Origin of the sequence: Nesterenkonia sp. YGD6 (genome assembly GCF_022565895.1) — a bacterium.
Classification (GTDB): Bacteria; Actinomycetota; Actinomycetes; order Actinomycetales; family Micrococcaceae; genus Nesterenkonia.
In genome coordinates this window covers 1-113,044 of the sequence record NZ_JAJOYY010000003.1, presented here as the reverse complement: position 1 = coordinate 113,044, position 113,044 = coordinate 1, and the positions used below count along the sequence as shown (strand labels likewise).

103 protein-coding genes, 4 tRNA genes, 1 other RNA gene and 2 riboswitches (1 of these 110 cut by a window edge) are annotated in these 113,044 nt (G+C 67.6%); of the genes, 47 read left to right on the top strand and 61 right to left on the bottom strand.

The window, feature by feature from the left end; all coding sequences use genetic code 11:
• The 3 genes from gatA to LTI14_RS05755 form a co-directional block, all read left to right on the top strand.
• Positions 1–953 carry the 3' portion of an Asp-tRNA(Asn)/Glu-tRNA(Gln) amidotransferase subunit GatA gene (gene gatA / locus LTI14_RS05765; protein ID WP_241465328.1) on the top strand. The gene continues 598 nt to the left of window position 1, outside the view, so only the last 953 of its 1,551 coding nucleotides appear in the window; its start codon lies off the left edge, out of view; its stop codon occupies positions 951–953.
• An 8-nt stretch (positions 954–961) separates the two neighbouring features.
• Entirely contained in the window at positions 962–2,482 is a 1,521-nt protein-coding gene (gene gatB / locus LTI14_RS05760; protein WP_241476034.1) for an Asp-tRNA(Asn)/Glu-tRNA(Gln) amidotransferase subunit GatB, read from the top strand.
• A gap of 274 nt (positions 2,483–2,756) precedes the next feature.
• On the top strand, positions 2,757–4,316 hold the full coding sequence (locus LTI14_RS05755; protein WP_241465326.1) for an alanine/glycine:cation symporter family protein: 1,560 nt from the start codon (positions 2,757–2,759) through the stop codon (positions 4,314–4,316).
• Positions 4,317–4,457: 141 nt separating this feature from the next.
• On the opposite strand, the gene LTI14_RS13240 is transcribed toward LTI14_RS05755, so the two are convergent.
• From LTI14_RS13240 to ligA, 3 genes are read right to left on the bottom strand one after another with little or no spacing between them, the layout of a single operon-like run.
• Complete coding sequence (locus tag LTI14_RS13240; RefSeq protein ID WP_241476033.1) at positions 4,458–4,994, bottom strand: GNAT family N-acetyltransferase; 537 nt, start codon at positions 4,992–4,994, stop codon at positions 4,458–4,460.
• A 20-nt stretch (positions 4,995–5,014) separates the two neighbouring features.
• Complete coding sequence (locus tag LTI14_RS05745) at positions 5,015–5,866, bottom strand: inositol monophosphatase family protein (protein WP_241465324.1); 852 nt, start codon at positions 5,864–5,866, stop codon at positions 5,015–5,017.
• Complete coding sequence (gene ligA, locus LTI14_RS05740) at positions 5,863–8,226, bottom strand: NAD-dependent DNA ligase LigA (RefSeq protein ID WP_446740379.1); 2,364 nt, start codon at positions 8,224–8,226, stop codon at positions 5,863–5,865. The genes LTI14_RS05745 and ligA overlap by 4 nt, the downstream gene beginning before the upstream one ends.
• On the opposite strand from ligA, the gene LTI14_RS05735 reads away from it, so the two are divergent.
• Positions 8,225–8,437, top strand: a complete 213-nt coding sequence (locus tag LTI14_RS05735) for a hypothetical protein (protein ID WP_241476031.1) — start codon at positions 8,225–8,227, stop codon at positions 8,435–8,437. The two genes, ligA and LTI14_RS05735, sit on opposite strands and share 2 nt — an antisense overlap.
• Positions 8,407–8,757: a fructosamine kinase family protein gene (locus LTI14_RS05730; RefSeq protein ID WP_241476030.1), complete on the top strand. Its 351-nt coding sequence runs from the start codon at positions 8,407–8,409 to the stop codon at positions 8,755–8,757. The genes LTI14_RS05735 and LTI14_RS05730 overlap by 31 nt, the downstream gene beginning before the upstream one ends.
• 69 nt (positions 8,758–8,826) lie before the next feature.
• Here LTI14_RS05730 and LTI14_RS05725 read toward each other — a convergent pair whose 3' ends face one another.
• Positions 8,827–9,405 (bottom strand): arsenate reductase/protein-tyrosine-phosphatase family protein, encoded by a 579-nt coding sequence (locus LTI14_RS05725; protein ID WP_241476029.1) that lies wholly within the window; start codon positions 9,403–9,405, stop codon positions 8,827–8,829.
• Between the two features lie 52 nt (positions 9,406–9,457).
• Between LTI14_RS05725 and LTI14_RS05720 the strand changes: the two genes are divergently transcribed.
• Positions 9,458–10,288, top strand: coding sequence for a CPBP family intramembrane glutamic endopeptidase (locus tag LTI14_RS05720; protein WP_241476028.1), 831 nt, complete (start codon positions 9,458–9,460; stop codon positions 10,286–10,288).
• A 136-nt stretch (positions 10,289–10,424) separates the two neighbouring features.
• Here LTI14_RS05720 and groL read toward each other — a convergent pair whose 3' ends face one another.
• The gene (gene groL / locus LTI14_RS05715; protein WP_241465319.1) at positions 10,425–12,020 is read right to left on the bottom strand and encodes a chaperonin GroEL; all 1,596 of its coding nucleotides are present in this window, start codon (positions 12,018–12,020) and stop codon (positions 10,425–10,427) included.
• Positions 12,021–12,093: 73 nt separating this feature from the next.
• Entirely contained in the window at positions 12,094–12,390 is a 297-nt protein-coding gene (gene groES / locus LTI14_RS05710) for a co-chaperone GroES (RefSeq protein WP_241465318.1), read from the bottom strand.
• Between the two features lie 341 nt (positions 12,391–12,731).
• On the opposite strand from groES, the gene guaB reads away from it, so the two are divergent.
• From guaB to LTI14_RS05695, 3 genes are all read left to right on the top strand, one after another.
• The gene (gene guaB, locus LTI14_RS05705) at positions 12,732–14,270 is read left to right on the top strand and encodes an IMP dehydrogenase (protein ID WP_342357724.1); all 1,539 of its coding nucleotides are present in this window, start codon (positions 12,732–12,734) and stop codon (positions 14,268–14,270) included.
• 13 nt (positions 14,271–14,283) lie between these two features.
• Complete coding sequence (locus LTI14_RS05700) at positions 14,284–15,426, top strand: GuaB3 family IMP dehydrogenase-related protein (protein WP_241465317.1); 1,143 nt, start codon at positions 14,284–14,286, stop codon at positions 15,424–15,426.
• A gap of 515 nt (positions 15,427–15,941) precedes the next feature.
• Positions 15,942–16,103, top strand: coding sequence for a hypothetical protein (locus LTI14_RS05695; protein WP_241465316.1), 162 nt, complete (start codon positions 15,942–15,944; stop codon positions 16,101–16,103).
• A gap of 40 nt (positions 16,104–16,143) precedes the next feature.
• Here the strand turns inward: LTI14_RS05695 and LTI14_RS05690 are convergent, their stop codons facing one another.
• The gene (locus tag LTI14_RS05690) at positions 16,144–16,659 is read right to left on the bottom strand and encodes a hypothetical protein (protein ID WP_241465315.1); all 516 of its coding nucleotides are present in this window, start codon (positions 16,657–16,659) and stop codon (positions 16,144–16,146) included.
• Between the two features lie 145 nt (positions 16,660–16,804).
• Positions 16,805–16,889 (bottom strand) — tRNA-Ser (locus LTI14_RS05685).
• A 141-nt stretch (positions 16,890–17,030) separates the two neighbouring features.
• Between LTI14_RS05685 and gluQRS the strand changes: the two genes are divergently transcribed.
• On the top strand, positions 17,031–17,963 hold the full coding sequence (gene gluQRS, locus LTI14_RS05680; RefSeq protein ID WP_241476027.1) for a tRNA glutamyl-Q(34) synthetase GluQRS: 933 nt from the start codon (positions 17,031–17,033) through the stop codon (positions 17,961–17,963).
• Positions 17,964–18,041: 78 nt separating this feature from the next.
• Here gluQRS and LTI14_RS05675 read toward each other — a convergent pair whose 3' ends face one another.
• The gene (locus LTI14_RS05675; protein WP_241476026.1) at positions 18,042–19,019 is read right to left on the bottom strand and encodes a zinc-binding dehydrogenase; all 978 of its coding nucleotides are present in this window, start codon (positions 19,017–19,019) and stop codon (positions 18,042–18,044) included.
• Between the two features lie 173 nt (positions 19,020–19,192).
• On the opposite strand from LTI14_RS05675, the gene LTI14_RS05670 reads away from it, so the two are divergent.
• From LTI14_RS05670 to LTI14_RS05660, 3 genes are all read left to right on the top strand, one after another.
• A complete protein-coding gene (locus LTI14_RS05670; RefSeq protein WP_241476025.1) occupies positions 19,193–20,890 on the top strand; it encodes an alpha-keto acid decarboxylase family protein in 1,698 nt (565 codons plus the stop codon).
• A gap of 41 nt (positions 20,891–20,931) precedes the next feature.
• Positions 20,932–21,028, top strand: an RNA gene (ffs, locus tag LTI14_RS05665) — signal recognition particle sRNA small type.
• 314 nt (positions 21,029–21,342) lie between these two features.
• Complete coding sequence (locus LTI14_RS05660) at positions 21,343–21,870, top strand: LytR C-terminal domain-containing protein (protein WP_241476024.1); 528 nt, start codon at positions 21,343–21,345, stop codon at positions 21,868–21,870.
• A 63-nt stretch (positions 21,871–21,933) separates the two neighbouring features.
• Here LTI14_RS05660 and LTI14_RS05655 read toward each other — a convergent pair whose 3' ends face one another.
• The gene (locus LTI14_RS05655; RefSeq protein ID WP_241470539.1) at positions 21,934–22,362 is read right to left on the bottom strand and encodes a hypothetical protein; all 429 of its coding nucleotides are present in this window, start codon (positions 22,360–22,362) and stop codon (positions 21,934–21,936) included.
• 211 nt (positions 22,363–22,573) lie between these two features.
• Here LTI14_RS05655 and aceA point away from each other — a divergent pair, with 211 nt between their 5' ends.
• Complete coding sequence (aceA, locus tag LTI14_RS05650) at positions 22,574–23,938, top strand: isocitrate lyase (protein WP_241465309.1); 1,365 nt, start codon at positions 22,574–22,576, stop codon at positions 23,936–23,938.
• Positions 23,939–23,966: 28 nt separating this feature from the next.
• Positions 23,967–24,626: a hypothetical protein gene (locus tag LTI14_RS05645; protein WP_241465308.1), complete on the top strand. Its 660-nt coding sequence runs from the start codon at positions 23,967–23,969 to the stop codon at positions 24,624–24,626.
• 161 nt (positions 24,627–24,787) lie between these two features.
• Here LTI14_RS05645 and LTI14_RS05640 read toward each other — a convergent pair whose 3' ends face one another.
• The 3 genes from LTI14_RS05640 to LTI14_RS05630 all read right to left on the bottom strand — a co-directional run bounded on the left by LTI14_RS05640 (position 24,788) and on the right by LTI14_RS05630 (position 27,949).
• A complete protein-coding gene (locus LTI14_RS05640; RefSeq protein WP_241476023.1) occupies positions 24,788–25,696 on the bottom strand; it encodes a glycine betaine ABC transporter substrate-binding protein in 909 nt (302 codons plus the stop codon).
• An 88-nt stretch (positions 25,697–25,784) separates the two neighbouring features.
• Entirely contained in the window at positions 25,785–26,723 is a 939-nt protein-coding gene (locus LTI14_RS05635) for an ABC transporter permease (protein WP_241465306.1), read from the bottom strand.
• Positions 26,720–27,949 (bottom strand): quaternary amine ABC transporter ATP-binding protein, encoded by a 1,230-nt coding sequence (locus LTI14_RS05630; protein WP_241476022.1) that lies wholly within the window; start codon positions 27,947–27,949, stop codon positions 26,720–26,722. The genes LTI14_RS05635 and LTI14_RS05630 overlap by 4 nt, the downstream gene beginning before the upstream one ends.
• Before the next feature lie 181 nt (positions 27,950–28,130).
• On the opposite strand from LTI14_RS05630, the gene LTI14_RS05625 reads away from it, so the two are divergent.
• From LTI14_RS05625 to LTI14_RS05605, 5 genes are all read left to right on the top strand, one after another.
• Complete coding sequence (locus LTI14_RS05625; RefSeq protein WP_370644423.1) at positions 28,131–29,660, top strand: helix-turn-helix domain-containing protein; 1,530 nt, start codon at positions 28,131–28,133, stop codon at positions 29,658–29,660.
• A gap of 157 nt (positions 29,661–29,817) precedes the next feature.
• On the top strand, positions 29,818–30,588 hold the full coding sequence (locus tag LTI14_RS05620) for a LamB/YcsF family protein (RefSeq protein ID WP_241476021.1): 771 nt from the start codon (positions 29,818–29,820) through the stop codon (positions 30,586–30,588).
• Positions 30,585–32,402 carry a 5-oxoprolinase subunit B/C family protein gene (locus tag LTI14_RS05615; protein WP_241476020.1) on the top strand — a complete coding sequence of 606 codons (1,818 nt, stop codon included), beginning with the start codon at positions 30,585–30,587 and terminating at the stop codon, positions 32,400–32,402. Before LTI14_RS05620 ends, LTI14_RS05615 begins: the two co-directional genes overlap by 4 nt.
• A gap of 14 nt (positions 32,403–32,416) precedes the next feature.
• Positions 32,417–34,210: an acetyl/propionyl/methylcrotonyl-CoA carboxylase subunit alpha gene (locus LTI14_RS05610; RefSeq protein WP_241476019.1), complete on the top strand. Its 1,794-nt coding sequence runs from the start codon at positions 32,417–32,419 to the stop codon at positions 34,208–34,210.
• A 54-nt stretch (positions 34,211–34,264) separates the two neighbouring features.
• Positions 34,265–34,942 (top strand): GntR family transcriptional regulator, encoded by a 678-nt coding sequence (locus LTI14_RS05605; RefSeq protein WP_241476018.1) that lies wholly within the window; start codon positions 34,265–34,267, stop codon positions 34,940–34,942.
• 81 nt (positions 34,943–35,023) lie between these two features.
• Here LTI14_RS05605 and LTI14_RS05600 read toward each other — a convergent pair whose 3' ends face one another.
• The 4 genes from LTI14_RS05600 to LTI14_RS05585 form a co-directional block, all read right to left on the bottom strand.
• On the bottom strand, positions 35,024–35,875 hold the full coding sequence (locus tag LTI14_RS05600) for an FHA domain-containing protein (protein ID WP_241465300.1): 852 nt from the start codon (positions 35,873–35,875) through the stop codon (positions 35,024–35,026).
• 27 nt (positions 35,876–35,902) lie between these two features.
• Positions 35,903–36,151, bottom strand: coding sequence for a hypothetical protein (locus tag LTI14_RS05595; protein ID WP_241465299.1), 249 nt, complete (start codon positions 36,149–36,151; stop codon positions 35,903–35,905).
• A 148-nt stretch (positions 36,152–36,299) separates the two neighbouring features.
• Entirely contained in the window at positions 36,300–37,016 is a 717-nt protein-coding gene (locus LTI14_RS05590) for a spermidine synthase (RefSeq protein ID WP_241476017.1), read from the bottom strand.
• Between the two features lie 55 nt (positions 37,017–37,071).
• Positions 37,072–38,940: an ABC transporter ATP-binding protein gene (locus LTI14_RS05585; protein ID WP_241476016.1), complete on the bottom strand. Its 1,869-nt coding sequence runs from the start codon at positions 38,938–38,940 to the stop codon at positions 37,072–37,074.
• A gap of 552 nt (positions 38,941–39,492) precedes the next feature.
• Between LTI14_RS05585 and LTI14_RS05580 the strand changes: the two genes are divergently transcribed.
• Both LTI14_RS05580 and LTI14_RS05575 read left to right on the top strand, forming a co-directional pair.
• A complete protein-coding gene (locus LTI14_RS05580; protein WP_241465296.1) occupies positions 39,493–40,689 on the top strand; it encodes an NRAMP family divalent metal transporter in 1,197 nt (398 codons plus the stop codon).
• Positions 40,686–41,588: a putative hydro-lyase gene (locus LTI14_RS05575; RefSeq protein WP_241476015.1), complete on the top strand. Its 903-nt coding sequence runs from the start codon at positions 40,686–40,688 to the stop codon at positions 41,586–41,588. Before LTI14_RS05580 ends, LTI14_RS05575 begins: the two co-directional genes overlap by 4 nt.
• Here LTI14_RS05575 and LTI14_RS05570 read toward each other — a convergent pair.
• Positions 41,576–42,853 carry an MFS transporter gene (locus tag LTI14_RS05570; RefSeq protein ID WP_241465294.1) on the bottom strand — a complete coding sequence of 426 codons (1,278 nt, stop codon included), beginning with the start codon at positions 42,851–42,853 and terminating at the stop codon, positions 41,576–41,578. The two genes, LTI14_RS05575 and LTI14_RS05570, sit on opposite strands and share 13 nt — an antisense overlap.
• Before the next feature lie 106 nt (positions 42,854–42,959).
• Between LTI14_RS05570 and LTI14_RS05565 the strand changes: the two genes are divergently transcribed.
• The 3 genes from LTI14_RS05565 to LTI14_RS05555 all read left to right on the top strand — a co-directional run bounded on the left by LTI14_RS05565 (position 42,960) and on the right by LTI14_RS05555 (position 45,822).
• On the top strand, positions 42,960–44,333 hold the full coding sequence (locus LTI14_RS05565; RefSeq protein WP_241476014.1) for a 5-oxoprolinase subunit C family protein: 1,374 nt from the start codon (positions 42,960–42,962) through the stop codon (positions 44,331–44,333).
• A gap of 62 nt (positions 44,334–44,395) precedes the next feature.
• On the top strand, positions 44,396–45,403 hold the full coding sequence (locus LTI14_RS05560) for a DUF368 domain-containing protein (protein ID WP_241476013.1): 1,008 nt from the start codon (positions 44,396–44,398) through the stop codon (positions 45,401–45,403).
• 2 nt (positions 45,404–45,405) lie between these two features.
• Positions 45,406–45,822: a hypothetical protein gene (locus LTI14_RS05555; RefSeq protein WP_241476012.1), complete on the top strand. Its 417-nt coding sequence runs from the start codon at positions 45,406–45,408 to the stop codon at positions 45,820–45,822.
• 99 nt (positions 45,823–45,921) lie between these two features.
• Here the strand turns inward: LTI14_RS05555 and LTI14_RS05550 are convergent, their stop codons facing one another.
• The 3 genes from LTI14_RS05550 to LTI14_RS05540 all read right to left on the bottom strand — a co-directional run bounded on the left by LTI14_RS05550 (position 45,922) and on the right by LTI14_RS05540 (position 48,105).
• A complete protein-coding gene (locus LTI14_RS05550; RefSeq protein WP_241470529.1) occupies positions 45,922–46,107 on the bottom strand; it encodes a hypothetical protein in 186 nt (61 codons plus the stop codon).
• A gap of 15 nt (positions 46,108–46,122) precedes the next feature.
• Complete coding sequence (locus LTI14_RS05545) at positions 46,123–47,184, bottom strand: glycosyltransferase (RefSeq protein ID WP_241465289.1); 1,062 nt, start codon at positions 47,182–47,184, stop codon at positions 46,123–46,125.
• A 216-nt stretch (positions 47,185–47,400) separates the two neighbouring features.
• Positions 47,401–48,105, bottom strand: coding sequence for a class I SAM-dependent methyltransferase (locus LTI14_RS05540; protein WP_241476011.1), 705 nt, complete (start codon positions 48,103–48,105; stop codon positions 47,401–47,403).
• A 154-nt stretch (positions 48,106–48,259) separates the two neighbouring features.
• On the opposite strand from LTI14_RS05540, the gene LTI14_RS05535 reads away from it, so the two are divergent.
• From LTI14_RS05535 to LTI14_RS05515, 5 genes are all read left to right on the top strand, one after another.
• Positions 48,260–48,934, top strand: a complete 675-nt coding sequence (locus LTI14_RS05535; RefSeq protein ID WP_241476010.1) for a M23 family metallopeptidase — start codon at positions 48,260–48,262, stop codon at positions 48,932–48,934.
• Positions 48,935–48,958: 24 nt separating this feature from the next.
• Positions 48,959–50,257 carry an FAD-dependent oxidoreductase gene (locus LTI14_RS05530; RefSeq protein WP_241476009.1) on the top strand — a complete coding sequence of 433 codons (1,299 nt, stop codon included), beginning with the start codon at positions 48,959–48,961 and terminating at the stop codon, positions 50,255–50,257.
• A 55-nt stretch (positions 50,258–50,312) separates the two neighbouring features.
• Positions 50,313–50,443: riboswitch (glycine riboswitch) on the top strand.
• A 1-nt stretch (position 50,444) separates the two neighbouring features.
• Positions 50,445–50,569: riboswitch (glycine riboswitch) on the top strand.
• Between the two features lie 36 nt (positions 50,570–50,605).
• The gene (gene gcvP, locus LTI14_RS05525) at positions 50,606–53,551 is read left to right on the top strand and encodes an aminomethyl-transferring glycine dehydrogenase (RefSeq protein WP_241465285.1); all 2,946 of its coding nucleotides are present in this window, start codon (positions 50,606–50,608) and stop codon (positions 53,549–53,551) included.
• Positions 53,548–54,699 carry a glycine cleavage system aminomethyltransferase GcvT gene (gcvT, locus tag LTI14_RS05520; RefSeq protein ID WP_241476008.1) on the top strand — a complete coding sequence of 384 codons (1,152 nt, stop codon included), beginning with the start codon at positions 53,548–53,550 and terminating at the stop codon, positions 54,697–54,699. Before gcvP ends, gcvT begins: the two co-directional genes overlap by 4 nt.
• 24 nt (positions 54,700–54,723) lie before the next feature.
• Complete coding sequence (locus LTI14_RS05515) at positions 54,724–56,229, top strand: L-serine ammonia-lyase (RefSeq protein WP_241476007.1); 1,506 nt, start codon at positions 54,724–54,726, stop codon at positions 56,227–56,229.
• A 58-nt stretch (positions 56,230–56,287) separates the two neighbouring features.
• On the opposite strand, the gene LTI14_RS05510 is transcribed toward LTI14_RS05515, so the two are convergent.
• Together LTI14_RS05510 and LTI14_RS13235 are read right to left on the bottom strand one after the other, a co-directional pair.
• The gene (locus LTI14_RS05510) at positions 56,288–57,529 is read right to left on the bottom strand and encodes an acyl-CoA dehydrogenase family protein (RefSeq protein WP_241465282.1); all 1,242 of its coding nucleotides are present in this window, start codon (positions 57,527–57,529) and stop codon (positions 56,288–56,290) included.
• A 265-nt stretch (positions 57,530–57,794) separates the two neighbouring features.
• A complete protein-coding gene (locus LTI14_RS13235) occupies positions 57,795–58,964 on the bottom strand; it encodes a sensor histidine kinase (protein ID WP_241476006.1) in 1,170 nt (389 codons plus the stop codon).
• A 419-nt stretch (positions 58,965–59,383) separates the two neighbouring features.
• Between LTI14_RS13235 and LTI14_RS05500 the strand changes: the two genes are divergently transcribed.
• Positions 59,384–60,067: a response regulator transcription factor gene (locus LTI14_RS05500; RefSeq protein WP_241476005.1), complete on the top strand. Its 684-nt coding sequence runs from the start codon at positions 59,384–59,386 to the stop codon at positions 60,065–60,067.
• A gap of 33 nt (positions 60,068–60,100) precedes the next feature.
• Here the strand turns inward: LTI14_RS05500 and thiD are convergent, their stop codons facing one another.
• The 9 genes from thiD to LTI14_RS05455 form a co-directional block, all read right to left on the bottom strand.
• On the bottom strand, positions 60,101–60,925 hold the full coding sequence (gene thiD / locus LTI14_RS05495) for a bifunctional hydroxymethylpyrimidine kinase/phosphomethylpyrimidine kinase (protein ID WP_241465279.1): 825 nt from the start codon (positions 60,923–60,925) through the stop codon (positions 60,101–60,103).
• A complete protein-coding gene (locus LTI14_RS05490; protein WP_241476004.1) occupies positions 60,918–61,436 on the bottom strand; it encodes a hypothetical protein in 519 nt (172 codons plus the stop codon). The genes thiD and LTI14_RS05490 overlap by 8 nt, the downstream gene beginning before the upstream one ends.
• A 33-nt stretch (positions 61,437–61,469) precedes the next feature.
• The gene (locus LTI14_RS05485; RefSeq protein WP_036473357.1) at positions 61,470–62,009 is read right to left on the bottom strand and encodes an NUDIX hydrolase family protein; all 540 of its coding nucleotides are present in this window, start codon (positions 62,007–62,009) and stop codon (positions 61,470–61,472) included.
• A 54-nt stretch (positions 62,010–62,063) separates the two neighbouring features.
• The gene (locus LTI14_RS05480; protein WP_241476003.1) at positions 62,064–62,807 is read right to left on the bottom strand and encodes an AMIN-like domain-containing (lipo)protein; all 744 of its coding nucleotides are present in this window, start codon (positions 62,805–62,807) and stop codon (positions 62,064–62,066) included.
• Positions 62,808–62,842: 35 nt separating this feature from the next.
• Entirely contained in the window at positions 62,843–64,573 is a 1,731-nt protein-coding gene (locus tag LTI14_RS05475) for a hypothetical protein (RefSeq protein WP_241476002.1), read from the bottom strand.
• A gap of 77 nt (positions 64,574–64,650) precedes the next feature.
• Entirely contained in the window at positions 64,651–65,304 is a 654-nt protein-coding gene (locus LTI14_RS05470; protein WP_241465275.1) for a DedA family protein, read from the bottom strand.
• A complete protein-coding gene (locus LTI14_RS05465; protein WP_241465274.1) occupies positions 65,301–66,320 on the bottom strand; it encodes a pseudouridine synthase in 1,020 nt (339 codons plus the stop codon). Before LTI14_RS05465 ends, LTI14_RS05470 begins: the two co-directional genes overlap by 4 nt.
• A gap of 37 nt (positions 66,321–66,357) precedes the next feature.
• Complete coding sequence (locus LTI14_RS05460) at positions 66,358–67,023, bottom strand: VOC family protein (protein WP_241476001.1); 666 nt, start codon at positions 67,021–67,023, stop codon at positions 66,358–66,360.
• A gap of 85 nt (positions 67,024–67,108) precedes the next feature.
• Complete coding sequence (locus LTI14_RS05455; RefSeq protein ID WP_241476000.1) at positions 67,109–72,004, bottom strand: DNA glycosylase AlkZ-like family protein; 4,896 nt, start codon at positions 72,002–72,004, stop codon at positions 67,109–67,111.
• Between the two features lie 140 nt (positions 72,005–72,144).
• On the opposite strand from LTI14_RS05455, the gene LTI14_RS05450 reads away from it, so the two are divergent.
• On the top strand, positions 72,145–72,582 hold the full coding sequence (locus tag LTI14_RS05450; RefSeq protein WP_241465271.1) for a dihydrofolate reductase family protein: 438 nt from the start codon (positions 72,145–72,147) through the stop codon (positions 72,580–72,582).
• Positions 72,583–72,605: 23 nt separating this feature from the next.
• On the opposite strand, the gene LTI14_RS05445 is transcribed toward LTI14_RS05450, so the two are convergent.
• On the bottom strand, positions 72,606–73,322 hold the full coding sequence (locus tag LTI14_RS05445) for an NADPH-dependent F420 reductase (protein WP_241465270.1): 717 nt from the start codon (positions 73,320–73,322) through the stop codon (positions 72,606–72,608).
• Positions 73,315–73,773, bottom strand: coding sequence for a 23S rRNA (pseudouridine(1915)-N(3))-methyltransferase RlmH (locus LTI14_RS05440; protein WP_241465269.1), 459 nt, complete (start codon positions 73,771–73,773; stop codon positions 73,315–73,317). Before LTI14_RS05440 ends, LTI14_RS05445 begins: the two co-directional genes overlap by 8 nt.
• Before the next feature lie 36 nt (positions 73,774–73,809).
• Between LTI14_RS05440 and LTI14_RS05435 the strand changes: the two genes are divergently transcribed.
• On the top strand, positions 73,810–74,280 hold the full coding sequence (locus tag LTI14_RS05435) for a GNAT family N-acetyltransferase (RefSeq protein ID WP_241475999.1): 471 nt from the start codon (positions 73,810–73,812) through the stop codon (positions 74,278–74,280).
• 54 nt (positions 74,281–74,334) lie between these two features.
• Here the strand turns inward: LTI14_RS05435 and LTI14_RS05430 are convergent, their stop codons facing one another.
• Positions 74,335–74,592 carry a hypothetical protein gene (locus LTI14_RS05430; protein ID WP_241475998.1) on the bottom strand — a complete coding sequence of 86 codons (258 nt, stop codon included), beginning with the start codon at positions 74,590–74,592 and terminating at the stop codon, positions 74,335–74,337.
• A gap of 17 nt (positions 74,593–74,609) precedes the next feature.
• Positions 74,610–75,536, bottom strand: coding sequence for a thermonuclease family protein (locus LTI14_RS05425; protein ID WP_241475997.1), 927 nt, complete (start codon positions 75,534–75,536; stop codon positions 74,610–74,612).
• 268 nt (positions 75,537–75,804) lie between these two features.
• Between LTI14_RS05425 and LTI14_RS05420 the strand changes: the two genes are divergently transcribed.
• The gene (locus tag LTI14_RS05420; RefSeq protein ID WP_241465265.1) at positions 75,805–77,013 is read left to right on the top strand and encodes a globin domain-containing protein; all 1,209 of its coding nucleotides are present in this window, start codon (positions 75,805–75,807) and stop codon (positions 77,011–77,013) included.
• Here the strand turns inward: LTI14_RS05420 and LTI14_RS05415 are convergent.
• The 4 genes from LTI14_RS05415 to tadA form a co-directional block, all read right to left on the bottom strand.
• Positions 76,968–77,789, bottom strand: a complete 822-nt coding sequence (locus LTI14_RS05415; RefSeq protein ID WP_241465264.1) for a helix-turn-helix domain-containing protein — start codon at positions 77,787–77,789, stop codon at positions 76,968–76,970. The genes LTI14_RS05420 and LTI14_RS05415 overlap by 46 nt on opposite strands.
• 174 nt (positions 77,790–77,963) lie before the next feature.
• Positions 77,964–78,051 (bottom strand) — tRNA-Ser (locus tag LTI14_RS05410).
• 76 nt (positions 78,052–78,127) lie between these two features.
• Complete coding sequence (locus LTI14_RS05405; protein ID WP_241470510.1) at positions 78,128–78,679, bottom strand: adenine phosphoribosyltransferase; 552 nt, start codon at positions 78,677–78,679, stop codon at positions 78,128–78,130.
• A 10-nt stretch (positions 78,680–78,689) separates the two neighbouring features.
• A complete protein-coding gene (tadA, locus tag LTI14_RS05400; protein ID WP_342357732.1) occupies positions 78,690–79,175 on the bottom strand; it encodes a tRNA adenosine(34) deaminase TadA in 486 nt (161 codons plus the stop codon).
• Between the two features lie 275 nt (positions 79,176–79,450).
• Here tadA and upp point away from each other — a divergent pair, with 275 nt between their 5' ends.
• The 3 genes from upp to LTI14_RS05385 all read left to right on the top strand — a co-directional run bounded on the left by upp (position 79,451) and on the right by LTI14_RS05385 (position 81,613).
• The gene (gene upp / locus LTI14_RS05395; RefSeq protein WP_241465262.1) at positions 79,451–80,086 is read left to right on the top strand and encodes a uracil phosphoribosyltransferase; all 636 of its coding nucleotides are present in this window, start codon (positions 79,451–79,453) and stop codon (positions 80,084–80,086) included.
• A gap of 221 nt (positions 80,087–80,307) precedes the next feature.
• On the top strand, positions 80,308–81,099 hold the full coding sequence (locus LTI14_RS05390) for a winged helix-turn-helix domain-containing protein (protein WP_241465261.1): 792 nt from the start codon (positions 80,308–80,310) through the stop codon (positions 81,097–81,099).
• Positions 81,100–81,106: 7 nt separating this feature from the next.
• Positions 81,107–81,613 (top strand): SixA phosphatase family protein, encoded by a 507-nt coding sequence (locus LTI14_RS05385; RefSeq protein WP_241475995.1) that lies wholly within the window; start codon positions 81,107–81,109, stop codon positions 81,611–81,613.
• Between the two features lie 18 nt (positions 81,614–81,631).
• On the opposite strand, the gene LTI14_RS05380 is transcribed toward LTI14_RS05385, so the two are convergent.
• Genes LTI14_RS05380 through LTI14_RS05365 form a run of 4 tightly spaced genes read right to left on the bottom strand, consistent with a single transcriptional unit; the run spans position 81,632 to position 85,801 of the window.
• A complete protein-coding gene (locus LTI14_RS05380; RefSeq protein WP_241475994.1) occupies positions 81,632–81,898 on the bottom strand; it encodes an HPr family phosphocarrier protein in 267 nt (88 codons plus the stop codon).
• Positions 81,895–83,940 carry a PTS fructose transporter subunit IIABC gene (locus tag LTI14_RS05375; RefSeq protein WP_241475993.1) on the bottom strand — a complete coding sequence of 682 codons (2,046 nt, stop codon included), beginning with the start codon at positions 83,938–83,940 and terminating at the stop codon, positions 81,895–81,897. The genes LTI14_RS05380 and LTI14_RS05375 overlap by 4 nt, the downstream gene beginning before the upstream one ends.
• Positions 83,937–85,007 carry a 1-phosphofructokinase family hexose kinase gene (locus LTI14_RS05370; protein WP_241475992.1) on the bottom strand — a complete coding sequence of 357 codons (1,071 nt, stop codon included), beginning with the start codon at positions 85,005–85,007 and terminating at the stop codon, positions 83,937–83,939. Before LTI14_RS05370 ends, LTI14_RS05375 begins: the two co-directional genes overlap by 4 nt.
• Positions 85,004–85,801, bottom strand: a complete 798-nt coding sequence (locus LTI14_RS05365; protein WP_241465256.1) for a DeoR/GlpR family DNA-binding transcription regulator — start codon at positions 85,799–85,801, stop codon at positions 85,004–85,006. The genes LTI14_RS05370 and LTI14_RS05365 overlap by 4 nt, the downstream gene beginning before the upstream one ends.
• A 235-nt stretch (positions 85,802–86,036) precedes the next feature.
• On the opposite strand from LTI14_RS05365, the gene LTI14_RS05360 reads away from it, so the two are divergent.
• Entirely contained in the window at positions 86,037–87,101 is a 1,065-nt protein-coding gene (locus LTI14_RS05360; RefSeq protein ID WP_241475991.1) for a universal stress protein, read from the top strand.
• Between the two features lie 25 nt (positions 87,102–87,126).
• Here the strand turns inward: LTI14_RS05360 and LTI14_RS05355 are convergent, their stop codons facing one another.
• From LTI14_RS05355 to LTI14_RS05340, 4 genes are all read right to left on the bottom strand, one after another.
• Entirely contained in the window at positions 87,127–88,113 is a 987-nt protein-coding gene (locus LTI14_RS05355) for a zinc-dependent alcohol dehydrogenase family protein (RefSeq protein ID WP_241470508.1), read from the bottom strand.
• 7 nt (positions 88,114–88,120) lie between these two features.
• Complete coding sequence (locus LTI14_RS05350; RefSeq protein ID WP_241475990.1) at positions 88,121–89,299, bottom strand: DUF4389 domain-containing protein; 1,179 nt, start codon at positions 89,297–89,299, stop codon at positions 88,121–88,123.
• Between the two features lie 79 nt (positions 89,300–89,378).
• A complete protein-coding gene (locus LTI14_RS05345; RefSeq protein ID WP_241465252.1) occupies positions 89,379–90,095 on the bottom strand; it encodes an SRPBCC family protein in 717 nt (238 codons plus the stop codon).
• A 182-nt stretch (positions 90,096–90,277) separates the two neighbouring features.
• Positions 90,278–90,351, bottom strand: a tRNA-Arg gene (locus LTI14_RS05340).
• Between the two features lie 311 nt (positions 90,352–90,662).
• Here LTI14_RS05340 and LTI14_RS05335 point away from each other — a divergent pair.
• The gene (locus tag LTI14_RS05335) at positions 90,663–92,537 is read left to right on the top strand and encodes a phosphoenolpyruvate carboxykinase (GTP) (RefSeq protein ID WP_241475989.1); all 1,875 of its coding nucleotides are present in this window, start codon (positions 90,663–90,665) and stop codon (positions 92,535–92,537) included.
• A gap of 156 nt (positions 92,538–92,693) precedes the next feature.
• On the opposite strand, the gene LTI14_RS05330 is transcribed toward LTI14_RS05335, so the two are convergent.
• Positions 92,694–94,307, bottom strand: coding sequence for a BCCT family transporter (locus LTI14_RS05330; RefSeq protein WP_241475988.1), 1,614 nt, complete (start codon positions 94,305–94,307; stop codon positions 92,694–92,696).
• Positions 94,308–94,569: 262 nt separating this feature from the next.
• On the opposite strand from LTI14_RS05330, the gene LTI14_RS05325 reads away from it, so the two are divergent.
• Positions 94,570–96,189: an SLC13 family permease gene (locus LTI14_RS05325; protein ID WP_241475987.1), complete on the top strand. Its 1,620-nt coding sequence runs from the start codon at positions 94,570–94,572 to the stop codon at positions 96,187–96,189.
• Between the two features lie 70 nt (positions 96,190–96,259).
• On the top strand, positions 96,260–97,051 hold the full coding sequence (locus LTI14_RS05320; protein WP_241475986.1) for a carbon-nitrogen hydrolase family protein: 792 nt from the start codon (positions 96,260–96,262) through the stop codon (positions 97,049–97,051).
• A 4-nt stretch (positions 97,052–97,055) separates the two neighbouring features.
• On the opposite strand, the gene LTI14_RS05315 is transcribed toward LTI14_RS05320, so the two are convergent.
• Positions 97,056–98,774: a flavin monoamine oxidase family protein gene (locus tag LTI14_RS05315; RefSeq protein ID WP_241475985.1), complete on the bottom strand. Its 1,719-nt coding sequence runs from the start codon at positions 98,772–98,774 to the stop codon at positions 97,056–97,058.
• Between the two features lie 30 nt (positions 98,775–98,804).
• Positions 98,805–100,208 (bottom strand): phosphomannomutase/phosphoglucomutase, encoded by a 1,404-nt coding sequence (locus tag LTI14_RS05310; protein ID WP_241475984.1) that lies wholly within the window; start codon positions 100,206–100,208, stop codon positions 98,805–98,807.
• A gap of 67 nt (positions 100,209–100,275) precedes the next feature.
• Here LTI14_RS05310 and LTI14_RS05305 point away from each other — a divergent pair, with 67 nt between their 5' ends.
• Both LTI14_RS05305 and LTI14_RS05300 read left to right on the top strand, forming a co-directional pair.
• Positions 100,276–101,163, top strand: coding sequence for a hypothetical protein (locus LTI14_RS05305; RefSeq protein WP_241475983.1), 888 nt, complete (start codon positions 100,276–100,278; stop codon positions 101,161–101,163).
• A gap of 38 nt (positions 101,164–101,201) precedes the next feature.
• On the top strand, positions 101,202–102,011 hold the full coding sequence (locus LTI14_RS05300; protein WP_241475982.1) for a DNA-formamidopyrimidine glycosylase family protein: 810 nt from the start codon (positions 101,202–101,204) through the stop codon (positions 102,009–102,011).
• A 241-nt stretch (positions 102,012–102,252) separates the two neighbouring features.
• Here LTI14_RS05300 and LTI14_RS05295 read toward each other — a convergent pair whose 3' ends face one another.
• From LTI14_RS05295 to LTI14_RS05280, 4 genes are all read right to left on the bottom strand, one after another.
• Complete coding sequence (locus tag LTI14_RS05295) at positions 102,253–102,456, bottom strand: DUF2945 domain-containing protein (RefSeq protein WP_241475981.1); 204 nt, start codon at positions 102,454–102,456, stop codon at positions 102,253–102,255.
• Between the two features lie 32 nt (positions 102,457–102,488).
• Entirely contained in the window at positions 102,489–102,812 is a 324-nt protein-coding gene (locus tag LTI14_RS05290) for a hypothetical protein (protein WP_241465238.1), read from the bottom strand.
• A 101-nt stretch (positions 102,813–102,913) separates the two neighbouring features.
• The gene (locus LTI14_RS05285) at positions 102,914–104,131 is read right to left on the bottom strand and encodes an MFS transporter (protein ID WP_241475980.1); all 1,218 of its coding nucleotides are present in this window, start codon (positions 104,129–104,131) and stop codon (positions 102,914–102,916) included.
• Positions 104,132–104,245: 114 nt separating this feature from the next.
• Positions 104,246–104,333, bottom strand: a tRNA-Ser gene (locus tag LTI14_RS05280).
• Positions 104,334–104,435: 102 nt separating this feature from the next.
• Here LTI14_RS05280 and LTI14_RS05275 point away from each other — a divergent pair.
• Together LTI14_RS05275 and LTI14_RS05270 are read left to right on the top strand one after the other, a co-directional pair.
• Positions 104,436–105,425, top strand: a complete 990-nt coding sequence (locus tag LTI14_RS05275) for an NAD(P)H-quinone oxidoreductase (protein ID WP_241475979.1) — start codon at positions 104,436–104,438, stop codon at positions 105,423–105,425.
• A gap of 52 nt (positions 105,426–105,477) precedes the next feature.
• Complete coding sequence (locus tag LTI14_RS05270; protein WP_342357723.1) at positions 105,478–105,906, top strand: hypothetical protein; 429 nt, start codon at positions 105,478–105,480, stop codon at positions 105,904–105,906.
• Between the two features lie 39 nt (positions 105,907–105,945).
• On the opposite strand, the gene LTI14_RS05265 is transcribed toward LTI14_RS05270, so the two are convergent.
• The gene (locus LTI14_RS05265) at positions 105,946–106,392 is read right to left on the bottom strand and encodes an NUDIX hydrolase (RefSeq protein WP_241465235.1); all 447 of its coding nucleotides are present in this window, start codon (positions 106,390–106,392) and stop codon (positions 105,946–105,948) included.
• A 68-nt stretch (positions 106,393–106,460) separates the two neighbouring features.
• Here LTI14_RS05265 and LTI14_RS05260 point away from each other — a divergent pair, with 68 nt between their 5' ends.
• Positions 106,461–107,123 carry a pentapeptide repeat-containing protein gene (locus LTI14_RS05260; RefSeq protein ID WP_241475978.1) on the top strand — a complete coding sequence of 221 codons (663 nt, stop codon included), beginning with the start codon at positions 106,461–106,463 and terminating at the stop codon, positions 107,121–107,123.
• A 3-nt stretch (positions 107,124–107,126) separates the two neighbouring features.
• Here LTI14_RS05260 and LTI14_RS05255 read toward each other — a convergent pair whose 3' ends face one another.
• Positions 107,127–108,254: an ArsO family NAD(P)H-dependent flavin-containing monooxygenase gene (locus LTI14_RS05255; RefSeq protein WP_241475977.1), complete on the bottom strand. Its 1,128-nt coding sequence runs from the start codon at positions 108,252–108,254 to the stop codon at positions 107,127–107,129.
• On the bottom strand, positions 108,251–108,649 hold the full coding sequence (locus LTI14_RS05250; RefSeq protein WP_241475976.1) for an ArsR/SmtB family transcription factor: 399 nt from the start codon (positions 108,647–108,649) through the stop codon (positions 108,251–108,253). The genes LTI14_RS05255 and LTI14_RS05250 overlap by 4 nt, the downstream gene beginning before the upstream one ends.
• Positions 108,650–108,748: 99 nt before the next feature.
• On the opposite strand from LTI14_RS05250, the gene LTI14_RS05245 reads away from it, so the two are divergent.
• The gene (locus tag LTI14_RS05245; RefSeq protein WP_446740378.1) at positions 108,749–110,074 is read left to right on the top strand and encodes an NAD(P)-binding domain-containing protein; all 1,326 of its coding nucleotides are present in this window, start codon (positions 108,749–108,751) and stop codon (positions 110,072–110,074) included.
• Positions 110,075–110,535: 461 nt separating this feature from the next.
• On the opposite strand, the gene LTI14_RS05240 is transcribed toward LTI14_RS05245, so the two are convergent.
• From LTI14_RS05240 to LTI14_RS05230, 3 genes are all read right to left on the bottom strand, one after another.
• Positions 110,536–111,093 carry a sigma-70 family RNA polymerase sigma factor gene (locus LTI14_RS05240; RefSeq protein ID WP_241465230.1) on the bottom strand — a complete coding sequence of 186 codons (558 nt, stop codon included), beginning with the start codon at positions 111,091–111,093 and terminating at the stop codon, positions 110,536–110,538.
• Between the two features lie 402 nt (positions 111,094–111,495).
• The gene (locus LTI14_RS13230) at positions 111,496–111,936 is read right to left on the bottom strand and encodes a BON domain-containing protein (protein ID WP_342357731.1); all 441 of its coding nucleotides are present in this window, start codon (positions 111,934–111,936) and stop codon (positions 111,496–111,498) included.
• Positions 111,937–112,216: 280 nt separating this feature from the next.
• Positions 112,217–113,044 (bottom strand): IS481 family transposase (locus tag LTI14_RS05230; RefSeq protein WP_241475974.1); only part of this gene is annotated, 828 nt, incomplete at its 5' end.

The following is a 113,044-nucleotide window of genomic DNA, read 5'->3' as shown; positions in this document are numbered from 1 at the left end:
CCGTGGGCGGCAAGCCCACCTATGGCGCGGTCTCGCGCTACGGGGCCATTGCGATGGCCTCCTCGCTGGACCAGATCGGCCCGGTGGCACGCACCACCGAAGACGCCGCGATGCTCCATGAGCTGATCGCCGGACACGACCCGAAGGACTCCACCTCGCTCACCGGGGAGGTCCCGGCCCTGGCCGAGACCGTCCGCGGCGCCGATGTCAAAGGCCTGCGGATCGGTGTGATCAAGCAGCTCCAGGGCGAGGGATATCAGGAGGGCGTGCTGGCCCGGTTCCACGAGGCGCTGGACGCGCTGCGCGCCGCCGGGGCCGAGATCGTGGAGGTCGACTGTCCCAGCTTCGAGTACGCGCTGGGCGCCTACTACCTGATCATGCCCTCGGAGGCCTCCTCCAACCTCGCGAAGTTCGACGGTGTGCGCTACGGCACCCGGGTCCTCCCCGAGGGCGGGCCGCTGACCATCGAACGGGTCATGGGCTCCACCCGCGCCGCCGGGTTCGGCGATGAGGTCAAACGACGCATCATCCTGGGCACCTACGCCCTCTCGGCCGGCTACTACGACGCCTACTACGGCTCCGCACAGAAGGTCCGCACGCTGATCCAGCAGGACTTCGACGCCGCCTTCACCGAGGCCGACGTGCTGATCTCCCCGACCTCGCCCACCGTGGCGTTCCCGCTGGGGGAGAAGGACGACGACCCGCTGGCGATGTACCTCAACGATGTGGCCACCATCCCCGCCAACCTCGCCGGGATCCCCGGACTCTCGGTGCCGGGCGGCCTCTCCGACGGGCTGCCGGTGGGCATCCAGTTCCTCGCCCCGATCCGCGAGGACGCCCGGGTCTACCGGGCCGGAGCGGCACTGGAGAAGCTGCTGGCACAGGACGCCGAACCATTCTGGGCCCAGGCCCCGGAGTTGGCTGAAGCGGCGGCTCACCCCGCCGGGAAGTGAAGGAAGAGATGACTGACACGCTGACCGACGCATCCCCGCTGAGCTTTGAAGAGGCGCTGGAGCAGTTCGACCCGGTGCTCGGCTTCGAGGTCCACGTGGAGCTCAACACCAAGACCAAGATGTTCTCCTCGGCGCCGAATGCCTTCGGCGACGAGCCCAACACCAACGTCAACGAGGTCTGCCTGGGACTGCCCGGCACCCTGCCGGTGGTCAACGGCAGGGCCGTGGAGTACGCGGTGAAGCTCGGCCTCGCGCTGAACTGTGAGATCGCCGAGTACTGCCGCTTCGCGCGCAAGCAGTACTTCTATCCGGACACTCCGAAGAACTGGCAGACCTCGCAGTACGACGAGCCGATCGCCTTCGACGGATACCTCGACATCGAGCTCGACGACGGCGAGATCTTCCGCGTGGAGATCGAACGCGCCCACATGGAGGAGGACGCAGGCAAGCTGACCCACGCCGGCACCTCCGGGCGCATCCAGGGCGCGGACTACTCCCTGGTGGACTACAACCGTTCCGGGATCCCGCTGGTGGAGATCGTCACCAAGCCCATCGTCGGCGCCGGCGCCCGAGGTCCGGAACTGGCTCGGGCCTACGTCTCCGCAGTGCGCGACATCGTCAAGGGCCTGGACATCTCGGATGCGAAGATGGAGCGCGGCAACGTCCGCTGCGACGCCAACGTCTCGATGATGCCCAAGGGCACCACGACCTTCGGCACCCGCTCAGAGACCAAGAACGTGAACTCGCTGCGCGCCGTCGAACACGCGGTCACCTTCGAGATGCGCCGCCACGCCGGAATCCTCGCCGCCGGCGGCACCATCGTGCAGGAGACCCGGCACTGGCAGGAGGGCACCCGCACCACCAGCTCGGGACGCCCGAAGTCCGACGCCGATGACTACCGCTACTTCCCGGAGCCGGACCTGGTCCCGATCGTCACCACCGCCGCCTGGGTCGAGGAGCTGCGCTCCCAGCTGCCCGAGCCGCCCGCCGATCGCAGGCGGCGGCTGCTCGCCGCCTGGGGCTTCTCGGAACAGGAGTTCCGTGACGTGGTCGCCGCCGGTCTGCTCGACGAGCTCGACGAGACCGTGGCCGCCGGGGTCGCCCCCGCCGTGGCACGCAAGTGGTGGATGGGTGAGATCTCCCGGCTGGCCAACGCCAGGGATCTCGAACCTGCCGACCTGGGTGTCCAGCCCGCCACGATCAGCGCGCTGAACGCGCTGATCGAGCAGGGCCGGATCAACGACAAGATCGCCCGGCAGGTCCTGGAACATGTGATCGCCGGGGAGGGCGCCCCGGAGGAGATCGTCACCGCCCGCGGGCTGGAAGTCGTCTCCGACGACTCCGGTGCGCTGACCGCTGCGGTGGAGAAGGCCATGACGGAGAACCCCGACGTGGTGGAGAAGATCGCCGCCGGCAAGCTCAAAGCCATCGGGGCGCTCATCGGCCCGGTCATGAAAGAGACCCGCGGCCAGGCCGACGCCGGCAAGGTCCGCGAGATCGTGCTGGCCAAGCTGGGGATCGACGGCTGATCCACCCCGCGGCATCGCTGCCGCAACACGGCTGCACAGCCGACCGACGGCCCAGAATCTGCTCCCCGAGCATGAATCTGGGCCGTTTTTGTGTTCTATGGCACAATTCTCTCTTGTGCAATATTCCGCCACCTGGAAACATGCACGATACACATTCATTGCGTGTCGCAAACTGACGGAAACAGTCGGGGAGTAGATTATTGCGCAACCCGGGGCTGTACCCCGGAGCGCGAGGTCACACGCGCTTGCACCGATCATCGAATGAGGGAATGACATGAGCACCATGAGTGCATACGCCTTCTTGGCGGCAGCGGGGGAGGAAACCTCCAGGCTGCAGCAGACCGCCGACACCGTGGACGGCTACTTCGCCGGCGTCACAGAAGTCTTCGCAGGAATCATCTTCGCCACCATCCCGCTGGGCGGCTATGACGCGCCGGTCGTCGTGCTGTGGTCCATCCTGGCGGCCATCGGCTTCACGATCTACTTCGGCTTCGTGCAGTTTCGTACGCCGAAGGTCAGCTTCGAGGTGCTCCGCGGAAAGTGGACCACCGAGAAGGACCCCGGTGAGGTCTCCCACTTCCAGGCGCTGACCTCCGCGGTCTCCGCCACTGTCGGTCTCGGTAACATCGCAGGTGTGGCCGCCGCGGTCTCCCTGGGTGGCCCGGGCGCCACCTTCTGGATGATCATCGCCGGACTCTTCGGCATGTGCACCAAGTTCGTCGAGTGCACGGTGGGCGTCAAATATCGCTATATCGATGAGAACGGGATCGTCCACGGCGGACCCTTCCAGTACCTCAAGGTCGCCTACCGCCGGCTCGGTCGCATCCCCGTGGCCATCATCACTGGTCTCTTCGCGATCGCCATCATGCTCTTCGGCGTGGTCGGCGGCGGCATGTTCCAGTCGAACCAGGCCTTCGGCCAGCTGCGCGCCGCCACCGGCGGCGAGGAGGGCATCTTCGGCTCTGAGCTCGCGGCCCTGATCTTCGGCCTGGTGTTCGCCGGGCTCGTCGGCGTCGTCATCATCGGCGGCATCAAGTCCATCGGTGCGGTCACCGCCAAGCTGGTCCCCGCCATGGCCATCATCTACGTGCTGGCCTGCCTCATCGTCATCGCGGTGAACTTCGCCAACCTCGGCGAGGCCTTCGGCGCCATCATCAACGGCGCCTTCTCCCCGGAGGGCATCTCCGGCGGCGTGCTCGGCGTCATCATCATCGGTGTCACCCGTGCGGCGTTCTCGAACGAGGCCGGCATCGGTTCCGCGCCGATCGCCCACTCTGCAGTCCGGACCCGCCGCCCGATCTCCGAGGGATTCAACGCTGCTCTCGAGCCCTTCATCGACACGGTCGTCATCTGCACCATGACCGCCCTGGTCATCATCTTCGCCTGGACGCCTGAGTACCAGGAGGCACTGGATGCCGGCGGTGCCGAAAACCCGGTGGGCCTGACCTCCGCAGCCTTCGACTCCTTCCTGCCCGGCTTCAACATCGTGCTGACCATCGCAGTGCTGCTGTTCGCGTTCTCCACGCTGATCACCTGGTCCTACTACGGCATCCAGGCCTGGCGGCACCTCTTCGGCACGTCCAGGATCGGTGACAACATCTTCCGCACCATCGTGCTGACCCTGGTCGTCATCGGCTGCCTGGTCTCCACGCAGAACATCTTCGACTTCGCCGATTCGGCGCTGTTCATGTGCATCTTCATCAATGTCATCGGCCTGGTCATCCTGGCGCCGAAGGTCAAGGAAGAGATGAAGCAGTACCTGGCCGACCGCAAGGCTGGTCGTCTGCTGGAAGATCCGGAGCCGCTGCCCCACGAGCTGGCAGAGCGCCGCTGATTCCAACAGCTCTTCGCGGGACCTCGCAATGAGCGACGAAGCCCGGTGGTGCCTCTCGAGGGGAGAGGCGTCACCGGGCTTTCCCGTGCCAGGTGGGCGAAGGTCTTACCGCTCTGGGCCCTGCGCATGGGCCCTGCGGCGTCAGACCTCGCGCAGGAAGAACGGGAACCGTGCTGACTTCTCGGGCAGGAAGAAGTCCCGCTCGGGCATCGGACGGAACCCCTCGGAGCGGTAGAGGGCGTGTGCGGTGGTCATCGAGGTCAGGCTGCACAGGGTCAGCGCCTGGATCTCCGGCCGCGACTCGGCCAGCCCGATGATGTGGCGCACCATTGCCCGGGCGATGCCCCGACCCTGGTGCTCCGGAGCCACGGCGAGCATCCTGAACTCCATCTCACCGTCACGTGCCACCTCGGCCATCGGACCTCCGGCGTCGGTGACCGCCACCGCGGCTGCCACCGCGGCGCCGTCGTCGGTGGGGACCTCGGCGACCAGCACCTGGGAGCTTCGGGCGCGGGTCTCGACGTCGCTCAGGTGAGAGACGTAGGAATCCCCAGCGGTCAGGAAGCCGCCGTCGACATAGGCGGCCACGGTCAGCTCCGCGATCCGGTCCCAGTCGGCGTGAGTGGCGGCGCGGATGCGCATCTGGGTCGAGTCCGTCTGCGCAGGACCATCCTGCACGTGGGCGCTGTCCACAGTGCTCAGCTGGTCAGCGGAGCTGGGGAGAGCTCGCTGGGGTCGATGCCGATGTCTCCGATGACGCACCAGTCCGGGGTCTTGCTGCTGTCCGCCGCGAGCGGACGGCGCACGAACACTCCGGCCTCCTCGGCGATCAGCGCGCCGGCCGCCCAGTCGTGCTCCCAGATGCCGTACTCGGCGTAGGCGGTCTGGGTGCCGTCGGCCACCATGCAGATGTCCAGGGCGGCCGCACCCAGGCGGCGGATGTTGCCGAAGTGCGGGAGCATCGCGGTGACCGCCCGGGTCTGCTCGGCACGCCGGTCCGGGTCATAGCCGAAGCCGGTGGAGAGCAGGCCGGCGTCGAGCTCCCCGACCGGTCCGCCAAGCCGCGTCGGCTCGGAATCCCTGTAGGTGCTCCAGGCGCCGGCCCCGGCGCTGGCCCACCAGATCCGCGCGAGCGCCGGGGCGGCGACCACGCCGGCCAGCCAGCTGCCGTCGGGGCCCTGCAGGCCCACCGAGGTGCCGTAGTAGACGATCCCGCGGACGAAGTTCGTGGTGCCGTCCAACGGGTCGATGGACCAGCGGTAGCCGCTGGGCTGGGCCGGAGTGGTGGTGCCGTACTCCTCGCCGGAGACCTCGTCGGAGGGTCGGCGCCGGTTGATCACCTCACGCACCGCCTGCTCTGCGCGCCGGTCGAAATCGGTGACCAGGTCCGAGGCGGAGGACTTGGTCTCCACCCCGGAGTGCTCCTGACCCAGGATCAGCCCCGAGGGGGAGACCTCGTCGCGCTCGGCCAGGACGCCAGCGCCTGCGGCGGCGGCCTCGTGGGCGATCTCGAGCAGCTCGTGCAGCTTCTGCGGGTTCGGCTTCGTCATGCATCGTCCAATCCGTCGGGACCTTTGTTCAGCAGTACAGTGAACGCTTCTTCATCGAGCACCGGGACGCCCAGCGCCTCGGCCTTCTCCAGCTTGGTGCCGGCGTTGGCTCCGGCGACCACGTAGTCGGTCTTCTTCGACACCGATCCGGCCGCGCGTCCGCCGCGGGTGATGATGGCCTCTTTGGACTCGTCCCGGGAGTAGCCCTCCAGGGATCCGGTCACGACCACGCTCAGGCCCTCCAGCGTGCGGGGGGCGGACTCGTCGATCTCATCGACCATCCGGACCCCGGCGGCGGCCCAGCGGTCCACCACCCGGCAGTGCCAGTCGGTGCTGAACCAGTCGGTGAGCGTGGACGCCATTCTCGGGCCGACCCCGTCGATCCCGGCGAGCTCCTCTTCGCTGGCGGCGCGGATCTTCGCCATCGAGCCGTAGGCGTTGGCCAGCGCGCGGGAGGCGCTGGGCCCGACGTGCCGGATCGAGAGTGCGACCAGCACCCGCCACAGCGGCTGGGCCTTGGCCTTCTCGAGTTCGGTGAAGAGCCCGACGGTGTTGGCCGTGGGCTCGGAGGCCTTCTTCACGGCCCCGTCCTTGGTCAGCTGCGCCTTGGTCCAGAAGTACAGCGAGGGCGCCCACTTCCCGGTGGACTCGCGCTGCCCGGTCTCGGGATTCCTGCGCCGGGTCTCCCGCCAGACGTAGACGTCCTTGAGATCCTCCACGCGCAGGTCGAAGAGTCCTGCCTCGCCGTGGAGCACCGGCTCCTGGGGTGCGGGGGCGCCGTCGTCGTCGAGGTCCAGACCGATGCCCGAGGCGTTCGTCTCGTCCCAGTCGATGAGCTCGGGGATGGGGCGGCGCAGATCCGGGTTGGTCAGCGCCAGCCCGGCCTCTTCGCCGAGCGCCTCGATGTCCAGGGCGCCGCGGGAGCCGATGTGGATGACCCGTTCGCTGACCTGGGCGGGGCAGCTCTCGGCGTTGGGGCAGCGGTAGTCGACGTCGCCCTCCCTGGCCGGGGCGAGCTCGGTGCCGCAGATCGGGCAGTGGGTGGGGAAGCTGAACTCGACCAGCTCATCCTCTCGGTTCCTCCGGGCAGGCAGCACCGGGCCCACCACTTCGGGGATGACGTCTCCGGCCTTGCGGACGATCACGTCGTCGCCGATGAGTACTCCTTTGGCCTTGACCACGTCGCGGTTGTGCAGCGTGGCGCGGGAGACGACCGAACCGGCGACCTTCTTGGGCTCAAGGATGGCGAAGGGGGTGACCCGGCCCGTGCGCCCGACATGGACCATGATGTCCAGCAGCCGGGTGTGCACCTCCTCGGGCGGGTATTTGTACGCCGCGGCCCAGCGCGGCACCCGGGAGGTGTGTCCCAGGCTGCGCTGTGCGGCGAAGTCGTCGACCTTGATGACGACCCCGTCGATCTCGTGGACCAGCGCGTGGCGCTTGGCCTGGTGGTCGTCGAGGTAAGCCTCGATCTGTGAGTAGTCAGCGAGCAGCTGGGTGTAGGGGCTGACCGGCAGACCCCAGGCGGCGAGCTGCTCGTAGGCGGCGTGCTGGCTGCCAGGTTCGAAGCCGGTGCGCGCGCCGATGCCGTGGACGAACATCGACAGCGGCCGCTCGGCGGTCTTGGCAGGATCCTTCTGCCGCAGCGACCCGGCGGCGGCGTTGCGCGGGTTCGCCAGCGGGGCCTTGCCGGCCTCGGCGAGCCGCTCGTTGAAGGCATGGAACTCCGCGGTGGGGATGAAGATCTCCCCGCGGACCTCCAGCTCCTCGGGGTGATCCTCCCCGGCGAGCTCCGCGGGGATGTCGGCGATGGTGAGCACGTTATGCGTGACGTCCTCCCCGGTGGTGCCGTCGCCGCGGGTGGCGGCGCGGATGAGCCTGCCCTTGCGGTAGAGCAGGTTGATGGCCAGACCGTCGATCTTGACCTCGACCAGCCACTTCACGGTCTCCTCCGGGCGCTGGACCGCCAACGCGGCGCTGGCGCGGTCATACCAGGTGCGCAGCTCGGAAGGTGTGAAGACGTCTTCGAGTGAATAGAGCCGCTGCAGGTGCTTCACCGGAGAAAAGGCCTCGGCCGCCTCGCCGCCGACCTCCTGGGTGGGGGAGTCCGCCGCGATGATCTCGGGGTGCTCGGCCTCGATCTGCTCCAGGCGTTCGAAGAGGACGTCGAACTCGGCGTCGGAGATGATCGGCTCGTTGTCCTGGTAGTAGGCGATCCGGTGCTTGCGCACCTGACCGACCAGCTCCACATACTCCTCGCGCAGCGCATGGGAGGGGACGGCCTCGGAGGCGTCAACGGCGGGGTTCTCGGTTGATTCGCTCACTCGGATGAGTCTAGTCCTGACTAGGTTGGGGCACATGGTCTTCATCAAACACGCTCCTGCAGATCACCCCCAGGCCACCATGGTGGAAGCCGCCGGGCTGCGCTGGCTCACCCAGGCCGCCGACGACGGCGGGGCGCCGGTGGTGCCGGTCCTCGCGGCCTCGCCCGGGGCGGGTTCGGGGGCAGGATCTGATGCCGGGTCCGGATCGGCTCCGGCATGCTGGACGACGCCGAGCCGCCCGCGCTGATCCATGGGGACCTCTGGGCCGGGAACGTGTTCTGGACCCCTGCCGCGGCGGGGGAGGTGCAGGAGGTGCAGTCGGTGCTCATCGATCCGGCGGCCCATGCCGGGCACAGGGAGACCGACATCGCGCTGCTGCACCTCTTCGGGTTCCCGCAGCTGGGCGAAGTGGTCAGCGGCTATCAGTCGCAGCACCCGCTGCGCCAGGGATGGCAGGAGCGGATCCCGCTGCATCAGTTCTTCTGCCTGGCCGCGCACTGGCTGCTGTTCGGGGCTGGCTATCGCGGACCGACGCTGAGCGCCGCGGGAACGGTGCTGCGGCGCTGAGCGGCGCTGGGCCACGGCTCGTTGCCAGCGGCCAGTGGGTCAACGGCCAGTGGGTCAGCGGCCAGTGGGTCAGCGCTGCAGGGCGTCGCGCAGCGCCTCGACGGGTCCCCGGACCTGGTCGAAGGACTCATCGAAGACCTCAGCGGGCATCATGTACGGGTCCACCACCTCGTCCTGTGCCGTGGGGGCCTGCGCGTGATCGCGCCGCCCGGCAACCAGCGGCACCAGAGCGGCGAGCTTCTCCGCCGCGGTCCCTGAGGCCGCCATAGCCTCGTCGAAGGTGGCCTCGTCCAGCGAATCCAGGAGTCGGACGAACTCGCGCAGGGTGAAGACCTTCTGGGCACTCTCGGGAACATCGGCGAGGATGTCGCGCACATGTCCGCGGGTGGCGGTGAGGACGAGATCGGCGCTGCGGATCATCTCGACGCTGAGCTGTTCGGCCTGGAAGTCTGCGGTGTCTGCCCCGTACTCGGCGAGCCGGTCCTTCATCTGGGCTTCCATGTCATCGCCCACGTGAGCGTGGGTGCCGGCCGAGCGGACCCCGATGCCGTCCTCGGCGGAGAAGACCTGGGCGAGCAGCCGATCCATGGCGGGGGAGCGGCAGATATTGCCGGTGCAGACGGCGAGCAGGGTGTAGGTCTCAGTCATAGCTTCCATCTGACCACACCCACCAGCGTCGGGCAGACCTAGACTCTTGATCGTGAAGCCAACGACGCCGGAGGTCTCCGGTCAGCAGCCAGCCAGCGCCACCGACCCTGCGCCCGCGACGGGAGCGCCGGTGCCGATGAGTCGTCGCTTCCTGGGCTGGGAGCTGGCGATCGTGCTGGGGCTCTCGCTGGGCCGCTCCGCGGTCTATGCGGTGCTGCAGCTGGCCGAGCGGCTGACCCTGGCGCCGCTGGCCGAGCAGAGCTCCACGGTGCAGACCTCTCGCTCCCGGGCGGAGTTCTTCGACCTCAGCTACCAGGTGCTGGACTCGCTGTTCGCGCTCTTCCCGGTGGTGCTGGTCTGCTATCTGTTCTTCCTGCAGGGGGTGAACCCGTTCCGGCGCTTCGGGCTGGATCTGCGCCGTCCCGGCCGGGACCTCGCCCTAGGGGTCGGACTGTTCCTGATCATCGGGCTGGGCACCCTGGTGGTCTACGGGGTGGGCCGGGCGGCAGGCATCACCACCGAGATCATTCCGGCCGACGTCGGAGAGCACTGGTGGACCACGCCGGTGCTGATCCTGGCGGCGCTGCGGCATTCGCTGTTGGAAGAGGTGATCATGATCGCCTACCTCTTCGACCGTGCTCGCCGGATCTGGCCTCGGGCGGGGATCTGGATGATCATCCTCGCCGCGGCCGCGCTGCGCGGGGCGTACCACCTTTATCAGGGCTTCGGCCCGGGCATCGGAAATCTCCTGATGGGGATCATCTTCGGCTGGCTCTACCACCGCTACGGCCGGGTCATGCCGCTGGTGATCGCACACCTGCTGCTCGACGTGGTGGCCTTCCTGGCGTTCCCGCTGGTGCTGCAGCTCGTCCAGCTCCAGTAGCGAGCCCGACCCGCAGCTGCCCCGACCCGCAGCTGCCCCGACCCGCAGCCTCCGCGAACAGCAGCTGCCGCAGACGCAGGTGGGGCCCTGACCGCGAACGGTCAGGGCCCCACCTTGCGATGAGAGTCAGACGAGATCAGTGATCGTCGTCCTCGTCCTTCTTCTCGACCACGAGGGTCTCGGTGGTCAGCACCAGGGCCGCGATGGAGGCGGCGTTCTGCAGAGCAGAGCGCGTGACCTTCACCGGGTCGATGACGCCGTCGGCGATCAGGTCGCCGTAGACACCGGTCTTGGCGTTGAAGCCGTGGTTCGGCGCCATCTCAGAGACCTTGGAGGCGACGACGAAGCCGTCTTCTCCGGCGTTCTGAGCGATCCAGCGCAGCGGCTGGACCAGCGCGCGGCGGACGATGCCCACAGCAGCTGCGGCATCCCCGGAGAGCGCCTTCACGTCCTCGTCCTCGTCCAGCACGGAGAGGGCGTTGATCAGCGCAGTGCCGCCGCCGGCCACGATGCCCTCTTCGAGAGCCGCACGGGTGGAGGAGACGGCATCTTCGATGCGGTGCTTGCGCTCCTTGAGCTCCACCTCGGTGGCCGCGCCGACCTTGATGACGCCGATGCCGCCGGAGAGCTTCGCCAGACGCTCCTGGAGCTTCTCACGGTCCCACTCGGAGTCAGAGGCGTCGGCCTGGGCCTTGATGGTGGCCGCGCGAGCGTCCACATCTTCCTTGGACCCGGCGCCGTCGACGAGGGTGGTCGCGTCCTTGGTCACGGTCACCCGACGTGCGGTGCCCAGCGATTCCAGATCCACCTGATCGAGCTTCAGGCCCAGATCAGGAGAGATGACCTGTCCACCGGTGAGCACGGCGATGTCCTCGAGCATGGCCTTGCGGCGGTCCCCGAAGCCGGGGGCCTTGACCGCGACCACGTTGAGCGTGCCGCGCAGCTTGTTGACCACCAGGGTGGAGAGGGCCTCGCCCTCGACGTCCTCGGCGATGATGAACAGCGGGCGCTTGGCCTGCAGGACCTTCTCCAGCACCGGCAGGAACTCTGCCATGTTGGAGATCTTGCCCTGGTTGATCAGGATCAGCGGATCCTCGAGGATCGCTTCCTGGCGCTCGGGGTCGGTGACGAAGTGCGGGGACAGGTAGCCCTTGTCGAACTGCATGCCCTCGGTGATCTCCAGCTCGGTGGAGGTCGAGGACCCCTCTTCGATGGTGATCACACCGTCGGTGCCCACGGCGTCGAATGCACGCGCCAGGAGTTCACCGACCTCGTCGTTCTGCGCGGAGATCGCGGCCACGTTGGCGACCTGCTGGCCCTCGACCTCGCGAGCGTTCTCGCGGAGTCGGCGGGTCACGGCGGCGACCGAGGTCTCGATGCCCCGCTTGATCTCACTCGGTGCCGCGCCGGCGGCCACATTGCGCAGGCCTTCCTTGACCAGAGCCTGGGCGAGGACCGTTGCGGTGGTGGTGCCGTCGCCTGCGACGTCGTTGGTCTTGGTGGCGACTTCCTTGGCCAGCTGCACGCCAAGGTTCTCGTACGGGTCTTCGACCTCCACCTCACGGGCGATGGTGACGCCGTCGTTGGTGATGGTCGGTGCGCCCCAGGACTTGTCCAGGACTACATTGCGGCCTTTCGGGCCGAGCGTGACCTTGACCGTGTCTGCAAGCTTATCGATGCCGGCTTCCAGAGCGCGGCGTGCAGCATCACTGAATTCAAGCTGCTTTGCCATGGGTTACTGCTCCTTTGAGAGTGTGAGAATCGGATCGTGATGAGGTCTGTGAAGAGCCTTCAGCAATCCGTTCTTACTTCTCGATGATGGCGAGGACGTCGCGGGCGTTGAGCACGAGGTACTCGTCGCCGCTGACCTTGACCTCGGTGCCGCCGAACTTGGAGTAGATGACGACGTCGCCCTCGGAGACGTCAACCGGGATGCGCTTGCCCTTTTCGTCGAAGCGACCTGGACCCACGGCGACGACCTTGCCCTCCTGGGGCTTCTCCTTGGCGGTGTCGGGGATGACCAGACCGGAAGCGGTGGTCTGCTCTGCTTCCAGGGGGCGAACAACGATGCGATCCTCGAGAGGCTTGATAGAGACTGACACGTCAGTACTCTCCTTTGCGTGGTGTGGATTCGGTTTATCAGCACAGGCCCGTGCAGAGCCTCCCGGTGCTTCCGGGGTGCTCGACGAGCCGAAATCTGTCGCACGCCTTGGGAGTGGCCAACCGTCGTCGCGGTGCCGGATGGTGCCCCGTCAGGCTGATATCCGCGGGTTGACGACCCGCGGACAAGCTGGCACCCGAGGGTCTCGAGTGCTAGGTGAAACTTTATAGACGGGCTTAGCACTCGGTCAAGCAGAGTGCTAAGCCTTTGGCTCCGGGCGGACGTGGACGGGACGTAGACTTGTCGCTGAGCCACCCGCTTTTGACCCCGAGAGGCACCACCGTGACTGAAACTCACCAGCAGACGAGCGCGGCCGGCGCTGCGGAGCATGATCCCTTCGGCTTCGTCGGACTGACCTACGACGACGTCCTGCTGCTCCCCGGCGCGACCGACGTGATCCCCTCCGAAGCGGATACCGCGACTCGCTTCTCCCGCAACATCGTGCTGCAGTCCCCGGTGGCCTCGGCCGCGATGGACACCGTCACCGAGGCGCCGATGGCCATCGCCATGGCGCGCCAGGGCGGCATCGGGATCCTGCACCGGAACCTCTCCATCGAGGACCAGGCCCGGCAGGTGGACAAGGTCAAGCGCTCCGAGTCCGGCATGATCAGCGATCCGGTGACGATCACCCCGGACGCGACCATCGCCGACCTCGATGAGCTCTGTGCCCATTTCCGGGTCTCCGGGCTGCCGGTGGTCGACGGCGAGTCCAAGCTGCTGGGCATCATCACCAACCGCGACACCCGGTTCATCCCGCGGGAGCAGTACCTGACCACCAAGGTCTACGAGAAGATGACCCCGCAGCCGCTGATCACCGCGCATGTGGGGATTCCCAATGAAGAGGTGCTGCGGATCTTCTCCGAGCACCGGGTCGAGAAGCTGCCGCTGGTCGATGACCACGGCGTGCTCCAGGGCCTGATCACGATCAAGGACTTCGACAAGGCCGACCGCTACCCGCAGGCCACCAAGGATGAGGAGGGCCGGCTGCGCGTCGGCGCGGCCGTGGGCTTCTTCGGCGAGGGCTTCGAGCGCGCCATGACCCTGATCGACGCCGGGGTCGACGCCCTGGTCGTGGACACCGCCAACGGTCACACCCGCGGTGTGCTGGACATGATCGCGCGGCTCAAGGCGGAACCGGCCGCGGCCGGCGTGGACGTCATCGGCGGCCAGGCGGCCACCCGCGAGGCGGCCCAGGCGATCATCGACGCCGGAGCCGACGCGGTCAAGGTCGGCGTCGGACCGGGCTCCATCTGCACCACGCGCATCGTCGCCGGCGTCGGGGTTCCCCAGATCACCGCCATCTACGAAGCCTCAAAGGCCGCCATCCCCGCCGGCGTGCCGGTGATCGCCGACGGCGGCCTGCAGCACTCCGGGGACATCGGCAAGGCGCTGGTCGCCGGGGCCGACTCGGTGATGCTCGGGTCGCTGCTGGCAGGCTCCGCGGAGTCCCCCGGAGACCTCGTCTTCTACAACGGCAAGCAGTTCAAGGCCTACCGCGGCATGGGCTCCATGGGAGCGATGCAGACCCGAGGGAAGAACACCTCCTTCTCCAAGGACCGCTACTTCCAGGCCGACGTCCCCACCGACGAGAAGCTCATCCCCGAGGGCATCGAGGGGCAGGTGCCCTACCGCGGCCCGCTCGAGGTGGTGTTCCACCAGCTCACCGGCGGTCTGCGGCAGACCATGTTCTATGTGGGCGCGCACACCATCGATGAGTTGAAGTACAAGGGCAAGTTCGTGCGGATCACCTCCGCCGGACTCAAGGAATCGCACCCGCATGACATCATGATGACGGTGGAAGCGCCGAACTACCGGCGCTAGTAAAGGAGCAGCTTTGAGCAACGAGATCCCCATCGGCCTGGCCAAGAACGGCCGCCGAGCCTGGGCTCTGGACGATGTCGCCATCGTCCCGAACCGACGTACTCGCAGCCCCGCAGACGTGAGTCTGGACTGGCGCATCGACGCGTACACCTTCTCCATGCCAGTGATCGGCGCCCCGATGGACTCGGTGATGTCACCGGCCACGGCCATCGAGCTGGGCAAGCAGGGCGGCCTCGGTGTCCTCAACCTCGAAGGTCTGTGGACCCGCTATGAGGACCCGGAACCGGTGCTCGCCGAGATCGCAGCGCTGGGCGCCGACGAGGTCTCCGCGGACAACACCCGCCGGCTGCAGCAGCTCTATGCCGAGCCGATCAAGGCCGAGCTGATCACCGCACGGCTGGCCGAGATCCGCGAGGCCGGCGTCGTCGTGTCAGGCTCGCTGACTCCGCAACGCACGCAGGAGTTCTACCGCACGGTCGTCGAGGCCGGTGTGGACATGTTCGTCATCCGCGGCACCACCGTCTCTGCCGAGCATGTCGCTCAGAACGGTGACCCGCTGAACCTCAAGGAGTTCATCTACGAGCTCGACGTGCCGGTCATCGTCGGCGGGGCCGCCGGGTACACCCCCGCGCTGCACCTGATGCGCACCGGTGCCGCCGGCGTGCTGGTGGGCTTCGGGGGCGGAGCAGCCACCACCACCCGCCGCGCCATGGGCATCCGGGTGCCGATGGCGACCGCCATCAGCGACATCGCCGCCGCACGCCGGGACTACCTGGATGAATCCGGCGGCCGCTACGTCCACGTCATCGCCGACGGCGGCATGGGCTCCTCCGGGGATCTGGTCAAGGCCCTCGCGATGGGCGCCGACGCCGTGATGCTCGGGACCACGCTGGCTCGCGCCGAAGAAGCTCCGGGTCAGGGCTGGCACTGGGGGCTCGAAGCCGTGCACCAGGACTTCCCGCGCGGACACCGCACCCGGGTCGGGACCGTGGCGCCGCTGCAGGAGGTGCTCTGGGGACCCGCCCACCACACCGACGGCTCCTCGAACCTGATGGGCGGCCTGCGCCACGCGATGGCCTCCACCGGCTACGTGGACCTGAAGTCCTTCCAGCGCGTGGACGCGATCGTCTCTCCGATGGGCCAGCAGACCCGCTGACCGCACGGCAGGCACGCCCCGTGCGCTCGCGCCGGACCGCACTCGGTCTGTCGCAGGGCTGTCGGGTGTCGCAGGGCTGTCGGGTGTCGCAGGGCTGAAGCTCCACGACATCGCACAGCGCCGCGATCTCTTCCGCGTCAGCTCAGCAGCTGCCGGACGCTTCCCCGGGACCGGAGGGGTCTCCGGGCTCCTGGTTCCGGGTGTACCGGTTCGCGGTGCAGCTGACCCCTCGGTCCCCGATGGTCTCGCCGCCGTCCAGCGGTGAGCTCGGCGCCCCCTGTGGCAGGGTCTGATCGGCGCACGTGGTCGGCGCCCCGACCTGCGCCCAGTGGCTCCGAGACCATCGCGAATCCCAACGGGGTCCTGTGCACGGCGTGCTGCAGACCAGGAAGCCCGCAAGCGGAGATGGCCTGCGGCAATGAGGGGGGTCGCGTCGTTGCGCGACGTCGGTGGTTCGCCACGTATACCCCGGGGGGTATACTTGTCTTGTCGTCCACCCCACTGAAGGAGCCACCATGTGCCGAGCTGTGACCTGCAAGACCTGCGGAAAGACCACCTGGGCCGGATGCGGCCAGCATGTGGATCAAGTGATGCGCGGGGTCAGCGCCACCCAGCGGTGCCCCGGACATGAGCCTGCCCCGTCCGGCGGGTTCTTCAGCCGGCTCTTCGGTCGCTGAGGCTTGCCAGCACGCCGACCCCGGAGGCCGACGTGGAGAACTACTTCGCCGCCCATTCCGAGGTTGCCGTGATCACCTCGAATGAGCGTGATTCGGCATCCTGGGCGATCTCCGCACAGTCCTCGTCATCGGGGCAGGCGTAGGACCAGGACACCAGCGCTCGAGTGGCTGCCGCGAGATCTGCGGAGTAGGACGCCGGAACGTACTCCGGGAGGCCCTCCGTCTGATTGCGGACCCAATAGCTGTAGTCGGCCATCAGCGGCAGGCCCTCGGCAAAGAGATCGCGGCACTGGGGCTCATGGGCCACACAGCCGGCACCGGAGTATTCACGGTGCCATTCTTCGAGGTCGTCCAGGTATGAATCACGGGCCTCGGCCAGCCACGCATCCTCCGGCGCGTCCGTCGCGGGGCTCTGTTCCGGCTCCGGCTCTGCCGTGACCGTTGGCATAGATGCTGACGCCTCGCTCGGCTCCACGGATTCCTCAGATGCTCCGGCGCAGCTGATCAGGGCCAGGGCTGCCAGGAAGCCGGTCCCGGCAACAACTGTCTTGTGCATGACCCCTCCAGGGGTGAGTGATGGTGCCCTCGGCAGAGGCCGCAGGCTGCGCATGCCAACGCTACCCTGGGCCCGAAGCTCACGGAGCCACCGGACACGAAGAAGCCCGTCAGCCTGGTTTATCAGGCTGACGGGCTTCTGTCGGCGGAGGATGGGGGATTTGAACCCCCGAGGGCGTGAACCCAACACGCGTTCCAAGCGTGCGCCATAGGCCGCTAGGCGAATCCTCCTGGCTGCGTCCCGCTGGCCTGCCTGATCGGCGCGGCCCTCGAGAGCAGACTTCATACTAGCGGAGAACCAGCGCAGAATGCACATCGAGCCCCCGTAGGATGGATCACTGCCAAGATCTGACCTGAGGAAAGGCGAGGACGATGCCCGCTGGACGCTACGCACCAAGCCCCTCGGGAGAGCTGCATCTGGGCAACCTGCGCACCGGGATGCTCGCCTGGCTCTTCGCGCGGTCCACCGAACGGGCCTTCCTGCTGCGCTTCGAAGATCTCGATCTTGCCCGCACGGTGGCGGGCTCCGAGGACCAGCAGTTCGATGACCTCCAGGCCATGGGGCTGACCTTCGACGCGCAGGATGGCGCCGATCGGACCCGTCAGTCCGAACGGATGGACCTCTACGGCGCAGCGATCGCGCAGCTGCAGCATGCCGAGCTGACCTATGAATGCTTCTGCTCGCGCCGCGAGATCCACGAGGCGGCGCGCGCCCCGCACGCGCCGACCGGAACCTATCCGGGCACCTGCCGCTACCTGAGCCAGGAGGAGCGGCGGCGCCGTCGAGCGGAGCGTCCCGCGGCGGTGCGGCTGCGCGCACCCCGCTCCGAGACCGGCGCGGCCACGCGGTTCTCCGTCGAAGACGTGCTGCTGGGCCGGATCACCACCGAGGTCGATGACTTCGTGGTCCAGCGCAACGACGGGACCCCGGCGTACAACCTCGCCGTGGTGGTCGATGATCATCTGACCGGGGTGGACCAGGTGGTGCGCGGCGACGACCTGGCGCCGTCTGCGCCGAGCCAGGCCTACCTGCGCGGACTGCTCTACGACCCGCAGGCAGCGGCGGAGGTCCAGTACGCCCATGTGCCGCTGGTGCTCAACGTCGAGGGCAGGCGCCTGGCCAAGCGGGACGGAGCCGTGACGCGGGCCGCCCTGCAGGAGCAGGGGATCGACGCCGCGGCCCTGCGCGACCTGCTGCTGATCTCGCTGGGACTCCCCGCCGGCCCCCTGGCTCAGGCGCTGGAGTCCTTCGACCCGAAGGCGCTGCCCGGCGACGCCTGGGTGTTCCAGCCGCCGAACAGCTGAAACACCCACACGCGGTGTCCCAGACCCGACACGTCAGACCCGGTGACCCCGGTCTGGGGCGCCGTCGAGGCTGCTCCGCTACGGGCGCAGCAAGATCTTGCCCCTGCGGCCCGGCACGAAGTTCGCCTGCGCCGCCTCGCGCACCTGATCGAAGGCATAGGTCGCCTCGGCGGTGAGCGAGAGGGTGCCGTCCGCGACTCGGGTGAGCAGCTCGGTGAACAGCTCGCCACGGCGCTGAGGCGCCAGATCGCCCATCACCCGGGAGCCCCAGAAGCCCTTGATCGTGACGTTCTTGAAGATGATGGCCCCGGAGTTCAGCGCCATCGTGCCTCCGGCCATGGCGCCGAAGATCACCAGCGTGGCATCCTCGCCGAGCTGGGAGAGCACCTGATTGCTGGCCTCCCCGCCAACCGAATCGATGCCCGCGACGATCTTCGCCCCACCGGTGACCTCTGCGACGCGGTCCTGCCATTCAGCGGACTCGGTGGAGACGACCCCGGTGATGCCCTGAGCGTCGAGCTCAGCAACACCCTCGTCGCGACGCACCAGGCCGAGCACGTTGATGCCCCGCGTCGGTGCCAGCTGGGCCAGCATCCGGCCCACCGCGCCGTTGGCCGCGTTCTGGATGATCCAGTCGCCCTCGTCCAGATCCAACCAGTCCAGCAGGGCGATGGTGGAGAAGGGCATCGAGACCAGCTGGGCGGCGACCTCATCGGCGGCGTCCTGATCCACCGGGATCAGGCCCGCGGCGGGGGCGATGAAGTACTCGGCCCAGGCACCGAAGACGCCGCCGGTGGCGACCCGCTGACCCACGGTGAGGTTCTCCACGCCCTCACCGAGGGCGTCGATGACGCCTACTGCCTCGGACCCGGTGCGGGCCGGCAGCTCCGGCTTGAAGCCGTAGGACCCGCGGATGGTCCAGAGGTCATGGTTATGGATGGGGGATAGCAGGGTCCGCACCCGGGCCTCTCCTGCACCGGGGTCCGGGGTGGGGACGTCTTCGACGTCGAGGACGTCCCAGGGCTCGCCGAATGTCTGTTGGGTGACTGCGCGCATGAAGTCCTACTTTCAATCAGAGGTATGCCGGCAGGAACAGGGGATCGAAGCCAGCTATTCCTGCACCGCCTGCTGTGACGGCTCCCACGTAGACTGGCGGCACCGTAGACCGTTGGCGGCCCAGCAGATCCACCCGCATCGCTGGAGCCGGCCACGACCAGAAGGCGAGACCCATGCCCGAAGAAGAGATGTCCGAAACCACGCAGGATGAGTCCCTCGAGAACTACACGATCGGTGACTATCTGCTGGACAGGTTGGCTGAGCTCGGCCTGACCGAGCTGTTCGGCGTTCCAGGAGACTTCAACCTCCATTTCCTGGACCACGTGGTGGCCCACCGCAGCATCCGCTGGGTCGGCTCCGCCAATGAGCTCAACGCCGGCTACAGCGCCGACGGCTATGCCCGCATCCGCGGCATCGGCGCCTTCCTGACCACCTATGGGGTCGGGGAGCTCTCCGCGATCAACGCCGTGGCCGGCTCCTACGCCGAATCCGTGCCGGTGGTCCAGATCGTCGGCGCACCGCCCAAGGAGACCCAGGCCTCGGGCCGCAAGATCCACCACTCGCTGGGCGACGGCGACTTCAAGCACTTCCTGCGGATGGCCGAAGAGGTCACCTGCGCCCACGCCGATCTTGACGCGCCCACCGCCACCTGGGAGATCGACCGGGTCCTGCGCGACGTCGTCTTCCGCCGTCGCCCCGGCTACCTCATGCTGGCCGCCGACGTCGCCGAGATCGCCGCCTACCCGCCCTCGGAGCCGCTGACCACCGATCTCCCGGTGACCACCCCGCGCGCCGTCGCCGCCTTCGAAGCGGCCGTGCGGCGCTTCCTGCCCGGGCGGCGCACCGCCGTGCTGGCCGATCTTCTCGTCCACCGGCTCGGCGCCACCGAGGAGCTGGCCTCCTTCCTCACGGATTCCCAGCTGCCCTTCGCCACGCTGGCCTGGGGCAAGACCCTGGTCGATGAATCGGACCCGAACTTCGTGGGCATCTACGCCGGTGCCGCCTCTCAGGATCGGGTGCGCGAGGTCATCGAGGGTGCCGATGCGCTGATCACCCTCGGGGTGGAATACACCGACAACACCACCGCCGGCTTCTCCATGGACCTCGACTCTGCCCGGATGATCGACGTCTCCCGCTTCGGCGCCCGGGTGGGCCATGAGGTCTTCACCCCGATCTCGCTGCAGGACGCGCTCGCAGTGCTGCACCGGGTGACCACCGAGCTCGACGACGTCGCCCCGATGCCCGCGGCGGAGGCTCCGGCCGCGGAGACGCCCCGGGAACCCTCCGAAGGTCCGCTGACCCAGGACGGCCTCTGGGCCGTGCTGGCCTCGCAGCTGGAATCGGCGAACATCGTCGCCGCGGACCAGGGGACCAGCTACTTCGGGATGGCCTCCCACCGGTTCCCGGCGAAGTCAACGTTCATCGGTCAGCCCATGTGGGGCTCCATCGGCTACACCCTGCCCGCGATCATCGGCGCCGGGCTCGCGGACCCCAGCCGTCGGCCGGTGCTGCTGATCGGCGACGGCTCCGCCCAGCTGACCATCCAGGAGATGGGCGTGATGATCCGCGAGAAGCTGCCCGTGGTGGTGGTGCTGGTCAACAACGCCGGCTATACCGTGGAGCGGGCCATCCACGGGCCCGATGAGGTCTACAACGACATCGCCCCGTGGCGCTGGGAGCTGGTGCCCCGGCTCTTCGGAGCAGCGGAGGAGGACTACCTCTACCGCAGGGTCACCACCGAGGCAGAGCTGCTGGCGGCCTGCAGGGACACCATGAGCAACCGGGAGAAGCTGGTCTTCATCGAGGCGATCACCGACCGCGACGACATCCCACAGCTGCTCCAGGACGTGGCCGACGCGCTCAAGCGCTGAGCTCCATTGGCCTTCAAGCATGAGGCCGAGATACGATGAACCCCGGCCCCACGTGCGGTGCCATCCTGCTGAACTCCCCCAGGACCGGAAGGTAGCAAGGGTAAGCGGGCTCTGGCAGGTGCACGTGGGGCTCTTAATGTCTTCAGCCGCCTCATGCGGCCGGATCCGCCCCGCCAGAATCAGCCCCTGGACGGATGCCGCTTCGCCGCCGGACTCCTCACCGTGGTGTCGGCGTGCAGATATCCGGAGCGGCTGCGCCATGCCGCCGTGGAGGTTCCCGCCGCTGGTGCACCATCGTGCTGGTGACTCCCCGATTCTGGGAGGCGAGGGCAGAAGCCGGCCGGCAGCCGGCGGGGCCTCGGCCACGCTCCGGCACGGCAGAGAGCGAGCATCGCCTCGCCGCGAATGTCTGCTGAGCCTTCAGGACCCGGGGAGCTTCTAGAATCGAACCCATGGATCACCGGCCCGCGAGCACGCGCACCCAGCGGCTTCTCATCTGGCTGGGCACCCTGACTGTGATCGGACTGATCAGCGGAGCCAGCTGGCTGATGATCAATGGGACGCTGCCACTGAGCGTCTTCGGCCGCGGTTCGATCACCGCGGCGGAACAGTGCCCCTCCGGCACGCAGCAGCCGGTGGTGCCCGAGCGGGTCCGGATCTCGGTGTTCAACACCACCAACGCGCCCGGTCTGGCCCATGAGGTGGCCGATGAGCTCAGCGATCGGAGCTTCCGGGTCGCAGAGGTCGACAACGACTACTTCGCCGACACGGGCTTCGCCGGGATCATCCGGGTGGGGGATCGGGGTCTGCGGCAGGCCTATACCCTGCAGCAGCACATCCCCGACTCCATGGTGGACGTCGATGAGCGCGACGACTACAGCGTGGATCTGATCCTGGGGTCGGAGTTCGCGGTCCAGGACATGGAAGAGGCCGGGGACCTCGACATGGTCCCCGGCCTCCTGCGCTGCTCCGCAGACTGAGCAGCCTCAGTCAGCCGCAGCGGCTGTTCCTGTCCAGATCAGAGGAGCTCAGCCCGGTTCAGCTCAGCGTGCGTCCTTCCAGCGGCGGGCAGCGATGAAGCTGCGCACGCCCAGGACGATGTAGATCACCAGCACGATCACGGTGACCAGCGAGGAGATCACGGCTCCCGGGTTCTCAGACTCGCCGGCGAAGAGCTCGGGCAGGCTCATCAGCGGCATGATCATGCCGAAGGCGCCGAGCAGCGCGACCGCCAGGGCGATATGGACGCCGAGCTTGCGGTTCTTCATCGCGATGCCGCCGCTGATCAGCAGCAGCAGGCCCACCACCGAGGGGATCAGCGCCGTCATGCTGGCGAAGTCGGTGGCGACATAGCCGATGATGCCGATCACCACCAGCAGGCCGCCGACGATCAGGGTCAGTCGCGGCATCGGGCTCGCCGGAGCGGCAGGAGCAGTCGTCGTGGAGGTCGTGGGTGTGGAGGGGTTCGTCATGGTGCTCCTCATCGGGTGATGTACGGCTGAAAACATCTGTCGTGCGTCTTCTACACAGTGTAGAAGATCGACTTCGGTCGAATCTTCCGACGTTTCTTCGATTGCGCAAAGAAACGCAGATCTTTGATGAGAAAACTCTGGCGTCAGGGCTTCACAGGGCGTGAACTGGTCTTGTCACCGAAACAAGGTCCACGATTCAAAGGAGATTCAGATGACCGAGACAATTGCCTCGCAGTCGCAGACCCAGAACTCACAGCCCCAGGGTGGGCTCAGCCCCGAGACCAAAGAGGTCTTCCAGCAGAAGGTCGACGCTCTGCAGCAGGACTGGGACACCAACCCGCGCTGGGAACAGACCACCCGCGACTACTCCGCAGCTGAGGTCATCAAGCTGCAGGGCAACGTCCAGGAGGAGCACACGCTGGCCAAGCGCGGTTCCGAGAAGCTCTGGAGCCAGCTCACCGCAGAGCACGCCGAGGGCAAGTACACGAACTCCCTGGGTGCGCTGACCGGCAATATGGCGGTCCAGCAGGTCAAGGCCGGCCTGCGCGCCATCTACCTCTCCGGCTGGCAGGTCGCCGGTGACGCGAACCTTTCGGGCCACACCTACCCGGATCAGTCGCTCTACCCGGCCAACTCGGTGCCCAGCGTGGTGCGCCGGATCAACAACGCCCTGCTCCGCGCGGACCAGATCGACTACCTCGAAGGCACCCGCACGGTCGAGGACTACATGGTCCCGATCATCGCCGACGCCGAGGCCGGATTCGGCGGCCCGCTGAACGCCTACGAGCTGATGAAGTCCATGATCGCCTCCGGCGCCGCCGGCGTGCACTGGGAAGATCAGCTCGCCTCGGAGAAGAAGTGTGGACACCTCGGCGGAAAGGTGCTGATCCCCACCGGTCAGCACGTGCGCACGCTGCAGTCGGCCCGGCTCGCCGCCGATGTGCACAACACCCCCAGCGTCGTCATCGCCCGCACCGACGCGGAGGCGGCCACCCTGATCACCTCGGACGTCGACGAGCGCGACCAGCCCTTCATCACCGGAGAGCGCACCGCCGAAGGCTTCTACAAGGTGCGCAACGGCATCGAACCCTGCATCGCCCGGGCCAAGGCCTACGCGCCCTACGCCGATCTGATCTGGATGGAGACCGGCACCCCGGACCTGGAGTACGCCAAGCAGTTCGCCGAGGCGGTCAAGGCCGAGTACCCGGACCAGATGCTGGCCTACAACTGCTCGCCCTCGTTCAACTGGAAGAAGCACCTCGACGACGAGACCATCGCGAAGTTCCAGCGTGAGCTGGGCGCCATGGGCTTCACCTTCCAGTTCATCACCCTGGCCGGCTTCCACGCGCTGAACTATTCGATGTTCGAGCTGGCGCGCGGTTACAAGGACAACCAGATGAAGGCCTATGTGGAGCTGCAGGAGAAGGAATTCGCCGCAGAGGCAGACGGCTACACCGCCACCAAGCACCAGCGCGAGGTCGGCACCGGATACTTCGATGCCATCTCCACCACGTTGAACCCCGAGTCCTCGACGGTGGCCTACAAGGGTTCCACCGAAGCAGGACAATTCCACTGATCCACCGGCATTGACAAAGGAGTCAGCCATGAACGCCCAGACCAGCACCTCTTTCCGCTCCAGCACCACATCCGGAAACGAGAGCATCACCGATCCGGCCGAGGCCACGTCGAGCAACGGCATCACGATCAACGGCATCACACTCAATGCGCCGCGGGCACCGCGGCAGAATGAGGTGTTCACCGCGGATGCGCTGACCTTCCTGAGCACCCTGCACCGCGAATTCGGCGCACGCATCGCCGAACTCGAGGCGCCGGAGCTGCAGCCGCAGCGGAACTTCGCGCCCAGCCCGGTGGGGCGGCGCGGAAGTGCGGAGGAGGCCGAGGCCTCCTGGAAGGCGCTGGTTGAGCGGTACCTGGTGGAACCACCTTCGGCGTTTGCGACACCCCGGCGACTGACCCGGTCCGAGGACCGGATCTTCTCCAAGGGGGAGGCGCTCTCGGCAGGACTGGTTGACTTCGCCCTGCACATCCAGCGGCGTGCGCGCCGTCTGGTCTCTGAAGGCAGGGCTCCGTTCATCTCGCTGCTCGGCATCGAGAGCGAGGATGAGCTGGAGATCTGGCAGGAGATGTTCACCCGGGCAGAGGAGCTGGTCGGCCTTCCGGCCGGCACCATCCGGGCGATCACCTTCAGCGCCTCAGAGGACGACGCCGGCGGTGCGATCCTGCTTCAGAAGCGGGCCCGCTGACCGGCAGCTGCAGCACAGACAGAGACCCCCGGTCCCACATCCGAGTCCATGACTCGGAACGGGACCGGGGGTCTCTGTCATTGCGTCTGGATCACGCCCTGCTGGTCAGCAGGCGGTGATCGGCAGACGGTGATCGGGAGGACCTGATCACCCTCGACAGATCACTCCTTGAGGGAGTCGATCATATCGGCGTTGTCTTCCATCCAGGCCTGAGCGGCTTCTTCCTCGTTGTCCGCGTACTCGTTGACCATCATGTCCTCGAGCTCGGCGTACTCCTCATCGGAGAGGGTGAAGCTGCCCATCCACTCGGCGACCTCGGGGAACTCGCTGGAGAACTCGGAGTTGGCGATGAAGTTCAGCGTCTCTGGCTCGCCCAGCGCACCCTCGGGATCTTCGAGATCCTTCAGGTCGAAGTTGCCGTAGGCGTAGAACGGACGCCACAGCGTCACGACGATGTCTTCCTCGTCATCGATGGCGGAGCCCAGCTCGGTCAGCATCGCCGCGGTGGAGGATTCCACGAGTTCGAAGTTCTCGTCGAGCCCATATGTCGGGAACACGTCATTGGCGGTGACTCCCATGTGGCCCGAACCTGGCTCGATGCCGATGACCTGACCGTTGAAGTCCTCGGCGTTGTCGGCAAGCTCTGCGATGGAGTCGATCTCGGTGTATTCGGGCACCGCCAGGGTCAGCACGGCGCCCTCGTAGTACGCGCCGAGATCCTCGAGATCGTCACCGTATTCGTCCATGTACTCAGCGTGGGTGACCTCGGGCCATGCGGACGGGTAGACGTCGATGTCGCCCTGGGCGACGCCGGTGTACAGCGGGGCGGCGTCGTTGATCTCTTCGATCTCGACGTCGTAGCCCTCGTCCTCGAGGATGCCCTGCCAGAGGTAGGCCATGCTCAGACCATCGGTCCAGCTGGGGATGATGCCCAGGGTGACGGTGCCGCCGGCCTCGGCCTCGTCCCCGTTCTCCGCGGCGTCGTCGCCGCCGCCGCAGGCGGTCAGCGCGAGCGCTGCCGCGGCGGTCACGCCCATGAACTTCGATGCTGTGCCAGTTCGTGTACTCATGATGTGCCTCAATCTGTTGTGTGCGGGTGCGATGCGGTCTCTGGTCTGTGTTCTCGGGTGGTGGCTTCGTCCAGCGGGCGAGACCGGATCACGTGGTCTTGGCGGGGGCGGGCTCAGGGCTTCGTCGAGGACGGCCGCGACGAAGCAGCTTCGACATCCGTCCCACGGCCATGCCGCCGTGACCGATGGCGGAGGTGACGCGGTCCAGATAGATGGCCAGGACGACGACGGCGAGCCCGGCCTCGAACGCCAGGCCGATGTCCAGGCTGCCGATGGCTCGCATGACCTCGCCGCCTAGTCCGCCGGCCCCGACGAGGCCAGCGATGACGGCCATGGACAGCGCCAGCATGATGACCTGATTGACGCCGGCCATGATGGTCTTCAGCGCCAGCGGAAGCTGGATGCGCAGCAAGATCTGGCCGGGCGTGCTGCCGAAGGCATGACCCGCCTCGACCACCTCGGCGTCGACCCCCCGGATGCCCAGCTCGGTGAACCGCACCCCGGGAGGAAGCGCGAAGATGATGGTGGCGACGACACCGCTGGTGACGCCGATGCTGAACAGCGTCACCACGGGAACCAGCCAGACGAAGGCCGGCATGGTCTGCATCAGGTCCATCACCGGCCTGATCGCGCCGCTGACCCGGTCAGACCGGGCAGCCCAGATTCCGAGCGGGATCGCGATCACCAGGGCGATGGCGGCTGCCACTGCCACCAGGGCCAGCGTGGTCATGGCGTTCTCCCACTGATCGATGCTGATCACGAACACCAGCATCACGATCGAGAGGAGGCCCAGCTTCCAGTCCTTGACCAGCCACCCCAGGAGAGAGAACGCCACGGCGAGCAGGAGCGCATCCGGAGTGTTGAGCAGGTCGTCCAGGCCGCCGGTCAGAGTTGAGACGACTGTTCGGATCAGGTCGAACAGGGCGCCGAGGTTGTCGTTGACCCAGCCGAAGCCGGTCTCGATCCATTCGCCGACGTTCAGCCGGGGGACCCCGGCTCCTTCAGTCTCTTGAGCAGTGGTGATCATCGGGTGCCCACCGCCTCTGAGGCGTCATGGCCGGTGTATTTCGGCTCCGCCAGGGCGTTGAGCAGCGTCACGCGGGCGATGATCCCTTCAAGTCGGCCGGCGTCATCGATCACTGCCAGCCCTGCTTCGCTCTGCGCGGCCTGGGTCATCAGCTCGGCCAGCGGAGTCTCGGCATGCACCGAGGGGGCCGGCTGCAGCAGCCCGTCGAGCGTGTTCGCGCCCTGGGCCACTGCCGCGGCGACAGCATCTTCGTGCACGAAGCCGTGGAGCTTCTTTCCGCGGTCGACGACCGCCAGCACGTTGGTCTGGTGTTCGCGCATGAGCTTGTGTGCGGTGCGGGGCCCCTGTTCCGTGCCGAGCACCGCCACCGGAGGTTCCATGATGGCGCCGGCGGTGAGGACTCGGGTGCGATCCACGTCCTGGACGAACTGGGCGACGTAGTCGTTGGCCGGGTCGTTGAGGATCTGCTCAGAGGTCCCGATCTGCACTGTGCGTCCGTCGCGCATCATTGCGATCCGGTCGCCCAGCCGCATGGCTTCGTTGAGGTCATGGGTGATGAACAGGATGGTCTTGCCCAGCTGCTCCTGCAGCTCCACGAGCTGGTCCTGCATCTCTCGTCGGATGAGGGGATCCAGGGCGCTGAAGGCTTCATCCATGAGCATCACCTCGGTGCCGGCCGCCAGTGCGCGGGCCAGACCGACTCGCTGGCGCATGCCTCCGGAGAGCTCGTCCGGCATGGATCCGCCCCAGCCGGTGAGGCCCACCATGCGGAGGGCCTCTTCGGCCTTGCGTTCCCGGTCTGAGCGGTTGAGTCCTTGGACCTCCAGGGCGTAGGCCGCGTTCTGCCCGACGGTGCGGTGGGGGAAGAGCGCGAAGTGCTGGAAGACCATGGAGACCTTTTCACGGCGAACGCGGCGCAGATCCTTGGCGGAGAGCCGTGCGATGTCTTCACCGCCCACCTCGATGCTGCCGGCGGTCGCAGGCAGCAGACCGTTGACCATGCGGATCAGCGTGGATTTTCCGGAGCCGGAGAGGCCCATCACCACGAAGACCTCGCCCGGCTGCACGTCGAAGCTCGCGTCGATGACAGCGGCGGTGCCCAGGTCCGTGACGTCCTCGCGATCCGCGCCGCCCTTGATGCGTCGGACGATCTCCTCGGGGCGCTTGCCGAAGGCTTTGTAGACGTTCCGCGCTCGGACTGCAGGCTCGGCAGTACTGGAGTTCAAGATCATTCCTTCGTAGAAGTCGATGATTCTCGACCTTACCAAAAGCCGTATATCACCTGATTGTGACCTGTCAATGCTTGACTTCGTGCTGCAATTGTGGTGACCCGCCTCACGGTGAGCTCGGAGGTGCCAGTGGTGCGCGTCACCGGGCAGGCTTCGGTGGCGGGTATGCTTTTTTGATATGCGGACAGTACGAGAAACCTCAAACGTGAGGGAATCGTCGCAGCGCACCCAGCTTCGCTCCCTCGAGCGCGCCTCAGCAGCCTCCCAGGACGAGGGCTTCGACCTGATCGCGCTTGGCCGACGCGTGCGCCATCTGCGCAAGCAGGCCGGGATGACCCTTGATGCGCTCGCCGAGGCGCTGGGCACCGCGCCCAGTCAGCTCTCGCTGCTGGAGAACGGCCGCCGCGAGCCGAAGCTCTCCCAGCTCCAGCAGCTGGCCAAGGCGCTGGAGGTCAGCTTCGACGACCTCTTCGGCGCCGATCCGCCTTCGAAGCGCGCGGCACTGGAGATCGAGCTGGAGAAGGCGCAGCGGGGTCCGCTCTATGCGGCGCTGAACCTGCCCGCGGTGCGGATCAGCAACCGTCTGCCCATGGATGTCCTGGAATCGCTGGTCGCGCTCCAAGGTGAGCTGCGCCGTCGTCTCGAGGAGCAGGCCGCCACTCCGGAGGAGGCGCGGCGGGCCAATACGGAGCTGCGTGAGGAGATGCGCGCCAGGAACAACTACTACCCGGAGATCGAGGCGGCCGCCCAGGAGCTGCTGGACGCGGTGGATCACCGCGAAGGTCCGCTGTCCCACCATGTGGCCGCTGACATCGCCGCGCACCTCGGGTTCTCGCTGCGCTTCGTGAAGAACCTGCCCGAATCCACCCGCTCGGTGACGGATCAGAAGAACCGGATCATCTACCTGACCCAGGGAACCGCGCGGCAGTGGGACGCCCGCTCGGTGCTGCTCCAGGCGCTGGGCCATCAGGTGCTGGGTCACACCGAGCCGGAGGACTACTCCGAATTCCTGCGCCAGCGTGTCTACACCAACTATTTCGCGGCGAGCCTGCTGATGCCCCAGGCCACCACCGTGCGCTTCCTGAAGGAGTCCAAGTCGCGCAAGGAGATCGCCATCGAGGACCTGCGGGACGCCTTCGCCGTCTCCTATGAGTCTGCCGCCCACCGGTTCACCAATCTCGCCACCGAACACCTGGGGATCACGTGTCACTTCCAGAAGGTTCACGAGTCCGGGATCCTGCACAAGGCCTATGAGAACGACGGGGTCAACTTCCCGGCGGATCACTCCGGAGCCATCGAGGGTCAGACGATCTGCCGGCAGTGGACCTCGCGCCAGGTCTTCGAGGTCGATGACAAGTTCCGATCATTCCACCAGTACACCGACACCACGGTCGGAACGTTCTGGTGCACCGCGCGGACCGAGGCGCACTCCTCGGGGCTGTACTCGCTCTCCATCGGAGTGCCCTTCGAGCACGTGAAATGGTTCCGCGGCTCCGACACCACCTCGCGCTCATCCTCGCGCTGTCCTGACGATCCGACCTGCTGCCGGCAGCCCCCGGCGGAGCTCGCCGCCCGCTGGGAGGGACAGGCCTGGCCTGCCGCCCGCGCCAACAGCCACCTGCTCGCGGCCATGCCCCAGGGGGCCTTCCCCGGGGTGGACACCACCGAGGTCTACGAGTTCCTGGAACGCCACTCGCGTCAGGACTGAACACCACCAGGGCTGAATGCCGGCAGGACTGAGAAACCGGGCTGGCACCAGGATTCAGCACCAACTTCGCTCGGATTGTTGAACAATCCTGCGGAGTCAGGCATCCTTGACTCAGCTCACACTGAGACGTGGGCAACATCGGCTCGAGGAGGATCACGTGGCACAGATCGACCTGAACAGCGATGTCGGAGAGGCCTTCGGCAACTGGACCAGCGGAGACGACGCCGCCATCCTGCGCACCGTCTCCAGCGCGAACATCGCCTGCGGCTTCCACGCCGGGGACCCGCTGACCATCCGCGCCACCGCCACCGAGGCTGTGGCGAACGACGTCGTCATCGGCGCCCATATCGGCTACCGCGACCTCGCCGGCTTCGGCCGGCGGCACCTGGAATGTTCCCCCGACGAGCTCGCCGCCGATGTGCTCTACCAGCTCGGAGCCCTGGAAGGGATCGCCCTGGGGCTGGGGTCCCATATCCGCTACGTGAAGCCGCATGGCGCCCTCTACCACGCGATGATCTCCCACACCGGGCACGCCCATGCCGTCATCGACACCATCGCCGCCTATCGCGAGAGCACCGGACGCGACCTTCCGGTGCTGCTGCTGCCGGGATCAATCGCCCTGGACTATGCCGCCGAAGCCGGTCTGCGCGGAGTCTCCGAGGCCTTCGCCGATCGCAGCTACAACCCCGACGGCACGCTGGTCTCCCGGCGGGAGCCTGACGCGGTGCTCCACGACACCGAGCAGGTGGTCGAGAACATGCTGCGCCTGGCCGAGGAGTCCGTGCTGATCGCCCGCGACGGCACCCGCATCGAGACCCAGGCCGAATCCATCTGCACCCACGGCGACACTGCCGGCGCGGTGGAGATGGCGAAGGCGGTGCGGGCCGCCTTGGAGGGCGCCGGAGTCGAGATCCGCAGCTTCGCATGATCAGCACCATCCGAGAGGCTGGTCCCCGCGCGCTGCTGCTGGAGTTCGAGACCCTCGACCAGGTCCTGGCCTGCCATCAGCAGCTGCGCCGTGACCCGCTGCCCGGCCAGGTCGAGGCCGTGGCCGCGGCCCGCACCATCCTGCTGCGCTTCACCGCCCGGCCCGCCCTGCTGCAGGCCCGGACGCGTCTGCCCGGCCTTGAGCTCGGAGAGTTCTCTGCCGCGGACTCCCGGCACGTGGAGCTGGAGGTCATCTACGACGGGGAAGACCTGGATGGTCTCGCCGCGAACCAACAGATGAGCGTCGAGGCGCTGATCAACTGGCACAGCGAACAGTCCTGGACCGGAGCCTTCGGCGGCTTCGCCCCCGGATTCACCTATTGCGTGCCCAGCCCCGCTCCAGGTGAGGCGGCGCTCGGGGATCCTGGCCGCCCCGGCCCGTTGGACGTCCCGCGCCGCAGCAGCCCGCGCACCGCCGTGCCTGCTGGCGCCGTGGCCCTGGCCGGTGAGTTCTCCGCCGTGTACCCGCGGGTCTCCCCGGGCGGATGGCAGCTCATCGGACATACCCCGGCCACCCTGTGGGACCTCTCCCGCGAAGCCCACGGCGAGTCCCCGGCGCTGGTCAGCCCGGGGGACTCCGTGCGCTACAAGCCGGTGCGTGCCCGGTCGGTGACGACCACGTCCGCACGTCAGCCCGAGGAAGCACCCCAGCCCGAAACTGGGTCGTGGAGCTCGCGCGGCTCCGAGCCCGAGGACGAGGCCGCGCTCACCGTGCTCGACGCGGGTCTGCAGACCCTGATCCAGGATCTCGGCCGCAGCGGACTCAGTGACCTCGGAGTCTCCCGCGCAGGGGTCGCCGATGAGGCCGCCGCCCGCCAGGTGAACCGACTTCTCGGCAATGGTGCGCAGGCCGCGGTGCTCGAGGCGCTGCACGGGGGACTCACGCTTCAGGCCGAATCCACGGTGGTGCTCGCCGTCGCCGGCGCGCAGGTGCCGCTGACCGTCACCGGCCCGGACGGATCCAGCAGGCGCGCAGTGCTTCGCGCTCCCTTCGCCCTCGCCGCGGGGGAGACCCTGACTCTCGGGGCCCCCGAGCGTGGACTGCGCAGCGTGGTCGGCCTCCGTGGAGGCATCGCCGCCACGCCGGTGCTGGGCAGCGTCTCCGCCGACACCATGTCAGGGCTGGGCCCCGGTCCGCTCGCGGCCGGAGACCGGCTCCGCGCCGCCGGGGCCGCCACCGGCGCCGTCTCCGCGCCCCAGCTTGATCCGTCATCCGCTGAGACGCCGACGGCTGAGACGCCGACCGCGCTGCGCTTCACCTATGGACCCCGCGCGGACTGGTTCAGCGCCGAGGAGGCCGCTCGGCTGGCCGACCAGCACTGGATCGTGTCCCAGTCCTCGAACCGGATCGGGATCCGGCTCGAGGTCCCCGAGCGCACCGAGGTCGCCAGAACCAGCGACGCCGCCCGGGGCGCCGACGCGAAGACCACCGACGCGAAGACCACCGACGCGGAGGCCCCGCGTCCGCTGCGCCGGCTCAAGGAGGGCGAGCTTCCCAGTGAGGGAGTCGTCCGCGGCTCGCTGCAGATGCCGCCCGCGGGCACCCCGGTGCTCTTCCTCAACGACCATCCGGTCACCGGGGGATACCCGGTGATCGGGGTCGTCATCGACGAGGACCTTCCGCTTGCGGCGCAGCTCGCCCCCGGAGACCAGATCACCCTGGTCCCGGTGGACCCTGACACGCTGACCCCGCTGCCGCGGACCCATGCCCCGGCGGCCCCGCCGTCGCAGACCCCCACGACCCCAGACGCCTGAGAGAAGACCTCACCATGAAGCGCATCCTCATCGCCAACCGCGGCGAGATCGCCGTCCGCATCATCCGCAGCGCCCGCGAATCCGGCTACACCGCCGCAGCGGTCTACGCCGACCAGGACGCCGATTCGCTCCACGTCCAGCTGGCCGACGAGGCCGTGGCGCTGCACGGCACCACCCCGGCGCAGACCTACCTGGATCAGCAGAAGCTGCTCGACGCCGCCCGCGAGGTCGATGCCGACGCGATCCACCCCGGCTACGGGTTCCTCTCCGAGAACGCCGACTTCGCCCGCGCCGTGATCGCGGCCGGACTGACCTGGATCGGTCCGAAGCCCGAGACCATCGAATCGCTCGGGAACAAGGTCACCGCCCGGGCGCTCGCGGTCAAGGTCGGCGCCCCGCTGGTGCCGGGCACCGATGGACCGGTCGCCGGTGGGGATGAGATCCGCGAGTTCGTCGCCGCGCACGGGTTGCCGGTGGCCATCAAGGCGGCCCACGGCGGCGGCGGGCGCGGCATGCGCATCGTTCGTGAGGCGTCCGAGATCGATGAGGCCTTCGCCTCTGCGGTGCGCGAGGCCGAATCCGCCTTCGGCCGCGGAGAATGCTTCGTGGAGAGGTTCCTGGACCGGCCCCGGCACGTAGAGGCCCAGGTCCTCGCGGACACGCAGGGCAACGTCGTCGTCGTCGGCACCCGGGACTGCTCGCTGCAGCGGCGCAACCAGAAGCTGGTGGAGGAAGCGCCGGCGCCGTTCCTCAGCGCCGACCAGCGTGCTGACATCCACCGCTCCGCCCGAGCGATCTGCGCCGAGGCCGGGTACGTCGGGGCCGGCACGGTGGAGTACCTGCTCAGCCCGGGCGAAGGGGACCAGCCCGGTCTGCTGAGCTTCCTGGAGGTCAACACCCGGCTGCAGGTGGAGCACCCGGTCACCGAGGAGACCTCCGGGGTGGATCTGGTGGCCGAACAGCTGCGCATCGCCGAGGGAGAACCGCTGCGATTCACCGAAGACCCGCAGCCGCGCGGCCACTCGGTGGAGTTCCGGCTCAACGCCGAGGAACCGGCCCAGGGATTCCTTCCCACCCCCGGCCCGGTGACGCTCTTCGCCCCACCCACCGGACCCGGCATCCGGGTGGACACCGGGGTGCGCAGCGGTGACGAGATCTCCGGCGCCTTCGATTCGATGCTTGCCAAGCTCGTGGTCACCGGCCCGGATCGTAGCACCACGCTGCGCCGTGCGCGCATGGCGCTCGACGAGATGCGCATCGAAGGCCTGCCCACCGTGCTGCCCTTCCACCGCCAGGTGCTCGAGGCGGAGGACTTCCTCGCCGCCGACGGCCAGGCCAGCTTCCGGGTCCACACCCGCTGGATCGAGACCGAGTTCGAAGCCGCCTACGGCGAGTCCATGGTCGACTCCGAGCACCTTGCTGCAGCGCTGCGCCACCGCGAACACCGCATGCGCCGCACCACTGTGGAGATCGACGGCCGGGCGGTGAGCCTGGGGCTCCCTGCCGCCCTGCTCACCCTGCTCGGCAGCGGCACCGGAACAGGCGCCGGGACGACCACCGACGACGACGCTCCCACCACCTCCGCCGAGGCCGCGCCCGGCGCAGTGGTGACGAAGCTGGCCGGCAGCCTGGTCAGCTTCTCCGCCGCGGACGGTGCTGAGGTCTCCGCAGGGGATCCCCTCGCCGTGGTGGAGGCGATGAAGATGGAGTCCACCGTGGCAGCACCGCGCAGCGGGGTCTTCCATCGGGAGGAGCTCGCCCCCGGCGCGGCGCTGCGGGCCGGCCAGGTGCTGGGTGTCATCGAGTGACCCGCGTGACGCGAGGTTGAGGTGCGGGTTTCCCGTGTCCGCTAGATTGTTGTCATGACCGACGTGATGTGGAGCTCCTTGTCCGCCGAGGGACTCAGCGAGCATGCTCAGGTCCCGGAACGGGTGGCGGAGCTGCTGCGCGGGGCGATCTCGGCCGGTGCGATTCGTCCAGGCACCAAGCTTCCGGAGGTACAGCTGACCCGTCAGCTGGACATCTCGCGGCACACGCTGCGCAGCGGCTTCCAGATCCTGGCAGCTGAGGGTCTCGTGGAACGTCACCCCAACCGTGGGGTCTTCGTGCACCAGCCCACGGCCGCCGACATCGCCGAGGTCTACCGGGTCCGTCGGGTGCTGGAGGTCGGCGCGGTGCGCACCGCAGAGTTCCCCGCGGCGGAGCTGGAGCAGCTGCACCGAATCGTCTCAGCCGCGGAGGTGGCGCGCGAGCGCGGAGACATTCCCGCGATGGCCCAGGCCAATCAGGTCTTCCATCGGACCATCGCCGCCCAGGTTCGCAGCGCGATGCTCGATGCGCTCATGGAACAGGTGCTGGCGCGGATGCGTCTGGCCTTCCACGCCAAGTCCGAACAGCCCAGCTTTCATCACGCCTATATCGAGAGGAACCGCGAGCTGGCCCGGCTGCTCAGCCAGGGGGACCGGCGGGCCGCGGAGGCTCATCTGCTGGAATACCTCGACTCGGCCGAGGCTGAGCTGCTGGACCACCTGGGCAACTGATCGGAGGAAGGTATCCGGGGGCCATGCTCGACCGAGTCCAGCCCCCAGATCCTTCAACGGTCTCCGGCTCCAGCTCCCAGCTCAGCTTCGCTGCCGATAGGGATCGTACTGCGGCTTCTGATACGCGAACTCCCCGCCCTGGCGTCCCCCGAAGGGCCGGCCGTGATCGGCGTACTCCTCGCGCAGGAACACCAGCCGCCACATGCCCAGGTCGATCCGCGACCCGGTGCGCAGCGTGACCGGCGCGCCGGGCTCGGCGCTGCGACTCCCGCCCATGGACCCATGGCGGACGATCACGTACTCATCGAACTCGTCATGGAGGATCTCGGCGTGGACCGGCTCCAGGCCCTTGAGCAACAGGTCCGAGGCTTCGTCGCTGCCGATCAGTGTGCGATCAGCCACCAGGTTGAACTCCAGCGGACCTGCGCCGGGCTGGTCGGTGCGGCTCATGATCAGCCGCGGACGTCCGGCCCCGCGGGGAGCGTGGGTGGTGGTGACCCGACGTCGGATCCTTCGGTTGAACGTCGGGGCCGGGGGCCACGGCGTCTCCGGAGGGATCAGCGACGATGAGCTCTGTGCGTCGCCTGAGCCGGTGCCGGCAAAGCGCGGCAGCGACTTCAGCGAACCCAGCCGAATGTGTTTCGAACGGGTGAGCGCCCGGCTCAGCACCGTGGTCTTCACCGCTCCCAGAGAGACGATCTCTCCTGCGGGACCGATCACGGAGAGCGTCAGATCGCGGGCCGCGAGCTGGCTCGCGAACACGTCGGCGGCTCGGGTGATCGAGCGCGGCATCCCGTCGAGCAGCGAGGAGTCCTCGGTGCGGACCTCGATGTGGCGGCCTGCCGCGGTGATGGTGGCGTTGATCGGTTCAGTCGGGGTGCCGTCTGCCCCGACCTGGGCGACGCTGAAGGCGAGGTCGATGTCTAGGCGCATGATGCCTCCTGCCTCAGTTGCAGTCGATCATCGGGAGCTCGCTTCGTCACTCGTGGTCACCCGCAGAGTCCCGTTGAACTTCCAGACCGCTCGTGGCGCGTCCGGTCCGATGTCACGGGGGACCTCCACCGTCATGTCTTGGAGCGTGTAGTTCACCGCGGCGCCCCGGCCGGTGAGATAGGACCACATCTCTTGGCCCAGATCGGCCCAGTCGCCGATCTGGTGCGGCTCGTTTCCCTGCGGGTTCACGCTCTCGGTTCGGGTGCTCTCAGTCATGGCTGCGTCTCCTGAACAGTATCGGCGCCGCATCGCTGCGGCGCAGGTGGTGGGTGAGCTCTCGCTCACCGTCATCTTCACCCGGAGAAGCCGCTATTGGAAGACCTCGCGTGCCGCTGATCACACATTACGTCGTATTACGCAATGCTCAGTCGACGGGTTCGCGCTTGATCCCGACATAGACGGTGTTGGAGGAGGTCCTCCCGGTGAGGTGATTGGCGAACTCCACGACGTGGGCCTGGCAGTCATCGAAGACCGTCGAGAGCGTGACCATGAACTCCTCATCCGGCGGATCATCGGACCACAGCGTGAATACCCCGTGATCAGCGAGGTGCGCCGCCAGCGCGGTGAGCCCCTCGGTGGTGTAGAGGTCCGCGTGGCTCGGATCCAGCGTGTGCCGCGGGGAGTGGTCGACGTCGAGCAGGATCACGTCGTGGCGCTGCGCGTCCGGCGCCGGAGGCGTCCGCATCACGGCGAAGAAGTCATCCTGGCGCAGGGTGGTGCGCGCGTCCTCGACCAGCCGGCTCGAGACTGGCAGCAGCTTGCGCTGATGCCAGTCGATGACGGCCGGGAGCGCGTCGATGACCTCCAGCCGGTGGACCCGCTCATCAGCGAGCGCAGTGACCGCGGTGTAGCCCAGGCCGAGGCCGCCCACGACGACGTCGAACTTGTCACCCGTCGCGGCGGCGAGGCCCAGAATCGACATCTGCTCCTCCGCCACGGTGAAGAGGCTCGACATGAGGAACTCCTCGCCGAGCTTCACCTCATAGATCTGCGTGCCCGTGCCGGGCTCGGTGCGCCGACGCAGCATCAGCTCACCCATCGGCGTCTGCTGCCAGTCAAGCTCTTCGAACCGTGCGATCATGCGGGTGCCTCTCCTCGATTGCCTGTCCATCCTACGCAGGGTGGGGGGAGCGGCTTCAGGAGTCCTCGGTCGCGAACTGGGTCCGGTAGAGCTCGGCATAGCGCCCGTCGGCCGCGAGCAGCTCGGTGTGCGTGCCGCGCTCCACGATCATGCCTGCTTCGACCACGAGGATCGCGTCGGCGGCGCGCACGGTGGAGAGCCGGTGCGCGATCACCAGCGCGGTGCGGCCGACGAGCGCCTCGGTCAGCGCGGCCTGCACGGCGGCCTCGGAGGTGGAGTCCAGCGCGGCGGTGGCCTCGTCGAGGATGACCACCTGGGGCTGGGCCAGCAGCAGCCGGGCCAGAGTCATGCGCTGGCGCTCGCCGCCGGAGAGCCGGTAGCCGCGTTCCCCGACCACGGTGTCGAGCCCGTCGGGCATGGAGTGGACCACCGATTCCAGTCGGGCCCGGCGGATGGCGTCCCAGATCTGCTCATCGGTGGCGTCCGGGGCCGGCAGGGTGAGGTTGGCCCGGATGGTGTCGTGGAACAGGTGCCCGTCCTGGGTGACCACGCCCAGGGTGGCACGCAGCGAGGCGAACGTGGTGTCGCGCAGGTCCACCCCGGCCATCCGCACCGAGCCGGAGTCCACGTCGTAGAGCCGCGCGAGCAGTGCGGCGATGGTGGACTTGCCGGCCCCTGAGGAGCCCACGATGGCCACGGTCTGCCCGGGCTCCACGCGCAGGCTGATCCCATGGAGCACCTCTTCGCCGCCGCGCTGGTCCAGCGTGGCGACCTCTTCCAGGGAGGCGAGTGAGACCTTCTCCGCAGAGGGGTAGGAGAAGCTGACGTCGTCGAACTCGACGGCGGCTGGGCCATCGGGCAGCGGCTCGGCGTCTGGCTTCTCGGTGATCAGCGGTTTGAGGTCCAGGACCTCGAAGACCCGCTCGAAGCTGACCAGTGCGCTCATCACTTCCACCCGGGCGCTGGCCAGGGCGGTCAGCGGCGCGTAGAGGCGGGTGAGCAGCAGGGCCAGGGAGACCACGGCGCCGGCCTCGAGCTCTCCGACGATCGCGTAGAAGCCGCCCAGGCCGTAGACCAGCGCGAGGGCCAGCGCGGAGACCAGGGTGAGCGCGGTGATGAAGGTGGACTGCAGCATCGCGGTCTTGACCCCGATGTCCTGCACGCGGCGGGCGCGCCGCTCGAACTCTGCGGACTCCTCCTCGGGACGGCCGAAGAGCTTGATCAGCGTGGCGCCCGGAGCGGAGAAGCGTTCGGTCATCTGGGTGCCCATGGTGGCGTTGTGGTTCGCCGCCTCACGCTGGAGCCCGGCCAGCCGGCTGCCCATCAGACGGGCCGGCACCACGAACACCGGCAGCAGCACCAGGGCCAGCAGCGTGACCTGCCAGGACAGTGAGAGCATCGCGATGATGGTCAGGATGACCATCACCAGGTTCCCGACGACGCCGGAGAGGGTCCCGCTGAAGGCGCGCTGCGCACCGATGACATCGTTGTTCAGCCGGCTCACCAGTGCGCCGGTGCGGGTGCGGGTGAAGAAGGCGATCGGCATCTTCTGCACGTGATCGAACACAGCGGTGCGCAGATCCAGGATCAGGCCTTCACCGATCCGTGAGGAGAGCCAGCGGCTGAGGATGTTGAACCCGGCATCGGCCACGGCGATGATCGCGATCAGCACTGCCAGCCGGATCACGACCTCCACGGCGGCGGAGCCGGTGATCGCGTTGATGACCTGTCCGGCCAGCAGCGGGGTCGCCACGGCGAGCGCCGCGGTGACCACCGAGAGGATCAGGAACCAGACCAGCCGGGTGCGGTGGGGACGGGCGAACCGGCCGATGCGGCTCAGCGTCTCCCGGTTGAACGGCCGGTAGTCCTTCTTAGCGTGGGTCATGCTGTACAGCGAGCCCCATGCCGCGCGTTCCATGCTCACGCACAAACCCCCAAGATCTCCAGTGATGCCGCGCTGGCTGCAACGGCACCGTTGAGCCCACAAGCACCAACCGACGCAACGCTACTCGCATTCCGGAGGGCCCCCTCACCCCAGGTGAACCGACCCTGAAGGAGGATCTGGCTGCCGTCGCAGGGTCGTTGCCATGGGTTTCTGATGCGTCTGAGCGGATTCAGCGTCAGCCGGGGACCTGAGAATCCCCAGCGGAGGAGACGACGCATGTGACAACCATGTAAAACGTGGGCGGATTGTTCCACAATCCCTTGCTTGGATTGTTGAACAACAGTACTGTGAGCGGTGATCCACGGAATAGACGTGCGTCACATGTGCACTGCGCACGGTGTCGGCTCCGTTCCCCCTACTCACCCTCGGAGGGCTCCTGTGGCTGACGCCTCAACCCCCAGATCGTCTTCGGCGGATGCACCCCGCCATCCCAAGATCGAAGAAGACCCGCAGACCAATGGTGCCTCAGACATCGACGGCCCTCTGAGCGCCGGGCGCACGGAGTCCGACAGTCCGGAACCGAATGGTCCGATGCTGATCCGCACCCGCCGCACCGCGCTGCTCGGCGCGATGTTCCTGATGGCCACCAGCGCCGTCGGTCCGGGCTTCATCACCCAGACCGCGACCTTCACCTATCAGCTCGGCGCCGCCTTCGGCTTCGCCATTCTGATCTCGGTGCTGGTGGACATCGCGGTGCAGCTCAACGTCTGGCGGGTGCTCGGGGTCTCCGGGCTCTACGCCCAGACCCTGGGCAACCGCATCCTGCCCGGCCTGGGCTGGGCGCTCGCTGCGCTGATCTTCTTCGGCGGAATCGTCTTCAACATCGGCAACATCGCCGGTGCCGGCCTGGGCCTCAACGCGATGTCCGGCATGGACGCCCGCATCGGCGGCGGACTCTCCGTGATCCTCGCGCTGCTGATCTTCCTCTCCAAGAAGGCCGGCGTCGCGCTGGATCGGATCGTCGTCGCCTGTGGCGCGGTGCTGATCCTGCTGATGATCTTCATGGCCGTCACCACCGCCCCGCCGCTCGGTGAGGCGCTGCGCCAGACCTTCGTGCCGGACCAGGTGGAGTTCCTGGTGATCACCACGCTGATCGGCGGAACCGTCGGCGGCTACATCACCTATGCCGGCGCCCACCGGCTGATCGCCTCGGGCAACACCGGGGTCGAGAACGTCAAGGCGATCTCGCAGACCTCGGTGCTCGGGATCATGGTGGCCACCCTCATCCGCTTCCTGCTCTTCCTGGCCATCCTCGGGGTCGTCTCCACCGGTGTGGTCCTCGCCGAGGACAACGTTGCCGCCGATGCCTTCTCAGTGGCTCTCGGGGAGATCGGGCTGCGGGTCTTCGGCGCGGTCTTCTGGGTCGCCGCGATCACCTCGATCCTGGGCTGCACCTACACCACGGTGTCCTTCCTGACCACGAAGAACACCAAGGAGCGCACCAAGAACTGGTACTTCCTGGGCTTCCTGGTGATCACCACCGCCGTGTTCCTGATGCTGGGCCAGGCGCCCCAGACCCTGCTGATCATGGCCGGCGCCTTCAACGGCACCGTGCTTCCGCTGGGCTTCGCGGTGATCCTCTACGCCGCCTGGCGCCGCCGGGACCTGCTGCAGGGCTATAAGTACCCCAAGTGGCTGCTCATCCTCGGCTTCGTGGTCTGGCTGCTGACCATCTTCATGGGCTACAGCTCGCTGGGCGGTCTGGCCAGCCTCTGGACCGAAGGATGAGTCATCGCGCTGATCATTCCGGCCGTCGTCCTGGGCAGCGCCTCGCTCGAGAATCCGCCCGGGGTCACCGCTTCGCCGACGGCACGGTTCCTGAGTCGGGTCCTGGGCTGGAACAGCTGAGTCCCGCCGCGGCCCGGGCGCAGTTCCGCGCCGGGCTGCGGCGGCCCACCAGCGGGATCAGCCCGGGCTTCGCACAGGTGAACCTCCTGGCGCTGCCGCGAGAGCTGGCCTTCGACATGCTGCTCTTCGCCCAGCGCAACCCGAAGTCCTGCCCGGTCCTCGGCGTGTTCGAATCGGGCCAGTTCGACGACGCCGGCGCGGTGAGTCCGCTGCTGGCCCAGGGTGATCTGCGCACCGACATTCCCGCCTACCGGGTCTACCGCGACGGCGAGCTCATCGCCGAACCCGATGACGCCACCGAGCACTGGCGCGAGGATCTGGTCGCCTTCCTCATCGGGTGCAGCTTCACCTTCGAAACCCCGCTGCTCGACGCGGGGATACCGATAGCGCACATCGAGCAGGGCGTGAACGTGCCGATGTACAAGACCGCCATCCGCTGCGCACCGGCGGGCCGACTCAGCGGACCCCTGGTGGTCTCGATGCGCCCGCTGCCCGCAGACCTGATCGCCGACGCGGTGCGGATCACCTCACGCTATCCGGGCGTCCACGGCGCCCCGGTGCACATCGGCAGCCCCGCAGGCCTGGGGATCGCCGATCTCGGCGCCCCGGACTTCGGGGACCCGGTGGAGATCCCCGCCGGCTGGACTCCGGTCTTCTGGGCCTGCGGCGTCACCCCGCAGGCGGCGGTGATGGAGTCCAAGCCGGAGCTGGCGATCAGCCACGCCCCGGGGCACATGCTGATCACCGACCTGCCGAACGCGCAGCTTCAGGTGCCCTGAGGGCTGGGGATCACGCCGTCGTCGTCGGACTTTCTACCGTGCCCGGGGATCCGGCGCGCCACCCCCTGATGCACGTCATGGCGGCCGTGGACCAGCCAGTAGAGCACCAGGGAGAGCACGACGACCCCGGCGCACATCGCGTACATGAAGCGGTAGTCCGCATAGCTGACCAGGGGGCCCAGCAGCAGCGGGGAGAAGCCGAATCCGGCGTCGAGCATGATGAAGAAGGTCGAGATCCCGATGCTGGTGCGGTGCGCGGGCAGGTCTGAGGCGATGATCGCCTGGAGCACCGGCAGCAGCGAGCCGAAGCCGAACCCGGCCAGCACCCCGGCGGTGAGCAGCACCCCCTGGTTCGGCGTCCAGGCGAGCAGGCCCATGGCGATGATGTAGCAGATCACCGCCGGATAGACCGCCCAGTTGTCCCCGTAGCGGTCCTGGACCTTGCCCATGAAGAGCCTCGAGACCAGCACTGCGCCGGCATAGATGACGAAGAAGATCGAGGCCGCGTCGACCATGTCGAGGCTGCGTGCGTAGCCGTTGAGGAAGGTCATCACCGAGGCGAAGCCGATGCCCAGCAGCATCGCCACCAGGGAGATCTTGAAGGCTCGGGGCTCGATGATGTCCCGCGGGCGCAGGGTCAGCTTCTCGACCAGGCTGGTGCGCCAGGGCTTGTCCTCGGGCAGCCGCAGGAACAGCGAGAAGACCAGGGCGACCACCGAGACGATGGTGACCGCGACGAACATCGCCCAGAAGTCGTAGCGCTGGGTCAGCTGGATCGCGGCCAGCGGGCCGATGGCCGGGGGCAGCGAGTTCGCCAGCAGGTAGTAGCCGGCGCCCTCCCCGCGTCGGGTGCGCGGGATCATCGCGAAGACCCCGGCGTTGAGCGCGGTCTGCCCGAAGCCGAAGGAGATCCCGTGGACCGCGCGCAGCGCGATGAGCATCTCATAGCTGTCCACCACGAGGTAGGCCAGGCCGGCGAGCACGTAGACGACCAGACAGGCCAGCACGGTGCGGCGCCGGCCCAGGAAGTTCACGTACTTTCCGGCGAAGATCCGGGCCGCCAGCGCGCCCACCACGAAGGCGGAGGCGGCGAACCCGGCGGCGGTCTCTCCGGCGGAGAACTCCTCGGCGGCGTAGACCGCAAGGCCGGTGACCAGCACGAAGAACACGATGGCCAGGAAGAGGTTGATCACGATCGCCAGCAGGAAGTCCTTGGTGAAGAGAGGCTCCTTCGGCGCAGCGGCAGTCTTCTTGGCGGCGATCACAGCCCGATTGTTTCATGGTCCGCCGGGGAAACGACCGCCGGGGCCAGTGTTCTCACCCATCGTCTGGATCAGGGGGATGACCACCCCGGTGTGGCACGCTGGGGGGATGATTCACAGCGTCCGGGAGATGGGGCAGCGGGCCCTCCTCATCGAGGTCACCGCAGAGAAGGACCGCCCCAGCCTGTTGGCGCATCTGGCCGAGCATCCCTTCACCGGCCAGCTCGACGCGATCCCCGGGGTCAAGACCGTCCTGGTGGACTTCCGTCGACGTCGCGACGCGCAGGCGGCGCTGAAGCAGGCGAAGCGGCTCAAGCTGCGACGGCGCAGATCCGGGGCTGCCGACGGCCCCGCCCGAAGGGACGCCGCCGGGAAGGACCCTGCCGGGACCTACGCGACTGCGGAGAACACCGCGCGGGAGCAGACCGGCGACGCGCGGCCTGAGGTCACGATCCCGCAGTCCTATGCCGAAGGTCTGCGGCTCGAGGAGCGCGAGGCCGTGCTGGAGGTGCTGCCGGCTGCAGCCTGTCAGGAGCCCGGCCAGACCCTGGTCCAGGACATGGGCCGCTACGGCTTCGGCGGCCTCGGCGTGGGCCGTGCAGGGCCGGCTGACTTCTCCGCCGCGCGCCAGGCGAACCGACTGATCGGCAATGACGACTCCGCCGCGGTCCTGGAGATCTGCGGGGGAGGGCTCAGCGTGCGCCTCTGCCAGACCTCGATCCTCGCCGTGACCGGCGCCGAGGTGTCCCTGGAGATCATCACGCAGGAACCGGTGCCGACCTCCCGCGGAGGCACCGAGGTGGCGCAGACCACCGAACGCAGCCGCACCGCCCCGGGCCGCGCCCCGTTCTGGGTCTTCCCCGGCGAGGTGCTGCACCTCGGACCGCCCCGGCGCGGGGTCTACAGCTACCTGGGCATCTCCGGCGGACTGGAGGCGCCCGTGGTCCTGGGCAGCGCCTCCACGGACACGGTGGCCGGCCTCGGCCCGGCCCCGGTGCAGGTGGGGGATCGTTTCGCGCTTGCCGGCGCGGCCTCGCGCTTCGTGGGCATCGCCTCCGTCGCGCCCACCCCGCTGCCGCTGCCGCAGGAGACCACGGTGCTGCGCTATGTGCCCGGGCCGCGGGTCGAATATTTCGGCACCCGCCGCGCCGGGGCCGCAGGACTCTCCCGACTGGAGGGTCAGCCCTGGGAGGTCATGACCGGATCCAGCCGGGCCAGCCTGGTGCTCGACGGCGACGATCCGCTCACTCGCACCCAGCCCGATGCCCTGCCGGCGGAACCGCTGATGCGCGGCGCCATCAGCATCGCCGAGTCCGGTCAGCCCATCGTGGCGCTGGCCGAACACCCGGTCACCAGCTCTGATCCGGTGCTGGGAGTCGTGGTGCGCGAGGATCTCTCGCTGGCGGCGCAGCTCTCGCCCGGTGCTGAGGTGCGGTTCCAGGCCGTGGACCCCGAGACGCTGGGTGCCCTCAGCACTCGATGAGATAATGGCCGACGTCGCGGTGCCCGGTGAGGTCACCATGTCAGCTTCCCCCCCCCACCTGTATGACCGAGGAGTCCATCATCTCTGCCGAGTCTTCCGCCTCCCAGACCAGCAACCAGGGCGACGTCGCGCCTGCGCAGCCGCGTGAAGGCTCCGCGTCGCCCATGGAGTCCCGCCGCACCTCGCTGCCGGGCAACCTGATCCGCGGCGCCATGATCGGTACCGTGGAGACCGTCCCGGGAGTCTCTGGAGGCACCGTGGCACTGGTGGTCGGAATCTACCGGCACCTCATCGATTCGGCCTCCCATGTGGTCTCCGCCGGGCGGGCGCTGATCAGCGGACCGGATCGGCGGGCAAGCTCCATGCAGCACCTGCGCCTGGTCGAGTGGAAGGTCATCATCCCGGTCATGATCGGGATGATCGTCGCCGTCTTCACCATTGCCGGTCCCATGTCGGACGCCGTGGAGGCCTACCCCGAGCTCACCCGGGCTGCGTTCTTCGGGATGGTGCTCGCCTCGATCTTCGTGCCGCTGCAGATGGCCTGGTTCGACCGTTCCGGCCCACTGAAGGCCTCGCATGTGCTTGCCGGCATCGCCGCCGCGGGGCTGACCTTCTGGCTGGTCTCGCTGCCACCTACCGCGGTGGAGCCCACCTGGTACGTGATCCTTCCGGCGGCGGCCATCGCCGTCTCGGCGCTGCTGCTGCCCGGGCTCTCCGGATCCTTCCTGCTGCTGACCTTCGGACTCTACGAGCCCACGCTGCGGGCCGCCGCCGATCGTGACCTCGCCTACCTGGGCATCTTCGCGCTGGGCCTCGCGCTCGGCGTGATCTCCATCGTGAAGGGTCTGAAGTGGCTGTTGGACCACCGTCACCGGATCACCATGGTGGTGCTCGCAGGGGTGATGCTCGGCGCGCTGCGCACGCTGTGGCCCTGGCAGGACGAGGGCCGCGGAATGTTGGCCCCGGGTGATGATCTCGGACAGGTGCTGCTGCTGGGAGCCGCAGGGTTCGCCGTCGTGCTGGTGCTGGTGCTGGTGGACTACCGGCTGGCCCAGCGCCAGGTGCGCTGACCATGGCGAGCGCGACGACGACGGCGCGCAATCAGCCACGGACGCTGCTGCTGGTCGCCGCGCTGCTGAATCTCGTCCCGCCGACCGCCTTCGCTCTGCCCGTGGTGCTCCAGGCCAGCCCGGAGCAGTTCAGCCTCGTGGCCGCGACGGGGTCCCTCGCCGCTGCGCTGTGCACGCTCTACGCGCTGCGCATGGCGGCGCTCCCGCGGAGGATCCGCATGCTCCTGGGTGGTGTGGCGGTGCTGGCCGCGGCGTTCTTCATCGGCGGCGATGCCGCGGTGCGTGCGATTCCCGCGGAGGGCATCGGGCCGGGACTGATCCCCTTCATGGGGATGCTGCTGCACCTCTGCGCGGCGGCCACCCTGTTCACTCTGGGGCTGGTGCACCCGCGTTCGAGAACTGCAGCCCGGCAGCACTGAGGGTAGGCAGCACTGCGGAAGGACGGGTCGACGCGGGAGGCCTCTGGGCTCGGGTCCTGCGGTGCAAGGTGGCGTGCTGGGCAGCGCCGCACTTTTCCGCTACCCGCAGATGTCCTGCCGCGGGGCCTGGTGGACAGCCGATGATCGTCGAATCCTGTGGATCAACACCGATGTGATCGTGCCCAGGGTCAGGGTCGCCATGAACAGCACGCCGACCGCGAGGAAGCCCCAGCCCACGCCGAAGGCGATGAACCCTGAGAGGGCAAGCTGGGAGGCTTGGGTCATGTCTGCGCCGTACACCTATGCCTCTTTCGTGGTGCTGTGGGGTGTGCCCAGGTGGGCCCAATCTCCGCTGGAGGAATTCAGCTTCTGCCAGACCGCACCGATGTAGGCGCTCTGCAGGATCAGCGCGTAGATCAGCTCGGGAATCACCATGGCCGCGAAGAGTCGTCGTCGCCAGGGCTGGTCCCAGACGGTGATCACGCGCTCCAGGGCGAACACTGCGCCGATGAGGAGCCAGAAGGGCTCCACCCCGAGGAAGCCGTTGACCGCATAGGAGACCGTCGTCAGCCCGATCAGGGTGCTCATCAGAATCACTGAGAGCGCGAGCATGACCTGTTGGTTGATGTAGCGCCTGGTCACGTGATTCCACCCCATCTCGGTGATGTTCTGCAGGGCGCCGAGGTACCACCGACGACGCTGACGCCAGAGAGTCGGGATGTTCGGCATCGTCTCGGTGGTGCTCTGACACTCGACGGGGGACCGGACCTTCCAGCCGCAGGTCTTGAGCGTCATGGTCAGGCGCATGTCCTCGGTGATGGTCTGCTCGTCATAGATCGAGCCGAATCGCGACTCCACATCTATCAGGGCCTGCCAACGGATCAGGGCCGCGGTGCCCGACATGACGAAGGTCTTGCCCGTGCGCTCGATCTGCTCGGCATATCGGGTCCACTCGAGGAACTGGCAGAGCTCGAGATAGCCGGTGGGTGGGTCTGCGCGGAATACCGCCCCGACTCCGCCCACCTCGGGGTCCTCGAACTCTTGGAGTGCTCGTTCGATGAACCTCGGGACGATCTGGGTGTCTGCGTCCATGATCAGCACGAGCCCTCGTCGCTCGAGCACGTCCAGCGCCTGGTTCAGAGCTCCAGCTTTGCGGGCCGTGTTGTCCAGGGTCTCCATGACGTCAACGCCGAATGCTTCGGCTATCTCCACCGTGTGATCGGTGGAACGATCGGAGACCACCAGAATCCGGTCGGGTGGGACCGTCTGGGCTCGCAGTGATGCGATGGTGGCAGGCAGGGCGCCAACCTCGTTGTGGGCAGGGATGACCGCGGTGACCCGCGGTCGGACAGGGGAGGACACAGAACGGGGTTTCCTTACTGCTGCCAGCCCGGGTCTGGTGCAAGGAGACCCGACTGGATGCGTTATATACTTCAACTTTGAAGTACTCTTCGAGATTAATCTAGCGCACTCTTCGCGTGTGTCCAGGGAACGTGATAAGAGTCACAGACGGGCATCGTCCCCGGTCAGGAGTGGTACCGGGGCGGAAGGCTGCCGCGAAGGTCCTGGATTGGGTGCTCAGGGCCTGGTCCAGATGTGCAGCAGGTACCCATAGGACAGGCCCAGACGATCCGGATGGCTGCGCAGCCACTGCTCCGCGACGTGGGCTGGGAACTCCAGGTGCAGGACCCGCTCGAGGTCGCTTCGGCGGTGGAACTGCCAGCGACTCATCACGGCCGCGGTCCGTGCGCCCTTCTCCTGCCACCAGGTCGAGGGGTAGCTGTCCCGACCCTGTGCCGCGGCGGGCGCACTGGCGCGCAGCAGCGCCGCAAACTCGCCGAGCACATGGTCATTGTCGATCACCACCAGCTTGCCCCCGGGTCGCAGCACCCGGGCGACCTCCGCCAGCCCCGCCGAGGGATCGAAGAACTCGGAGGGAAAGAAGTAGGCGAAGCGGGCATGGACCACGTCGACGCTGGAATCGGCAAGCGGAATATGCTCGGCCGAGCCGTGAAAGACCTTGGCCCGTCGGCTGCGGGCCCGGGCCGTGTCCAGGAGACGCTCATCTGGTTCGATCCCGATGGTCTTCTCCGCCTCGGAGTACTTCGGCAGCCAGTAGCCTGCCCCGCAGCCGAGATCCACCAACACCTTGTGTCGCCAGTCCGCGGCCAGTCGCAGCGCCTCCCAGAGCGTCCCCTGCGGGTCGATCGCGCCGTTCTCGATCTCATAGCCCGCCGGGTCGCCGCTCTGGTTCGCTGCAGGGACGAAGTCGTTGAGCGTCATGACCTGATTCTCGCAGAGTCTGACGCGCTGACAAGGGGTATCTCCAAAAAATGAGGCCGGGAGGACAGACAAGTCGGGCCCTAGAGACTTCAACCCAGCACGGGGCTAAGCTTGAACCATGCCGCCGCGGCACCTGTCATCTTCGTTGCACCCTTTGGAGCTTTCCCTGCCCTTCACGGGCAGCTGGAAGGTGCAGAACAGTCCGGCCAGACGTATCCCGAGCCACGGCACAGACCTCTTCGGGATCCGGTACGCCATCGACTTCGTCGCTGTGGACACGGACGGACGCACCGCCGGGTCGGTGAGTTGGCGCAGCGTGTTCGCCGCTGAGCAGCCGGAGCTGTTCTTCGCCTTCGGACAGGAGGTGTTGGCGCCGCGTGACGGCACCGTGCGGGTTATCCACGACGGCGAGGACGACCATGCGGCCAGGCGCTCCCAGCTCAGCCTGATCCCGTACCTGCTCGGACAGTCCTCCCGTGTCCGCGAGGGCCCGGTGGCAGTGGCGGGAAACCATGTGATCATCGAGGACCCGCGGAGCCGGTGCTTCATCGCCCTGGTGCACCTGCGGCGCGGATCGATTCGGGTCCACCCTGGGGAGCAGGTCAGCTCAGGCGAGATCCTCGCAGAATGCGGCAACAGTGGAAACTCCACCCAGCCGCATATCCATCTCCAGGCCATGGACAGCCTGGACCTGCACCGCGCCCACGGCGTCCCGATCGTGTTTCGCGGCTTCCACGAGCAGATCCGCAGCGGCGAAGCCGCGGTGATCTGGCACGGCGTTCCCGCGAATGCCTCCGTCGTCCAGCCGGTCCGGCCAGCCCGAGCCTGATGCTGATGCTGTGAGGAGGAGGCTATGTCGATGACCAAGCTGCAGCGCGACTGTGTGATCGCTGGAGGAGGCCCCGCCGGGATGGTGCTGGGCTGCCTGCTCGCCCGCGCAGGGCTGGAGGTCACCGTGATCGAGAAGCACCCCGACTTCTTCCGCGACTTCCGCGGAGACACCGTCCACCCCTCCACGCTCACCCTCCTCGGCGAGCTCGGGCTGCGCGAGCAGTTCCTGGCCCTGCCCGTCAGCCGGTTCTCCACCCTCGATGCCGTCATCGAGGGCGAGCGTCTCACCCTGGTCGACTTCGGAGTGCTCCGCGGACCCGATGACTTTCTGGTCCTCGCCCCGCAGTGGGACTTCCTGGACTTTCTGGCCCGCGAGGCGAAGGCCTTCCCCGGCTTTGATCTGCGGATGCACACCGAGGCGACCAGTCTGATGCAGTCCGACGACGGTGCCGTCGTCGGACTGCGCGCCCGCTCGGCTGACGGTGAGCTCCAGATCCGGGCGAGACTCACGGTGGCCGCCGACGGACGGGCCTCGGTGCTGCGCGCAGCCGCCGGGCTCACCCCGGTGGAGTCAGGAGTGCCCATCGATGTGCTCTGGTTCAGCCTCCCGCAGCCCGCCGATCCGCCCCCGCCCACCCTGGGCCACCTCTCCTCGGCCGGGATGGTCCTGACCATCGATCGCGGGGAGACATACCAGTCGGGCCTGATCATCAAGAAGGGTGAATTCCGGGAGCTGCAGCAGGCCGGACTGGAGGAGTTCCGCGCCCGGCTGATCCAGGCGGCCCCGGTGCTGGATGAGGTGGTGCAGACCCTCACCGACTGGAAGCAGGTCAAGCTGCTGACGGTGCAGATCAATCGGCTCCCGCGCTGGCACCGGCCGGGGTTCATCGCCATCGGGGATGCGGCCCACGCGATGTCCCCGATGTTCGGGGTGGGGGTGAACTATGCGATCCAGGATGCGGTGGCGCTGGCCAACGCGATCACCGCACAGCTGACGCAGGGGACCGTCCCGGAGCAGACGCTGGCAGCTGTGCAGGCCCGCCGGGAGCGGCCGGTGAAGCTCATGCAACGGATCCAGGGGCGCGGACATCGGGTGATCGCTCGCTCCACGACCGGGCGCCGGGTCATCCCGGCCCCGGCCGCGAAGCTGCTTCGCCTCTTCTCACCGGTGCTCCGCCGACTCACCGCGCGCGTCATCGGGGTGGGTCTGCTTCCGGAACACGTGCGCACCCCCAGCGCGGCACGACCCGGCGCGTCACCGGGCCCGATCCCGGGACCGGGCAGAGGATCGGGCGAACCAGGCCGAGTGAGCACATCGTGAAATGTGTCGGAAAACACCGCTGTGGCACAATGAGGACAAATTGAATCATCGCCACGTCCCCTGTGTGGGAGAGTCCGGCTGGCGCCCAGAGCAGTGCAGTCCCTGCACCCCTGGGCGCGGATCCGGCGCCGAAGGAGCAATATCCTCCCCGGGAACCTCTCAGGCACTCAGTACCGTGCAGGGGTGGCAACTCTGGAAAGCAGCACGTCAGGTCTACAACCCTGATGTGCTCACCGAAGGTGCAAGCCGGTTCTGCCCCCGTCTGACGGCGGCGGCCGGTGAATCTCTCAGGTCCATCACAGAGCGGGGGAGGAACCCGCGCCATCTCCATGCCTGGAAGGTTCCTCCATGACCGTCACATCTGTCCGTCGCAGCTCCACCCTCGCCCCCGATGCCACCGAGTTCTCCGCCCGGCACATCGGACCTACCTCCGCGACTGCGGCCACCATGCTGGGTGCCCTCGGCTATGACTCACTGGCCGACCTCGTCGACGCCGCGGTGCCCGAGGCGATCCGCCAGCCCGGACCGCTGAACCTTCCCGAGGCCCTCACCGAGGCCGAGACGCTGCAGGCGCTGCGCGGCTACGCCGAGAAGAACCAGCCGCACACCCAGATGATCGGGCAGGGCTTCTACGACACCCACACCCCGCAGGTGATCCTGCGCAACGTGCTGCAGAACCCCGCCTGGTACACCGCCTACACGCCTTATCAGCCGGAGATCTCCCAGGGCCGGCTTGAGGCGCTGCTGAACTTCCAGACCATGGTCGCTGACCTGACCGGCCTCGACATCGCCAACGCGTCGCTGCTGGACGAGGCCTCCGCCGTGGCCGAGGCCATCCTGCTGATGCGCCGCGGCAACAAGAAGCGCGCCACCGCGAAGATCGTGCTCGACGCCGACATCTTCCCGCAGACCCGCGCCGTGGTCGCCGGCCGGGCCGACGCGCTGGGCATCGAGATCGAGACCGTCGACATCGCCGCCGAGGGGCTGCCCGCCGGTGAGATCTGCGGACTGGTGCTGCAGCAGCCGGCCAACTCCGGCGCCGTGGTCGACCACCGCAAGGTCATCGCTGAAGCCAAGGAGCGCGGGGCGATGGTCACCATCGCTGCGGATCTGCTTGCGCTGACCCTGATCACCTCACCCGGCGAGCAGGGCGCCGACATCGCCGTGGGCAGCTCCCAGCGCTTCGGGGTCCCGCTGTTCTTCGGCGGACCCCACGCGGCCTTCATGGCCGTGAAGTCCGGGCTGCAGCGCCAGCTCCCCGGCCGGCTCGTCGGAGTCTCCAAGGACGCCGAGGGCCGCCCCGCCTATCGGCTCGCCCTGCAGACCCGCGAGCAGCACATCCGCCGCGAGAAGGCCACCTCAAACATCTGCACCGCCCAGGCGCTGCTGGCCGTGGCGGCCTCGATGTACGCCGTCTACCACGGCCCCGAAGGCCTCACCCGGATCGCCGAGCGGGTGCACGGATCCGCCCGCACCCTGGCCGCCGTGCTGCGCGAGGCAGGCCATGAGCTGATCGCCGAATCCTTCTTCGACACCATCCAGGTCCGACTGGCCTCCCACGAAGCCGCCGAGGACGTCATCGCCGCCGCCGAGGCCGCAGGGGTCAACCTGCGCCGCGTCAACCAGGACGTCGTCGGGATCTCCACCGATGAGACGACGACGACGGCGCAGCTCGCCGCCGTCGCCCAGGCCTTCGGCGTCAAGGATGTCGCAGCGCTCCCCGAGCAGCTCGGGTCCTCCAGGCAGGAGCAGGACTACGCCTTTCCGGCGCAGCTGACCCGCACCTCGGAGTTCATGACCCACCCGATCTTCCACGAGATCCGCTCCGAGACGCAGATGATGCGCTACCTGCGCCGGCTCTCCGACCGCGACCTCGCCCTTGACCGGACCATGATCCCGCTGGGCTCGTGCACCATGAAGCTCAACGCCGCCACCGAGATGGAAGCCATCTCCTGGCCCGAGTTCGCGGGGATCCACCCCTATGCCCCGGCCCCGCAGACCACCGGCTGGCGCGAGATGATCGCAGACCTCGAGTCCCGGCTCGCCGAGGTCACCGGATACGCGGCGGTCTCGATCCAGCCCAACGCCGGCTCCCAGGGCGAATACGCCGGACTGCTGGCCATCCGGCAGTACCACCTCGCCCAGGGCGACTCCGCCCGGGACATCTGCCTGATCCCGGCCTCGGCCCACGGCACCAACGCCTCCTCGGCGGTGCTGGCCGGACTGCAGGTCGTCGTCGTCGCCACCGCAGAGGACGGCACCATCGACATGGCCGACATGGAGGCCAAGATCGCCGCGCACCCGGACCGGATCGCCGCGATCATGCTCACCTACCCCTCAACCCACGGGGTCTACGAGACCGAGGTGCGCGAGGTCTGCGCGAAGATCCATGCCACCGGCGGACAGGTCTACATCGACGGCGCGAACCTCAACGCCCTGGTCGGCCTCGCCCAGCCCGGCGAGTTCGGCGGCGACGTCTCCCACTTGAATCTGCACAAGACCTTCTGCATCCCGCACGGCGGCGGCGGACCCGGCGTCGGCCCGGTGGCCGTGGCCGAACACCTCCAGCCCTTCCTGCCCAGCACCTCCGTCGGTGCCTCCTGGGCCACCGGGGAGCATGAGGGAGAAGGCCGCGACGGCGCCCCGGTCACCGCCACCCCCTTCGGCTCCGCCGGGGTGCTGCCGATCTCCTGGGCCTACCTGGCGATGATGGGCTCCGAGGGACTGACCAGCGCCACCGCCCATGCGCTGCTGAGCGCGAACTACATCGCCGCGAAGCTGAAGGAGCACTTCCCGATCCTCTACACCGGGGAGCACGGGCTGATCGCCCATGAATGCATCCTGGACCTGCGCGAGCTCACCAAGGCCTCAGGAATCACCGCCGAGGATGTCTGCAAGCGCCTCATCGACTACGGCTTCCACGCGCCCACCCTGGCCTTCCCGGTGAACGGGACGCTGATGGTGGAGCCCACCGAGTCTGAGGACCTGGCCGAGATCGACCGGTTCATCGCCGCGATGATCGGAGTGCGCGCCGAGATCCAGGACATCGTCGAGCAGAAGATCAGCGCGGCGGAGTCCCCGCTGCGCCTGGCACCGCACCCGGCCGCCGTCGTCGCCGGTGACGCGTGGGACCGGGCCTATCCGCGCGAGCAGGCGGCCTTCCCGGTCAAGAACCTGCTTCAGGACAAATACTTCCCTCCGGTGAGCCGGATCGACGGCGCCCACGGCGACCGCAACCTGATCTGTTCCTGCCCCCCGCCGGAGGCCTTCGAACTCGAGGAGAGCACCGCATGAGAGAGACCGCGCTTACTGCCGCCCACGCCGAGCTGGGTGCCAGCTTCACCGACTTCGGCGGCTGGAAGATGCCGCTGAAGTACACCTCCGAGTTGGAGGAGCACCATGCGGTGCGCACCACCGCCGGGCTCTTCGACCTCTCCCACATGGGAGAGATCCGGATCATCGGGCCCGACGCCGCCACCTTCCTGAACACCGCGCTGGTGGGCAACCTCGCGGCGGTGAAGATCGGCAAGGCGAAGTACTCGCTGATCTGCCGCGAGGACGGAGGGATCCTCGATGACCTGATCGCCTACCGGATCGATGAGAACGAGTTCCTGCTGGTCCCCAACGCGTCGAACCGTGAAGTGGTCGCGGCGGCGCTCACCGAGCGTGCTGCGGCTGGCACAGGTGCTGGGGGGACAGGCTTCGACGTCGAGGTCTGGGACGAATCGGAAGGCATCAGCCTGATCGCGGTCCAGGGACCTGCCGCGCAGAAGATCATCAGCTCCGTGGTGCGCGCCAATGAGACCTTCCTGGTCGACGAGCTCAGCTACTACGCGTTCACCACCGTGAGCATCGGCGGCGACGAGATCCTGCTCGCCCGCACCGGCTACACCGGGGAGGACGGGTTCGAGCTGTTCCTGCCCAATGAGAAAGCCCACGCCCTGTGGCTGGCGCTGTTGGAGGCCGGGTCCGACGACGGCCTGGTCCCCTGCGGGTTGGCCTGCCGAGACTCGCTGCGCCTCGAGGCCGGCATGCCGCTCTACGGCAACGAGCTCTCCACCGAACGGGTCAGCTTCGAAGCCGGACTGCCGGTGGTCTCCTTCACGAAGGCGGAGAACTTCACCGGACGCGCCGCCCTCGAGGCTGCCAAGGCGGCGGGTCGCGGAAAGACCTCGGGTCAGCGGCTCGTCGGGCTCAAGGGCCTCGGCAAGCGCGCCGGCCGCGGCGGCTACCCGGTGCTCGCCGTCGAGGGGGACAACCCCGGTGAGACCGTGGGGGCGGTGACCTCCGGGCTGCCCAGCCCGACCCTGGGCCATCCGATCGCGATGGCCTATGTCGACATCGCCCACACCGAACCGGGCACGCGGCTCGACGTCGATCTGCGTGGAAAGCCGCAGCCCTTCGAAGTGGTCCCGCTGCCCTTCTACCGCCGCGCACGCTGACCGGGACAGGATTCGAGACACTCCATGACCATCAGCATCTTTGATCTGCTCCGGGTCGGCATCGGTCCCTCCTCCTCGCACACGGTGGGGCCGATGCGCGCCGCCCGGCGCTTCGTGACCGAGCAGCTGGGAAGTCCCGAGTCGCTGGCCCGGACCGAGTCGGTGCAGGTGGATCTCTACGGCTCGCTCTCGGCCACCGGACGCGGCCACGGCACCTTCACTGCGGTGCTGCTGGGCTTGGAGGGGTGGGACCCGGAGACCATCCTGCCGGACCAGGTCGACTCCCGACTGGCTGCCATGGAGGTCTCCGGCACGGTGCAGCTGGCCGCCCAGTGCGAAGACGACGGTGCTCCGAGCGATCCGGACGGCGCCCACGGGGACGCCCACAGCGCCGGCAAGGAGATCCCGCTGCGGGTGGAGGACTTCATCCAGCGCCCGCTCACCGTCATGGACCGGCATACCAACGCGATGACGCTCACCGCGCTCGACGCCGCCGGAGAGCAGGTGGCCAAGGAGATCTATTACTCCATCGGGGGAGGGTTCGTGCTCTCAGAATCCGATGCGGTGGCCTCCGACGCGTCGCTGGGACAGGCGCTGGCCACCCCGGACGCCGAGGTGCCCTACCCCTTCATCACGGCCGCGCAGCTCATGGAGCACTGCGCCCGCTCAGGCCTGCCGGTCTCCCGGGTGATGCTGGCCAATGAGCGCGCCCTGCACCGCGCCCGCCACGGCGGCACCGAGGAGGAAGCCGAAGCCGAGATCACCGGTAAGGTGCTGCACCTCTGGCAGGTCATGGAGGACTGCAAGAACAGCGCCCTGGAGCGCGAGGGGCACCTGCCCGGGGGGCTGAAGGTCCGGCGTCGTGCCCCTGACTGGCACGCACGGATGTGGAAGGACGATCCAGGCCGCACCCACGCCTATTGGCAGGAGTGGGTGAACCTGGTCGCGCTGGCGGTCAACGAGGAGAACGCCTCCGGGGGACGGGTGGTCACCGCGCCCACCAACGGTGCTGCCGGAATCATCCCTGCCGTGGGCTTCTACGCCACCCATTACGGGCCCGGCGCCAGCTACGCGGGGGAGGAGGACCGTGAGGACATCGCCGTGCGGTTCCTGCTCACCGCCGCCGCCGTCGGGGTGCTCTACAAGGAGCAGGCCTCGATCTCCGGCGCCGAGGTCGGTTGCCAGGGGGAGGTCGGCTCGGCCTCCTCGATGGCGGCCGCCGGGCTCTGCGAGGTCCTGGGCGGCACTGCCAAACAGGTGGAGAACGCCGCCGAGATCGCGATGGAGCACAACCTCGGGCTCACCTGCGATCCGATCGGCGGACTGGTGCAGGTGCCGTGCATCGAGCGCAACGCCATGGCCGCGACCAAGGCCGTCAACGCCGCGCGGATGGCGCTGATGGGCGACGGCGAGCACCGGGTCTCGCTGGACGAGGTCATCGTGACGATGCGCGAGACCGGCAAGGACATGTCCTCGAAGTACAAGGAGACCGCCCTGGGCGGACTCGCGGTCAACGTCGTCGAGTGTTGAGCGCTGGACGTCGAATGCTCAGTGCCGAGCGCCGTATCGTGGGCTCCGAGCGCGTGTCCTAGGCGAAGGCTGAGTACCCGGTCAGGTCGCGCCCGATGATCAGGCTCTGCACGGATTCGGTGCCCTCATAGGTGTGGATCGCCTCGATATCTGCCATGTGGCGCGGCACCTTGTTCTTCAGCAGGATCCCGTTGCCGCCGAGCATGTCGCGGGCGACCTGGGCGATCGCCCGAGCCTTCCGGGTGTTGTGATACTTCGCCAGGGAGGCCTGCGGGCCGGTGAGCGTGCCGGCCATATCCCGCTCGGTGACCGCCCGGACGTGCAGCTGCATGGAGGTGAGCTCCGAGACCATCCAGGTCAGCCGCTCCTGCACCAGCTGGAAGCTCGCCAGCGGACGGCTGAACTGCTCACGCTGCTTTGAATAGCTCAGCGCCGCCTCCACCAGCGCAGAGGCATGCCCGACGGCGGACCAGGCCACTCCCAGCCGGGTCGCGAAGAGCACCTTGGAGGCGTCCTTGAAGGTCTTTGAACCCGGCAGTACGGCGTGGGCGGGGACCTCGACGTCCTCGTACTGGATCAGCGCCTGGTGGATCGCGCGCAGCGAGGCCTTGCCCTGGATGACCTCGGCCCGATAGCCGCGGGTGTCCTGGTCGATCAGGAAGCAGCGGACGTTGCCGTCGTGGATGCCGCCGGCGACTCGGGCCCAGGTGAACGTCAGGCCGCCCGAGGCGCCGTTGCCGATCCACTTCTTGGCGCCGTTGATGACGTAGTAGCCGGAGTCCTCGTCGCCGACCAGCCGGGCGGTGGTCTCCAGCGAGACCGAGTCCGAGCCGTGCGTGGGCTCGGTGAGGGCGAAGGAGCCCAGCGTCTCGGCCGTGGCCAGTTTGGTGAGATGCTCAGCCTTCTGGTCTGCCGAACCGAAGTACGCCAGGGTGCGCAGCGCGAGCCCGCCCTGCACCGCCAGGGCCGTGCCCAGGGAGCCATCGGCCCGGGAGGTCTCCATGTTCACCAGGCCCGCGGCCATCGGGGAGAGCGTCTCCATGGAGGCTTCGGAGACGTCGACGCCGTCGGTCAGCAGACCCAGGCCGCCAGCCTTGCGGACCAGGTCAACCGGGTACTCAGCGTGTTCCCAGTGCTGCGCCATCCGCGTCTCCAGTCCGGTGGAGAACTCGCGGGCGCGAGTCCACCACTGCCGGTCTGCCGCAGGGAGGTCGTCGAAGACGCCGTAGTAGTCGAGGTCCTGCGCGGTGGAGACGTCGTAGATCGGATCAACGGAAGCATCGGGAGCATGATGTGTCATGGCACACATGTTACTTGATAGTCACAAGGTGGGGGAGCTTTGGTTTCACCTGCAAACTGTGGACAAAAGTCCACTAGTCAGAAGACGGGCGCTCCCCAATACTTATAAGTGGACGTGCATCAGTGGTGCACGATTCAGGGGAGATGACATCGGCCTTGAGGTGTTCCGAGTTACGGTGCAAGGGTTCGGAGCAGGACCTCGGCAGATGTTAATGCTCGGGCGGTGGGAACGGCACCGCCCGAGCCTCTCTGTGTCCGGGGTCTTTTCAGCGGAGGCGCAGCTCAATGTCGGACACCTGCACGCTCCAGATTCCTTCAGCGGGTGAGCCTGCCTCGATGGTGCCCCCATAGGTGGCCGCTCGATCTTCCATGCTGATCAGTCCCGTTCCTGAAGTCGCGTGCTTGGGGGCCGGTGCCTGATTCGCGTCGGTCCGGTTCGTCACGGTCAGGTCCACGGTGGCCTCCTTGACCTCGAGCTCGATGGTGCAGTCATTGATGGCGTGACCGCGCGCGCCATGTTTGACCACGTTCGTCGTGCACTCCTGCAGGATTCGATACAGGCAGGCCTCCACGGACTGGGGGATGGAGCTGAGGTCCCCATGCACCGAGGTGTCCACCGTGAATCCGAGGTCCTTCAGGCGCTCCGTGAAGCGCTGCAGGCCCGACTCCAGATCCAGCTCAGGCGCATCTCCAGGTCCGGAACCGATGATGTTCTCGCGCTGCAGCACCAACAGCACTCTGCGCAGGTCGTGGAGCGCGGCGCTGGCCGATTGGGAGATCTGGGACAGCGCCGCCGCGCGCGATTCCGGTGTCCCGGTGGCCGCAGCGACTTGCGTCTGCATCGAGATGACGGTGAGGTCGTGGGCGAGGATGTCGTGGAGGTCCCGTGCGATCGAGCGGCGTTCCCCTGAGAGCGCCTCCTGGTGTGCGGCCCGCAGCTGAACGAGCTCACGCTCGGCGGACAGGCGCGACGCGAGGTGTCTCCGAGTAGCTCGCCCGGCCAAGTAGGACAAGACCATCAGCGCGCCGGTCGTCAGGGTGAATCCGACCGCGAGTACGCGAACACTCTCCGAGAGACCCACACTGATGGCGATGCCCAGAGTCATCACCAGGTATAGGCGCCGAACCCATTGCGAGCAGTACAGCGCCGAGAGGCCGCTGAACAACGCGACCAGCAAGAGGGTTTCGAACGGGGAGTTCGTTACCACCCCGATCGCGGCGCCAACCAGGGCTGCGAGCGCACCTGCTGCTGGATGCAGCCAGAACAGGGAGACGGCGAGGATCCAGATCAAGTACCCGAACTGGAGCCTCGCGCTGAGGTACTCGGGGTCGAAGATCAGAGCCAGTGCAATGTCTGCGGAGATTCCGCCGATGGTGGCGAGGGTGAGGATGCTCAGAACTCGGCGGCTTGGTGCTACATCACTCGAAAAAGTCACTCTCAAGGATACGTCCTGACGCCCGGGGCTGGGGAGGGATTAGCAAGATGAAGATCTTGGGAACGCTGCGCAGATGAATGAACGAAGAAAACCTTCAGCTTCAACGCCTGAAATATCAAAAAAACCAAGAACAGTGGTAATAATTAAAGCAGAAATGGCGGCGATTCGGTATGCGAACAAGGCAAGTGACATTTTTTGTTCCTTTCGGGGGTATACCTTCGAAGTTTTAGCGAGTAAGCTTAGATTATGGTGTGCCTAGATTCAGGTATAGTGGACTAAAGTAGCTAATTTACGCAATTCCGCTTGGATCCGGTACCTGTCCCGTCCGGAAAGGACCCCATGAGCGATGTCGGCGAGCGGGTCGGATAAAATAGGACACCGCGCCAGGTGTCACAGGCCGAGAAAGAACAGGTTCAGCCATGCTCCGTCTCGTCGTTGCAGACGACCACCCGATCATGCGCGCGGCTCTGCGCGCCTATGTCGACTCCGCTCCCGATATGGTCTGTGTCGGGGAAGCGCAGAACGGGCTGGAGGTCATCGAGCGCGTACGTGAAGAGAAGCCCGATGTCGTGATCATGGATCTCAAGATGCCGGTGATGGGCGGGGTCGAGGCTACCGCTGCGGTCATGGCGATCGCCCCGGAGACTTCGGTGCTGGCGGTCACCACATTCAGCTCGGAAGGGCATGCGCTGCAGGCCCTGAACGCCGGCGCCAAGGGCTACATCGTCAAGGACGCCACGGCCGAGCAGGTCTTGGAGGCTATTCGCCAGGTTCACGGCAGCTCGGTGCCGATCTCGCCTGACGTGGCGCGCAAGCTTGAGTTCAATGAGGTCAATGAGGCGGAGGAGTTCTCCCTGGCGCTCGCAGGATCGGACTACCTGCCGCGGACACCACCACGAGAGACAGAAGTCCTGAGTCTCTTGGCGCGGGGATTCAGCAATCGAGAGATCGCGACGCGGATGGTCCTGACCGAGGGTGCGGTCAAGGCACACCTTGGTCGGCTCTGCGTCCGGTTCGGCGTGAGGGACCGCGTCCAGCTGCTCATCCGCGCCACGCAGCTGGGCCTCATCGAGCCGCAGCTAGAAGATGGTCGAGAAGAGTAGACCGCTGGCTGAGCGAAGCTCCGTCCGCCCCCTTCAGCCGCGCAGGCCGCCCTGCCACAGTGCATCGAACGGGGTATTCCCGGCGACCCGCTGACGAATGCCTGCAGTGACGAACTCCTTGGCCCGGCGCGCGGCGTCTCGGGCGGAGCTGCCCTTGGCCAGTTCGGCGGTGACCGCGGCCGCTAAGGAGCAGCCTGCGCCGGAGACCGCGTGCTCACCGATCTTGGGCGCGCTGAGCACCTCGATGCCGTCTGCGTCGACGAAGACGTCCACCGCCTCGGGTCCGGCGAGTCGGACTCCGCCCTTGGCGAGCACGGCAGCGCCGGAGAGTCGATGGATCTCCGCCGCGGCGGCCTGCAGGTCCTCCAGGGTCTCGACCTTCATCCCGGAGAGCTGTTCGGTCTCGAAGTGGTTGGGGGTGACGAAGGTGGCGAGTGGGAGCAGCTCGGCCTTCAGCGCCTCGTCGGTGTCCTGCGCGTGACCGGGCTCCTGGCCCTTGCAGATCAGCACCGGATCCAGCACCAGGTGCTTCGGCCTTCGCGCGGTGATCGCGGCGGCCACGGTGGAGATCGTGGCGGGGGAGCCCATCATCCCGAGCTTGACGGTGTCGAGCACCTCGGGCCCGTAGTTGCCGAAGATCGCTTCGATCTGGTCCTCGATCACCTGGGACTCGACCGGGACGAAGCGATGGTTCCACTCATCACCCGGATTGAAAGACACGATGCAGGTCAGCGCCACCATGCCGAACGTACCGAGCTCCTGGAAGGTCTTCAGATCCGCCTGCGCCCCGGCGCCGCCGGTGGCTTCCGAACCCGCGATGCTCAGCGTCATCGCGGGAGCTGCAGTGGTCTCAGGCATGATCAGCGTCCTTCGGCTCGGGGGTCGCAGCGGGGTCGGGCTCTTCGGCAGGGTTCTCCACGCGGGCCAGCGGCTGCGCCATCCAGCGACCGATCCCGAGCAGGATGCCAGCGGGGAAGCCGATCAGCGGGATGAGCATCGGGATCAGTCCTCCGGCCCCGACCACGAGCACGACAGGACCATAGAGGAGCCCCACGAGGACGTAGCCGAGGATGTGCACGGTGGGGCGCACCTGGTGTCGGTAGAGCCAGCTCACCAGCAGGGTCCCGGGAATCCCGACGACGACGGCCGCCGCGGCGATCAGCGGAATCAGCGGGGCGAGGAAGCCGTCTTCGTTCAGGCCGGGGATGAGGCCCAGTGCGAGCAGCAGGCCGCCCATGACCGCTGTGGGGACAAGCCAGGAGACGATCCACCCTGCGGCTCCGAGCCGCAGCACCGGACGCGCTGCGGTGTCCTGCTTGCGGGGTGGCCTTCTGCGGCGGACGGGCTTCTCTGGGGCGGGAGTGGTCATTGGCCTGATTCTACCGGCCGGAGCTGGTGTGGCTCAGCCGGTGTGACCCAGATGGGCCAGGGCCTGGCGGATCAGCTTCTCGCGGCCGCCGAGGAACTCCGCCTGCACATCGGGGCTGAGCACCTGATCCGGTGTCATCCAGCTCAGCTCCAGGGCGTCCTGGCGCGGGGAGCATTCCCCGGAGACGGGCACGATGTAGGCCATCGAAACCGCATGCTGCCGGTCATCGACCAGCCCGGTCTCAGAGGGGTAGGGAAAGTATTCGGCCACGGCGAACGGCACCGGCGAAGCGGGGATCTGTGGCATCACCATCGATCCCAGGTCCTTCTCGATGTTGCGCAGCAGAGCCGCCCTGATGGTCTCGCGGTAGATCACGCGTCCGGAGACCACGGTGCGGTAGAAATGCCCCTCGGCGTCTGCGGTGTAGAGAAGACCCAGCTCAGTGATGCAGCCGAGGGGATCCAGTCGAACTGGGATCGCTTCGACGTAGACCATGGGGAGCCGTCGTCGTGCCTCGTAGAGGTCATCCTCGTTCAACCATCCGGGGTTCGGATCTGGGGTTCGAATGCTCATGGTCCCATCATGCACCACAACGGAGCCCGAGGCCGGTCAGGGCTCAGTGCCGGGTCATTCCTCGTTGGCGATGTCCACCACGAGCCGGGTCGGCTCCTCGAGCAGCTGCATCTGGAACGGCCGTTCCTGGTCCAGGCCGATCAGGTACTGGGAGTGGGCTTCAAATGGTCCTTGGATGAAGATCTCCTCGAAGGCTCCGCCGCGATCGCGTTCGTAGTACTCCTGGGCGGGAAGCTCGTCTTCTGGCTCGTCCTCCGGAGCCCAGGAGGGTCCGTTGACATTGATCTCAAGAATGTGTTCGCCGGCTACCTCGATGGGTTCGCCGCGGCCCAGTTCGGCCGCGGCATCTGTGTACTCTCCGCGCCAGCTGGGGGTGCCGTCCCCGGAGTACTCGAAGACCACACGGTCGTATCCCTCATGGACACCGGAGCGGATCTCCACCAGATGATTGGGCTCCTCGCCGCGGGTGAACTCCCCGGGGAAGCCGTCAGACTCCTGGGCGTCGGTGCTGAAGTCCGCTGAGGCGGCGTCGTCGCCCTGGTCCTGATCCTCGTCTTCGGGTGCCGCGGAGGTTTCGGACTCGTCAGGCTGCTCAGACTCTCCAGGATCTTCAGACTCGGACGCCGGGTCCGGCTCTTCCGAGTCCTGCGCGCCCTCGGTGTCCTCAGTGGGCTGCTCGGAGGCGGCGTCCTCGGCGGGGGCGGGGTCCTGACCCTCCTCCGGGGAGCCGCAGGAGGCGAGCAGCAACAGCATGGCTGCTCCGAGTGCGGTGATCTGGCTTCTGTGCGGGTGCCTCATCGTGCCTCCTGTGCGGTGGTCCAACCGGGGCTGGTTCAGATGATGTCTTCGAGCGGACGCCCCATGGCGGCGCGACGCTCCGCGTGGTTGATCTTGTGCCGGCGGGATTCGGTCGCGAGGATGACCACGAAGGCTCCCATCGCGGCGGAGATGGCGACCCACACGGAGGTGACGTCTGAGAGCAGCCGGGGGAAGATCAGCCAGAACATGCCCCAGCCCATGCCGAGGGCGACCGCGATCCTGCCGCGTTCGGTCATCGCGTAGTAGGCGGCGGCCCAGATGCAGATGCCCAGGCCGAGCAGCGCCCAGAGCACCGCAGGGATGCCGGGGACGCGCCATCCCATGGCGGTCAGCCAGATGGAGAGCGAAGACATCGCTGCGACCATCGCCCAGCCGGTGAAGAGACCGGTGGTGGTATCGGAGAATCGACGTTCCAGACCGGTGCGGGCGGTGCGGAAGGTGAACTGTCTGATCGCGTCGATCAGTGCCAATGCCGCAGCGAGGGAAGCCAGCGCCGCGAGGGTGAGCATTCCGTGGTGGATGCTGGCCGTCCAGATGAGCATGAACAGCGACGCCGAGCCGACCTGCCAGCCAGAGCGGCGCTGCCGTGGGGTGGAGATCTGGGTGGTGGTCCACTGGTGGACCGCGTGGGCCAGCAGGCCCAGCACGATGATGGGCCAGAGCCAGTAGAAGTTCGCGTTCGGGGAGAGCAGCGCCTGTCCGCCGGAGTACCAGCCGCCGGCGAGCTCATCGAGCCCATTGCCGCCCAGGATGGCGGGGGAGCCGGGGAAGATGCCGAACATCCAGATCAGCGAGACCAGGGCTGCCAGGGCGCCCAGGGTGACAAAGATCTGTCGGTAGAGGTCGCTGCGCACCGGCGCGGGGTCGGGGTCCCTGGAGGGCATGTTGTAGGGCGGGATGTAGGTGAAGAGGTCTTCTTCGTCATCGGCGGACTCGATGTAGTCCCGGTCGGTGGGCCGGTGGTTCATCGCGGTGGCCGCCTCGATGGCTGCGGCCTTCTCCAGGATGACGTCGCGCTGCCGCTGCTCATCCAGGGCGCGGCGAGGCCGGGGCAGGCTCAGCGGGGACGACTCCGGCCCCCGGGCGGCGCTGCCAAGGGCAGAGCCGGAGTGGTCCACGCCGTTGGAGGGTGCTGCCGCGGGGCGTGTGACAGGCGGGCTCTGCGCGGCGCCCGCCGTGGACTGGCCCGATGCGGGTCGGCCGTTCTTCCTGCCGTTCCTGCTGCGCTGCTCGTCAGGACCGGGCTGATCCTGCGGGGCGGACCGGCGGAAGGCGGCGCCGACGCGGCGGGCGGCGCCCAGGAACTTCTCGTCAAGGTCGTCGAAGAAGCTGCTGAGGTCGGTCTCAGGAGCGCTGGCCTTCGACGGCGCGGGCCGCGCCGGCGTGGGGCGGCTCCAGCGCACCGAGGGTGCGGAAGGTGCAGGGGTCGGCGACTGGGCAGCGGCCGGTGTTGAATCTCCGGCCGGTGTGGAGTCTTCGGCGGGCGTGGTGTCTGAGCCGGACACAGAGCCTGCGGCAGGCGAAGAGTCTCCAGCAGACACGGAGCTCTCGGCGGGCGCTGAAGCGTCAGCAGGGGCCGCTGACGCGGTGGCGGGATCCTGCTTCCGGGCAGGATCTGCGCGCTCGGCCGAGGTGTCCTCGGCGGAGCTGTCCTCGGTGGACGCAGGCGAGATCTCGGTGTCCGCGCCGGATTTCTCGGCGACGGTGAGCGTCTCGGCGGACTCGTCCTGGGACTTCTCGGTCAAGCCCGGGTTCCCCCCTCTAGGTCATGGCTGGCATATGCAGTAGCTGTCGGAGCGTGGTGCCCGGACATCGTCGCTGGTCAAGCGGCTGCCGACTCTCTTCTGGACCCCCGACGCGAACGCTGTCGGGTGATCAGCACGGTGATCCCCAACCCCACCAGGGTACCCACAACGATCGCGGCCGCCGTGCTAGCCCAGGGTGGGAGCCCTGTAGTTGTTCCCGTAATGTAACCTAACCCGACCAGCCACAGGCTCCACGTGAGTGAGCCCAGCAGGCACAGCGCCACGATGGAGCGGCCGCCGAGACGCATGATCCCGGCCGTTGCCATCGAGGCGGAGCGGCCCCCCGGAATCCCGCGGATGAGGAGCAGGCCCGCCCAGGTGGAGGCGCCGCCGGCGCGCAGCGAGATGCGCAGCATCTTCCGGTGCAGCCGACGTCCCCACCTCCAGCGGTAGAGCAGCCGGATGAGCTTGTAGCGGAAGAGCAGGTAGACCCCGATGTCGCCGATGAGGCAGCCGATGAAGGTCACGGCGAGCACCAGCAGCAGCGGGAAGATCTCCTCGGCGGCCATCGTGCCTGAGGCGATCACCATGACCTCGGAGGGAAACGGCGGCACGATCGCGGTGAACGCCACCGCCACTGCCATGAACAGGAAGTAGTAGAGCCCCCACTCCTGATAGAGCGCCGGATCGCCGAGGTCACTGATGCCGAAGGCGATCGCGGGATTGGTCACTGCGGGGTCTCCTGAAGGGTTCGAGACGAGATGAAGCTGCGTGGCACCCCGGTCATCGGGTCGGTGAAGGTGAGTGTCTTGGCCAGCAGCTGGAGCGGCTTGTCGAACTCATCAGGGGCGTCATCGAGAAGTTCGGGATAGAAACGATCATTCAGAATACCGAGACCGAGAAGTGCCATGTGAATGCGCAGCTGGTGAGTCTTTCCGGTGTGTGGATTGAGCCGGAAGTGGCCGACGTCGTGCCCTGAGCGGCTGCGTCCGGTGGAGAGCAGCTCGATCTGGGAGGAGGAGTTCGCACCGGGGATGGCCTCGGTTCGACGCTTGCCCTGCCGGGCTGTGCGGTCATGCGGGCGCTTGCCGGAGTGTTCCGGGGCGTATGAGGCCAGTTGGGAGACCACCACGCCCTTGGTCTTCTCGATCTTGTTGCGCACGGTGAGCGGGAACCGCGAGGCCATGGTCTCGGGGCTCATCCCCGCCGGGGTGGCGCTGACGCATTCGTATGACTTCTCCACCACGCGGTTCTCGAAGAGCAGCTGATACGCCCCCCGGGTGTCGGGCTGTTTGGAGAACAGCACGACGCCGGCCGTGCCCCGGTCCAGCCGATGGATCGGCACCAGGTCCGGGAGGTTGAGCGTGTTCCGCAGCCGAACCAGCAGTGATTCCTGGACATAGCGGCCTGCCGGGGTGGTGGGCAGGAAGTGTGGCTTGTCCACCACCACCAGGTGTTCATCCTCATGGATGAGCTCCTCGGTCACCGGCAGCGGGATCTCCTGGCTGACCGAGCGGTAGTACCAGAGGAACTCGAGGTCGCCCAGCGGGGTGGACGTGCTCAGCGGCGCCCCGTGGACGTCGACGACGTCGCCGTCATCGAAGCGCCGGGTGATCCCGCCATGGTCGATGTGTCCGAAGGTCTCCAGCACGTAGTCATGGACGGTGTGCCAGGGCCCGTTCAGCGGGACCCGCAGGCGCGTGGCATTGACGCCGTTGCGCACGGGGAGAGGAGACTTCTGCGTCACAGGTCAGTTTCTGGGCAGGTCAGCGAGCCGGGGCGGCTCAGCCCCAGACCGGCGCCTCGGCGCGGGCGGTGGGCTCGGGCTGCCCCAGGGGCTGGTTGACCTGCCAGGACATGCCGAAGCGGTCCTTGATCCAGGCGAAGTTCGTGGCGAAGTCGTAGTCGTCGGGCTCCATGAGGAACTCTCCGCCCGGGGCCAGGCTGTCCACGATCTGATGGAACTCCGCCGCGGAGTCCACGACCACGGCCACGGAGATCGAGGGGGTGAAGCTGAACTGATGCTTCATCAGGCTGTCCTGGATCATCAGCACCTGCCCGCCGATCCTCAGCTGCGCGGTGGCGACCAGCGGGACTGGAACGGTGATGACCTCTTCGTGATCAGAGGCGTCCTGGGCATGCTTGACCGTGATCAGCGTCGTGTCGGTCGACTCAGCCTCGGTCTGCTCAGTCTCGGTGGACTCAGGCTGGGTCGGCTCGGTCTCCTTCACGGCGTCCGAACCTTTCCCGCCGTCGGAGTCCTCTGGGACTTCGGTGTCGGCAGGGTCCACGGGCTCAGCGGAGGGCCGCGGGGTGGGGTCATAGATCTCGGTGCCCGCGGGGTGGTGCACGATCTCCAGCAGCTCAGCGTCAGGGAAGACGTCGAGGTAGTGGTCGATCGCTTCTTGGGCCTGACCCTGGAACATCAGAAACGGAATGCAAAGAGTCATGACTTCACCCTAGCCGGAAATCCTGTGTTCTCTATGACTGCGCGCTGCGCGGGTGAGGCGTCATGGCAGTGATCCGGTGCGGTGATCATGGCGCGAATCTCAGCCCGGAGGGCGAGGAGTTGAAGCCGGCGTCGCGCAGCAGCTGTCCCAGCGGGTGGGTCAGGATCCGGTCTCCGTTGACCCGTTCCACCGCGATCCGTCCGGTCTTGGCCGCGCGCAGGGCCGGCACCAGCGCCCGGGAGATCAGGTCCATGGTGGATTCGTCCTCGGTGAAGAGCAGCAGGGTGCGGCCTCCGCGCTCCATGTAGAGCACCAGCCGCCCGCGGTAGAGCACCACGACGGCGCCGGCCTTGCGTCCAGGTCGGTGCGTGGAGCTCTCCAGCTCCGGCCAGTCCAGGGCCGCCCCGTAGGGATTCGCCGGGTCGGTGGCGGCGAGCACCACCGCAGCATCCTGCTTCTTCCCGCCGCCCGATGTGCTCGAGCCGGAGGCTCCCGCCCTGGGCGTCCCGGTGCCTGATTCGGCGCCGGCCTGTTCGGCGGCGTCTTCGAGGCGTTCGGAGATCCAGCGCAGCTGATCGATGGTCGCCGAGGAGGTGAACTGGGCGGCGCCGAGCTGTTCGATGAAGTATCCGCGCCGGATCTGCCCGGAGTCCTCGGCCGCGGAGAGCACCTTGTAGACCGCCGCGAAGCCGCCCTTTGCGGAGGCGCCCAGACCTGACTGCTGCTCGGACATCACCGAGCCGCGGGTGACCACCCCGTAGCGGTCCAGCAGGATCTCGGCGCGGGTGTGCGCGGCGACGGTGGCATCCACCGAACCGTTCGGGACGAGCTGCCAGCGGCCGCCCGCGCCGCCGCCGGTGGGTCCGGAGGCGGCGTTCCCGGCGATCCGGGTGCGGTGTGATTCGGTGGCCCGGCGCAGCGCCATCCGCCGTGAGGTGTGCCTCGGTCGCGCCGGTGTGGGCTGCTTCTTGTGCGCGGTGGTCCCGGTGGACATGAATCTGCGCAGCGCGGCGAAGCTGTCGGGGGCGACCCGTCCCGCCCAGAACAGCTCCCAGAGCGCGTTCTTGGTGCTCTCCCGGGAGCCTGTGAGGTCGGGGTCGAGCTGGTCGTGCAGCGCCTCGATGAACCAGGCGCCGCCGCGGGCCAGGATCTCGAGGATCGACTCCTGCAGCGCGGTGGGGGTGAAGTCTTCTCCGTTGCTGCCCAGCCCGGTGCTGCCCGGCTGGTTCAGCAGCGTCTCGGCGTCCTCCCGCGGGTAGAAGGCCAGCCAGCCGTCATGCCCGCTCAGCGCCCCCTTGCCCACGGCGAGGAACTCCCCGGCGGAGAGCAGCTCGTCGAGCATCCCCGGCCGGTAGTCGGGGATCCGCGCCGGGAGGATATAGGACTCCCAGGCGCTGGCCGGCGCGGCTGCACCGGAGAGCTGGGCCAGCGATTCCGCCACGGCGGAGACCCCCGAGGAGGAGGAGCCTTTCCCGCGGGCCGCGGTGATGCCCTGCCATTCGAGCAGGAACTGGGCGTAGGCGGGGGTGGGCACCGGCTCCACCTGGGCGCGCAGGGCGGCCAGGGAGCGGCGTCGGATCCTGCGCAGCATCTCGGCATCGCAGTACTCCACCGTGCCGGGCCGGGCATCGGCGGGGATCACCCGGTCGGGTCGGAACAGTCCCTCCACCACCCGGTGCTCGCGCACCAGCCGGGTCAGCGTGTCCACGACGACGGCGCGGCTGAGTCCCAGCTCGGCCGCCGCCTCCTCCACCAGGAAGGGTCCGTGGGTGCGGGCATAGCGCCCGACGAGATCGCCGAGCGGATCCTCGACCGGGTCCAGGAAGGCGTAGGGGATGCCGACCGGGATGGGTGTGCCCAGACCGTCGCGCAGCCGTGAGGCGTCCTCGATCGCGGCGTAGCGCTCCTCAACCTGATCCTGCTCGCCGTCGGCGCCGGACTCTGGAGAGGTGCCGGTGCGCCACATCACCCGGAAGGCGCGCTGATTCGAGACCAGGGCCTCGGCATGGTGCTTCGCGGGCTCACCGTCTTCGAGCCGGGCGGCGAGCTGCTCTTCGGTCAGCGGGCCGAGCAGGCGCAGCAGGTCTGCGACGCCCTCTTCGCCGCGCAGGTGCCGGGAGGGGAGCAGCCGCTGGGCGTAGGCCTCGGAGTCGGCGATGATCGCGGCGTCGAGGAACTCACGCAGCTCCACCCGGCCCAGCAGCTCACCCAGCAGGGCCGGGTCCACCGAGAGCGCGGCGGCCCGGCGTTCGGCCAGCGGGGAGTCTCCCTCGTAGAGGAACTGCGCGATGTAGCCGAAGAGGATGGACTGGGCGAAGGGGGAGGGCTTCGAGGTGGTCGTCTCCACGATCTTGAGCCTGCGCTGGGTGATGCTGCGCAGCAGCTCCAGCAGGGCCGGCATGTCGTAGACGTCCTGCAGGACCTCCCGCATGGCCTCCATGATCACCGGGAAGTCAGGGTAGCCCGAGGCGACCTCCAGCAGCTGGGAGGATCGTTGGCGCTGCTGCCACAGCGGAGTGCGCTGTCCGGGGTTCTGCTTGGGCAGCAGCAGGGCCCGGGCGGCTGCCTCGCGGAACCGGCCGGCGAACAGCGCAGAGGAGCTGACCTGGCCGGTGACCAGATCCTCAAGCTCGTCGGGGTCGAAGGCGAAGAGCTCCGCGCCGGGCGGGTCTTCATCCATCATCGGGACGCGCAGCACGATCCCGTCGTCGCTGGCCATGGCCGAGCCGTCGAGGCCGAACCGGTCGTGCAGGCGTTCACCGACCGCCAGCGCCCAGGGGGCGTGGACCTGCAGTCCGTAGGGCGAGAGCAGCACGATCCGCCAGTCACCGAGCTCGTCCTTGGTCTGTTCCACCACCAGGGTGGTGTCGCTGGGGAGCACCCCGGCGGCCTCCTGCTGTTCGGTGAAGTAGCGCAGCAGGTTCTGCTGCGCCCAGGTGTCCATGCCCAGCGCGGTGAGCCGCTCGGCGGTGGGCTCTGCGGCGCCGGCGTGGACCTCCCGGGTGAACCGGCCCAGCGCGCGGCCGAGCTCGGCGGGACGGCCGAAGCCGTCGCCGCGCCAGAAGGGCAGCGAGGCGGGCTGCCCGAAGGCCGGGACGACGAGCACCCGGTCGAAGGTGATCTCCTGGATCCGCCAGCTGGTGGCGCCCAGCGCGAAGACGTCGCCGACCCGGGACTCGTAGACCATCTCTTCATCGAGCTCACCGACCCGGCGGCCGCCGGAGCGGGCCGATCCGGAGTCTTCTCCGCCGGCGAGGTAGACCCCGAAGAGCCCGCGGTCGGGAATGGTGCCGCCGGAGGTGACCGCGATCCGCTGTGCGCCGGGGCGCCCGCTGATCGTGCCCGCGTCGCGGTCCCAGATCACTCGGGGGCGCAGCTCGGCGAACCGGTCGGAGGGGTATTTGCCGGCGAGCAGGTCCAGGGTGGCCTCATAGGCCGAGCGCGGCAGCGTGGCGAAGGGGGCGCTGCGGCGCAGCGTCTCGAACCAGGACTCCACATCCAGCGGGTCCATCGCGGCGGCGGCCACCGTCTGCTGGGCAAGGATATCCAGCGGGTTGCGCGGGATGTGCAGGGCCTCGATCTGCCCGGCGAGCATCCGCTCGACGATCACGGCGGTGCTCACCAGGTCCCCGCGGTGCTTGGGGAAGAACCAGCCGACCGAGACCTCACCCACCTGGTGCCCGGCCCGGCCGATGCGCTGGAGCCCGGCGGAGACCGCGAAGGGGGCCTCCACCTGGATGACCAGGTCCACGGCGCCCATGTCGATGCCGAGCTCGAGGGAGGAGGTGGCGACCACACAGCGCAGCTGGCCTGATTTCAGCGCCTCTTCGGTGAGCTTGCGCTGTTCCTTCGAGACCGAGCCGTGGTGTGAACGGGCCAGCGGTGCGGGCTCGCCCGCGTCCCCGTCATCCCCGGGGGCGGATGCGGCGGCGTCGTCGGTGTTCCGAGCGGTGGGGGGCTGGCGTTCGGACCAGATCTCGTTGATCCGCCCGGTGAGCTTCTCCGCGAGCCGACGAGAGTTCACGAACACGATGGTGGAGCGGTTCTCGGTGACCAGATCCACGACCCGGTGCTCCACGTGCGGCCAGATGCTGGGCTGCAGCGGCTGGTCGCTGAGCAGCGCGTCGTCGGGCGGGAAGTCGATTGCAGGAGTGCGCGCAGGGATGCCGGCCGCGGCGTCGGGGTTTCCGCTGCCGTTCGAGGCGGCGGGGAACGGGGTCGCGCTCTCGGGCGGGGCGGTGCTGGGGGAGGCCAGGTCCTCCACCGGGACCGAGACGGTGATGTCCCATTTCTTCTCCGACTTCGGTGCGACGATCTCCACCGTCGCCGAGCCGCCCAGGAAGCGGGCCACCTCCTCGCGGGGTTCCACCGTGGCGGAGAGCCCGATCCGCTGGGCCGGGGCTGCCAGCAGGTTGTTCAGCCGCTCCAGCGAGACCGCCAGATGGGCGCCGCGCTTGGTGCCGGCCAGGGCGTGGACCTCATCGATGATCACGGTCTTGATCCCGGTCAGCGTGCTCCGGGCCTGGGAGGTGAGCATCAGGTAGAGCGATTCCGGGGTGGTGATCAGGATCTGCGGGGGCTTCCGAACCAGGTCCCGACGCTCCTTGGGCGTGGAGTCGCCGGTGCGCACCCCGACGGTGATCTCCGGCGGCTCGTCCGCGGCGCCCTCGGCGGCGAGGCGGCGGGCGGTGTGCGCGATCCCGACCAGCGGGCTGCGCAGGTTGCGTTCGATGTCCACGCCGAGCGCCTTCAGAGGCGAGATGTAGAGCACCGAGGTGCCCGCGGTGGGTGCGGCGAAGAGTTGGTCGATCGACCAGAGGAAGGCCGAGAGCGTCTTGCCCGAGCCGGTGGGCGCGACCACAAGCGCGTTCTTGCCCTGCGCCACGGCAGCCCAGGCGCCAGCCTGCGCGGCGGTGGGTGCACCGAAGGATGCTTGGAACCAGCGCCGGGTCGGCTCGGTGAAAGGTTCCAGGGCGGTCATGGTCTTACTCTAGAGGCCGCCACGGACATCCATAGACGCATCTCACCCCTCATGAATCGGGCGGGATGAGGTGGAATGCGCGCTCGCCGGAGTCGTCATTCTGACGCGAAACGCCGACGATCCGTCAGACGCCGCGGTTGATGGAGTGGGCGTTCGAAACCCGGACCTTCCGCGAGATGGGCTTACATGGCAAGACCGAAGGGTCCCGCGGTGTCGATGAGGCGTTCGCGAGCCGGTGGGGGCGAAGCATCGGTGTGGAGATCATGGGACGACACAAGTTCGGCCCGCAGCGCGGCCCATGGGCGGATGAGGAATGGAAGGGCTGGTGGGGCGATGACCCGGTCTTCCACACCCCCGTGGTGGTGGTGACCCACCACCCGCGGCCGATGCTCGAGATGGCAGGCGGCACGACCTTCCATTTCTTGGATACCGACCGGGTCTCCGCACTGGATCACGCGCGCGATCTCGCCGGAGGCCTTGACGTGCGGATCGGCGGCGGGGTGGCCACGCTGCGGCAGTTCCTCGAGGCGGATCTGATCGACTACATGCACCTGGTCGTCACCCGCCGCACCGGGTGATCTTCATCGCCACGGCCAGCGGCTCAGCGGGCGAAGCGCAGGATGTCCTCGCGGCGCAGCGGGCGGTTGAACAGCGGCCCGTCGGGCTCCATGATCCGTCCCGCGGCCAGCGCGCCGAGGGAGACCGGATCGAAACCGATGCGGTCCAGCAGTCCCATGACCAGTCCGCGGGCGGCGTCGTCATCTCCGGCGACGGCGAGCGCTCGGCGCTGGGACAGCTCGGCGGCGGGCCGGGCGGCGTCGTCGATATCGGCGTGGGCGATGTGGTTCAGCGCCTTGATCACCCGCGCGGAGCCGAACCGTCCGGCCAGTGCCATGGAGGTGGGCAGCTGTTCATCCACCGCGGCCTGCAGCCAGCACGGGAGCAGCTCGTCCTGCCAGGTGTTGGTCGCGTCGATCAGCACGGTGCCGACCACCCAGTCCGGGTCCACCTCATCGAGCTCCTCCTGCGGGACCGCGAGGATGACGATCCCGCTGGAATCCCGGGCACGCGCGGCGATGTCCGCACCTACCACCGGGACTGCACCGGGGGCGTAGATCTTGAGGTGATGCTGCAGCGCTCGGGGCGGGCGGGTGGAGGCGATGTCCACAGCGACCCCGGCGCGCAGCAGGGCCCGGGCGAAGGCGGTGCCGGCTCGGCCGGCCCCGAGGATGCCGACAACGGGTCGGGTGGTCTCCGAGGCTGCCGCCGCCGCGGGTTCGGGGGAAGGCTCCGCGGCGGGTGCAGACCGCTCAGACATGGTGATACGCCCGCCCTCCGGAGATCTCCTGGGCGCGGTAGACCTGCTCGGCGAGCAGCATCCGGACCAGCTGGTGCGGGAAGACGAGCTTGGAGAGCGACCAGACGAAGTCGGCGCGGTGCTGCAGCTCATCGGTGACACCATAGGCCCCGCCGATGATCACCACGACGTGCTGCCCATTGTCGAAGCTGGCCTGGAGATGCTCGGCCAGGCCCGTCGAGCTGATGTTCTTGCCACGCTCATCGAGCAGGATGACGTGATCCTTGGTCTTCAGCGCGGCGAGGATCCGTTCGGACTCCTCCTGGCGGGCTGCATCATGCTCGCGGGAGGAATGCGGAAGCAGCTTCCAGTCCAGGTCATACGGCTTGCGGAGCCGCCTGGTGTAGCGCTCGATCCCCTCCGCGGCCCACTTCTCATGCTTCTTGCCGATGGCCAGGGCAGTGATGCTCATGGGTCTGAGACTACCGGCAAGCCTAGGATGGAGCCCATGCCTGCTCAGTTTCACGCTGCCCCCGTGGCCCAGATGGATCCCGTCTCGCTCTACCTCATCCTGAAGCTGCGCACCGATGCCTTCGTGGTCGAGCAGCAGTGCCCGTACCCGGAGCTCGACGGTCGAGACCTGGAGCCCGGTGCGGTGATGTTCTGGGCGGTCAACGGCACCTCGGGCGAGGAGTCCGGAGACGACGCCGCGCCCACCGCCACGCTGCGGATCCTCCACGAGTCGGCGGGCTTCCGGATCGGGCGTGTGGTGGCGGCCCCTGACGCGCGCGGGACCGGGGTGGCCCGTGAGCTGATGAAGCGCGCGCTGGAGTTCTGCGCCGGGCCGTCAGCTGAATCGCAGGTCGTGCTCGACGCCCAGGCGCCGCTGCAGGGCTGGTATGAGGCCTTCGGCTTCGTCCGGTCCGGGGAGCAGTTCCTGGAAGACGGGATTCCCCACGTGCCGATGCGTCGAGGCTGACGCTCAGGTCTTGGAAGTTCCCAGGGTCTGACTTCCCTCAGGCTTCATGATGTTTCAGAAGCGGCGGCGGATGCGGCCTGCCGCGGTGGCGACCACGAAGATCGCAAGCCAAGAGACCAGATGCCAGCCGGGGCTCAGCTGGAGGTCAGACGGCGCGAGGTACATCCAGGCGATGAGCGGGATGCCCATGATCGCGACCGCACTCTGCCAGCTGGTCCAGAACTTGCCGCTGGAGGCCCACTCGACGGTGGATGGATCAGCGGTGAAGTGTTCCACGCGTTCATACTCGCTGGACCTGGAGCTTTTCGCCATGACAGCACGATAGCGCCTCAGCCGTTGGCCTCGCATCCATAACCGTCGCCATCGCCGTCCAGGCCATGCGGGTCGGCACCGATGACTCGGACCGGGAAGTCCAGATCGCCACAGTTGATGTCCGGCGGGTAGACCGGGATGCAGGGCGTGTAGTTGGGATCGCAGTTTCCGCCCTGCTGGCCGGACGGTGGAACCGGGGCGGGCTCGGGGGCGCAGGTCTGCAGCGGGGCGCCGTCGTCGGCCGCGATGTAACCCGGTTCCCGGGTGTGGAAGCCATAGCCGTCCCGGGAGTCATACCGGGCGACCGCGAGGCCCTCCTCGATCAGGGTCTTGCCCGCGTCGGTCCCTCCGACGTCCACGTAGCGCAGGATTCGGTCATAGCGATCGGTGTCCTCGCCATCGCGGGTCAGTGTGACGGTCCTGCCCAGCACCAGCTCGCTCATCCGGGTGGATGCGGTGTCGAAATGGCACTCGCCACGTTCAGGAGTGTCAATCCCGCTCACCCTGACAGTGTCCCCGGAGTCCAGCTCCACGGTGTCTCCGTCGATGATGCGCACGACGACGGCGGTGTGCTCGTTCGGATCAGCGGTGGGGGTGGGCGTCGGAGTGGGCGTCGGGGTGGGGGTGGGCGTCGGAGTCGGCGTCGGACTTGGGGTCGGAGTCGGAGATGTCGAGGGCGTCTCGGACTTGGAGGGCTCCTCCGAAGGCTCGTCGGTCTCCTCAGGTTCCGCAGGGTCCTCAGACTCCTCGACGACGAGCTCCTGCTCCTCCGTCGCGGCGGCGCGTTCTTCAACCTCGTTGGGGTTCACCATGAATGCGACGAGGCCGATGATCATCAGCAGAACGAACAGCGCGATGAATCCGCCACAGCCGATGGTCGCAATGCGGAGGATGATCGGCCAGCGCTGGAACTTCTGCCAGGCCGTGAGCTTCTCTGCACCCACGCCAGGAGGGTTGCTGGGCAGGGGGTATTGCCCCGGGAAGCGCTGCGACATCGATTGAACCTCATCTGGTGCGGGCGAGAGACCCGTGCGGAGAGCGCGGCTCCCGCACCACAGTAGGTGCCCGTGGGGTGATAGATGCCGAGACGCGCCTGCAGGCAAGGCCGATGAATAAACGCGGTGAAACCTCCTACGCCACGAGGAGGCAGTGCGAGACCATCGAAGAGTCCACCCGGTTCCTGGTGGCGAAGAACCAGAGAGAGGCCACCCGATGAGACTGTCTCCAGAGTCCACCGACGTCGTCGAGCAGACTGCGGGCGTCGTCGCCGAGCATGCCGAAGCCATCAGCACGCTCTTCTACGCGGACATGTTCGAGGCCCACCCCGAGCTGTTCAACGTGTTCAACCGGGCGAACCAGGCGATCGGTGAGCAGCCGAAGGCGCTCGCGGCGTCGGTCGTGGCGTTCGCGGTGCATCTGATCGACCCCGACGCGCCGGACTTCACGCCGGTGATGCGGCGCATCGCCCATAAGCATGTCTCACTCGGCATCCAGGCGTCCGAGTATCTGGTCGTCGGCCGGTACCTGCTCGCTGCGGTGAAGAAGGTGCTCGGTGACGCGATCACCCCCGAGGTCGCGTCCGCATGGGACGAGGTCTATTGGCTCTTCGCTACGGCCCTGATCGCTGAAGAGGGCAAGCTCTACGCCGAGGGCGGCACAGATCCTGATCACCCATGGGGCAGATATCGGGTCGTGGAGCGTTTCGAGGAGTCCGGAGAGGTGTTCTCTCTGCTGCTTGCCCCGGTGGACGGCCAGGTGCCAGCGCATCGGACGGGACAGTATGTCGCGATCGCTGTGGATCTTCCGGACGGGCTGCGTCAGCCGCGGCAGTACACGATCTCATCGGGTCCGCGCGGCGATTCCCTGCGCGTGACGATCAAGCGGGTCCGTGGCGTCGACGGGATGCCCGACGGGCAGGTCTCGGGCTGGCTGTACGAGAACGCCCAGCCGGGCACGATCCTCGATGTGTCACAGCCCGCGGGCGACGTGGTGCTCGATGAGACCGATGTTCCGCTGGTGCTGGTCTCTGCGGGAATCGGCATCACCCCGGTGGCGGCCATCATGGAAGACCTCTCGCGTCGGCAGCCGGAGCGCACGGTCCGGCTCTTCCACGCCGACAAGTCGCATGCGCACCACGCGCTCTACGACGGACTCCGTCGGCAGGTGCTTGCGATGCCGGATGCTCGTGCCCAGAACTGGTACGAGAAGGACGCGGAGATCGCGCCGACCCTGCATCCGGCAAAGTCGGGATTCATGAACCTCTCCGACGTGGAGCTTCCCGAGGAGGCGCAGGTGTTCATGTGTGGACCGCTGCCCTTCATGCAGAGCGCGCGGCGCTCGCTGATCGACCAGGGCGTGCCGAGCGAGAACATCCACTACGAGGTGTTCGGCCCGGACCTCTGGGCACAGCAGCCCGCATAGCCTCCCCCGGAGGCGGGTGGGGTGTGGTCACAGCACGCTGGATCTCCAAGGCTCTCATCGGCCGAATGATCCAGTGTGCGCTTTGCCCGCACCGCGCCCTGCTCGAGTGCTGCATCGTCGCAGTCGCCGTCAAGACCGCCGGGCTGAGTGGAGCGGGCCGCTTCCCCTTTGAGAGCAAGCACGATCACACACCGTTTCGGACTGAGGAAGGGATGCAGACGGCGCAGCTCCAGTGGGCCGGAGACCTGCGCGAGCTGGTCCCGGACGAGCTTCGCGTGCACAGAGCAGACGAGCGGCCGCTCTTCGTCGATCATCTCCTCATAGAGGCAGGGCAGCAGCCCGACTGTGAGTTCCTGTTCGTCAAGCTCAGGCTCCATGCCGGCATCCTCCAGATGCTCGTACAGGGCATCGAGTTGGTGCACCGCTTTCGTCCCGAGTGAGTCGCTGTGGTCGAGTTCAGGGGCGAGGTCGCGAAGCAGATCGCCCCGCGCTCTGGCTGCAGCTGCTCGTCGTTCGGCCGCCTGGCTGTGTTCGATCCGCTGGACGGGGGAGTACCCGTGCGGCGGGCGGCCTCGACGGCCGGTGTCCACGGGGGCGCTCGCGATCAGTCCCTCGTCCTCGAGCACGCGCAGATGGTCTCGTGCAGTGCTGACTGGGACGCAGGCTTCCTCAGCGAGCTCCTGCAGCCTGCGGCCGGGGACCCGCTGGACCGCATGGAGCAGTCGCAGTCGACTCTTCTGCGTGAGTCCCCGATAGTCATCCACTCGCCGAGGCATAACTTCCAGGATACGTATCGCGGCCACAGAATCGAAGACCACGTCCTGCCGGCCTCTACCCGTTCTACCGGCGCTTCGGCGGTGCCGCCAGGCCGCAGAAGCACCTTGAGGACGCTGGGGGTGCAGAAAACCCCGCCGGCTGCATGACTGCAGATCAGCGGGGCTCTCGGTCGGCGGTGACGGTGGGATTTGAACCCACGGTGCGGGGTAACCGCACACAGCATTTCGAGTGCTGCACCTTCGGCCGCTCGGACACGTCACCAGGCCCGTTGAGTATACGCAAACATCTCGCGCTCACCCAAAAGCACCCACGGCGGGCACGGTCTCAACAGGTCAGCTCAGCCCTGGAACAGGGCGTGCACCTCGCCGCAGAGCAGGCGTCCGCCAAGCCCTCCGATCTCCAAGACGACGGCGGCGCCGGCCACCTGACAGTCAAGCTGGCCGATCAGCTCCCGGGTCGCTGCCAGGGTGCCGCCGGTGGCCAGCACGTCATCGACGATCAGCACCCGGTGCTCGGGCTTGAGCACATCGGGAGCCTCGATCACCGCGGTGCCGTACTCCAGCGTGTACTCAACCCGCCCGGCAGGTGCCGGCAGCTTCCCTGCCTTGCGGATGGGCATGAATCCGGTGCCGGTCAGCGCGGCGATCATCCCTGCCAGGGTGAACCCGCGGGCCTCGATCCCGGCGACCATGTCGAAGCTCCCGGCGAAGGGGGCCAGCAGGCCCTCGGCCACCGTGCGCAGCGCGGCCGGATCCGCAAGCACGGGGGAGATGTCCTGAAAGAGGATGCCTGGTTCGGGGAAGTCGGGGGTGACTGCGAAGAGCGACTGCGCATGGGCCAGCCGCTCGGGCGAGGGCGCGGAGAGCTGCGGTGAGGAAAGTGTGGACACGACCGCAAGCCTATCTGCGGAACTGCTCGAAGAACGCGCGCAGCTGGTCGGCGCACTCCTCGGCGCGCACCCCAGGATGGACCTCCACCCAGTGGTTCAGCCGGGGCTCGCGCAGAATGTCGAACACCGATCCCGCAGCCCCGGCCTTCTCATCCCAGGCGCCGAAGATCACGTGCCCGATCCGAGACTGATAGATCGCTCCGGCGCACATCGGGCACGGCTCCAGGGTCACCGCGAGCACGCAGCCGTCCAGCCGCCAGCTCCCCAGACTCGCCGCGGCGGCCCGCAGGGCGGTGATCTCCGCATGACCGGCCGGGTCGTCGTCGCGCTCTCGGGTGTTGAAGCCCTCGCCGAGCACCTCACCGGCAGCGGAGAAGACGACGGCGCCCACCGGCACGTCCGCGGAGGAGGTCGCCTCGGAAGCCAGCTCCAGACAGCGCCCGATGGCCTTCTCCTGATCGGCCCGCGCCCGTGGGGACCACGCTGAAGAATCAATGGACTCAGCGGGGGCCGCTTGTGGCTTGGGCGGGATGTTCTCGGTCACAGCACCAGCCTATGGGGCCGATGCCAGCGGTGCTCGACTCGCGGGACCTCGGTCAGATCGATCGGCGCGGTTCCCGCCGCGAGAGACGCGGATGCAGAGCCCCGTGGCGATGATCAGGGCGACCATGAAGACTGCAGCGGCTGCTCGAACGCTGACCCCCGAAGGGGTGGCTGCCGCTGCGGGCACCGACGGCCGGCTCCCGCGGGCGTGCTGGTAGTTTTGACACTATGCGCGTACAGGTTGTGGAACACCCACTGATCTCCCATAAACTCACCCAGCTGCGACGGGTGGAGACCGCTTCGAACCAGTTCCGCGAACTGACTCGCGAGCTGGTCATGCTGCTCTCCTACGAGGCCAGTGGTTCCATCGCCACCGAGTCGGTGGAGATCCAGACCCCGGTGGCCACGATGACCGGCACCCAGCTGGCGGACCCCAAGCCCCTGGTGGTCCCGATCCTGCGCGCCGGACTGGGGATGCTGGATGGGATGACCGCCATGGTCCCCACCGCAGAGGTCGGATTCCTCGGGATGGCCCGGAACGAAGAGACCCTGGACATCATCACCTACGCCGAGCGGCTTCCGGAAGACCTCACCGGGCGCCACGTCTTCGTGCTGGACCCGATGCTCGCCACCGGCGGCACCCTCGCCGAGGCCATCCGTTTCCTGAAGAAGGCCAACGCCGCGAAGATCACCTGCATCTGCCTGCTGGCGGCCCCCGAGGGGATCGAGCGGCTGCGCGAAAAGGTGGGCGACATCGAGGTGGAGCTCTACCTCGCCGCCATCGACGAGAAGCTCAACGAGAAGTCCTACATCGTGCCCGGTCTCGGCGACGCCGGCGACCGCCTCTACGGCCTCGCTCAGTAGGCCCAGCACCCCCTGCTGGCGACGCCGCCCGCAGGCCTGTTGCATGTGAGGCGAAGCCGGTCAACGCCCCCATCCGTTGAAATAGTGTGATCCCGGTCACAAAAAGGTCACTCCATCTCATTATGTGGAAGATCGCCCCTTTTGTTACTTGCGGATTCCAAATGTGACGGACACCCTGTAATGGATACCACCGTCCACCTGCAGCGGGGGAGTTGCCACCAATGTCCGCACACCTGAGTCAGCCACAGAATCCCGGCTACGTCCATGTCTCGGTGCGCAACGCCGCTCGCCGTGCCGAGATGGCCCGCCGAATCCGCGCTGCCAACGCCAGCGACGAAACCAGCGGCGCGCATCCGCGCACCGCACCCGTGCCGGTGGTCGCCCAGAACGGTGGAGGGCCGCAGATGGTCCAGCCCGATATCGTGACCCGCGGCTTCGTCGTCTACGTCGGCCTCGACGAGGATGCCGCCAGTGCGGCCGGGACCTCGCTGCACAAGATCGCCACCGAGCTGCGCGACTACGTGGAGCACATCGCCGCCGATGCGCAGGTGCACATCGCCATGGCCTTGGCGTCGGCGGCCCACGAGGGCAGCGATCTGGAGGTCGTGCGGCAGGCGCTGGGCGATCCCACCGTCACCCACCGCGGCGTCGAGGTCCCCATCAGCACCCCGCCGGCGCCCACCAGCTCCGGCGTGCTGATCGACCTGTCCCGTCGGGAGGTCCGCCTCGACGGCGAGGGTCTGAATCTGACCTTCAAGGAGTTCGAGCTGCTGAACTACCTGGTGGACAACGGATCTCGCACCGTGGGACGCGAGGAGCTGCTCAAGACCCTGTGGCGCAACGTGGACCCGGACCAGATGCCCAACGAGCGCACCATCGACGTGCACATCCGCCGGCTGCGCTCCAAGCTGGGGCGCCTTGCCAATACGGTGCGCACGGTCCGCGGACAGGGCTACCGCTTCTACGAGCACCCTGAGGTCACCGTCTGGGCAGCCCCCGAATACTCGATCTGAGTCCTGGATGCCTGAACTGCTGATCCTGCGCCACGGTGAATCCTGGCATTCCTTCTCAGGGGACGACCACGGCCGCACCCTGACCCGTCACGGGCAGGAACAGGCGCGTGCCGTCGGGCGCTGGCTGGTGAGTTCGGGGAACCTGCCGGACAACACGGTCTGCTCGGACTCGATGCGCACCCGGCAGACCTGCATCTGGGTCAATCATGAGCTGGGTGAGAAGGCTCCGACGCCGTACCTGGACTCGCGGCTCTACCTCGCGGCGCCGCGCTCGATGCTCTCGATCATCAACGAGGTGCCCGAGACGGTGCGCACGCTGCTGGTGGTCGCCCACATGCCGGGAGTCCAGGAGCTCAGCATGGACCTGGCCTCGGCGCACTCCCAGGAGGACCCGGTGATCCAGATGGCCGGTTCCTGGCCGCCTGCCGGGCTCGCCCGGTTCCAGGTGCACAAGCCCTGGGCCGAGCTCGACGGCCGCGACGCCGAGCTCACGGACTTCTTCACCGCCGGCTGAGTCAGCCTGCCGGTCGGATCAGTCTGCCTCCTCCAGCAGCTGCACCAGCGTCTCCAGTGCCTGCTCCGCGCCCTCGCCGTGGGCTCGCAGGACCACCTGATCCCCGTGTGCCACATCGATGCTCATCACGCCCAGCAGGCTGTCCGCCTGTGCGGACATCCCTGGCTCGGCGGCCTTCGCGATCTCCACGGAGACCGGCTGTCCCGCAGCTGCAGACGCGAAGGCCGCGGCAGGCCGGGCGTGGAGCCCGGCCGCCGCGGCGATCACCGCAGTGCGTTCAATCATGCAGCAGAGGTTACACTCTTCCGCACCCAGCGCTTCAGCGCGATCACCGTCAGCGCGGTGACGACGGCGCCGACCATCACGGAGAGCAGGAAGAGCCAGAAGCTCTCGATGGCGAACGGCACGAAGATGCCGCCGTGGGGCGCATAGGAGGTGACCCCGAAGGCCATGGTCATCGCGCCGGTCACGGCGCCGCCGACCATCGAGGCCGGCAGCACACGCAGCGGGTCAGCCGCGGCGAACGGGATGGCGCCCTCGGAGATGAACGCCGCGCCGAGCAGCACGGCGGTCTTGCCGTTCTCCCGCTCGGCGGCGCTGAACAGGCGAGCGTCGATGAACGTGGCGAACGCCATGCCCAGCGGCGGGACCATGCCGGCGGCCATGACCGTGGCCATGATCATCAGCGGTCCGGTGTTGCCCTCGGCGACTGCTGCCGAGAGGCCGGCCACGGCGAAGGAGTAGGCGACCTTGTTGACCGGTCCGCCGAGGTCGAAGCACATCATCAGACCCAGCACGATGCCCAGGACGATGGCGGCGGAGCCGGTCATCCCGGAGAGCCAGTTCTCCAGGCCGGAGGTCAGTGCGGCGATGGGACCGCCGAGCACCAGCAGCATCAGGCCGCCGGCGACCAGCGAGGCCACCAGCGGAATGATCACCACGGGCATCAGGCCGGCCAGCCAGCGCGGCACGCTGAGCCTGCGGAACCACAGGGCCACCGCACCGGCGAGGACACCGCCGACGATGCCACCGATGAATCCAGCGTCCATGGTCAGCGCGATCGCGCCGGCGGTGAAGCCGGGGGCGATGCCGGGGCGATCGGCCATGCCGAACGCGATGTAGCCGGCCAGTGCGGGAACCAGGAAGCCCATGGCCGCCCCGCCGATGGTGAAGAACACCGCGCCGAGGTATCCGCCCAATGCGCCGAATCCGAGGAACTCCTCGGGCAGCTGGTCAGGGGTGGGAAGGTTCCACAAGGAGTTCCCCAGCGCCACATCTTCGGCGACCTCGGTGATGTTGTAGCCGCCGAGCAGGAACCCCAGCGCGATCAACAGGCCGCCGGCGGCCACGAAGGGGATCATGTAGCTGACGCCGGTCATCAGGACCCGCTGGGTGGCGCGGCCGAAGCCTTCGCGCTCCCCACTGGCAGCGGTGCTGCCATCGGAGTCTCCGGACCCGCCGGAGGCGACGACGGTCGCGTCCGGGTCCTTCGCCGCGGCCAGCGCCTCGGCGATCATCTTGTCCGGCTCATCGATGCCGCGCTTGACCCGCGAGGTGATGACCGGCTTGCCGGCGAAGCGGTGCCGATCGCGGACGTCGACGTCGGTGGCGAAGATGACGGCGTCCGCGGCGGCGATGGTCTCGGCTCCCAGCGGGGTCGCGCCGGAGGAGCCCTGGGTCTCCACCTGGATCTCCACGCCTGCTTCCTTGGCGGCCTTCTTCAGCGAGTCGGCTGCCATGTAGGTGTGGGCGATGCCGGTGGGGCATGCGGTGACGGCGACGAGGCGACCGACCGTCGTCGCGGTCTGGCTGGTGCCTTCACCGTCCCCTGCGGGTGCACCGGAGCCGCGGCTGCCGGCGTTGGCTGTGACCGGGGCCGGCTGGACCGCCTCGGCGACCAGGTCGACCACGCGCTGCTCGGTCTCGGCGCTGCGCAGATCCGCGAGGAACTCGTCGTTGATCAGCGAGGTCGCCAGCGCGGAGAGGATCTTCAGGTGAGCCTGGTCCGCGCCGTCGGGGGCGGCGATCATGAAGACCAGGTCCGCCGGGCCGTCGGTGGAGCCGAAGTCCACCGGCTGGGCCAGGCGGGCGAAGGCCAGCGTGGCCTCGGTGACGGCACCGGTGCGGCAGTGTGGGATGGCGATGCCACCAGGCATGCCGGTCTCGGAGGTCTCCTCGCGAGCCCAGACGTCGGCGGCGAGCTCAGCTGCGGCGGCACTGCGTCCGGCAGAGCCGACGAGTTCGGCGAGGGCATCGATAACCTCGCGCTTGTTGCCGGCGGTGAGCTTGTCGAGGCTCACCAGCCCCGGCGTGATGATCGTATTCATGATGTCTCCACATTCACGGTAGTGGTCGTGCTTGGATTGAGGGTGAGGTGTTCGGTGCTGAGTGCTTCGGTGCTGAGTGCTGAGGTGCTGAGGTGCTGCGGCGTCGGCATGATGGAGCCGGGCAGTTCCGCCGCGGCTCGTCCCATGGCCATGGCGTGCTTGAGTGAATCGGTCTCCGAGGCGCCGGACTGGGCTGCGGCGATGAACCCCGCGAGCGAGGCATCACCGGCTCCCACGGTGGAACGCGGCACGATCGCCGGGCCCCAGGCGCGCAGCGCGGCGGGCTCGCCGTCGCTCGGCGCGGTCTTCAGGTTGGGGATGAACACTGCGCCATGGGCGCCCAGGGTGACCAGTGCGGCGCGTGCTCCGTGGTGCTGCAGCTCGGTGGCGAGCTGCACGGCACGGGCGGGGTCGGTCTCGAGCTCATCGGCCAGACGCTGAGCCGTGTCAGGATCGGTGGCGGCCGAACCGGTGAAGGCGGCGTGCAGCTCGAGCAGCTCCTCGGCATTGGGCTTGATCAGGTCTGGCGCCGCGGGCAGAGCGGCGGCCATCGGCTCCCCTGAGGTGTCCAGCGCGATCTTCGGCGCCTGTTCCCCGAAGGTCCGCCGCAGCGCGGTGATGGCCTGGGCGTAGAAGTCCACCGGGACTCCGGGCGGGAGCGACCCGGCCAGCGCCACCCAGGAGGCGCCCTCCGAGGCCTGAAGCAGCAGCTGCAGCAGGGCCCCGGTGAGCGCGGCGTCGAACGCCGGTCCCGGTTCGTTGATCTTGGTGGTGACCCCCTGTGGGTCGGTGATCGCGGTGTTGGTGCGCAGCGGTGCGCCCAGCGGCAGCGCCCGGGCCTCCACGCCGAGCTCCTGCAGGGCGAGCAGCACCGGATCCCCGGGGTCACCGGGAAGCACCGCCAGTGACCGGGTGCCGGCGGCGGTGAGCGCCCGGGAGATGTTGACGCCCTTGCCGCCGGGTTCGGCGGTGTGGCCGATCGCGCGCTGGACCGCGCCGGTGCGCAGCGGGGCGTCGAGCTCGAGCGTCTTGTCCAGACTCGGATTGGGAGTGAAGGTCACGATCATGGGGCGACCGCCACGATCACTCGGACGTCGGCCTCGTCCAGCGCGTGGGCCAGCTCAGGGTGCGGTGCGGCATCGGTGATCAGCACATCGATCTCCTCAAGGGTTGCGAACTGTACGAGGGTGCGTTGACCGAGCTTGCTGGAATCTGCCAGCAGGACCACCTGGCGCGCGGCGTGGACCAGGCCCGACTTCACCGCGGCCTCAGCGGTGTCTGGGGTGGACAGACCGAAGCCCGCATCCACCCCATTGGTGCCGATGAACGCCACATCGGCCTGGCGGCGAGACAGGGTGGCCACGGCCTGCGCCCCCACCACGGTGCCGGTGATCCCGCGGACCTTGCCGCCGAGCACCTCCACGTCCAAGGAGCTGACCTCGGCGAGCTTCTGCGCGATCGGGACCGAGCTGGTGGTCACGAACCGGGTGTGGCGCTGCTCCTCGCCGGCGCCGAGCAGCTCGGCGAGCGCCTCAGTGCTGGTTCCGGCGTCGAGCAGCACGGAGGCATCGGGGGAGGAGGGCACGAAGCTCATCGCCTCACGGGCGATCACGCGCTTCTGCTGCGAGTGCTCGCTCTGCCGCTGACGCAGCGAGGTCTCGCGCCGGGAGGGTGCGGAGCTGACGACGGCGCCGCCGTGGACCCGCTGCAATGAGCCTGCGGTCTCAAGCAGGTCCAGGTCGCGGCGGACGGTCTCTCTGGTCACTTTCAGGTCGCGGGCGATCTCCTGGACCGTGATCGTGCCGGTGAGGCGCAATCGGTCGAGAATCCGCTCGTGCCGCTCGGGGGCGAGCAACGTCATGCTGAGCTCCTTTTCAGTGACCCAGACCACTTTTGTGTGGGTTTAGACACACTTTATCTGTGTTTACCTGTGTATGCAACAGGTTTCGTCCGACTCACAGCAGGCCCCTGCCGGTGTTCGGCGTGTCGCGGACCACCCGAGGGGATGGGTCGCGGTGATTGGATGCGCCAAAAAAGTGATCTCAATGTGAAAACAATCCCTACAAAAATTTCGAAATTCGACGTAACCTTGTGCCATGGCTCATGCACACGAAGCCACCAGCAGCGGCGTCCCAGGCGTGCTGGTCGGTATTGACGGGTCGGCGGGCAGCGAGCGCGCCTTCAAAGTGGGACTGATGATCGCAAAGCAGCGCCAATGGCCGCTGCGTCTTATCGGAACATTCATTCGACCAGTCGTGACCGACGACTATTACGTGCGGCAGCTGGATCAGTACCGCTCCGAGGCCGCCAATACGGTGCAGGACCTCCTCGACACGTACTCGGCCCGAGCGGCCGAGGCAGGAGTCGAGGTCAGCACCCGCACCGCTGAGGGTGACGCCGGAGCAACTCTGGTGGATGAGAGCAGCGAGGCCCGCATCGCCGTCGTCGGCAAACGTGGCCGCAACCGGTTCGCCGGACGGTTCCTCGGCAGCGTCTCCGCGAAGCTGACCGCACACGCGCACTGCCCCACCCTGGTGGTCCCGGAGCGGTGGGTGTCCGACTCTGAGACGGAGCTGCTCGCCCCGCATCAGGACCGCCCGGGCGCCGAGGCGGCCCACGAGGAGCCGGTGACCCTGATGGAGGAATCGGCTGCCCGGGAACACACCCGCCGGTCCTTCGCGAACGTCACCGACGAGCTCAACTTCGACTCCGAGATCGTGGTCGGCGTCGACGTCGGAGATCGCGCCGCCGACGTCGTGCACCTGGCGGCTGAGGCCGCGGAGCTGGTCAACAGTCCGCTCACCCTGGTCTCGGCGGCACCGCTGAATGCTCAGGGGCACTGGTATCCCAACACCGTGGAGCACAACCTCGAGCTGCCCAATCTGCGCCGGCGCTACACCGATCACCTCGAGGCGATGACCCAGGAGGTGGCGGCGAAGTCCACCGGGGTTCCGGTGCGCTGGCAGTTCTTCGACGGCTCACCCGCCGGGGTGCTCTCGGAGGCCTCGCGCACCGCGACGCTGCTGGTGATCGGCACTCGAGGGCATGGCGGATTCGCCGGGCTGCTGCTGGGTTCGGTGAGTCAGGCGGTGCTGAACCGGGCGGTCTGCCCGGTCCTGGTGATTCCCACGCAGAAGCCGCACAAGCTGCGCAAGCACTGAAGGTCTGCGTCTGAAGGGTCCCTGGTCAGAAGGTGAGCACCAGGGACCCTGAGACGCGACTGCGGCGAAGGTCCTCCAGCGCGACGGGCAGTTCATCGAACGGGTAGGGCGTCACCTCGGCCTGGATGCCGAGTCGCTGGGCCAGACGCAGGAACTCGATGCCGTCCGCACGGGTGTTGGCCGTGACGCTGCGGAGATCCCGTTCATAGAAGAGATGCTCCTGATACGGCATCCGCGGGAGATCACTCATGTGGATGCCGGCGATGGTGACGGTGCCGCCCCGCGTCGTCGCCTTCAACGCGGCCGGCACCAGATCCCCTGCCGGGGCGAAGATGATCGCGGCGTCCAGGGGCTCCGGCGGTTCGCCGAAGGCATCGCTGACGAAGTCCACCCCGAGCCGGCGGGCCAGCCTGCGGTTCGTCTCCCCGCGGGTCATCACGCAGACCTGTGCGCCGGCCGCCATTGCAAGCTGCGCGGTCAGGTGCCCGCTGGAGCCGAAGCCGTAGATCCCGAGCCTGCCTCCAGGAGGAAGCATGCTGCGGGTGAGGGCTCGGTAGCCGATGATCCCGGCGCAGAGCAGCGGAGCGGTCTGGACTGGATCGACCCTCGGGTCCAGGGGGTAGGCGAAACTGGCCGGGACGGTCGCATACTCGGCGAAGCCTCCGTCGGCGTCCCACCCGGTGTAGAGCGAATCGGGACAGAGGTTCTCGCGGCCGGCCCTGCACCAGGCGCAGATGCCGCAGGTGCGGCGAAGCCAGGCGGCGCCGACTCGATCACCGAGCTCGATCCGCCGCACCGCCGATCCGCGCGCCTCCACGATCCCGATGATCTGATGCCCCGGCACGACATCGGCGCGGCGCGGCGGGAGCTCATGATCGATCACGTGCAGATCGGTCCGGCACACTCCGCAGGCCTCTACGCGCAGCAGCACCTCATCGGGCTCAGGGGTGGGCACCGGCATCTGGGCGCATTCCAGGGTGGAGCTGATCGAGCTGCTTCGCCAGGTCTTCATAGCGCGCCTAGACCCAGTCGGTCCAGGTCGACGGGTCGGTCCGGGTGCGTTCCGGGGCGGGGCCGATGTCACTGACGGAATCCCGCTCGGGTTCAACCGGCCCCTGATCGAGCCGGAACGGCGGGTATTCATCACGCATCAGCAGCACATAGGCGGCGACCCGATGGCCCCACCGGTTCAGCCCCATCACGAAGTCGAAGATGCCGGAGCGATAACGCCCGGTGAAGAGCAGGATGATGACGGTGATCAGCAGCAGCAGGCCCAGCAGCGAGAAGCCGCCGCCGGGGCCGGTGGTCTGGCCGGTCGCGCTGCCGGTCTCGTCCCAGCTGCTCTGCCAGCCGGTGCCCGAGGGACTGGTGAAGATCCCGATCAGCAGCAGGTGCGGGAGCGCCAGCAACCAGGACTTCACCAGCACCAGCCCGTTGGTCAGCCGCTCCGGGTAGGCGATGCTCAGATCCGCCGGGTAGTTCGCATGGGCCAGCGTGAACGGAGGGTAGCGGTCCGTCGCCAGTGCTGAGTAGCCGTAGAACGCCACGCGCCAGGACCAGCGCAATACGCCCACGTTGAAGCAGAACCACGCCCGAGGGTACCGCCCGGTGAAGAGGATGACCACCCCCGCGGCGATGGTGGTCACGAAGGCGGTGAGCCAGAGCAGGGCCAGCACGAGGTAGTGCGGGATCGCCAGCAGCCACTTCACCAGCCACAGGCCGCGGGAGGGTGCGTCGAGGTATCCGGTGAGCCGGACCGGATAGACCGGAGTCATCCGCGCTGGGCCGGCGCCGCCCGGGACGCCCTCGATCGGGCCCGCGTCCCCGCGTGCGGCGGTCATCCGCTGAGGGTCGATGTCGCGGCCGAGCCCGGCCGCGCCGAAGAGCAGGGCGACGACGCCGATCACGAATGCCGCCGCGCCGATGATCAACAGCGTGGGGATCGTGTCCTGCAGCTGTTCCCACCACTCCGCGGCCTGCTGCGTATCCCATTCGGTCATGTAGTCGACCCGGTAGTACGGTCTGAACTTCCATTCACCCGGTTCCGGGACCAGACTCGCCACCGCCGCGGCAAGCAGCAGGGTGCTGCCTGCGCCGTGCAGGAGCGCGCCGACGATGAGCAGAACCCATTGCCCCGGTCTCATCTTGGCGGAAGTGGGTGAGTCCTGGGTCGGCGCGGGCGAAGGTGTCTCTGCCATCACAAGCTCTCTCGGCTGGATCTCCCAATGGATCTCATCCAAGGATAGGGCTGGGAAAACGCCAGGGGAACCCTTGGAATCAGGCCAATGTCTGCTCCACGAGGTGACCTTCCCTGGAGACAGAGGCGACCTTGCCATGTTCTGCCAGGGCCTTGATGTTGCGCAGCATCTCTTTGCTCATCACGAAGCTGATGGGTTCGATCAGGTGACGGGAGCCGAAGATCCGCTCCGGCAGGGAGTGTGCCCTGGCGTAGCTGAGCCGCTCGATCAGACGCGTGCCGCCGTCGGGGTCCGGCCGCAGATGCAGGGACCAGATTCCCGCCACCGCCGCGGAGGTCTCTGGGGTGGAGGATCCGGCGATCCGGGAGTCCGCGACCAGGACCAGGTCAGCGACAGGTTCGACTCGTGCCACTCGCATGGCCACCTGCGGTGCCAGCCGGACCTCCCCGGCGGCCGCGATGTCCTGGTGCTCGGGAAGTACCCGGTCGACGTTGTGGATCTGACACCCGATGAGGTTCTCCAGCCGTTCGAAGCTGTAGAACCCGCCGCGGCCCTGTCCGAGCTGCGCCAACCAGGGCCAGATCTGCGCGGGGGAGGCGACGATGGTCACGGCATGGGTCGCGGTCCATGCCGGATCCGGGAGAAGCTCACTGCCGGGCCAGTCGGCCTCGACCTCGGCGCGGGCGGCACCCCAGCCCATCCTGCGCTGGCGCAGCAGCGGCCCGGTCACCAGATGCCCCAGAATGCGGACACCGGCGAGGCCATTGGCCAGCCATCCCCGTCCCACAGTGGTCATGGCGGAACCTCGATCCCGAGAGAGACGCTCGGAGCTGATCGGCTTGCGGCGAGACTAATCACCCGGTGGCCCAGCTTCAAGAGCTGAGTGGCTTCCAAGGCTGACCTGCGTCAAAGTCTCGGGGAAAAAAAGAACACCCTCTGAATCAACAGATTCAGAAGGTGTTCTCAGAGGATCTTCGGTGCGCCCAAAGGGATTCGAACCCCCGACCTTCGGTTCCGTAGACCGACGCTCTATCCAGCTGAGCTATAGGCGCATCTTCATTTTTCACTGCCTGACCTTCAAGCGATCGCGACCTAGAAGACTATACACGGCACCTCCGGGGCCGACAAATCCTTCGGGTCCCGCTGGGAAGACCGGAGCGCCGTCGTCGTTGTTTACAGTCCCGTCATCTGGGAACGCTACAGTGGTACGTAGCTGGTCCCCATCGGTGTTGACGGGGATGCAGGGATGAGTGCGCACAGTGCTGTGAGCACCCGGGGCATCGATGATGTTCCACGTCCTTGGGTCCTGGTCTCACCAACCAGGAGGGGGTCAGAACGAACCTGTACCCAATGGAGGGAAACAATGGTCAACACCGTTGCAACGGCGCCCGGTGCGAATGGATCGACTGGATCAGGAACCACGGATCCTGAGATCACGGCCGATGCTCCCACAACACATGCCCCGCTGCTGACCTTCGTCCAGGAGATCGCAGCTCTCACCCAGCCCGACCGGATCCACTGGGTGGACGGATCCGAGACGGAGCACCGCACACTCACCGACGAACTGGTCGAGTCCGGGACCCTCACCCGCCTCACCAGCCCAGACTTCCCCAATTCTTTCGCCGCATTCTCAGATCCCGCCGATGTGGCCCGCGTGGAGTCCCGCACCTTCATCTGCTCCGAGAACGAGCGCGACGCCGGCTTCACCAACAACTGGGTCGACCCGGCGGAGATGCGCGAGAAGCTGAGCGGCGTGTTCGACGGTGCGATGCAGGGACGCACCATGTACGTGATCCCCTTCGTGATGGGCCACCTCGACGCTGAGGACCCGAAGTTCGGGGTGGAGATCACCGATTCCGCCTATGTGGTCACCAGCATGCGAATCATGGCCCGGATCGGCACCGATGTGCTGCGCAAGATCGAGGAGCTGGACGCGTTCTTCGTGCCAGCGGTCCACTCGGTCGGCGCCCCCCTTCAGCCCGGTCAGCGCGATGTCCCCTGGCCGTGCAACGACGAGAAGTACATCGTGCACTACCCGGAGACTCGGGAGATCTGGTCCTACGGCTCCGGCTACGGCGGCAACGCCCTGCTCGGGAAGAAGTGCTACGCGCTGCGGATCGCCTCGGTGATGGCCAGGGACGAGGGCTGGCTCGCCGAGCACATGCTCATCCTCAAGCTCACCAGCCCTGCCAATCGCAGCTACTTCATCGCCGGCGCCTTCCCCTCGGCCTGCGGCAAGACCAACCTCGCGCTGATCGACCCCACCCTTGACGGGTGGAAGGCCGAGACCCTCGGTGATGACATCACCTGGATCCGGCCAGGCCACGACGGCGAATTCCGCGTGGTCAACCCGGAGTCGGGCTACTTCGGGGTCGCCCCGGGCACCGGATGGCACACCAACGCCAATGCGATGCGCGCCATCGCCAAGGGCAACTCGGTGTTCACCAACTGCGCGCTCACCGACGACGGCGGCGTCTGGTGGGAGGGCATGACCGAAGAACCTCCGGCACACCTGACCGACTGGCGCGGCGAGGACTGGACCCCGGACTCTGATCAGCCGGCGGCACACCCCAATGCTCGGTTCTGCACCCCGATCGATCAGACCGACATGCTCGCCCCGGAGTACTTCGAGCCCAACGGTGTGAAGCTGGACGCGATCCTCTTCGGTGGACGGCGCAAGACCACCGTCCCGCTGGTCACCCAGGCCCGCGACTGGAAGCACGGCATCTTCTTCGGCGCCACCCTCTCCTCGGAGACCACCGCCGCAGCCGAGGGTGCGGTGGGCAATGTCCGCCGCGACCCGATGGCGATGCTCCCGTTCATCGGTTACGACGCCGGGGACTACCTCAAGCACTGGGTGGAGGTCTCCGGTGAGGCTGACCAGTCCAAGCTGCCCGAGATCTTCCTGGTCAACTGGTTCCGCAGGGGCCGCGACGGAAAGATCTCCTGGCCCGGCTTCGCCGAGAACTCTCGGGTGCTCAAGTGGGTCACCGAACGCCTGGAGGGTGTCGGCAAGGCCGTTGAGACTCCCATCGGCTTCACCCCCACCATGGATGGACTGGATCTGACCGGGCTGGACATCACCCCGGAGGCGCTCGAGGACTCGATCACCGTGCACCGCGACGAATGGGTCACCGAGCTCGAAGGCATCGACGAGTGGTTCGCCGAGTTCGGCGACTCGCTGCCGGAGTCCATCGCGGCTGAGAGCGAAGAGCTGCGCCGTCGTCTGACGCCTTGAACTGAGGTCTCAGAGTCGACGTCCCTGAACTGTGACGGTTCGGAGCTGAGGCGCTGAGCTGTTGAAAAGGCCCGGTCCGCGCGTTCCACGCGCAGACCGGGCCTTTTCTGCGCCCCTGGCGGTTGCGCAGAGCACGCACAGACGGCGGGAGCAGGGCTAGTTGTGCTGACCGGCTCCGACCGGCTGCCGAGGTGCAGCGTGCCTGATCCCGGTGAAGCGGGCGTCCCCGCGCAGCTGCTTGATCAGCGAGATGCCGAGCAGGGTGACGATGACGGTGAACGGCACCGCCGAGAGCAGCGCGGTCTGCTGCAGCGCCTGCAGGCCGCCGGCGATCAGCAGGACGATGGCGCAGAGCCCGGTGAGCAGGCCCCAGATGCCCAGCATGGGTCGACTCGGGTGCATCGAGCCTCGGGAGGAGAGCACGCTGAGCACGAAGGTGTTCGAGTCGGCGCTGGAGACGAAGAACAGGACCACCATCGCCACGGTGAGCACCGAGGTGATGGCCGTGAGCGGCAGCTCGCCGAGCAGCGCGAAGAAGGTCACGTTGGTGTCCTGCAGGGTTGCCTCGCCGAGGCTGGTGCCGGAGAACATGTCGAAGTGGATCGCGGATCCGCCGAAGATCGTGAACCAGAGGCTGAAGACCAGGGTCGGCACGCCGAGCACCGCGACCACGAACTCGCGGATGGTGCGCCCCTTGGAGATCTTCGCCAGGAAGATTCCGACGAAGGCGCCCCAGCTCAGCCACCAGGCCATCATGAAGTAGGTCCACCACTGCATCCACTGCAGGTCCTCGGGGGTGCCCGGGGTGAGCATCGCGACCATCGGGAACTCCGCGACGAACTGTCCCATGGAGCGGAAGTAGAGGTTGCTGATGAAGCCGGTCGGTCCGACGATCAGCACGAAGAGGCCCAGTGCGGCCGCGGCGAGCATGGTGGCCTTGCTGATCCACTTGATGCCGCGGGTGACCCCTGACATCGCGGAGAGGGTGAAGACCACGGTGATCCCGGCGATGATGACGACCTGCACGAACAGATCGGACGGGATCCCGGTGAGGCTGTTGACCCCCTCGGCGATCTGCGCCGCGCCGAGTCCCAACGAGGTGGTGGTGCCGAAGAGCGTCGCGATGATGGTGAAGATGTCGATGAGCTGACCCGCCCATCCGTCCATGCTCTTGCCCAGCACCGGGCGCAGCATCGGGGAGACCAGCCCGGTGTTGTGCCGACGGTGGGTGGAGTAGGCGATGGCCAGGCCGAAGACGCCGAACAGCGCCCAGGCGTTGGGGCCCCAGTTGAAGTAGGAGAACTGCATCGCACGCACGGCGGCGTCCATGGTCTCGGGCTCGGCGAGCCCATGCGGAGGCACCATGAAGTGGCTCATCGGTTCCGCGGCACCGTAGCTGATCAGTCCGATGCCCATCACGGTGCCGCAGATCATCGCGATCCAGGACCAGTTGCTGAACTCAGGACGATCGTGATCCTCGCCGAGCCGGATCTTCCCGAACCTGCTCAGTCCGAGGTAGACCATCAGCACGATGCAGCCGGCGGTGACCGCGAGATAGGCCCACCCGATGTTCTGTGAGGACCAGTTCGAGGCCGCGGCCATCACCAGGTTCAGGTGTTCCGGGGCAAATGCGGCCCAGAGCACGAAGCTCAGCAGCGCGGCCACCGAGACGACGAAGACTCCGCTGGGTCGGGAGCTGCGTGGGACTCGGCTGACACCGTTTCGCTCGGTGTCCGGCTCCGCTCTGGGGGGCGTTTTCTGGCTGTTCATCGGTGACCCGCGTCCTTGGCTCAGCGAACAGAGCCAACAGCCCGCCGCGACGAATGCGCGGGCGGCTGCCAGAACATCGGGGACAAGCATACTGAACCTCGCCCGCCTGGCGGCACCATGCTGCCCCCGGCTCGGCGGGCCTGTGGGTGTTTCTCGGCCCGTGGCCCTAGTCAGCTCACCGAACGTGCTCTAGGTTATGAGCCACACGTGATATCTGTCACATGTTTCGGTGGGTGGGGCATCAGAAGGTGGGGGCAGAACCATGGGTGATGATTCCGGGGGTGCAGCAGGACGGCAGGCCCCGCGTGGGGCTGTCGTCGACGACGCGGGTCCCGTGAGGTCCCCGGCGAAGACCTGGGCCTTCCGAGGCCTGGGCGTGGTGCTGGCCATCCTCGTGTGGTCGCTGCTCGGCGCAGCCGAGATGTCTGGCGACGCTCGGCTGGTGGCCGGGGTGGCGATCCTGATGGCGGTCTGGTGGATGACCGAATCCATGCCGCTCTCGGTCACCTCGCTGCTGCCGATCGTGTTGTTCCCGGTGCTCACCGCACTGGAGGTCGCCGAGGTCACCGCGCCCTACGCGAACCCGATCGTGTTCCTGTTCCTTGGTGGCTTCCTGATCGCCATCGCGATGCAGAAGTGGAACCTGCACCGCCGGATCGCGCTGCTGACGCTGCGGCGGGTCGGCACGCACCCGCGGCAGATCATCCTCGGGATGATGATCGCCACCGCATTCCTCTCCATGTGGGTCTCCAACACCGCGACGACCCTGATGATGCTGCCGATCGGGCTCAGCGTGCTGACCCTGGTGGTGGAGAACAGCCGGAACACCGGCACCCGCGCCGAGAACGAATCCATGACCGAGGAGATCCGCTCCGGCAAGGCCATCAGCGACGTCATCGACGACCGCGATGTGCGGATCTTCGGGGTGGCCCTGGTGCTGGCGATCGCCTGGGCCGCCACCATCGGCGGGCTGGGCACCCTGCTGGGGTCCCCGCCCAACGCGATCGTCGCGGGCTATATCAGCGAGGAGCTCGGCCGCACCGTGGGCTTCGCCCAATGGATGATCCTCGGCGTGCCGATCGTGGTCGTCTTCATCGGCCTGTCCTGGCTGATCATCACCCGGCTGATGTTCCGCTTCAAGCTCGACGAGATCCCCGGCGGCAAGAAGCTGATCAACGACGAGGTCTCCGCCCTGGGACCGATGAGCCAGGGCGAGAAGGTCGTGCTGAGCGTGTTCATCCTCGCCGCATTCTGCTGGATCGTGCCGGGCTTGCTCTCCGGGATCGGCGACATCGGCACCCAGCTGCCCTGGCTGGAGCTCTTCGACGACACGGTGATCGCCATCGGTGCCGGCGTGCTGCTCTTCCTGATGCCCGGTGACAAGAAGGGCAACATGACCCTGCAGTGGAAGGACGCCGAGGAGGGACTCCCCTGGGGCGTGCTGCTGCTCTTCGGCGGTGGCCTCTCCCTGGCCGCCGCGGTGGCTGCGACCGGCCTGGACGCCTGGTTCGGTGAACAGGTCAGCGGACTCGGCGCACTGCCGATCATCCTGCTGCTGGCCGCGGTCGTGACCATCGTGCTGCTGCTGACCGAGATCACCAGCAACACGGCCACAGCAGCCACTTTCATCCCGATCCTCGGCGGAGTCGCCGTAGGCATCGGGGTGGACCCGGTGACGCTGCTCATCCCGGCTGCACTGGCCGCGACCTGCGCATTCATGCTGCCCGTGGGCACCCCGCCGAATGCCATCGTCTACGCCACCGGCTACGTCAAGATCACCGAGATGGTCCGCGGCGGCGTCGTCCTCAACGTCGTCGGCATCATCCTGATCACCATCTTCACCGTGCTCCTTGGCCCGCTCGCCTTCGACATGGTGTTCTAGGCAATGGCGCTCCAGCGAGTTCCTCCACGTCCTTCCCCGTGAGCGCAGAAGGTCGGGGGATACTTGGCGCATGCGAATCGCACTGATGCAGCACACCGCCCGACCCCTGGAGACCGAGCGCAATCTGGGCCTGATCGACGACGCCGCGGCGCAGGCGCGCGAGCAGGGGGCGCAGCTGCTGGTCACGCCCGAGCTCTTCGCCTTCGGCTACGTCCCGGCGCAGATCCGCGCACAGGTCGGCGCAGAAGAGGTCGACGCCGCCCGCGCCAGGCTGCGCGGCATCGCCCGGGACCGCGGGATCGCCATGGTGTGGTCCCTGCCTGGCGGTGAGGCACCGGATCAGCGCGGGATCACCGCTGATCTGGCCGATGAGCACGGAGAGGTGCTCACCAGCTATCAGAAGGTCCAGCTCTACGGGCCCGAGGAGAAGGCGGCGTTCGCACCGGGGAAGCAGCCACCACCGGTGATCAGCTGGCGCGGACTCAGACTGGGCCTGCTGGTCTGCTACGACGTGGAGTTCCCCGAGATGGTGCGGGCCGCCGCGGTCCGCGGCGCCCAGCTGCTGCTGGTGCCCACCGCCCTGGCCGGGGACGAGGCCTCCGTCCCTGGGATCCTGCTGCCCGCGCGCGCGCTTGAGAACGGTCTCGCCCTGGCCTATGCCAACCACTGCGGCCCGGAGGGTGGGCTGGTGTTCGACGGGCGCAGCGTCGTCGTCGGCCCCGCCGGTCAGCGTCTGGGGGAGCTCGGTGCGGAACCGGGGCTGCTGGTGGTGGATCTGCCCGAGATCACCGAGGAGTCAGCGCCCGGCAGCGCGGACTACCTGCAGGACCGGCGCGCGGACCTGCATCGTCACTGGCTCTAGCCGCTCAGTCCAGCCGCACCGGGGCCAGCTCATCCCAGACGTCACCCGGACCGGGATTCTCGCGGGTCGCGGCGCCGCCCAGATGGTGCAGCACCCCCCAGACCGCGTTCAGCGCGGTGGTCACCGCACCGTCGGCCCAGCCGGCGGTGAACGAGATGTCATCCCCGGCGAGGAAGACTCCGCGCTGGTGCTCGGGCAGTCGGTCCTGGACGAAGTGCCCGAAGAGCCGCTCCTGATAGCGGTAGTGACCGGGCAGGTTGTTCTTGAAGGCACCCATGAAGTTCGGGTCCGCCTCCCAGGAGACCGTGATCGGCTCACCGATCATATGCGCGCCGATGTCCACCCCGGGATAGATCTTCGCCAGCGAGTGCAGCATCAGCCGGGTCCGCTCGGCGGCGTCCAGCGGCAGCCACTTCAGGGCGTCGTCGTTCCAGGTGTAGCTGAGCAGGATCGCCGCGGGCCGGTCGGGGCCCTCATCCAGCAGGTAGGTGGCGCGGGGGAGCCGATCGGTCAGCGTCATAGACATCACCGGGCGCCCGGTCTCGGGGTCGACGTCCCGCCAGAAGGGCCGGTCCACCATCACGAAGGTCTTCGAGGAGAGCATGTAGTGGCTCTTCTCGATCGCGGTCCACATCGAAGGGGCGAAGAGGTTCTCATCGGTGTCGATGCGCGCCGAGAGCAGCCAGGACTGGCAGGTCACCACCGCGGCGGCGAACTCCTGGGTGCGGCCCCATTTCTCGGTCACCCGCACCCCGCCGCCGGGCAGCGCAGGGTTGGTGCCGCGATGGATCCCGGAGACCGCTCCGCGCGGGGCTCCGCCGTGCAGGGACTCCAGCGAGGTGCCAGGCGTCCAATGCTGCAGCTCGGAGGGGCGGTGCTTCCACAGCTGCACCGGAAGCCGCTGGGCGCCGCCGTCGATGCTGCGATGGTGATCATCGGCGCCGGTGAACACGACTCGCAGCACCTCGAGGATCGAATTCGTGAAGTCGGTGTCCCAGCCCCCGCTGCCGAACCCGACCTGGCCGAAGGCCTCCAGATGTTCGAAGCTCAGGTCCTTGAACGCCTGGGAGGAGGAGAGGAAGCCATAGAAGGACTCATCGTCGAAGCGCTCCACCAGCTGGTTCCAGAGCCGCTTCAACGAGGTGACATCGCGCTCGCAGATCGCCTGCTGCACGGCCGCCAGGTCCGCCTCCTCGGTGAGGGCGCGCTGCCAGGCGTGCGCCACCTCGGCGAAGAAGGGCGGCAGGTGGGTGGCGTCCTCGGCGTAGTGCGACTGGCCCTTGAGCTCGATGACCGTGGAGGGAGCCGCCGCGGTGAGTGGATTGGGGAACTCACGGGTCGGCAGACCCAGCAGGTCCACATAGTGATAGAACGCCTTTCCCGAGGTGGGGAAGCGCATCCCGCCCAGATCCGCCACCACCTCCGGTGCTGCGGCGAAGGACTGGGTCTTCAGCCGACCGCCGATCTCCCCGGCCTCGAAGATCACCGGCTTGAGTCCCAGCTTCATCAGCTCGTAGGCGGCCACGACGCCAGCCAGCCCGGCCCCGATGACGGCCACCTCGGTGCCCTGAGCCTGCTCCGGGATGGCGCCCAGCCCCGCAGGGTGCTGCAGGTAGTGGTCGTAGCTGAAGGGGAAGTCCGGATTCAGCATGGTGAGCGTCGCCTCCCCGAGGGCGGCGTCTGCGGGATCGGGGGTCTCAGGCAGCGGGCTGGAGAGCGTCATGAGGTCAGCCTATGTCTGCGAGACAGCGGTTCAGCTCTGCGTGACCAGAGCGAGCACCTCGTCGCGCACGGCTTCCATCTGCTCGGTGCTGTGGGCCTCGCCGTTGAAACGCAGGAACGGTTCGGTGTTGGAGGGACGCAGGTTGAACCACCAGGTGCCGTCCGTGGCCCGGACGGTCAGTCCGTCCATGTGGGAGATCTCCGCGTCGCGGTCGGCGAAGGCCGCTTCGACCCGTTCTGCCGCTCCGGCCTTGTCCTCGACCTCGGAGTTGATCTCCCCGGAGGCGGAATAGGGGTTGAACTCGGCGGCCAGTTCGCTCAGCGGCCGGTCCTGGTGACCCAGTGATGCGAGCACGTGCATGGCGGCGAGCATGCCGGTGTCGGCGTTGAAGAAATCGCGGAAGTAGTAGTGCGCGGAGTGCTCTCCACCGAAGACCGCCTGCTCCTCGGCCATGACTGCCTTGATGTAGGAGTGCCCCACCCGGGTCTCCACGGCGCGACCACCGGCCTGCTCCACGACCTCGGGCACCGCGCGGGAGGTGATCAGGTTATGGATGATGACGGGAGTCTCTTCACCCTCGGACTGGGCGCGGGTGATCTCGCGGCGGGCCACCAGCGCCGTCACCGCGGAGGGGGAGACGGGCTCGCCCAGCTCGTCGATCACGAAGCAGCGGTCCGCGTCGCCGTCGAACGCCAGACCGATGTCCGCGCCGGTCTCGCGCACCTTCGCCTGCAGGTCTCGGAGGTTCTCTGGTTCCAGCGGGTTGGCAGGGTGATTGGGGAAGGTGCCGTCGAGCTCGAAGAACAGCGGGGTGATTCCCAGCGGCAGGGCCGCCAGCAGGTCATCACCGAGCACTGCACCGGTGGTCAGCCCGGACATGCCGTTGGCTGCGTCGACGACGACCTTCAGCGGCTTGATCCCGGAGAGGTCCACCAGGGAGCGCAGGTATTCGGAGTACTGGGCCAGGATGTTGATCAGCTCCACCGAACCGGTCTCATCGACGGCGGGGATCTCCTCGGCGTCGAGGTAGGTCTGTGCGGCGTCGCGGATGTCCTCCAGCCCGGTCTCCGCGGAGAGCGGCACCGCGCCGGCCTTGGACATCTTCATCCCGTTGTACTGTGCCGGATTGTGACTGGCGGTGAAGACCACGCCGGGGGCCTCCATGGTGCCGGAGGCGAAGTAGAGCATGTCCGTGGAGATCAGACCCAGCTGGGTCACGTTCGCTCCGCGGGAGGTGGCCCCCTGGGTGAAGGCCGCCGTGAAGTCTGCGGAGGAAGCGCGCATGTCACCGCCCACCAGCACGGTCTGCCCGGCGAGACCGAGGACGTCGACGAATGCGGCGCCCACGGCACGCACCGACTCTTCGGTGATGGTCTCGTCCACAAGTCCGCGGACGTCATATGCCTTGAATGAGGCTGAAAGATCAATAGTCACGGGAATTATCGTACGTGAGCGGTGTTCATCTAGCTCGCGCCCAGGGGAACACACGTAGACTGGAGGTGTGGAAATACTGGTAGTCCTCGCAATCGGCGTCATGTTGTTCCTGGGCATCCGCATGCTCATGCAGCGTCAGGCCCAGAAGCTCAACGATGGCATCAAGGTCGCTGTGACGCCTGAGAACGCGCGCAAGGCTGCGCTCGCGCTCTCCGACGAACAGCACCGCGAGCTCTACCGCGCCATCGGCGCGGAGGACGGTCGGCGGGCGCTGGCCATCTTCAAGCAGTCCACCGGAGCGCCGATCAAGGACTGCATCATCGCGGTCCAGGCGCTGCACGCCCACCCCCAGCAGGCCCCCTCGGAGCTGCGGGCCGAAGACGAGATGAACGGGGCCGCCGGCGGCGCGGTCGCCAGCCCGATCGACACCCACGATCGGCCCGGCCCCGAGGACGAGGCCCTCGACGGTGAGCTGGTCGAAGACGCCATCGACGGAGTCCGCGATGACGCCGACTCCTCCGACCGTGACCCCTCCAAGCCCATCGGCGAGGCGGACCCGCAGACCGGCGAGATCCTCGGGGAGAACGCCCAGCAGATCCCGAACATCCCCGGCGGCGAGAAGCCCCGACGTGATGGTGATGCCCCTCGCGATGTCGATGAGCGCGCCAAGCGTCTGATGGATGAGTCGGGATTCAACCCCGAAGACGAACTCACCATCCCTGCGGACTGGGGTGCTGAGGAAGAGGAGATCGCAGGATTCCATCTGGAGGTCCAGCGCGGCGCTGAGAAGATCACTCTCTCCCACGATGACCTGGAGCCCTGGGTCCACGATCAGCTCTACGCGCTGCTGCGCGATGACCTGGTGGACGAGGCGGCCGAGCTGCTCTCTGCGCACTCGCCGCTGACCAAAGAGGAAGCCCGCAAGTTCCTTGTGGTCTTCAAGAACCAGACCTGATCCCAGACCTCCTGCAGAACCGCTGACGGAGACCTGACGTGCCTGAGGGAGATACCGTCTTCCGGCAGGCGGCCGTGCTGCACGCCGCCCTTGCCGGAGAGGTGCTCACGGCGAGCGATTTCCGCGTGCCGAAGTATGCGACCGTGGATCTCTCCGGCCGGACCGTGGAGCGAGTGATCGCCCGTGGCAAGCACCTGCTGATGCAGTTCGGTGATCTCACGGTGCAGTCCCATTTGAAGATGGAGGGGACTTGGCACGTCTACCCCCGCGACGCACAGGGGGCACGGCCTCGGTGGCGACGCCCGGCCCACACTGCGCGCTGCGTCCTGCGCACCCATGATCAGGAAGCCGTGGGCTTCTCGCTGGGGGAGCTGAGCATCTCCTCCCCGGCCGAAGCGCAGGAGAAGCTCGCCCATCTCGGCCCCGATCTGCTCGGCCCCGACTGGGATTCCACCGAGGCCTCGCGTCGGCTGCTGTCGGCCCCGCGGCGCAGCATCGGGGTGGCGCTGCTGGACCAGAGCAACCTTGCCGGCATCGGCAACGTCTTCCGCAGCGAGATCTGCTTCCTCGCCGGGATCCTGCCCAGTCGGCCCGTGTCTGAGGTGGCGGATCTTGCGCGGGTGATCGAGCTCAGCGAGAAGCTGCTGACTGTGAACAGGCTGCGCATCCGGCGGTGCACCACCGCCAATCCCACGTCAGGTCCGCCCTACTGGGTGTACGGGAGGGGCGGCAAGCCCTGCATGCGCTGCGGGACCCGGGTGCGCAGGAGCGAACTCGGAGAGGCTGAGCTGCGCGAAGCCGCGGTGGAAGACCGAGTGATCTATTTCTGCCCATCCTGCCAGTCCTGATTGCCCTGAATCCGGGTATCCCGGGATTCAGGGCAGCCCGGATTCAGGACTGGGCGGGGTCTGCGCTCGGGAACGTCGTGATCGCAGTGTCGAAGCAGTCGGCTTGCTCGGAGAGATCTCCGCGCAGACCTCCGGCGCGCAGTCGGCGTTCATGATCGCCTGGATCATGTATCTGGCAGCGGTGGCCGGGACGGCTTCGTGCGATCACCTTCGCGGACCGCGCAGAAGCAGCCCCGAGCGGCTAGCGCTTATCGAGCGCCTTCTCATGGTGGGCGGCCTCGGCGCCGGTCTTCTCCGACTCCACCAGGTAGACCGGGTCCTCCGCGGAGGCGCGGAAGGTCTGGTCCTGGAACTTCAGATCCTTGGTGTGCTTGGAATTCACGGTCCCGTGGGTCTTGCCCTGCGGGGTGTTCCAAGAGACCTTGTCGCCTTCTTTGAGCGCCATGGGTGGTGCCTGCTCTCTGCTGCGCTGGAGGGTCAGTCGGCGTCGTCGAACTTCTCGCGGTTCGCCCAGGTCTCACCCGGGTCGCCGCCCCAGGCGTCCCAGGCGACCCGGCCCGGGCTGGGGTAGCCGGCCTCGCCGTGGTGGAAGCCCTCGGCGTCACGGTCCACGGTGTGCCGCGCGAAGTACTGGCGCATCTTGTGGATGTGCTCCACCGGCAGCTCAGAGCCCTCGGCGAGCTCCTGGGCCCGGTGGCGTCCGGTGTCGGTGAAGCCCTTGCCGGCCTTGCCCTCATCGATCCAGCTCAGCGCGCGTTGGGCGGCGTGCTGGACGTCCTGCGGGGGAGTGTGCCCGGTCATGGGTGACCTCCTGGGTAGGGTCTGCTCGGACTTCACTGTACTGGTGTCGCGGATCCGTTCACCAGCAACCCTGGGAAGAGAGCTGAGCGCAGAGTCACAGGTCAGTCGTTGCCAGGCCGACGACGGCGGCTGACCAGGATCACTGCCAGCAGCGTGGAGAGCAGGTAGACGACGCCCACGGCGAGCCAGCCCAACGTGAAGCCTCCGCCCGAACTGATCAGCAGGCCCATGCCGAGCGGACCGATCGCGAATCCGGTGAACATTCCGGCGGTGACCACTCCGCTGGAGGAGGCCATCTTCGCGGAGGGGATGCTGCGCAGCAGCACGCTCATCAGCACCACCGAGACGCCGAGGGCCGAGGCGCCGTGGAGCACCACCGCGGTCCAGAGCAGCGGGGACCAGCCGGTGGCGTCGGCACCGAGGAAGGCGCCGACGCCGGCCAGCGCGGTCAGTGCCAGTATCAGCAGCAGCAGCGGCCCGGAGGTGCCTCGAGCCATCACCCGCGCCCACCCGATTCGGGCGGTCACCCCGACCACACCGGCGACGGCGGCGGTGGCGCCGCCGAGGACCAGCGAGAAGTCGAGCTCGCGGACCGCGAAGAGCGGGAGGTAGACGTTGGTCGCCTGCACGCCGATCCCATTGAGGCAGCCGAACGCCGCCAGTGCCCAGACCGCGGCGGAGTGCCCGCGGGGTGGGCCTGGGGTCTCCGAGGATGCGTCGGACGTCGCTGGGGCATTCCGAGTCGGATGCAGCAGCGGGACGGTGCGCAGGATGCGCCAGGTCAGCACCAGCAGCACCAGCGGGAGCAGGGCGGCAAGCAGCGCGGTGCCGCGCCAGCCGATCAGCACCGCCAACAGCGGGAAGCTCAGGCTGGCCACCAGCTGGCTGACCTGGACCCCGGACTGTTTGACCCCGACCCAGCCGATGCGTCTATTCGCCGGCACCCGCTCCAGCAGGATCCGATTGGTGACTCCATTCGGGAAGGACTGGGCGACCCCGGAGAGGCCGGCGGCGACGATGAGCACCATGTAGCCGCCGGGGACCCCGGCGAGACCCAGCGCCACGGAAGCGATCAAGAAGATCACTGTCATCAGCGCGAGATCCGAGTGACGGTCAGCCAGTCGTCCAAGCGTGGCATTGCCGACCGCGGCGCAGGCGAAGCAGACGGTGGCCAGCAGCCCGAACTGCGCCTCGTTGATGCCGAGGTCGGTGATGATCTCTTCGCTGGTGGCGCTGAGCCCGTAGAGCAGCAGCGGGCCGACGGCCACGGCGCCGAGCAGGATGCTCAGCAGTCCCGGCCCAGCCGATTCCTTGCGCATCCGCACCTCCGCTTCACCACCGGTGTCCGCGTGGTCGGGGCGGGACGAACTTTTCAGACCTGCTTCGAGAACCTGAGTGGGGTCCCGGCCGCGGGACCCCACCTTCTCATTGAGCGGAGCGCGTGGGATTCGAACCCACGGTGCGGGGTTGCCGCACACTGGTTTTCAAGACCAGCTCCTTCGGCCGCTCGGACAGCGCTCCTTGGCATTTCAGCCGACATGGAGCTCTCCAGCGTTTCGTGGAAAACTCCAGACACAGACTATACGTGAGTCCCAGGGACGGATCGAGTTGAGGAGCGAGAGCATGCGAGCAGTGCAGTACAGCGACGCCGGTGGACCAGAGGTCATCGCCCTCGCCGAGCAGGCAGACCCCACGCCGGCAACCGGGCAGGTGCTGATCGAGGTCGCCGCCGCGGGACTGAACCGTGCTGACGTGATGCAGCGCCTCGGGGTGTATCCGCCCCCGAGGGGCGCCTCCGAGATCCCCGGGCTGGAAGTCTCAGGCCGAGTCATCGCCGCAGGTCAGGGCAGTGGTGTCATCGTGGAGGAGCTGATCGGCAAGGCAGTCGTGGCGCTGCTGGCCGGTGGCGGCTACGCCGAGAAGGTGGTCGTCGATGCCCGCCATGTGCTGCCGGTGCCAACCGGAGTCAGCCTCACCGACGCCGCAGGTCTGATCGAGGTGGCCGCCACCGTGCACTCGAACCTGCGCGGCGAAGCTCAGGTGAAGCCGGGGGACACCGTGCTGGTCCACGGCGGGACCGGAGGGATCGGATCCTTCGCACTGCAGTATCTGCACGGGCTCGGAGCGGAGGTGCTGACCACCGTAGGTTCCGCGGACAAGGCGAGCCTCGCCGTCGAGCTCGGGGCGGACCACGTCATCAACTACCGCGAGGAGGACCTCGGCGCACGGGTCCAGGAGCTCACCGAGGGCCGCGGGGTGGATGTGATCCTCGACGTCGTCGGGGCGAAGTACCTCGAGACCAACCTGCGCTCACTGGCCACCGCCGGGCGACTGGTGATCATCGGGCTGCAGGGTGGACGCACCGCCGAGCTGGACCTGGGGCTGATGCTGGCCAAGCGGCTGCGCATCATCGCGACCACCCTGCGCTCCCGGGACGCCGAGGCCAAGGCCGAGATCGTGCAGGCCGTGGGTGCCGAGATCTGGCCGCTGATCGAATCCGGGCAGATCAGGATCCAGACCGACAAGACCTTCCCGCTGGAGCAGGCCGCTGCGGCGCATGAGTACTTCGACTCCGGCACCCACACCGGCAAGGTCCTGCTGACCATGACGTGATCGACCCCTGTTGCGTTGAGGGAGGGCCGGATTCGATAGACTCTCGGGCATCATGATGAAGCTCTTTCCTCGCCGCCGCCGCGTCCGCCGCCTCGACAAAGAGCTGGGCAAGGGACTGTGGCGGCAGGCCCACGATCGCTACGTGCGCGGCCTGAACCGGTACCACCAGGTGATCGAGGGCGTGAAGGACGACGCGGCCTACAGCCAGCTGGTGCTGGTCGGCGATGAGCTGGCCGAGCAGCTGGACACCGTCTACGAGCTCTGCCGCAAGGCGCAGATCAGTCATTTCAGCGACGGCCTGCAGGTGCCCGGCGGGGCCACGAAGCTGCATTCGTCGCTCTCGCGGGCGGCGAATCACCTGGCCACCACCGCAGAGGCCGCCGCGATGGTGCGGCTGGGTCACGGTGAGCTGGTGGCTGTGCGCCGTCGCGCCGATCAGGTCAAGGATTCACTCAAGGACGCCTCGGAGTCCGCGGTCTGAGTTCGGGTGTGACGCCGGACCGTACCGTTCGCTCGGCGTTCAGCGAACGGCGTCGCTCAGCAGCCCGGCGAACCGGCGGCCGACGTCGACCAGCGAGACCCGGTGCAGACCGTCGATCTCTGCGTGGCTGAACCAGCGCACATCATCGGTGGACCCCTCCGGCTCCACCGTCAGTGACCCGCCGGTGATCCGCGCCCGGTAGATGATGCGCAGATTCTGCAGGGGTGTGCCGCGCTGGCTGTCATGGATCCGGCGCTCCCCGGGAATGATGAAATTGTCGATGCCCAGCAGCTCCTCGACCTCGGCCTCGTAGCCCGATTCCTCGAAGACCTCCCGGACGACGCCGTCGGCGGGGTCCTCGCCCGGGTCGAGGCCGCCACCGGGCAGAGTCCAGCCTTTGGCGGTCCCGCTGACATGCCAATGCGGCAGCAGCATCCGCCCATCGTGGTCGGTGATGACGGCATAAGAAGCTACTCGAAGGTCCATATTTGCACTGTAACACCGGGCGATGTCTGCCCGCGGGGCTAGGCTGAGCGCGACCGAGAGGCAGGCAGATGAGACCGATTCAAGGCCCCAGACTTCGCGCGTCCCGACTCGAGGACCTCGCGCCGGGCAGCGCTGCAGCCCTTGAGTGCACCGGCCAGGGAGACCGCATCGTCCTCGAAGACGCCGACCTGAGCGGCATCGATCTCTCCGGCGGCAGACTCACCGAGTGTCTCCTGCGGTCCGTGACTCTGATGGACGCCGACCTCTCCGCCGCCTCGGTGGTCGAATCTCACTGGGAGCGGGTGAACGCGCCGCATCTGAAGGCTCCGCGGTCCACCTGGCGGGAGGTCGTCATGGACGGCAGCCGCTTCGGCGTCGCGGAGCTCTATGACGCCGGGATCAGCGGGCTGGTGCTGCGCGGGTGCAAGCTTGATCTGGTGAACCTGCGCAACGCCGTGATCGCCGACGTCTTGTTCGAGAACTGCACGATCGCCGAGCTGGACATCTCCGGCGCCCGCGCCACCCGGGTGAGATTCTCCGACTGCACCGTGGGAACCCTGGAGGCTCGTGAGGCACGACTGAAGGACGTGGATCTGCGCGGCGCCCGGCTGAGCCGGATCGTCGGGCTGGCCGGGCTCAAAGGCGCGGTGATCAGCGAGGAGCAGCTGGTGGAGCTGGCCCCCGCGCTGGCGGAGCACCTCGGTCTGCTGGTGTCCGAGGCGCCGCGCTGAGCCTCAGGCGTCTGCGACGGCCATCGCGGTGGCTTTCGCGAAGGGACCGACGCCGACCAAGGTGGCGGACGCCGTGCCGGTCCAGTCCCCGTAGCCGAGCAGATAGAGCCGAGGGTCGGCAAGGACCTGTGTCTTGGACGGTCCGCCGACGCGAATATGACCGTGCGCATCCCGCAGGCCGAGAGGCTGAAGGTGATGCAGCGCGGGGCGGAACCCGGTGCACCAGATGATGACGTCCGCGTCCTGGGTGTCATCGTTCTCCCAGGCCACCCCGGTGGAGGTCAGGCGCGTGAACATCGGGCGGGCTGTGAGCGCGCCGCGGTCTCGCGCCTCACGCACGGAGGGGATCATCACGATGTCGCCGAGCCCGGCGACCCCGGCGTGCTCACGGCCCTCTTCCAGTGCGCGGATGCGGGCGGTGGCTGCGGCGAAGAGCGCCCGGCCGTCGACGTCGTCGGGCAAGAACCTCGGTGGGCGGCTGGACACCCATGTGGTCTCAGCAACCGTGGAGACTTCGGCCAGAATCTGGGCCGCGGAGTTGCCTCCGCCGACGATGATGACCCGCCGACCCTCGAACTCCTCCGGGTTCTTGTAGTCCGCGGCGTGCAGCTGCTTCCCGGAGAAATCGCGCATGCCGGGGTAGACCGGCCAGAACGGTCGTTCCCAGGTGCCCGTGGTTGAGATGACGGTCTGCGCGGACAGGGAAAGATCGTCACCGGTCAGGAGCATCCGTCCCTGCGGATCCTGATCCTCGGTCTTCACTGCGGTGACCCGATGGGGGCGACAGACGTTCAGCTCATAGCGCTGTTCGTAACGGGTGAGGTAGTCCACGACGTGGGAGCGCGGCGGGTATCCGTGCGCGGACTCGTCCCAGGTCGGCATCATCCATCCGGGCAGCGAGGAGGAGGACGAGGGCGAGAAGATGCGCAGCCCGTCCCACATGCGAGGCCAGGCGCCGCCGGGGCGGTCGGCGGCATCGATGATCACGAAGTCTTCACCCGGCGTGAGGCCGGCCCGGCGAAGGTAGAAGCCCGTGGCGAGTCCTGCCTGGCCCCCGCCGACGATGGCGACCTGCACATGGGCAGGTGGTTGTGGCGTGGGACCCTGCGCTGGGTCGGGCTGTTCAGTCACTCGGTTCCGTCCGGGAGATCGCTGCGACACGCCACCAGGTCACCCGCGGGGGCGAGGGCGCCTGCCAACAGTTGGAGCGCGTCGGGAGCCACGCGGTAATAGATCCACTTGCCCCGTCGTTCACCGCGGGTCAGGCCAGCGTCCACGAGGATCCGCATGTGGTGCGAGACCGTCGGCTGCCCCAGGCCTATCGGGCCGGTCATCTCGCAGATGCACGCTTCGCCCTCCGGTGCCGCGGCGATCATCGAGAGCAGCTTGACCCGGGTGGGGTCACCGAGTGCCTTGAACACCCGGGCGAGCGTCTCGGCGGTCTCATCATTGACGAGGCCGCCGGTCACGGGCACGCAGCAGGCGGCGAGCTCGTCGGGTCGGATCGCGGGAAGAGTTGTGGGCACACCCCTATTCTGGCTGACATATTGACATTTGTCGATGCGTGGCTGACAGTGGTGGCAGGCAGTGAATGTATCGATGTTCTTGAATATGAGGAGGAGTGGATGATGAGTGATCTTCCCGTCGCAGTGATCGGTGCCGGACCCCAGGGGATGGCCGCAGCAGCGCACCTCTTGGAGCATGGTCTCGAGCCCCTGGTGCTGGAATCGGGTCAGAGCCCGGCGTCTGCCGTCTCCGAATGGGGACACGTGCGGCTGTTCTCGGCATGGCCCGAGCTGATCGACCAGGCCTCGGCCCGTCTGCTGGAGCCCACCGGATGGACCGCGCCCCAGGAGGGCTACCCCACCGGGGCGCAATGGGTTCAGGATTACCTTGCACCGCTGGCGAAGGTGTTGGGTGGCCGCGTCCGATGCGATGCGCGGGTCACTGCGGTCTCGCGCAAGGGACGGGATCGGTTGGTCGACGCCGACCGGGCAGCCCAGCCATTCACCATCCATATGATCGACTCCGCGGGCAGGGAGTCGCGCGTTCAGGCCCGCGCGGTCATCGACGCCTCCGGCAGCTGGCGGGTCCCGAACCCCGCCGGCGCAGACGGCGTGCCCGCCCTGGGTGAACGTGCGGCAGCTGATCTGATCACCTATCAGGTGCCTGATCGGGCAGAGCCCGCGCGGTACGCCGGCAGGCATGTCGTGGTCCTCGGGGCAGGCGATTCAGCCTTCAACGCTCTCCACGAGCTCGTCCAGATCGCAGAACAGCACCCTGACACCCGAATCACCTGGGCGATCCGCCGAGTGGTGAGCGAAGGGACCTTCGGCGGGGGCGCCGCCGACGAGCTGCCCCAGCGTGGTGCACTGGGCCAGCGCGCGAAGCAGGCGGTCGAATCCGGCGCCGTAGAGCTGGTCACTGGATTCAGGACTGCCGAGGTTCGTCGGACCGGTGAGCAGCTGGTGCTGATCGACGAGGATGGGCGTGAGCTGCCCGCTGCAGACGCTGTGGTGGCGCTGACCGGGTTCCGGCCAGACCTGTCCTTCCTGTCCGAGATGCGTCTCGATCTCGATCCGATCCTGGAAGCGCCGCGCCGTGTTGCGGCCGAGATCGACCCCAATATTCACTCCTGCGGCTCCGTGCAGGCCACTGGCGCCGCCGACCTGGCCCAGCCTGAACCTGATCTGTACCTGGTCGGCATGAAGTCCTACGGTCGAGCCCCGACCTTCCTGGCACTGACCGGCTATGAGCAGGTGCGCAGCGTCGTCGCCAAGCTGGCCGGGGACCACGAAGGCGCGGCTCGGGTCGAGCTGGAGCTGCCGGACACCGGTGTCTGCGGCGGTGCGGGCGACTTCGACGCGCCAGAGAGCACCGGTGGAGGCTGCTGTGCTCCAGCGCCCGAACCGCAGCTCATCTCGATCGGCCGCGCACCGGCCGACGCCTGATGTCAGACGCAGCGAGCCCCTCCCGGACTTTCCTGGGAGGGGCTCGCTGCATTGATTCTGCGATTGGTCACGCGGCTGAGCTGCCGGAATCGAGTTCGGCGAGGTGAGCTGCCACGTGTTTCGCATCGCGGAGCGCGCAACATGCTGCTGTTCGCGCAGGACCTGCGCGCGACCGGAGAGCTCCGCCATGACCTGGACGACCGGCAGGTCGCAGATATGTGGACGCGCGCTCTGACCGCCCCGGCGCGATGGTCGCCTGACGTCCGAGATCGTGGCCAGAGCGCGACGTTGTAGCGGGACAGCTGGTCAGGCGGCACCGTCCGAGCAGCTCGTCGGCGACTCGAACCGGGATCTCCTACCGAGAGCTGGGGCGGGGGGTCTGTGGTCCGAGACCTGCACGCATCCGGGCAGTGTCGGAGTGCTCCGTCACGAAGCCGGCTCCCTCGTCCCGCCAGGTCACCTCAGCCCCGGCGCGACGCTCCCTCCACCGCGACGGCAGTTCCTCCGTCGTGAGCATGGGCCCCCAGTGCCGTTCGCAGTGACTTCAGCCCGTAATACATTCTTGTCCGTAAGGTCGCGACCGGAACCCCCGTCTGTTCCGAAAGCTCCTGATAGCTTCTGCCGTCTAGTTGCACGGCGACAATGACCTCCCGGTGCTCGGAGGTGAGGGTGGCCAGGGATTCATACAGGACGAGCCGCTCCACGATGAGCAGGTCTTCCGTCACCGGCTCGCTCGCCCATTCGATCTTCTCCGCGTCCGAGGGCGCCGGGCGCCGGGCGCGCGCCCGGAGGCAGTCGATGATGAGGTTCCGCTCGATGGCGAACAGCCAGGTCCGCACCGAGCCGCGCGAGCTGCTGTATCGCCCTCTGCTGCGCCAGGCTCGGATGAACGCTTCCTGCACGCAGTCCTCCGCCTCGGCCCGGTCACCCAGCGCGTTGAACGCGTGCGCGAAGAGGGCCCCTCCGTGCGCGGCGTAGGACTCAGTGACATTGAAGTTCGTCTCAGCTGCTGCACGCACGGGAGACACCTCCTCGAGGTCCAGCGCATCCAGCGCCGATCTCCGGAGGGGGACATCCCTGCGCGGCAGGTGCGACCTCCACCGCGACCCCGAGCTCAGTCAACAGATCCACGGCAAGAAGTTTCAGGTCTTCTCGCTGTTCAAGGTTTGGTTCCCTATGACGGCCGGTGCGGCCGGATAGCGACTTTTCGGAGAAACTGCGTTCAAAAGGGGGATGAACAAGCATGAGGAGGATCCCTTACTGCTCTCGGGGTCGTGTCCGGTGCAAGGGACTCGCCGAGAGCGATTCGGCTATTCACGATTCGAACGATGCCTTCAATAAGCAGTCAACTGCCGTGTCTTGACTACGTGAAGGGACTTAGGTCCCAACGTGAAACGCCTAGGGCGTTCTGGAGGCTCTGGTCAGTACGGTCGGACGGCCAGTCGGTTGTCGATCCGGGTCACGTTGGGGCAGGCCCAGGTCGCCAGACCTGCCTGTTTCTTCTGCGCCAGAGATGTCACATGCCCGGTCAGGATGGCGGTGTCGCCCAAGATGGTGACCCTCACGTCGCGGGCGTCGAGCTGCGGGTTTCGCAACATGGCGTTCTTCAGCCGCTGTTCAGCGTTCTCCGCAGGCGTGCGGTCGATCAGGGTGATCTGGTTGTCCAGAGATTTCACTCCGCAGAGGTCTTGGACCGCCAGCTGGGCGGCTTCGCGTTGAAAGTCCCAGTCCACCTCACCGGTCAGGGTGATGTGGCGGTTCAGCACCTGAGACTTGACTGCCCGGGGCACAGCGGTGTCGCAGGTCAAGGCTCGCTCAACGGTTCTGCGGATATCGGAATCTGCGACCCATTGCGAAGCCACCGGGTTCACGACCACTCCGTCAGTACTGTCACCCTGGATGCATCTTGATCCGGGGTTCCCTTGAGATCCACTGCCGCTGCGGTCTGGAGGGCGCGGTCCGTGGGAGTCTCGGCCGTTGATGCGAGCTGCATAGACGAACTCCTCTGGTCACTGCCCACAGAGCTGCGGGTCTAATGCCACTGTGGTCTAAGGGCTCGGCATCCTGTAGGGCCGGAGGTCCCACCGTCTCTGCATGGAAACTTCTCCCGCATCTCGACGGCGGGCTCTGGCCTAGTTGTACTCAGCCACGAGGCTGTTGACAGCGAGTGATGGGCGGATGGCCTCCAAGGGCGCTGTGTCGGCGCCGGTGGTTGTAGAAGTCTAACCACGGTCTAAGAGCTGCCGTCCGATCAGCCGTTGAGGTGTAGCGGCACCGATAGGCCCACCCCTCCTGCAAGGTTCTGTTGAACCGTTCGGCCTTCCCGTTCTGCCACGGGTGTCGAGGTTTGGTCCGTAGGTGCTTGGCTCCGAGTCGGCCCATCACCGATTGGAATGCTTGGGACCGGGTGTAGGCCAGCGCGTTATCAGTCATCACACGCTTCACCGGGGCCCCGTGGGCGGCCATGAAGACCGCCGCTCGGGCCAGGAACTCCGCGCAGGTCTGCCCGGTCTCATCGCGCAGCGCCTCGGCGTAGGCGAGCCGGGAGTGATCATCAACGGCCACGTGGACGTAGTCGAAGCCCACTTGCTGACGCCCGGTGTTGTGGACTTCGCGGGTCTGACCTGATTGTGCCCTCCAGCCTCCACCGGCCGGGATCCGGCCGATCTTCTTCACATCCACATGGATCAGATCCCCGCGGGCTGAGTGTTCGTAGCGGTGCTCGGTGGCGCGGCCAGCACGGATCCGGTCTCCGGTGATCGGGTCCAGTTCCCAGAGCCGGGGCCACCCGGCGCGGGCGATGATCCGTGAGATCGTGCGGGCCGGAACTCCGGTGCGCACGCTGAGGTCCGCGGGTCCTTCACGGTGGTGTTCGCGGGCTTCGAGCACCTGGGCGACCTTCGCAGGGGTGGTGGCGCCGGGGCTTCTGCGTGGTCGGGAGGACCGATCGATGAGCCCGGCGGGGCCTTC

Coding starts and splice junctions, on each gene's coding strand:
- gatB (WP_241476034.1), top strand. CDS start 962: ATGACTGACACGCTGACCGACGCATCCCCGCTGAGCTTTGAAGAGGCG.
- LTI14_RS05755 (WP_241465326.1), top strand. CDS start 2,757: ATGAGCACCATGAGTGCATACGCCTTCTTGGCGGCAGCGGGGGAGGAA.
- LTI14_RS05745 (WP_241465324.1), bottom strand. CDS start 5,866: ATGACGAAGCCGAACCCGCAGAAGCTGCACGAGCTGCTCGAGATCGCC.
- LTI14_RS05735 (WP_241476031.1), top strand. CDS start 8,225: ATGGTCTTCATCAAACACGCTCCTGCAGATCACCCCCAGGCCACCATG.
- ligA (WP_446740379.1), bottom strand. CDS start 8,226: ATGTGCCCCAACCTAGTCAGGACTAGACTCATCCGAGTGAGCGAATCA.
- LTI14_RS05730 (WP_241476030.1), top strand. CDS start 8,407: ATGCTGGACGACGCCGAGCCGCCCGCGCTGATCCATGGGGACCTCTGG.
- LTI14_RS05725 (WP_241476029.1), bottom strand. CDS start 9,405: ATGACTGAGACCTACACCCTGCTCGCCGTCTGCACCGGCAATATCTGC.
- groL (WP_241465319.1), bottom strand. CDS start 12,020: ATGGCAAAGCAGCTTGAATTCAGTGATGCTGCACGCCGCGCTCTGGAA.
- LTI14_RS05695 (WP_241465316.1), top strand. CDS start 15,942: ATGTGCCGAGCTGTGACCTGCAAGACCTGCGGAAAGACCACCTGGGCC.
- LTI14_RS05690 (WP_241465315.1), bottom strand. CDS start 16,659: ATGCACAAGACAGTTGTTGCCGGGACCGGCTTCCTGGCAGCCCTGGCC.
- gluQRS (WP_241476027.1), top strand. CDS start 17,031: ATGCCCGCTGGACGCTACGCACCAAGCCCCTCGGGAGAGCTGCATCTG.
- LTI14_RS05675 (WP_241476026.1), bottom strand. CDS start 19,019: ATGCGCGCAGTCACCCAACAGACATTCGGCGAGCCCTGGGACGTCCTC.
- LTI14_RS05670 (WP_241476025.1), top strand. CDS start 19,193: ATGCCCGAAGAAGAGATGTCCGAAACCACGCAGGATGAGTCCCTCGAG.
- LTI14_RS05660 (WP_241476024.1), top strand. CDS start 21,343: ATGGATCACCGGCCCGCGAGCACGCGCACCCAGCGGCTTCTCATCTGG.
- LTI14_RS05655 (WP_241470539.1), bottom strand. CDS start 22,362: ATGACGAACCCCTCCACACCCACGACCTCCACGACGACTGCTCCTGCC.
- aceA (WP_241465309.1), top strand. CDS start 22,574: ATGACCGAGACAATTGCCTCGCAGTCGCAGACCCAGAACTCACAGCCC.
- LTI14_RS05645 (WP_241465308.1), top strand. CDS start 23,967: ATGAACGCCCAGACCAGCACCTCTTTCCGCTCCAGCACCACATCCGGA.
- LTI14_RS05640 (WP_241476023.1), bottom strand. CDS start 25,696: ATGAGTACACGAACTGGCACAGCATCGAAGTTCATGGGCGTGACCGCC.
- LTI14_RS05635 (WP_241465306.1), bottom strand. CDS start 26,723: ATGATCACCACTGCTCAAGAGACTGAAGGAGCCGGGGTCCCCCGGCTG.
- LTI14_RS05625 (WP_370644423.1), top strand. CDS start 28,131: ATGCGGACAGTACGAGAAACCTCAAACGTGAGGGAATCGTCGCAGCGC.
- LTI14_RS05615 (WP_241476020.1), top strand. CDS start 30,585: ATGATCAGCACCATCCGAGAGGCTGGTCCCCGCGCGCTGCTGCTGGAG.
- LTI14_RS05610 (WP_241476019.1), top strand. CDS start 32,417: ATGAAGCGCATCCTCATCGCCAACCGCGGCGAGATCGCCGTCCGCATC.
- LTI14_RS05605 (WP_241476018.1), top strand. CDS start 34,265: ATGACCGACGTGATGTGGAGCTCCTTGTCCGCCGAGGGACTCAGCGAG.
- LTI14_RS05600 (WP_241465300.1), bottom strand. CDS start 35,875: ATGCGCCTAGACATCGACCTCGCCTTCAGCGTCGCCCAGGTCGGGGCA.
- LTI14_RS05595 (WP_241465299.1), bottom strand. CDS start 36,151: ATGACTGAGAGCACCCGAACCGAGAGCGTGAACCCGCAGGGAAACGAG.
- LTI14_RS05590 (WP_241476017.1), bottom strand. CDS start 37,016: ATGATCGCACGGTTCGAAGAGCTTGACTGGCAGCAGACGCCGATGGGT.
- LTI14_RS05580 (WP_241465296.1), top strand. CDS start 39,493: ATGCTGATCCGCACCCGCCGCACCGCGCTGCTCGGCGCGATGTTCCTG.
- LTI14_RS05575 (WP_241476015.1), top strand. CDS start 40,686: ATGAGTCATCGCGCTGATCATTCCGGCCGTCGTCCTGGGCAGCGCCTC.
- LTI14_RS05565 (WP_241476014.1), top strand. CDS start 42,960: ATGATTCACAGCGTCCGGGAGATGGGGCAGCGGGCCCTCCTCATCGAG.
- LTI14_RS05560 (WP_241476013.1), top strand. CDS start 44,396: ATGACCGAGGAGTCCATCATCTCTGCCGAGTCTTCCGCCTCCCAGACC.
- LTI14_RS05555 (WP_241476012.1), top strand. CDS start 45,406: ATGGCGAGCGCGACGACGACGGCGCGCAATCAGCCACGGACGCTGCTG.
- LTI14_RS05550 (WP_241470529.1), bottom strand. CDS start 46,107: ATGACCCAAGCCTCCCAGCTTGCCCTCTCAGGGTTCATCGCCTTCGGC.
- LTI14_RS05540 (WP_241476011.1), bottom strand. CDS start 48,105: ATGACGCTCAACGACTTCGTCCCTGCAGCGAACCAGAGCGGCGACCCG.
- LTI14_RS05530 (WP_241476009.1), top strand. CDS start 48,959: ATGTCGATGACCAAGCTGCAGCGCGACTGTGTGATCGCTGGAGGAGGC.
- gcvP (WP_241465285.1), top strand. CDS start 50,606: ATGACCGTCACATCTGTCCGTCGCAGCTCCACCCTCGCCCCCGATGCC.
- gcvT (WP_241476008.1), top strand. CDS start 53,548: ATGAGAGAGACCGCGCTTACTGCCGCCCACGCCGAGCTGGGTGCCAGC.
- LTI14_RS05515 (WP_241476007.1), top strand. CDS start 54,724: ATGACCATCAGCATCTTTGATCTGCTCCGGGTCGGCATCGGTCCCTCC.
- LTI14_RS05510 (WP_241465282.1), bottom strand. CDS start 57,529: ATGACACATCATGCTCCCGATGCTTCCGTTGATCCGATCTACGACGTC.
- LTI14_RS05500 (WP_241476005.1), top strand. CDS start 59,384: ATGCTCCGTCTCGTCGTTGCAGACGACCACCCGATCATGCGCGCGGCT.
- thiD (WP_241465279.1), bottom strand. CDS start 60,925: ATGCCTGAGACCACTGCAGCTCCCGCGATGACGCTGAGCATCGCGGGT.
- LTI14_RS05490 (WP_241476004.1), bottom strand. CDS start 61,436: ATGACCACTCCCGCCCCAGAGAAGCCCGTCCGCCGCAGAAGGCCACCC.
- LTI14_RS05485 (WP_036473357.1), bottom strand. CDS start 62,009: ATGAGCATTCGAACCCCAGATCCGAACCCCGGATGGTTGAACGAGGAT.
- LTI14_RS05480 (WP_241476003.1), bottom strand. CDS start 62,807: ATGAGGCACCCGCACAGAAGCCAGATCACCGCACTCGGAGCAGCCATG.
- LTI14_RS05460 (WP_241476001.1), bottom strand. CDS start 67,023: ATGACTCTTTGCATTCCGTTTCTGATGTTCCAGGGTCAGGCCCAAGAA.
- LTI14_RS05455 (WP_241476000.1), bottom strand. CDS start 72,004: ATGACCGCCCTGGAACCTTTCACCGAGCCGACCCGGCGCTGGTTCCAA.
- LTI14_RS05450 (WP_241465271.1), top strand. CDS start 72,145: ATGGAGTGGGCGTTCGAAACCCGGACCTTCCGCGAGATGGGCTTACAT.
- LTI14_RS05445 (WP_241465270.1), bottom strand. CDS start 73,322: ATGTCTGAGCGGTCTGCACCCGCCGCGGAGCCTTCCCCCGAACCCGCG.
- LTI14_RS05440 (WP_241465269.1), bottom strand. CDS start 73,773: ATGAGCATCACTGCCCTGGCCATCGGCAAGAAGCATGAGAAGTGGGCC.
- LTI14_RS05435 (WP_241475999.1), top strand. CDS start 73,810: ATGCCTGCTCAGTTTCACGCTGCCCCCGTGGCCCAGATGGATCCCGTC.
- LTI14_RS05430 (WP_241475998.1), bottom strand. CDS start 74,592: ATGGCGAAAAGCTCCAGGTCCAGCGAGTATGAACGCGTGGAACACTTC.
- LTI14_RS05420 (WP_241465265.1), top strand. CDS start 75,805: ATGAGACTGTCTCCAGAGTCCACCGACGTCGTCGAGCAGACTGCGGGC.
- LTI14_RS05415 (WP_241465264.1), bottom strand. CDS start 77,789: ATGCCTCGGCGAGTGGATGACTATCGGGGACTCACGCAGAAGAGTCGA.
- upp (WP_241465262.1), top strand. CDS start 79,451: ATGCGCGTACAGGTTGTGGAACACCCACTGATCTCCCATAAACTCACC.
- LTI14_RS05390 (WP_241465261.1), top strand. CDS start 80,308: ATGTCCGCACACCTGAGTCAGCCACAGAATCCCGGCTACGTCCATGTC.
- LTI14_RS05385 (WP_241475995.1), top strand. CDS start 81,107: ATGCCTGAACTGCTGATCCTGCGCCACGGTGAATCCTGGCATTCCTTC.
- LTI14_RS05380 (WP_241475994.1), bottom strand. CDS start 81,898: ATGATTGAACGCACTGCGGTGATCGCCGCGGCGGCCGGGCTCCACGCC.
- LTI14_RS05375 (WP_241475993.1), bottom strand. CDS start 83,940: ATGAATACGATCATCACGCCGGGGCTGGTGAGCCTCGACAAGCTCACC.
- LTI14_RS05370 (WP_241475992.1), bottom strand. CDS start 85,007: ATGATCGTGACCTTCACTCCCAATCCGAGTCTGGACAAGACGCTCGAG.
- LTI14_RS05365 (WP_241465256.1), bottom strand. CDS start 85,801: ATGACGTTGCTCGCCCCCGAGCGGCACGAGCGGATTCTCGACCGATTG.
- LTI14_RS05360 (WP_241475991.1), top strand. CDS start 86,037: ATGGCTCATGCACACGAAGCCACCAGCAGCGGCGTCCCAGGCGTGCTG.
- LTI14_RS05355 (WP_241470508.1), bottom strand. CDS start 88,113: ATGAAGACCTGGCGAAGCAGCTCGATCAGCTCCACCCTGGAATGCGCC.
- LTI14_RS05350 (WP_241475990.1), bottom strand. CDS start 89,299: ATGGCAGAGACACCTTCGCCCGCGCCGACCCAGGACTCACCCACTTCC.
- LTI14_RS05345 (WP_241465252.1), bottom strand. CDS start 90,095: ATGACCACTGTGGGACGGGGATGGCTGGCCAATGGCCTCGCCGGTGTC.
- LTI14_RS05335 (WP_241475989.1), top strand. CDS start 90,663: ATGGTCAACACCGTTGCAACGGCGCCCGGTGCGAATGGATCGACTGGA.
- LTI14_RS05330 (WP_241475988.1), bottom strand. CDS start 94,307: ATGAACAGCCAGAAAACGCCCCCCAGAGCGGAGCCGGACACCGAGCGA.
- LTI14_RS05325 (WP_241475987.1), top strand. CDS start 94,570: ATGGGTGATGATTCCGGGGGTGCAGCAGGACGGCAGGCCCCGCGTGGG.
- LTI14_RS05320 (WP_241475986.1), top strand. CDS start 96,260: ATGCGAATCGCACTGATGCAGCACACCGCCCGACCCCTGGAGACCGAG.
- LTI14_RS05315 (WP_241475985.1), bottom strand. CDS start 98,774: ATGACGCTCTCCAGCCCGCTGCCTGAGACCCCCGATCCCGCAGACGCC.
- LTI14_RS05295 (WP_241475981.1), bottom strand. CDS start 102,456: ATGGCGCTCAAAGAAGGCGACAAGGTCTCTTGGAACACCCCGCAGGGC.
- LTI14_RS05290 (WP_241465238.1), bottom strand. CDS start 102,812: ATGACCGGGCACACTCCCCCGCAGGACGTCCAGCACGCCGCCCAACGC.
- LTI14_RS05285 (WP_241475980.1), bottom strand. CDS start 104,131: ATGCGCAAGGAATCGGCTGGGCCGGGACTGCTGAGCATCCTGCTCGGC.
- LTI14_RS05275 (WP_241475979.1), top strand. CDS start 104,436: ATGCGAGCAGTGCAGTACAGCGACGCCGGTGGACCAGAGGTCATCGCC.
- LTI14_RS05270 (WP_342357723.1), top strand. CDS start 105,478: ATGATGAAGCTCTTTCCTCGCCGCCGCCGCGTCCGCCGCCTCGACAAA.
- LTI14_RS05265 (WP_241465235.1), bottom strand. CDS start 106,392: ATGGACCTTCGAGTAGCTTCTTATGCCGTCATCACCGACCACGATGGG.
- LTI14_RS05260 (WP_241475978.1), top strand. CDS start 106,461: ATGAGACCGATTCAAGGCCCCAGACTTCGCGCGTCCCGACTCGAGGAC.
- LTI14_RS05245 (WP_446740378.1), top strand. CDS start 108,749: ATGATGAGTGATCTTCCCGTCGCAGTGATCGGTGCCGGACCCCAGGGG.